This is a genomic window from Salinifilum aidingensis, assembly GCF_054782015.1.
Genome location: NZ_BAAGTH010000010.1, coordinates 1 through 112,396, shown reverse-complemented (window position 1 = coordinate 112,396; position 112,396 = coordinate 1). Strand labels below are relative to the sequence as shown.

Genomic DNA, 112,396 nt, shown 5'->3' with positions numbered 1-112,396 from the left:
GCGGGCCGAGCCGCCACAGCGAGACCGTCTCGCCCGCTCGGGCCTCGTGCAGCGGATCGTCCTCATCGGACGCGCGCGGGTGCCGCGGCTGCCCGTCGCACCTGTCCAGCACGTCCACACCGGACGTGTCGAACAGGTGGAGCAGCTGTTCGCGCGTGCGCAGTCCCAACCGCTCGGCCAGATCGGACAGGACCAACCACCCCTCACCGCCGGGCGCGAGCCGCGCGCGCAGTCCTCCGAGGAATCCGCGCAGCATGGTGCTGCCGGGGTCGTAGACACCGCGCTCCAGTCGCGAAGTCGGTTTGGCGGGGACCCACGGCGGGTTGCACACCACCAGCGAAGCCGTGCCCGACTCCGGGAAGAGGTCGGTGCCCACCACGTCCACCCGGTCGCCGAGCCCCAGGCGCGCCAGGTTGTCCCGGGCGCAGTCCAGGGCCGCCCCGCTCGAGTCGGTGGCGGTCACCGGCGCCATGCCGCGGCGGGCGAGGACCGCGGCGAGCACCCCGGTCCCCGTTCCGACGTCCCACGCCGCGCGTCCCTGCGGCAGGGGTGCCCGGGCGACGAGATCCACGTACTCGCTCCGCGTGGGCGCGAACACGCCGTAGTGCGGGTGGATGCGCTCCCCGCCCAGCGCCGGGACCGCGAGGCCCTTCCTCCGCCACTCGTGCGCGCCGATCATCCCGAGCAGATCGCGCAGCGGCAGCGCGCAGGACACTCCGGTGTCCAGGCCGGCTTCGGCGCAGGCGGCGGAGACCTCGGGAGCTCGCCGCAGCGGCACCACACCGCCGGGTTCGAGGGGCACCAGCAGCAGGGAGAGCACGCGGGCGCGCTGCGCCTGCCGCTGGCGGTGCTGGTGGAACGCGGTCGCGGGATCGGCGGCGCGGCCGCGGCGCTTCCGGTCGGCCCGCCGCCGCATCGCGCCGAGGAGCTGCCGCGCGTTGTGGAAGTCGCCCTGCCAGAGGATCCCGGTGCCCTCGCTGGCCATGCGGTGCGCCACGGCAGCGGGCAACCGGTCGTCGCCGGGGACGACGCGCTTCGGGGCGGGGAAACCACCCGCGGAGCTCCACCGGGCGGTGTGCTCGCGCCCCTCGACGTCGGTCCAGGTCACCGCCTGCGCAGCGCTCGTCATCACGTCTCCCATCGGCGGGGCGCCAACAACGTCACGAGCCGCAACAGCTCGGGCCGTTCAGCTCGCCGCCCCGTAAACCGGTCCCGGTGCCGCCGCCCGAGCGAGGAGGTCGGGGACGATCTCGTCCACTTCCGCGGCTCGCAGTCGTCGCCCGAGGTCGATCTCCGGGCCCCGGGACCATCCCCGCGCCACCGAGAGGCAACCGCCCGCCACCTCGAACACCCTGCCGGTCACCGCAGCCGAGCGGTCGCTGCCGAGCCAGGCGACGACCGGGGCGACGTTCTCCGGGGCCATCTCGTCGAAGCTCCCGTCCCCCGGCTCGGACATTGCCGCCCCGAAGGCGCCTTCGGTCATCCTGGTGCGCGCCGAGGGGGCGAGCGCGTTCACGTTGACCCCGTAACGTCCCAGTTCCGCAGCCGCGTTCAACGTCAGCGCAATGATACCCGCCTTCGCCGCGGCGTAGTTGGTCTGCCCCACGCTGCCGAGCAACCCGGCACCGGAGGTGGTGTTGATGACGCGCGCGTCGTTGGTGTGCCCGCTCTTCGCGCGGGTGCGCCAGAGCTCCGCGGCGTGCCGGAGCATCGCCGCGTGCCCCTTGAGGTGCACCCGCACCACCTCGTCCCAGTCCTGTTCGGACATATTGACGAACATCCGGTCGCGCAGGAATCCGGCGTTGTTGACGAGCACGTCGAGTCCGCCGAACGCCGTCACGACGTCATCGATCAGCGCGCGCGCCTGCTCCCAGTCCGCGACATCGGACCCGTCGACGAGGACCTCGCCGCCCATCCCCCGGATCTCCGCGGCGACCTCCGCGCACGCGGAGGGATCAGCACCGCCGCCGTCCCCGCGCACGCCGACGTCGTGGACGACGACCCGGGCCCCCTGCCGCGCGAGTTCCACCGCGTGCGCCCGTCCCAGCCCGCGCGCCGCACCGGTCACCACGGCGACGCGACCCGCGCACATTCCGGACATCACTACCTCCACGTTCCAGCATCGACCGACAAACCGCTGCCCGCGGGGCTCCGCACCAGCACGGCAGCGCTCCGAACCGCGGCGAACCGTTCGCCGCACCGCTTCCCGCGCCGGCGGGTGCGGCGTCACCAACTGCCCGCGACAGCGTGCGCGGCTCCGCTGCCCCCGTCCACCGCCAGCGAACTGCCGGTGACGAACGAAGCCAGCGGCGACGCGAGGAACAGGCACGCATGACCGACATCGGCCGGTTCCGCGTCCCTCCCGAGCGGGGCCGGCCCTTCGGGGCTGATGCAGAGGTAGGTGACACACACCGTGGCTAGCCCGCGCGGCAGGCTGAAAGGATGTCACTGTGCCCAAGCCCTAACCCCGCGAGTTCCGCGACGACGTCGTCGTCCGCGTGGCCCGCAACCGCGAAGCCGGTGTCCCGCTGTCGCAGGTCGCCGCTGACTTCGGCATCCACGAGATGACCCTGCAGAAGTGGCTCCGCACCGACGACGAACGTGCACAACCGGCCTCGTCTGCTGATCAGACCGCCCAGATCCACGAGCTCAAGCGCCGAAACCGCTTGTTGGAGCAGGAAAACGAAGTGCTACGGCGTGCCGCAGCGTATCTGTCGCAGGACCAGCTCCGGGGAAAGGCTCTACCCGCTCGCCAGCGAGCTCGCCGCCGACGGGGGCCGTGGCGGTGACGTGGCGGGTCCTGAAGATCGCTCGCCAGCCCTATCACCGGTGGCGTCGCCAGCCAGTGACCAGTACCGAGCACCGGCAGGCTCAGGTCGCCAACGCGGTGTTCGACGCCCATCGTGACGATCCGGAGTTCGGCTACCGCCTGCTAGCCAATCAGGTCGTGACGGCCGGGTTCAAGGTCTCGGAGCGCACGATCTGGCGGATCCGCGCCGACAACGGCTGGTGTGCCAGCTTCAGCACGAAAAACTGAACCGCCCCGGCAGGGGCCGCCCTTGATGCAGTGGAGAAATTCTGAACACACGCGCACTGAGACTGGTGTGCGGCCCCGGGAGATGCTTGTGCAGTGTGCAGTGAGCGGTTACGTCAGCGTGTGCCGCCTTGGGGCTTGTTGGGTCCTTCGGATGCTGGGCTGAGGATGACGGCGGAGTTGTGGCCACCCATGCCGATGGAGGATTTGACTGTGAGTCCGTCGCTCGGCCGGGTTGGACCGTTCAGCAGGCGTGGGTGCCCGGAGGCGATGGTGGGCGGTGCGGGCAGCAGGTTGCGGTCGTAGCCCAGGGCGGTGGCAGCGATCTCGACGGCCGAGGCGGCGCCCTGGCAGTGGCCGGCGAGGGGCTTGACCGAGTAGAGCTGGGCCTCGGCGGGGAACAGGGAGTCGAAGATGGTGGCCTCGGCCTGATCGCACTGGCCGGTTCCGGGTCCGTGGGCGTTGAGGTAGCGCACCTCGCTGGGGTCGACGTCGGCGTTGTCGAGGGCTTCGGTGAAGCAGCGTCGGATGTCGGTGAGTTCCGGGTCGATCGAGGTGACGTGGTGGGCGTCGTGCGACATGGCTCCGCCGAGGACATGTGCGTAGGGGTTGGGTGTCTGCCTGGACAGGACCATGCTCACGGAGCCTTCACCCATGCTGAAGCCTCGGCTGCCTTCCTGGAAGGGGCGGCATGCTTGCAGCGGATCGGTGTCGGTGATGGCCACGCCCATCTTGACGAAGTGCTCGACGTTCTCCGGGGTCGCCGACAGATCGGTGGCCACGAAGACCACGTCGTCGACGATGCCCGCGTCCAGCCAGGCTTTGGCGGTGAGCAGGCCCGCGTTGCCCGAGGAGCACATTGCTCCGACGTTCATCGCGGGGCCGTGGAAATCGTGTTCCTGCATCAACGTCGACATCGGTGTGGACGGCATGAGGGCGAGGTAGTCGCGCACGGGCAGCTGCCCGTCCTGGGTGATGTAGAAGTCCTTCCACAGATCGACTTCGCCCAGTACGACCGCGTGCAGCAGGCCGACCCGCCGGCCGGGTTGCCATCCCCGCGTGCTGGCGTCCTGGACGGCCTCACGGGCGGCGGCACGCATCGCGCGTTGGAACCGGCTGGTCCCGTCGGTCGGGTCGCCTCCCTCGGGCACGAGTGCGGCCCACCCGGACTGCTGCCCAGCATCCTGATAGCCGGGATGCAGCGACGCAGCCGGTTTCGCCGCGATCAGGCCGTCCCACAGGGTCTCCCGACCCCATCCGTAGCCGGTGACCGTACCCAATCCAGTGATGTCTAACTGCTGTGTGCTCATGCTGGTCTCCTCGCTCAGTTCCGCACGGTCTTGGACACGGATCGTGAGCACGACCGCGCCCTCCCCTCACACGACAGTGCCGAGAACACTCGAGGTTTGCTACTACATGTGCTTATATATTTCGTTTTTTAACCCATATGAATGAAACATCGAGTTGCAGTCGGCGGAGAGAAACACAGTATGTATTCCTCCGGATCCACTATGCGGCACTCTCCGGACGCGCTCGCCGAAGCGCGCTCGCCGGACACGGCTACTGCGGAGGGCTGCGCACGTGGGCGATGGTGGAGACAGTTGCCCTGTCGACACGGACGGAGAGGGGGACGTGGATGCCTCGCGAGGGGCACGAGCACGCCGGTGATCTTCCACCTGGTTCCGAGCTGAGTCGTGCGGTGCTGGATCTCGCGTTGACCGCACACGGGGCCGTGCTGTGGCAGTATCGTCACGACAGTGGCGATCTCACGTGGTTCTCCTCGGGCCTTTCCCGGCTGCTGGCAATGCCCGGCGCCACCACCGAGGCGTTGCGAACACGCTTGCGCGAGCTGCTCGAACCCTTGATCATGTCGATGTCCGCGGTGCCGGTGTGGCAGGACGTGGAATCGGAACAATGGTTCGAGGACGCAGACGGGGTGGCGCACTGGGTGCACTTCCGGGCGCGCCCGTTCGGCAAGGACCGGTCGGAGGGGCTCGTGGGCATCGTCACCGACGCCCGGCCCGAGGGTGAGGACGTTCGGCAGTTGGCCGTGCTCGCCAACCGGTACCGTTTGCTCGTCGAACTCAGCCCCGATGCGGTCTGCGTGCACCAAGACGGCATCCTCACCTACGTCAACCCCGCTACCGTGCGGCTGATGCGTGCCGACTCGGATCAGCAACTGCTCGGGCATTCCATCGACGAGTTCATCGCCGAGCCCTCCCTGCGCGCGTTGCGTCGGCGGGTGGAGGGGCTCACCGAGCCGGGAATGGCCTCAGAGCCCACCGAGGTGCGCCTGACCTGCCTGGACGGGAGCACGGTGCTCGTCGAGTCGGTCTCGGTGCGCACGACGTGGAATGAACAGCCGGCCTTTCAGGTGCTCATGCACGACGTCACCGCACTGCGGCAGGCCGAGCAGGCGCTGCGCGATCAGGCCCGTCGCGACGAGTTGACCGGGTTGTTGAACCGACGTGGCATCAACGAGCTGCTGACCGACCTCACCGTCGACAACTCCGAACCCGTCGGAGTGATCTTCTGCGACATCGACAACTTCAAACGGATCAATGATTCGCTCGGGCATGAAACCGGAGACAACGTCCTCCTCGCCCTGGCGCGGCAACTCACCGCCTCCCTGCCCGCCGGGTGCACGGTCGGTCGGCTCTCCGGTGACGAGTTCCTCATCATCGCCAACGATCTGCACGCGCTCGGCGGGCTGCACGCGCTGACGCAACGCGTCTCAGAGACGCTGCGCACGATGGTGCCGGCCGGTAACCAGCTGGTCAGCATCTCCACTTCCATCGGGGGTGCGTTCCTCACTGAAACCATGACCAGTCAAGACGTGCTGCGCTATGCCGACGTGGCGATGTTCCACGCGAAAAGCCGCGGTCCGGGCCGGATTTCGCTGGCCGACCCGGAGTTGATCACCGCCGTGGACAGCCAACTGCAACTCGAGGGCGAGCTGGGCCAGGCACTGCGCACCAACGCTCTGGCCTTGCACTACCAGCCCGTCATCGACAGCAGCGGCACGATCATGGCTGCCGAAGCGCTGCTGCGCTGGCCCCACCCCGAACACGGCTTGCTGAGCCCCGGTGTGGTCCTGCCAGCAGCCGAGCAAGGCGGCCTCGCCCGCGAGCTCGACCGGTGGGTCCTGCGCACCGCCCTGGCCGAAGCCGCCAGCTGGCGACCGACCGGGAACGCACCTCCTGCTGTCGCGGTCAACCTCAGCGAACTACTGCCCGATGCCCCGCACTTCCTCAGTGAGATCACCGATCTCCTCGACGAGTCCGGCATCGATCCCCGCCGCGTGGTGCTCGAAGTCGTCGAAACCGCCTTGGTCGATCTCACTACTCAGGCCCACGAGGCCATGACCCGCCTTGCCGAGCGCGGCGTGCGCTTCGCTCTCGACGACTTCGGCACCGGCTACTCCACTCTCACCCGCCTGAAAAACCTGCCCGTGCACATCCTCAAACTCGACCGCAGCTTCGTGAACACCATAGACACCGACCCGGTCGACCACGACATCGCCCACGCCATCGTCACCATGACCCACGCGCTCGGCCACACCTGCGTCGCCGAAGGCATCGAAACGTCCCAGCAACTCCACACACTGCAAGCCCTGAACGTCGACGCCTACCAGGGCTACTTCTTGTCCCATCCCCTGCCCGCTAACGACTTTCGCGCTCGCCTCGCTGAAAGATAAGGTTCTCGGCCCTTCTGGTGCCGTGTTCGAGGCGCAGCCGCATGGACTCGTGCATCGGCAGGGCGGTCGCCTCAGCCGGCGAAACCCAGTGCACCCGGCGGGTCTCCGAACTCGTCCGCAACTGGCCGCTGCTCGCCTGGGCGTGGAAGACGATGGAGAACTCTTGGCGGACCTCGCCGTCGTCGTAGGTGATCACGTGCTTGGGTCGGAGTAGATCCCGATGACGTCGGTGACCTCGACCGTGAGCCCGGTTTCCTCCTCGACTTCCCGGATCGCGTCCTCACGCGTGCTCTCGCCGAGGTCTGGGACCCGCCGGGCAGGGCCCACAGCCCGTTGTCCGTGCGCTCGATGAGCAGCACGTTGCCCCCGGAATCGCGCACGACGAGAGCCACGGCCACGACCAGGCTGCTCGCCGCCGGCGCATGCGAATCATCGTAGTAGTCCTGCTTCGGCATGAGTTCAACTCATCAACTCGGCTGCGCACCGCCATCTTAAACTCTCGCGACGTCGCGCCTACCGGTTGAGCAGGCGCTCCATCTCCTCGGCGGTCACGACGCAGCGGAACCCGGTGTCGTCGTCGCACATCGTCTCGGCGGCGTCGTTGAACGAGGACGGCGTGGCCCGCTCGAACGGACTCGTCCACGCCCCACCGCGCAGCTCCCGCCGGCCCGGACGCGAGGCGGTGGAAAACCACTCCCACACGTTGCCGCACAGGTCGTAGACCCCGTACGGACTCGCCCCGCTCTGATACCGGTCCACCGGCGTGCTCGCCCCGATGCCGCTCTCGCGCACGGTGCACTTGGCCGGCGTGGGCTGATCACCCCACGGATAGACCGTGCCGCGGGTACCGCGGGCGGCCTTCTCCCACTGCTGCGCACTCGGCAACTCCTTGCCGGCCCACTGGGCGTAGGCGGCGGCGTCCTTCCACGTCACGAACACCACCGGGTGCTCGGCCAGCTCGGCCGGATGCGTGCCGCCGGTCCAGTGCTGCGGCGAGCTGTGACCGGTCGCGGCGACGAACCGCGCGTACTCCACGTTGCTCACCGGATGCACGTCGATGTAGTACGCCGACACCGAGGACGAGGATATCCCCGAAGACACCGAGGACGGGGACGTGCTGCTCGACCTGGACGAGCTCGAACACATCGAGGTCTTCGACGGCGACGACGAAGACGACAACGTCGCCTGACTGTTCCAGGGAGTTGCTGCCCTGCTGTTTTCCCATTGTTCGGCCTGCCGGATCGGCGGGCCTTTTGCCTGTCCGAGAGGAGCTGCTGACCGTGTTGGCCGAACTGGCCTTACTGGCCACCTCGCTCATCGGTGGAAGTGCTGCCTTCTACGCCCGCACCCTGTTCCGCCGGTTGCACACCGACGCGCTGACCGGACTGGGCAACCGTGCCGAGCTCTACCGCCGCTTCGCCCGCCTGAGCTTCCTCGCGCGGAACCGGGAACCGGTGGCGCTGCTGCTCGGCGACGTGGACCGCTTCAAGGCGCTCAACGACACCTACGGCCACCGGTTCGGTGATCGAGTGTTGCAGACCCTCGCCACAGAACTCGACGAAATACGCACATCGGGTGAGCTGGTGGTGCGGCTGCACGGTGACGAGTTCGCCGTGCTCATCACCGGCGACAGGGCTGCCACCGCCGAGTCCCGCGCTGTCGAGATCACCCGCGCGTTGTCCGGCACCCGCGTCGTCGACGGCCAACCGGTGGACGTGGCCATGTCCTGGGGTGCGGCCACCATCCCGATCACCCCGCACGCCGCCCTGACACACGTCCTCTCCCGCGCCGATGCGCGGATGTATCAAGCGAAACCCACTCGTACTGCTGCTGCTAGCTCGACCGCCGTGGAGGTTGCCCGATGATCCCGCTGCTCTTCGTCCACGTCACCGGCCGAGGCATCGCCCTGACCCTGCTGGTCACCCTGCTCACGCTGGCAGGCCTCGCCGGGGTCTGGCTGTTCTTCGGCCCCGGCCCGGCCGTACTCCTCACGCTCGCGGTGATCGGTCTGATCCGCGGGTTGATGCACCTGTTCACCCCGCCGAAGTGAGCCGAAAGGACACCAAGCCATGTCACGTCGACGGAACAGCTCCGAAGGACGCACGCGGCGGGTGCAGGCGCTCGAATACGACATCGCCGAATCCCGCCGGCTGCGGCCGCTGCTGGCCGATCCCGATCACGTGGCCGTGGTGATGCAGCGCCACGCCCGCCGCACCCTCACGGGGCTGTGGATCTTCCTCTGCCTCGGGTTGGTGTTCACTACCACCGGGGTGCAGCGCTTCCTCGCTGGAGACACCGCCCCGGGTGATCCGTTGTGGTGGGCGGCCTGGTGCGTGGAGCCCATGTTCGCCGGGCTGCTCGTCACGCTGCTGAACTTCGAGGCCGTGATCCTCTCCCACGGGGTGCCGCCGGATCATGCCTGGTGGGCGCGGCTCAAGCACACGCTGCTGGCCTCGACGCTGGCCATGAACGTGATCCCCCAATTCGCACCCCTGCTCGGCGGCGGGGCGTTCAACCTGGGCTCGCTGGCGGTGCACGCGATCGTGCCGATCATCGTCTACGGCGTCGCCGAAGTCATCCCCGTCATCCAGGCCCGCACACGGCAGATCATCCATCACGTGAACGACCAGGGGACAGAGCAACCGCTGTCCCAGGACTCGGCGCCTGAGGCCTCATCCGGGGCCGAACCGGAACCGGTCGCCGAGGAAGCCGAATCCGGCTCCCAGGTGGCCCCGGAGACCGCACCCCCGTCGGCACCGGGGCCTGCTCCCCGACAGCTTTCCCAGGCCGCTCAACCAGCGGTCCCCGGGGCCGGAGCGGGAACCTACCCACCGCAACCGGCCGCGACCGGCAGCGACACAGTGCCAGACATCACGGAGCTGGCCGCCGTGCGTTCGTTGAAGCTGCCGGAATCCGTGGTGGCCAAGCTCCGCGAGGCCTACCAGGGCGCTGCCGCTCAGGGCCGGGAGATCACCACGGCCGACGTGCAGCAGGCGGTGGAGCTGCCCGACGCGATGGCCGAACGCATCGTGACTGAGCTGAGCGGCCACAACGGCCACGCCCTGCCCCACCACTGACCTACACAACGACTGCATCCAGTTCGGCGGGAGCGCTCGCCGAGCACCTGGCGGTGCCTCCCGCCCCACGTTTTGGGAGGTGACCGCTCCTCGTGGTGCTACCCGCACTCTCCACCACTGACCCGCTGACCCGCCGTCTCCAGGCTCCCGACTACGACACGTGGCGAGCGAAAGTCCAATCCACCGGCGGGTGCCTGAACCCGGTGCACCTGTCCGGCCGCTGGGTCATCACCGACGCGGCCACCGGCGCCGAACTCAAGTCCGCCCAGGGGCAGATTCTTGCCCCGTGCGGCAATCGCCGCGAATCGGTCTGCCCCGCCTGCTCCGACCGCTACGCCGCCGATGCCTTCCACCTGCTCCGCGCCGGCCTCGCGGGCGGCTCGAAGGGGGTTCCTGAGGGGGTCTCGGGCAAGCCCCGGCTGTTCGTCACGCTGACCGCCCCGAGTTTCGGAGCCGTGCACAACCGGCCCACGACCAAGACAGGCAAGCCCCGCCCCTGCCGCTGCGGCACCCGGCACCACGAGTACGACTCGCGGTTGGGCCAGCCGATCGACCCGGCCTCGTACGACTACACCGGCCACGTGCTCTGGCAGGCCCACGCCTCCCAGCTCTGGCACCGCTTCACCATCGCCCTGCGCCGGCACCTGGCCCAGGCCGTCGGCCTGCGGGTCCGAGACTTCACGAATCACGCCCGGCTGTCCTACGCCAAAGTCGCCGAGTTCCAGAAGCGCGGGCTCATCCACTTCCACGCCGTGATCCGCATCGACGGCCCCGGCGGCCCCGCCGACGAGACCCCTCCGTGGGCCACAACAGCCCTGATCACCGAGGCCATCCGCGGGGCCCACCGCGATGCCCGGCTTCCCGCCCCGGACGTGGACGGGCAGTCCCGGGAGTTCACCTGGGGCGAACAACTGGACATCCGCCCCGTCCAACCGGCCGAAGCGAGCCGGTTCGAAGACACCAGCGGGGCGATCTCCGATGACCGCATCGCCTCCTACGTGGCCAAGTACGCCACCAAAGGCACCGGCAAGTCCGAGGCAGCTGACCGCCGGCTCCGATCCCGGTCGCACATCGAGCTCATCCCCACCAGCGAGCACCACCGACGGATCATGCGCACCGCCTGGGACCTCGCCGAGAACGAAGACCTGGCCGAGCTCAAGCTGCGCCACTGGGCGCACATGCTCGCCTTCCGCGGCCACTTCCTCACCAAATCGAAGCGCTACTCCACCACCTTCAAACGCCTCCGCGGCGACCGCCAACGGTTCCGGCTGGAAGAGAACCTCGCCGACCTCGGCGTGACCGAGGACTCCGTGCTCGTGGTCAACCACTGGCAGATGACCCACGTCGGCCACAACTCCGAGGAGGAACGCGAACTCGCCGAAGCCATCGGCAACCGTACCCGCGAACTCCGAAAACTCAAATACGCCAACGAAAGGAAGGATTGAAGATGATTCAACGTGAAACGTACACAGTGGACGAAGTAGCTGGTCGCTTGGGGGTATCGCGAAGCGTCGTCTACCAGCAGGTCAGGCAGGGCGTGATCCCATCGCTCCGACTCGGCAAGCGATGGGTCATTCCGTGTTCACGGTTCCACGCCTGGCTGGACGGGGAGGTTTCCTGATGGCGTTCATCACCGCTACTCCCAGCGGAAAGTGGCGCGCGAATTGGCGCGATCCCGCGGGCAACCAGCGCGCGAAGACGTTCCGCACCAAGCGTGAGGCCAAGACCTTCGTTGCGCAGATCGAGACCGACATGGCTCACGGGAGCTACGTCTCACCGCACTCCGGTCGAGTCCCCTTCCGCGACTACGCGCAACGCTGGATGGAGTCCTGGACGACCGAGCGCACCACAGCAGCACGGGACGAATCGATCATGCGCAACCACGTGTTGCCGCAGTGGGGCGATTGGCCTCTCGGCAACATCGATCACATGGCTGTGCAGACCTGGGTCAGCGACCTGACCGACTCGCTGGCTCACGCCACGATCGTCGAATGCCACCGGCTCACGTCGGCGGTGCTGCGATCTGCGGTGCAGAACAAGATGATCCAGCACAACCCGTGCGAGGGAGTACGACTCCCCAAACGGCAGAAGCGGGGGCAGCGGATCATGAACAGGACGGATGTCCTCGACAAGCTCTTGCCCGTCATTCCCGAGTACTACAAGGGGGTTGTCGCGACTGCGGCGGGCACTGGTCTGCGCTGGTGTGAGATCGCCGCCTTGTGCACCGACGCCGTCGATCTGGACAACGCCACCCTCACCGTGAAGCGAACGGTCATCGAGGTGAAGGGCCATACGTCGTTCAAGGCGATCCCGAAGACGACTGCCGGCATCCGCACCGTTCCCCTCCCCTCGTGGTTGGTCGCCGTGATCAGTGATCACGTGGCCACCTGGCCTCCTGAGGAGGGTGGCTTGATCTTCCCGAACACGGTCGGCAAGCCACTGCGTCGAACTCTCTTTCGCACTCGCGTGTGGAAGCCGTCCCTGGTGCGGGCTGGTTTGCTGGGGCACCTGACCCCCACCGATACGGGCTTCCTAGCCGAGTGGACGGATCGGGAAGGCCGCCGGGTGTCGGAATGGTTCCAGTCGCGGGAAGCCGCCGTCAGCCACGTAGCGCGGCGCGCGGGTGACGCTCCGACGTTCCACGATCTGCGGCATTCGTACGCCACATGGTTGGTCGACGATGGCGTCCCCGTGAACATGGTTCAGCGCGTCATGGGGCACGAACGGTCGTCCACCACCCTGGATCTCTACACTCGCCGCACGGACGGCGGGGACCGGATCCTGCGAGCCCTCGGGGACACCTGAGCCGGGGCCCTGCTGATCCTGATGCTGACTGTGTGCTGACTGACCCCGTCGCCGGAACGGAGAAAAGGCCTGGTCTTCACCTCTCGCTGAGGTGTTGACCAGGCCCTTTGCCAGGTGGGCGATGCTGGGTTCGAACCAGCGACCTCTTCGGTGTGAACGAAGCGCTCTCCCGCTGAGCTAATCGCCCTCATCGGCCGCGCGGGCCGTTCTGTTTTCCGCCGCCTCCCCGTTGGCGACATGGACAACTTTACACGATCGATCTCAGGCCCCGAACAGGGGGGAGGCCAACCACGTCCAGTGCAGGTCGAACCACGCCCCGACCAGCTGGAACGCACCGACTGCCCAGAGCGTGGCCAGCACGACCACACCGGTGCCCGCCGCGACGCCGCACTTCACGACGGCGTGCTGCCGCCCGAGCCAGTGCACCCAGCGGCGGTACTGCCGCCCGGCGAAGGCGCTCACCCGGTGGGCCGCCTTGAACTCCGTGGCCAGGATGCCGAGGCCGGCGAACACGATGAGCCACCCCGGCCCCGGGTACGGGATCAGCACGAACCCGCACAGCAGCACCGCAACGCCGAGGACGCCGACGAGGAAGCGGTAGCTCACGTTCAGGGCGGGCCTGCGGCGGATGCGCTCCCGGTGGAGGCGCAGGCGCGCCCGCGCGGCCCGCACGCCCTCGTTTCCCGCACCGGCGTCCCCCGCGCCGGCGCCCGCCCGCGTCGCGGCGTGCTCCGGCGAGTCGTCTCCGCGGCGCTCGCTCGGCTCGTTCAGCACGTCCTCCCGTCGGCCGGTACTGGGACAATCGGATGACGCCAGCGTAGTGTCGGAGCGGGGTGCTCGACCACGGCCGGGCATTCGAGCACGCGGGTACCGCCCACGGGATGCTCGCCCGCGGGCACTCGAGCACCGGGGCGCAGCGCCGGGCGCGACCGGGACTGCCGCCGGCGGGGCCCGCAGACGCGTTCACGCTCCCGCAACGGCCACGACTCGCGGAGTTCGATTCTCATCACATTGTGACCTCGACCTCACTCATGGGGCCTGTGGCGGCCCTGTGTGACTCCAGAGCGAAGCATGCCGTTAACCCGTTCTGATGAAACTCCGTGGTCAGCATCTCAGGTGCGTGCGCGCTCGGGAGTGTGCCCTGATGACAAGCCCCCTATCCTGGACGTAGCGTTCGGCGAGTCGATGACGTGCGACATCGGTACGCGATCGACCGCCGGTCGGCGTCCACGGCGGGGTGTGCACAGCGTGACTGCCAACACCACGACACCGGGCAAAACCGTCACAGCGCGTTGCGAGATCCGGGGCGCGTGATCGATGGTTCTCAGCACTCCACCGCGGGCGGAGTCGGATGCGTCCCTGGGGGCCGTACGGCACTGCGTACCCACCGGCATCCAGCACAGCAGAACAGAACGCGTGCCACCGCCCCGATGAACAGCAGTCGAGTCGGTGGATCGGCAACCACGTTCCTGCCCCATCCGGGTGATCTCTGCCGTTTCGGCGAGTGTGCGGGCGGGATACGGCGTCACAACTGTGAAGCTTGGCCGGGAGATCGGCCGGGCGGCAGCAGGAAGGGGAGGACAATGCGCAACGATCACGTGACCCTGCGTTCCACGGCAGTTTTCGATCTGCTCGCGCCGCAAGCTCCTGCGGTTCCCGTGCAGGTGGAGCTGCGCTACGACACCCGCGATCCGTACGCCGTCGTCGCGGCGTTCCGGACCGGGCGTGCCGGCTGGGTGGAATGGGTCTTCGCACGTGACCTGTTGGCTGATGGACTGATCGCGAACGCGGGCGAGGGCGACGTCATGATCCGCCCGGCGGCGGACGATCCGGAGGTCGTCGTCGTGGAGCTGAGCTCGCCGTCCGGCCACGCGATGTTCGAGGCCTCGGCGCAGGAGCTCGCGGACTTCCTGGACCGCACCTACGACGTCGTGGTCCCGGGCAACGAGAACCAGTGGGTCGACGTCGACGAGGCGCTCACCCGCATGCTCCCGCACGACCTGGGCTGACCTCGAAAGAAGCGGAGCGCGGGTGCCGCACCGCGGGGATGCTCCGGAGCGGAACCGACCCCCCTTTGATCACCGTTCAGCCGGTGTTCTAAGGTACTTGGTGCAGGCGGTGCACGGCAGCGGTCGGTTCACCCGAGGGTGTCCCCGCGAGTCGAGCGCCGCGGGCTAGGCGGATGTAGCGCAGCGGTAGCGCATCAGCTTGCCAAGCTGAGGGTCGCGGGTTCGAATCCCGTCATCCGCTCTACGGGTTCACGTCTTGTCACGCGCGCCGTGACTTTCGGCGGAGTGGCCGAGTGGCTGAGGCAAGGGCCTGCAAAGCCCTGTACACGGGTTCGATTCCCGTCTCCGCCTCGCGCGATTAGCTCAGCGGGAGAGCGCTACCTTGACACGGTAGAGGTCGCTGGTTCGATCCCAGCATCGCGCACTTCTGAAATCCCTTGATCGCGCTCCGAGGCGGGGTCGAGGGATTTTTCGCACCGACTGCTGGAACCGCTCTCCGCTGCAGGTCACTGCTGCGCAACCCGGAGAGGCGACGGACCCGTCCGGACGCTCGCGCAGGCGGGCAGCACCACCGCCGCGGCGGCGACGAAGAACTCACCCCGCGCCTCCCGCACCGCCGATCTGCGCCAGTGCGAGATCGGTGCAGCCGGCTCCCCGGGAGGCTGAGGCGGCCTCCGCCGTCGACCGCGCCCCGCCCGCGCGGAACCGCGGTCGCCACGTCCTCCTCGCGCTGGGCACCGCCTCGCCGAGGCGGACCCGAGCTCGCCGCGCTGCCGATGACCGCTGCCGCGGCCGCGCAGCACCGCACCCCGGGCACGACCGGTGATTGAATCGTTATATACTGGGCACGAAGCGGATTTCCGGTGAGCAGCGGAGGACGGGTGTCGACGAGCGGTGACGGCAGTCGGACCGTCAGCATCAAGGACGTGGCCCGGCACGCCGGGGTGTCGATCGCGACGGTGTCCAACGCGCTCAACCGCCCCGAGCTGCTGTCCGCCGCCACCCGCTCCCGCGTGGTGGGCGCGATCGACGAGCTCGGCTACGTGCGCAGCGAGTCCGCCCGCCAGCTCCGCGCCGGGCAGAGCCGGATCCTCGGCCTGCTCGTGCTGGACATGCGCAACCCGTTCTTCGTCGGCGTGGCCCACGGGGCCGAACGGGCCGCCCGGGCCGAAGGCCTCGGAGTGATGCTCTGCGACAGCGCGCAGGACTCCTCCGCCGAGGAGCTGTACCTGTCGCTGTTCGCCGAGCAGCGCGTGCGGGGCGTGCTCGTCACGCCCACCGACGTCTCCGCGCACAACCTGGACCCGCTGCGGCGGCACGGAATCCCCTACGTCTACGTCGACCGGGTCGCGAACGAGGACGAGGCCTGCTCCATCTCGGTCGACGACGTCAGCGGCGGTGAACTCGCGGTCGGCCACCTCCTCGAGCAGGGCCACGAGCACATCGCCTACGTCTCCGGCCCGATGACGCTGGCCCAGTGCCGCGACCGCCAGCAGGGCGCGTGGCAGGCCTGCGACGCCGCAGGCGTGGACCGGGGGGCGGTGGCGCTGCTGGAGACCACCAGCCTCGACGTGGAAACCGGGCGGGACGCCGGGGCGCGGCTGCTGGGGATGCGGCCGCGCCCGACGGCGGTGTTCTGCGCCAACGACCTGCTCGCGCTCGGCGTGCTGCAGGCCATGGTCTCGGCCGGGGTGCGGGTGCCGGACGAGGTGTCCCTCGTCGGCTACGACGACATCGACTTCGCCTCGGCGGCCGCCGTCCCGCTCACGTCCGTGCGCCAGCCCGCCTTCCGCATGGGCGAGACCGCCACCGAGCTGCTGCTCCACGAGGACGCCGAGCACGAGCACCGCCACGTCGTGTACCAGCCCGAGCTGATCGTCCGCGAGTCCACGCTCCGCCGCTGACCGCGGCGGGAGCTCCGGCCTTCTCCTGCGCGGCTCCTGCACGTCCCGCCCCGCACGCGCTCGGCGGTCGCGCCCCCTGCACGGAGGCCCCTGCGCGGCTCTGCTCCCTGCACGCTCCGCCCCGCACACCGCTCCCTGCTCGCTGCCCCCTGCGCGCTGCCTCTCCGCGCGCCTTCCTCCGCTTCCCGTACGCGTCCGCGTGCCGCGCCCCGACCCGGCCCAGCCCGGCCCGTCCCGTCCAACACCGCCGAACACATCTCTCCCGTTCGTGATCCCACCGACACGCCGGAAACCTGGGGACAAGCCGCACCCCTGTGGACAACAGGCACTCCACTCGTGTGGGGACGGCGTCCAATTTTCATGAAAATTGCGCTCTCTGGAACGGGTCCAGAGTGAGCGGGCCCCGCGTCGCCGCGCGGCACCTCCGGTCGGCCCCTCTCCCGAACCCGGTCGGTCCCCTCTCCCGCTCCCCCTCGCGCCCGGTCGACCCCGACCGCGCGCCAACTCGGGTGAACCGTTTTCGGGCGAGCCCTTGTGTTCCCGGGGCGCCACCCTTACCGTCCTTTAAACGATTTAAGGCCAAGCGGGGCACCTCAGGCTGGGGCGCCAACGTCGATGGACGGGAGGACCGATGGGGGTCCGAGCGGGGCGCAAGCCCACGACGGGCTGGCGGGCGACGATCGCCGTGGCCATGTCGAACTACATCGAGGCCGGCTCGATCATCGCGATCGCCACCAGCATGAGCCTGTGGCAGGAGCGGTTCGGCCTGGACAACCTCGCCGTCGGGCTGCTGGCCTCGCTCAGCGCCAACGCCTTCGGCGCCGCGGCCGGTGCCGCCATCGGCGGTCCCCTCTGCGACCGCTACGGCCGGAAGTTCATCTACACCTACGACCTGCTGCTGTACATGCTCGGCGTGCTGCTGGCGGTCTTCGCCGCCTCCTACGGCATGCTGCTCACCGGCTTCGTGCTCACCGGCATCGCCGTGGGCGCCGGGGTCACCGCCTCGTGGACCTACATCGCCGAAGAAGCACCACCCGGCCAGCGCGCCGCCCACGTGGGCACCGCCCAGCTCGCCTGGTCGATCGGCCCGACGGTCGGCTACCTGCTCGCCGTGGTCGTCGCCCCGCTCGGCCTGCTCGGCAGCCGGCTGATCTTCGCGCACCTCTTCGTCGTCGCCGCCGTGACCTGGTGGGTCCGGCGCGGCCTGCCCGAGTCGCGGATGTGGACCGACCGGCAGGACCGGCCGGGCCGCGCCTCCTTCCTCAGCGGCCTCGGAGCGCTGTTCAGCAAGAGGGCCAACCTCACCGCGCTGCTGTTCCTCTTCGGCGTCTACGCGCTGTGGAACACGGTCGCCGGCCAGACCGGCATCTTCCAGCCGCGCGTGTACGAATCCGCCGGCGTCACCGCGGAGACCGAGCAGTACCTGCTGCAGGTGCTCGTCTGGGGCTGCACCAGCCTGGCCACCTACCTCGGATTCATGCTGCTGGCCGACCGGGTCAGCCGCCGCTGGCTGTACTTCGGCGGCGCCGCGCTGGGCATCGCCGCGTGGGCCGCGCTGATCTACGCGCCGCCGACGACGGGCACGATGCTGTTCTTCGCCATCGGCTGGGGCCTCTCCGCAGGTGTCGGTGCCCAGGCCTTCTACGGGCTGTGGACCAGCGAGCTGTTCGCCACCCCGTACCGCGCCAGCGCCCAGGGCGTGCTGTTCCTGTCCTCCCGCGTGCTCGTGGGGGCGCTCAGCGTGTGGTTCCCGGTGCTGCTGGCCGAGATCGGGCTGCGGGGCCTCGGGCTGCTCATCCTGGGGCTGCTCGCGGCCGCTCTGCTCATCGGCACGGTGTGGTCCCCGGCCACGCGGGGCAAGAGCCTGCGCCAGATCGAGCGCGAGCGCTACGGCGCCGCCACCGCCGAGGAGGAACCCGCGGAGGTCCGGTCGTGACCGCGCGCGTGTGCTTCCAACTGCAGGTCGACCCGAACCGCCTCGAGGAGTACCGGCGCCGGCACGCCGCGGTGTGGCCGGAGATGCTCCGCGCGCTCGAAGCCTCCGGCCGGCGCAACTACTCGCTGTTCCTGCGCGAGGACGGGTTGCTCATCGGCTACTACGAGACCGAGTCGGTGACCGGTTCCCAGGCCCACCTCGACGCCTCCGCCGTGGCCGCGCGCTGGGAGGCGCACATGTCCGACCTGTTCGTCGACACCGGCGGCAGGGCCGATCAGGCCGCGGCGCCGCTGGAGGAGGTCTTCCACCTCGAAGACCAGCTGTCCGGTCCGCACGACGCCGAGGACGTCGAAAACTCCGACGACGAAGGAGGACGATGAGCACCCCGCCCCGTTTCGCCGACATCACCGGCGCGCTCTCCCGGATGTCGATCGAACTGCCCAGCTGGGCCTTCGGCAACGCGGGCACCCGGTTCAAGGTGTTCAGCACCCCGGGCACCCCGCGCAGCACCGAGGAGAAGATCGCCGACGCGGCGAAGGTGCACGAGCTGACCGGCCTGGCACCACGGGTGGCGCTGCACATCCCGTGGGACGAGGTGGACGACTTCGGGAAGCTGCGCACCCGCGCCGAAGACCTCGGCGTGCAGCTGGGCACGATCAACTCGAACACGTTCCAGGACGAGATCTACAAGTTCGGCAGCCTCACCCACTCCGATCCGACCGTGCGGCGCACGGCGATCGAGCACCACTTCCGGTGCATCGACATCATGCACGCCACCGGCTCGACCGACCTGAAGATCTGGCTGGCCGACGGCACCAACTACCCCGGCCAGGACTCGATGCGCGCCCGCCAGGACCGGTTGGCCGAGTCGCTGGCCGAGATCTACGCGCGGCTCGGCCCCGAGCAGCGGCTGGTGCTGGAGTACAAGTTCTTCGAACCGGCCTTCTACCACACCGACGTGCCCGACTGGGGGACCTCGTTCGCCCAGGTCAGCGCGCTCGGCGACCGGGCTTTCACGTGCCTGGACACCGGGCACCACGCACCGGGCACCAACATCGAGTTCATCGTCATGCAGCTGCTGCGGCTGGGCAGGCTCGGCTCGTTCGACTTCAACTCCCGGTTCTACGCCGATGACGACCTCATCGTCGGCGCCGCCGACCCGTTCCAGCTCTTCCGCATCCTGCACGAGGTCATCGCCGGCGGTGGCCTCGACGCGGACTCGCCGGTGCGCTTCATGCTCGACCAGTGCCACAACATCGAGGAGAAGATCCCGGGCCAGATCCGCTCGGTGCTCAACGTCCAGGAGATGACCGCCCGCGCGCTGCTGGTCGACACCGAGGCGCTGGCCGCGGCGCAGCAGCGGCACGACGTGCTCGGGGCCAACGAGGTCCTCATGGACGCGTTCCAGACCGACGTCCGCCCGGCGCTGGCCGAGTGGCGGGCCTCGCGCGGCCTGCCGGCGGACCCGATGCGCACCTACGTCGAATCCGGGCACCAGCAGTACCTCGCCGACGCGCGCGTCGGCGAGGTCCAGGCCGGTTGGGGAGCTTGAGTCCCGGGGAGTTCGAGTCCCGGGGAGTTCGAGACCCGGGGAGTTCGAGGAACGGCGGCAGCGAGCACAGGAGGAGAGGACGGAATGGTCTCCGACGCCGACCGCGTCAAGCGGGAGCTGATCAGCAGGAGCAACCGGCTCGGCTCCGAGCCGAAGAACACCAACTTCGCCGGTGGCAACGCCTCGGCCAAGGGCAGCGACGTCGACCCGGTCACCGGCGGTCCCGTCGAGCTGCTGTGGGTCAAGGGCTCCGGCGGCGACCTGGGCACCCTGACCGAGCAGGGCCTCGCGGTGCTGCGGCTGGACCGGCTGCGCGCGCTCTCGGACGTCTACCCCGGCGTCGACCGCGAGGACGAGATGGTGGCCGCGTTCGACCACACCACGCACGGCAGGGGCGGCGCGGCCCCGTCCATCGACACCGCGATGCACGGGCTCGTGGAGGCCGCGCACGTGGACCACCTGCACCCGGACAGCGGCATCGCCATCGCCACCGCCGCGGACGGGCCGGAGCTGACCCGGCGGATCTTCGGCGACGAAGTGGTCTGGATCCCGTGGCGCCGGCCCGGTTGGCAGCTCGGCGAGGACATCGCCGAGGTCAAGCGGCAGAACCCGCAGGCGGTAGGCACGGTCCTCGGCGGGCACGGCATCACCGCCTGGGGCGGGACCAGCGAGGAGTGCGAGCGCAACTCGCTGCGGATCATCGACACCGCGGCCGACTACATCGCCCGCCACGGCGAGCCGGAACCGTTCGGCCCGGTGCTCGACGGCTACGAGCCGCTGCCGGAGGAGCAGCGGCGCGCCAAGGCCGCCGCGCTCGCACCGGTGCTGCGCGGCCTGGTCAGCACCGACAAGCGGCAGGTCGGCCACTTCACCGACAGCGAGGAGGTGCTCGACTTCCTCTCCCGCGGCGAGCACCCGCGGCTGGCCGCGCTCGGCACCAGCTGCCCCGACCACTTCCTGCGCACCAAGGTCCGCCCGCTGGTGCTGGACCTGCCGGCCACGGCCTCGGTCGAGGAGTGCACCGCCCGCCTGCGGGAGCTGCACGACCAGTACCGGGCCGACTACACCGCCTACTACGAGCGCCACGCCGAGCCCGACTCGCCGCCGATGCGGGGTGCCGACCCGGCGATCGTGCTGATCCCCGGTGTGGGCATGTTCAGTTACGGCGCCGACAAGCAGACCGCTCGCGTGGCCGGCGAGTTCTACGTCAACGCGATCAACGTGATGCGCGGCGCGGAGGCGCTGTCGACCTACTCCCCCATCGAGGAGCGGGAGAAGTTCCGCATCGAGTACTGGGAGCTGGAGGAGGCCAAGCTCAAGCGCCGTCCCGCGCCGAAGCCGCTGGCCGGGCGCATCGCGCTGGTCACCGGCGCCGCCTCCGGCATCGGCAAGGCGACCGCCGAGCGGCTGGCCCGCGAGGGCGCCAACGTCGTGGTGGCCGATCTGGACCTGGACGAGGCCCGGCAGGCGGCCGCGGAGATCGGCTCGACCGACGTAGCCGCGGGCGCGCGGGCCGACGTCACCGACGAGGAGCAGGTGGCCGCGGCGGTGCGGCAGGCCGTGCTGGCCTTCGGCGGGCTCGACCTGGTCGTGAACAACGCGGGCATGTCCCTGTCCAAGCCGCTGCTGGAGACCACCGAGGCCGACTGGGACCGCCAGCACGACGTGATGGCCAAGGGCTCGTTCCTGGTCAGCCGCGAATCCGCGCGGGTGATGACCGAGCAGGGGCTCGGCGGCGACCTGGTCTACGTCGTGTCGAAGAACGGCGTGTTCGCCGGCACCAACAACATCGCCTACTCGGCCACGAAGGCCGACCAGGCGCACCAGGTGCGGCTGCTGGCCGCGGAGCTCGGCGAGCACGGCATCCGCGTCAACGGCGTCAACCCGGACGGGGTGGTGCGCGGCAGCGGCATCTTCGCCGGCGGCTGGGGCGCGCAGCGCGCCGCGCACTACGGAGTGCCGGAGGAGGAGCTCGGCTCCTTCTACGCCCAGCGGACGCTGCTCAAGCGCGAGGTCCTGCCGGAGAACGTGGCCGACGCCGTGTTCGCGCTGACCGGTGGCGATCTCAGCCGCACCACGGGCCTGCACGTGCCGGTCGACTCGGGCGTGGCCGCCGCGTTCCTGCGTTGAGGGGAGGTTCGATGGGCGAGGCCGTCGCCGCGGTGGACCTCGGCGCCACCAGCGGGCGGGTCATGCTCGGCCACGTCGGGCCGGACGAGCTGCGGTTGCAGCCCGTGGCGCGGTTCGACAACCGGCCGGTGCGCACCCGCGACGGGCTGCAGTGGAACGTGCTGGAGCTGTACCGGGACATGTGCTCCGGGCTGGCGCAGGCCGCAGCGCAGGCGCCACTGGCCAGCATCGCCGTCGACTCGTGGGGCGTGGACTACGGACTGCTGCGCAGCGGGCGGATGCTGGCCGCGCCGATGCACTACCGCGACGAGCGCAACCCCGCGGCGGCCGAGGCCGTGCACCACCGGATCGGCCCGGCCGAGCTGTACCGGATCAACGGGCTGCAGCACCTGCCGTTCAACACGGTGTTCCAGCTCGCAGCCGACCGGAGCACCGGTCTGCTGGAGGCGGCCGACGGGCTGCTGCTCATGCCGGATCTGTTCGGCTACTGGCTCACCGGCGGGCAGGTCGCCGAGCGCACGAACGCGTCGACGACGGGGCTGCTCGACGCGACCACCGGCGAGTGGGCCGAACCGCTGCTGCAGCGGCTCGGGTTCGACGTCGGGATGTTGCCGCGGGTGGTCGACGCGGGGGAGCAGCTCGGCCCGCTCACCGGGGAGGTCGCCGAGCAGCTGGGCACCGACCCGGTTCCGGTCACGGCGGTGGGCTCGCACGACACCGCCTCGGCGGTGGTGGCGGTGCCGGCCGAGCACGAGTCCGCCGCCTACGTCTCCTGCGGCACGTGGTCGCTGGTCGGGGTGGAGGTGGACAGCCCGGTGCTGTCCGAACAGGCCCGGGAGGCCAACTTCACCAACGAGCGCGGCGTCGACGACCGCATCCGGTTCCTGCACAACGTGATGGGGCTGTGGCTGCTGAGCGAGTCGCTCGAGACGTGGCGCCGCGGCGACCCGTCGGTTTCTCTGGAGGAGCTGCTGTCCGCGGCGGCCGCGGTGCCCGACGGCGAGGTCGGCGTGTTCGACCCGAACGACGCCCGGTTCCTGCCGCCCGGGGACGTCCCATCGCGCATCGCGGCGTGGTTGGACGAGCACGGCCGCAGGGTTCCGCGCAGCCGCGCCGAGTGCGTGCGCTCGATCCTGGAGAGCCTCGCCGCCGCCTACGCCGAATCGCTCGACACCGTCGAACACCTCATCGGACGTACTGTGTCCACAGTGCACCTCGTCGGCGGGGGCGCGCAGAACGCGCTGCTGTGCCAGCTCACCGCCGACCGCGCGGGACGCGAGGTCGTCGCCGGGCCGGTGGAGGCCACCGCGCTCGGCAACGTGCTGGTGCAGGCCCGCGCCGCCGGGCTGCTGTCCGGCAGCCTGGAGGCGCTGCGCTCCCACGTGCGGCGCGTGTTCGACCTGCAACGCTACGCACCGCGCCCCGGCGCGCGGTGAACCCGGCCGGTGCCGGGACACTCGGGTGCCGCGCGCGGCTTCCGGGTGGCGCGGCACCGGGCGGGCCCCGGCCTCCGCGGGATGGCCCCGGCTTCCCGCGAACGCCGCAAGTACCACGCGATCAGCGGCTCGGCACCGTCGGCGCGATCGATCATCCTGGCAGCGGCGCGGTCCTGTTCCGCGCACCACCGCGCCGGAACGGAGGAAGCAGGGTGATCGGCGAGGACCGCGGTGGAACGACGAGCGAGCGCGGCCCGGGAAGCCGTCGACGTCCACCGCACGACGGCGACCCCCTGGACGACGCGGTCGGCACCGTCCGGGTGCATCCGGCGGACGAACGGACCGCCCCCCGTGCCCGCCGCGTCATCAAGTCCTCGCACGGCGGGTGGGTCCACCTGACGCAGGAGAGCATCCCCGCGCCCGCTCGCCCCCGGGAGGAACTGCGCACCTGGCCCCGCCAGTCCCTCGTCGAGCTCGCCCGGGTCCTCGGCCACGCCGACGCGCCGTCGTGCGCGCACCGCCGAGAGCTCCCCGAACGTGCCGCGCCGACCTTCTGGGAGGCGGCGAAGGCGTACTGCCGCGCTGGCCGCTGCTTCCGACAGCATCGAGTACTGGCGCGGGCGTTGCCGCGAGGGCTCGGACGGTGCTTCGGAGGCGCGGCGGGGGAACAGCGCGTGATCGTGCTCACTCCGGTGATCACTGTGGACGGTGCGGGACATCGCCGCTGACCGCGCCTCCGAGGATCCACTGCGGACTTCCAGCTCGTGCGCGCCGAGGCGCGAGCCGCCGGGGTGTCGCACCTCCCCGACCGCGGTGACCGCCCGCGACCGCTCACCTACCCTCGGGGTGATGCGTTCGCGACGCGCGGGATCGCATCGCACCCCGAGCGAGAGGAGCGAACATGTCCCAGCAGGACCGCACCGCCGTGGCGGTCACCGGCGCCACCGGGGCGCTGGGCAGCCGGATCGCGGCACGCCTCGCCGACCGCGGGGCGCCGCAGCTGCTCCTGTCGCGGACCCCGTCCCGGGTGCCCGAGCTGCCCGGTGCCGAGGTCCGCGGTCCGGCGGTGTACGACGACGAGCCGGCGATGCGCGCAGCGCTGGAGGGCGCCTCCACGCTCGTGCTGATCTCCTCGCACCCGACGGGCAAGCGGCTCGAGGAGCACGCCGCTGCGGTGCGGGCGGGCGCGGAGGTCGGCGTCGACCGCGTGCTGTACGTCTCGCTGATCGGCGCGGCGCCCACCGCGACCTACCGCAACGCGCGGGACCACTGGTTGACCGAGCAGTTCCTGGCCGGTTCCGGCGTGCGGCACACGATCTTCCGCTCCGGGATCTACGCCTCCACCCCGGCCGCTCTCGCGGACGAGGGCATGGCCGTGCGCGGACCGGGCGGTGCGGGCCGGGTCGCCTTCGTCACCCACGACGACATCGCCGAGGCGATCGCGAACGTGGCGCTCGACGACAGCCCGGAGCACGACGGGGAGGTCCTCGAGGTGACCGGCCCCGAATCGCTCACCCTCGAGGAGGGCGTCGCGCGGATCGCCGAGGCCACCGGCGAGCCGTACCACTTCGTCGACGAATCCCTCGAGGAGGCGTTCGCGCGGCGGTGGCACCTCGGCATCAGCGGCGAGCAGATCGAAGCGTGGATCACCTGGTACCAGGCCATCGCCGGCGGCGAGCTGGACCGCGTGACCGACGTCGTGCCCCGGCTGACCGGCCACCCGGCCACCCCCGTGGTCGAGGCCGGTTGGTGGCCCGAGCGCAAGACCGCGCGGTGACGTGCCGCGGGGCAGCACCGGCGCCGAGCGCTCGGCCCGGCCGCTCCGGCTCCGCCGACCGACCGCCGCGCACCGCCGACGCACGCCCCGGCCCGGTTCCGCCGCCGGTCGGGGCGTGCGCGCACCGGCCTCCGCCGGCGCGGCCGCGTGGCGGGTGCGCGGTCGATGCTGCTCTCCACGAGCACGCGGGACACCGATCCGCCCGGAATCACCGGATCGGCGGTATCGTCCGCCCGATACATCCGTGAGGCTGTCCCGCCGAACTGGGGATGATCACGATGTGTCGTTCTGGGGGAGTTGTGCCGGAACAACCTCCGATTCGGACGGACCGGTTTGGGCGCAAGTACCCGCTCCGCGGCGGAGGCGGAGGCAGTGGCGGCGGAAGCGGCGGCAAAGCACTCGTCGCCCTGAGCGCGGCCGTGCTACTGAGCACGGGGCTCGGCGGCGCGGGTGGCCTCGGTGGCTCGATCGGCGGCACAGCCGGGTCCTCGGCGTTCTCGGCGGCCGAGTCGACGATCGTGCGGCACATGAGCAAGAACCTCGGCAAGGCGAAGAAGGAGGCCCGGCGCGGCGAGTCGAAGAAGGCCTGGCAGCGCCTCGGCCTGCGCCGGGGGCAGAAGACGCGGCGCACTCCGCAGGAACCTGCGGAGTGCGTCACTTTCACCTACGGCCAGGTGCAGGAGTTCCTCATCGAGAACCCCTGCCGCGGTTTGCACCGCGCGCAGTTCCCGGTGTCCTACGACGGCGGTTCGATGTCCGTGCTGACCTCGCGGGTGCGCTTCCGGTCCACGTGGGACGCGGTCGAGTTCAAGGGCCTCATCGACCGGCACGGCACCGGCGATGTCCGCGCCGTCCTGCCGCACCCCCGCTTCACCGGGCACCACTACGGCTCGCACCGCGAGCGCAGGACCGTGTTCCTCGCCGAGGCGGAACCGGCGGAACCGGGTGTTCCCGACGAGGTCCTGGACTCCACCGCCGAGGCGGCGACCACCCTCTCGCGCGCCGCGCGGCGGTGAGTCAGCACCGGCCGACGGCGGCCCAGAACGCCGTGCGGGCGGCCTCGGGCACCGGATCCGGCTCCGGACGCCACTCGGTGGCGTGCACCAGACCGGGATCGACCAGCGCGAGATCGCCGAGCAGCGCCCGGAACTCCTCGACCGAGCGGTGGTTGGCCCGGTGGCTGGTCTTCCGGTACAGCCGGTCGATCTCGTCGACGCGCTCCGGGTCGTCGTAGTGGTCGGTGATGTGCGAGACGGCCAGGAAGCTGCCCGGAACGACCGCGCGCCGGTAGGCCTGCACCACCTCCGCGGGGCGCTCGTCGTCGCCGATGAAGTGCAGCACCGCGACGAGGAGCACGGCCACCGGTTCCTCGAAGTCGAGGAAGCCGCTGACGCCGGGGGCGGCGAGGACGTCCGCGGGGCGGCGCAGGTCCGCCTGCGTCATCGTGGCCGCGTCCGCGTCACCGAGGATCTGCCGGGTGTGCGCCACCGCCACGGGATCGCTGTCGACGTAGGCCACGCGGGCCCGCGGGTCGCGGGCGTGTGCGATCTCGTGCACGTGGCCCACCGTGGGGATCCCCGAGCCGAGGTCGAGGAACTGCCGCACGCCCCGTTCCAGGCAGAAGCGCACCGCGCGCTGCAGGAACGCCCGGTTGGCCCGCGCGCCCGGGAGCATCGCCGGTGTGATCTCCACGGCCCGTTCGGCGGCTTCCCGGTCGGCGCCGAAGTTGTGCGACCCGCCGAGGTAGTAGTCGTACATCCGCGCCGCGTTCGGCGTTTCGACGTCGATCTCGCCGAACTCCTGCTGCCCCTCCGCACCCATGCGCTCCCCTCCGTTCTTCCCGCGGAAGGGTGGCACACGGCGGGCCCGTTGCGAAGGGCTCTCCCCCGCCGCGGCGTCACACCCGCCGTTCCCGCCAGACCACGTGCGGCATGGCGAACTGCGCCACCGGTCCGATCGCCACCGCGTACAGCGCGGTGCCGACGCCGACCGTCCCGCCCAGCAGCCATCCCGCGGCCAGCACGGTGATCTCGATCAGGGTGCGGACCAGCCGGAGCGACGCACCGGTGCGCTCGGCGAGCCCGGTCATCAGTCCGTCCCTGGCACCCGGCCCGAGCCGGGCGCCGATGTAGTACGCCGTCGCGATGCCGTTGAGCACGACCCCCGCGACGAGCAGGGCGATCCGCGGCCCCAACGCGGCCACCGGCGGGATCAGCGCCAGCGCGCCGTCGGCCGCGAGGCCGACGCACACGGTGTTCGCCACCGTGCCCACGCCGATGCGCTGCCGCAGCGGGATCCACAGCACGAGGACGGCGACGCTGACGAGGATCACCGTCACACCGAAGTTGAGCCCGAGCTTCTCGCTCAGCCCCGCGTGCAGCGCGTCCCAGGGACCGAGCCCGAGCTGCCCGCGGATCATGAGCGCCTGGCTCGCGCCGTACAGCGCCAGCCCCGCGAACAGCTGCGGCAACCGGCGCCACGGATCGCTCGTGATCGATGCGGGGTGGAGTGAGTAGGACCTCGCTGGTCTGCGGGGAGGACGAAGCATGGGAGCATGTTGGCAAGGATTGGAATTCGATTCGAGAGCCAATATTGATATATTGGTTTTCATGGCGACTCGTGGTGTGCAGATCTCGGGCAGGCGGATCGCGGCGCTGCTCGGCGAGTGGCGGAACTCGGGGAACCGCCGCGCCGTCGACGACCTCTCGGCGGCGATCCGGTTGCAGGTGCTCGACGGCAAGCTGCCGGTGGGCACGCAGCTGCCCGCGGAACGCGAGCTGGCCGAAGCGCTGGGCGTGAGCCGGACGCTGATCAGCAGAACGCTGGACGCGCTCCGCGAGGAGGGGCTCGTGACGAGCCGCCGCGGCGCAGGCTCCTGGGTCTCCCCGCCCGCTCCCGGGCGCCCGCGGGAAGCGGCGGCCGCGGAGGAGCTGATCGACTTCGCCCGCGCGGCCCCGGAAGCGGTCCCCGGATTCGTCCCCGCCGTGGACGCGGCGCGGGCCCGGCTGCCGGAGCTGCTCGGCGGTACCGGATACTTCGAACGCGGGTTGGGCGAACTGCGCGAGCAGCTCGCCCAGCGCTACACGGCGCGGGGGTTGCCGACGAAGCCGGCGGAGATCCTCGTATCCTCCGGCGGGCACGCCGGCTTCGTCTGGATCCTGCACACGCTCGTGCACCCCGGGGAACGGGTCCTGACCGAGCAGCCCACCTACCCGAACGCGCTCGACGCCGTGCGGGCGCGCAACGCGATCGCGGTGCCGGCGCCGGTGCACGGCGAGGACGGGTGGATCGACGCGATCACCGCGGGACTGCGCCAGACGCGACCGTCGTTGGCCTACCTCATCCCCGACTTCCAGAACCCCACGGGGATGCGCATGGGCGCGGAGGGCCGGCAGCAGGTGGGGGAAGCCCTGGCTGCCACCGGCACGGTCGCGGTCGCCGACGAGACGATGGTCGAGTTCGACTTCAGCGGGGCCCCCGGAGAAGCCCCGTTGCCGTTGGCCGCGTACGCACCGGGGAACGTCATCGCGATCGGCTCGGCCAGCAAGTCGCACTGGGGCGGGCTGCGGCTGGGCTGGCTGCGGGCGCCGGAAAACCTGGTGGAACGGATCCTCGCGACGAGGGCGACCGTGGACCTCGGCTCCCCCGCGCTGGAACAACTCGTCCTCGCCGAGCTCCTCGCCCACGACGAGAGCGCGATGCGCGACCGGCGCACCGAATTCGCGCGCCGCCGCGACATCCTGGTGGCGGAACTGCACCATCACTGTCCGCAGTGGACGATCACCGCACCTCCCGGAGGGCTCTCCCTGTGGTGCGAGCTCGACGAGCCCGTGTCCACCCGGCTCGCGGTGGCGGCCGAGAACCACGGGCTCCGCCTGGTTCCGGGGTCCCGGTTCGGCGTGCACGGCGGGCTGGAGCGGGCGCTCCGGCTCCCCTTCTCGCTCCCGCCGGACACGTTGCGGCAGGCCGTCCCGCGCCTCGCGCTCGCGGCCGCCTCGATCGCCGGTGCGGGGCGGCACGGAGCGGGAAGCCCGCACGTCGTCTGACACGGCGGAGTGCGCGCGGTCGCGGCGGACCCGTCCACCAGCGGAACCGGCCTCGGTGGGCAAGCCCGGTGGGCAGGCCGGTGGGCGGCCCCGTGAGGCGGCCCGGCAGGCAGGACCCGGCGGAACGGAGCACCCCCCGTGCGGGGGTCACCGAGCACCGCTTCCCACGCCTTCGGGGCCGGGGCATCGCAGGCGGTCTCCGGTGTCCCCGCGGTCCTGCCGGGGAGGCGCAGCAGGTCGGGCGTCCCACGATGTGCGCCACGTCTCGACAGCGGCGCAACCGTGGGAGGCTGAGGGTGGTAGCCGCTGACCGAGGAGCTCCGATGAACCACTCCGCAGACATCGACCCGACGTTCTACCGCAGCGCGCGCGAAGCCATCTCGGGTCCGGCCGAAACCCTCGCCTACGTGGTCGGTTTCGACCGCGCGGCGCAGCAGCCGGACGCGCTGTTCGTGATCGGCACCGATCCGTCCGCGCCGGAGTACGGCCGCGTCGTCGGCCGGTCGGAGCTGCCGACGCGCGGGGGCGAACTGCACCACTTCGGGTGGAACGCCTGCAGCAGTGCTCTCGCCCACGCCGGACACCACTCGGACGGACTACAACGGCGGTACCTGCTGCTCCCCGGGCTGCGCTCCTCCGACATCCACGTCTTCGACACCCGTCCGGATCCGCGGCAGCCCCGGTTGAGCCGCACCGTTCCGGCCGCCGAGCTCGCCTCGAAGGCCGGCTACTCGCGGCCGCACACCCTCCACTGCGGACCGGAGGGCATCCTGCTGTCGTGCCTCGGCGCGGCCGACGGGTCCGAGGGCCCCGGCGGGATCGCCGTACTCGACCACGACACGTTCGATGTCCTGCGCTCGTGGGAAACCGACCGCGGGCCGCAGTACCTGGCCTACGACGCGTGGTGGCACCTGAACCGGAACACGCTGATCAGCAGCGAGTGGGGCACCCCGTCGATGATCGAGGACGGCGTGGTCGCCGAACAGCTGCTCGGCAACGAGTACGGCCACGCGCTGCACTTCTGGGACCTCGCCGGAGGACGCCACGAACAGCGCGTCGACCTGGGCGAACAGCACCAGATGGTGCTCGAGCTGCGCCCCTCGCACGACCCGGACGCCACGTGGGGTTTCGCCGGGGTCGTGATCAGCACCGAGGACCTCTCGGCCTCGGTCTGGCGCTGGTACCACGACGGCGCGCAGTGGCGCGCCGAGAAGGTGATCACGATCCCGGCCGAACCCGCCGAGGTCGACGCCCTGCCGCCCCTGCTGCGCCCGTTCGGCGCGGTTCCACCGCTGGTGACCGACATCAACCTCTCCGTCGACGACCGGTTCCTGTACGTCTCCTGCTGGGGAACGGGCGAGCTCAAGCAGTTCGACGTCACCGATCCGGCGCATCCGCGCCAGACGGGATCGGTCCGGCTCGGCGGCATCGTCGACCGCGCCGCCCACCCGGCCGCCCCCTCCGAGCCGCTGTCCGGCGGAGCGCAGATGGTGGAGGTCAGCCGCGACGGGAGGCGGATCTACCTGACGAACTCGCTGTACGGAGCGTGGGACGACCAGTTCTACCCGGACGGCGTGGGCGCCTGGATGGCCAAGATCGACACGGACCCGGACGCCGGCGGTGGGCTCGTCCCGGACCGGCGGTTCTTCCTGCGCGGTTCGGACTTCGGTGGACTGCGGGTGCACCAGGTCCGGCTCGAGGGCGGGGACGCCTCCTCCGACTCCTACTGCTTCAGCGGGGAGCCCTCCTGATTTTCTGGACTCGTTCCAGAGAGCGCAATTTTCATGAAAATTGTGAGTTATCCCCACACGGATAGAGCACAAACCATCCCCACGCGATCGAGCGAAAGGAGGAGTGAATCACGCTGTTCGTGAGGAACTTTCGCCTTCCGTGGCACTCGTGAGCTGCTGCGGTGGAGGAGCAGCTCGGGCGGATACCTGATTCCTCCGTCAAGGACCTCCCCCTGAAGAGTGGTGGAACGTTGCGCGGGAAATGTTCCCCGAAGACCGCCGCGGAGGACGAAGCGATTGCCCCGGATGCGGCGGAGTGCTACGACCGATCCATGCTGAGCCATCGGAAACTCCGGACAGCGCCCCGTTTGCGAGCCACCGTCCTCGGCACAGCGGTGGTGTTCGCTCTGTCCGCCGCGTCCGCCCCGATCGCCGCGTCCGGTCCTGGCGTCGCGCCCTCTCCGGTGGACACGGCCGGGACAACGGCCGCGCGCGGCCCGACCTCCGCCACCGGGCCACCGGCCACGCCCGGGCAGGCGGACGCGGCCGCTGCGCACGGGCGCCCCGAACCGGCACCGGAGGAGTTCGTCGCGCTGCGCGACGTCGCCCCGACGATCCTCGAAGAAATCCGCTACGCCGGGCACCACAACTTCGTGGGACACCCGATCCGCGGGTACCGCCAGCCGATGTGCCTGCTCACCCGGCCTGCGGCGGAAGCACTGCACGCGGCGCAGCGGAAACTGCTGCGAAAGGGGTACACGCTCAAGGTCTACGACTGCTTCCGCCCGCAACGCGCGGTCGACCAGTTCGTCTCCTGGGCCGAACGGCTCGGCGATCAGCGGATGAAGGAGGAGTTCTACCCGCGCACGGACAAGTCGACGCTGTTCGAGGACGGCTACATCGCCGAGCGGTCCGGACACAGCCGTGGAAGCACGGTCGATCTCACCCTCGTGGAACTGCCCGCAGCTCCCCAGCGGCCGTACATCCCCGGCGAGCCGCTGAAGCCCTGCTACGCACCCGAGCACGAGCGCTTCGACGACAACAGCGTGGACATGGGCACCGGTTTCGACTGCTTCGACCCGCTCGCGCACACCGACGACCCGCGGGTGACGGACGAAGCGCGGCACAACCGGGACCTGCTGCGCAGCACGCTCGCCGCGGTCGGCATGGAGAACTACCCCAACGAGTGGTGGCACTTCACGCTGTCCGCAGAACCGTTCCCCGAGACCTACTTCGACTTCCCGGTCGCGCGCAGCTCGGTCGGAGGCTGACTCCGCCGCCGCGGACCTCGTCCTCCCCAGGGGTCCGGACGTCTCCCGAGAAATGCCCGACGGGGTTCCAGGGGTCGCGCCGGTCCTGGCGGCAGGAGTTGCGAGGACACGTGCCGGGCGGCCGGGACGACCCGCGGCCGGTGCGGCAGGCGTTCTGGGACGGGTCCGAGACGGCCGGACGATCGCGGTGGCCTCGACCACGCCGGGGTTTCCCGGCGAGTCGGGACCGCTGGTTCCAGGAAGCTGGCGGGGTGCTGAGCGACGGGGAGCCGGCCACCACCGGCAGGTACCTGTCGTTCGAGGAACGCGAGGCGATCGCCCTGCTCGGGGTCGCGGGCGCAGCACGCGGACGACGGACGAGGGCACCCGTCACTCGTGCGCCGATGCGCCCGGGGCGCCGCAGCTGGCCCGCTGGACCAGCTGGACCGGCGTGACGATCTCCTCCGCGGGAGCGACTTCCCCGGCTTCCCCGGCTTCCTCGGCGCGCAGCACGGCCCGCCGCGCGGCCCTGCGCGCCAGGGCCGCGCTGTCCTGGCTGACGGAGGTGAGCTGCACCGTCCGCAGCGCTGCGGTGGCGGTGTTGTCGTAGCCGATGACGGAGACGTCGCCGGGCACGGCGATTCCGCCGGCGCGCAGGGTGAGCACCAGCCCGATGGCGATCATGTCGTTGTGCGCGAGGACCGCCCCCGGCAGCGCGGCCGTGCCGTCGACGTAGCTCGCGGCGATGTCGACTCCGCACTCCTCGGTGGGCCTGCCGCCGACCACGCGGGCCGCGTCGCCGAGGCCGTGCCGCTCCATCGCCGCGCGGTAGGCCTCGCGGCGGGTGCCGCTCATGGCGCTGGTGCCGCCGTCGATGTAGGCCACCGACCGGTGCCCGAGGCCGACGAGGTGGTCGACCGCGTCGGTGATGCCCTGCCGGTCGTCGGAGCGCACGGAGTCGACGCCGGGGGCTGAGGCCTCGGAGCCGATCGCCACCACGGTGGCCTGCTCGCTGGCGGCGGCCAGCTGCTGCTCGTCGAGCTCGGGGCTGATGAGCACGAGCGTGCGGCACCGGTCGCGCAGCAGGTCGTCGACGGCGCGTTCGGCCGACCGCTCGGCAGTGGTGGCGCTGAGCACCAGGTCGTAGCCGAGTTCGTCGGCGGCGCGGTAGAGCTCGTCGAGCACGTCGACGTGGAAGACCTGCCCGGCCGCGAACGTGACCCCGATCAGTTGCGGATCGCGCTGCCGCAGGTGCCGGGCGCGCTGGTCGGGGCGGTAACCGAGGCGGCGCGCGATCTCGAGGACGTGGACCCGGGTGCGCTCGGACACCCCGGACTCCCCGCGCAGCGCCACGGAGGCGGTGGACACGGCGGTTCCCGCGGCCCGCGCCACGTCGGCGATCGTCGCTCTGGTGCTCCTGCTCGTCACACGGCTCCTTCCAAGCCCCCGATTATGTCTTGACATACGGACCACTGCATCCCTAGCGTTCCGAATCACCGAGAACCGGAACGTTTCGGCCCAGTGCACAGCATCCCACGCCACCGCTGATCGCACCGCGAGCACCACCGCCCGCAGCGCGACTCCCAGGAAGGACTGCCCCATGGCACAGCAACCCCTGTCCGTGGCCGTCATCGGCGCCGGCATGGCCGGACGCAGCCACGCCGCCGGGTACCGCCAGGTCAACACCGTCTTCGGCGACGGGCTCCCACCCGTGCGGCTCGCCGCGGTCGCCGACGCCGACGCCTCCCTCGCCCAGGACGCCGCCCGCCGCTACGGCTTCGAAAAAGCCCTGACGAGCTGGGAAGAAGTCATCGCGGACCCGTCGATCGACGCCGTGAGCATCGTCGTCGGGAACACCCTGCACCGCCCGATCGCCGAGGCCGCCGTCCGCGCCGGCAAGCACGTGCTGTGCGAGAAACCGCTCGCCGGTTCGATGGAGGACGCCGAAGCCATGGTGACCGCCGAGGATACCGCGGACGTGGTCACCGCCGTCGGCTACACCTTCCGCCGCTCCCCCGCGATCACCGCGATCCGCGACCACGTGCGCGACGGCGAGATCGGCGCGGCGACCCTGTTCCAGGGCCGCTACTGGGCCGACTACGCCACCGCCCCGAACGGCCCGCTGACCTGGCGCTTCGCCGGCGAACCCGGCAGCGGTGCGCTCGGCGACATCGGCGCGCACCTCATCGACGTGGCCGAGTACGTCTGCGGACCGATCACCGCCGTCTCCGGCGGGGTGCTCACCACGCAGATCCCGGAGCGGCCGTTGCCGCTGGGCAACGTGGTCGGGCACGAGTCAGCACCCGTGAGCTCGGAGACCGGCCCGGTGGAGAACGAGGACACGGCGGTGTTCACCGCGCACTTCCGCAGCGGTCTGAGCGGCTCGCTGTCGGTGTCGCGCACCGCCTTCGGGATGCCCAACGGGCTCGCCTTCGACGTGTGCGGCCGCTCCGGACGCGCCGCCTTCGACTGGCACCGTCCCGCCGAGTACACCTTCGACGACCCCCAACCGGCCTCGCGCACCCGCGGCGCGCGCCAGGTCATCGCCGGTCCGCAGCTGCCGTACTTCGCCGGCGGGTACCCGATGCAAGCGCCCGGCAACGGCGGCGGCAACGCCGAGCTGTTCGTCTACCAGGCCCGCGCGTTCCTCGACGCGGTGGCGGACGCGCCCGATCCGCTGCCCGCGTGCGCGTCGTTCGCCGACGCCCGCCGCACCATGCGCGTCATCCGCGCCGTCGTCGAATCCGCGCAGCGCAGCGGCGCTGCCGTCGACATCGCCTGAGCGCCCCTCACCCGCCCCGTCCACTCCACCGGAAGGATCCGCCATGCCGCTGAAGCTCGGTGCCTACACCGCCTGCCTGCACGACCGCGACCTCGACCAGGCGCTCGACACCCTCCGGGGGCACGACCTCACCTCCGTGGAGGTGAACACCGGAGGTTTCCTGCCCGCGCCCCACTGCCCCGTGGACGCGCTGCTGGCCTCGCCCGAGGCGCGGCGCGACTACCTCGAGCGCTTCCGCTCCCGCGGAATGGAGCTCACCGGCCTCAACTGCAACGGCAACCCGCTGAGCCCGCTGCCCGGAACGGGGCCGAAGCACGCCGAGGACCTGCGCCGCACCATCCGGCTCGCCGGCGAGCTCGGCGTCGGCACGGTGGTGACCATGTCCGGCACGCCCGGGTCCGACCCGGACGCGAAGTACCCGTCGTGGGTGGTGAACCCGTGGGACGGCGCGTACATGGACGTGCTCGACTACCAGTGGGACGTGGCCGCGCGGTTCTGGGGCGACATCGCCGCGCTCGCCGCCGAGTGCGGCGTGCGGGTCGCCGTCGAGATGCACCCGCACAACCTCGTGTTCTCACCGGTGACGCTGACCCGGCTGATCGAGCTGACCGGATCCGAGCACATCGGTGCGGAGATGGACCCCTCGCACCTGATGTGGCAGGGCATGGACGTGGAGGCCTGCATCCGCCACCTCGGGTCGCGCGTGTTCCACGCCGCGGCCAAGGACGTGGCGCTCTGCCCCGGCGTCGACGTCCGCGGTGTGCTCGACACGTCGTTCGGCCGCGTGCCCGCGGACTCGCCGGACAAGGTGCCCACCGGCATCGGGACGTGGTGCAGCTCCTGGCCGGAGGATCCGGCGTGGCGGTTCGTCGCCGTGGGCGTCGGCCACGACGCCGAGTACTGGTCCGGGTTCCTGGCCGCGCTGGCCGAGGTGTCACCGGACATGCCGGTGAACATCGAGCACGAGGACGCCGCCTACGACACGGCGGAGGGGCTCGCGACCGCCGCGCGGACCCTGCACGCGGCAGCGGCGAAGCGGTGACTCCCTGCTGGTGGGCGCCCTCTCGGACGGCGGCGCCCACCAGCCCGCCAGCGGCGGGGCGGCCACCCGCCCGTTCCCCGCGCCTGCGGAGCTGTCCCCGCGGCGCTCCGGACGAACGACGGCATCCGGCACCGCGCGGTGGTCAGCGCTCCAGGCCTGCACCGGGACGACGTTCCCGGACCGGCCGGGCGAGCCGCAGCGCCGCACCCGACCACCTGCGCTGTGCGCGCGATCACAGCGCGGAGCTGTCACGTTTCCTCCTGCTACGGACGTCTCCCCGGTGCGACGAGTCCTCGATCGAGGCCGGCCTCGATCGGGGACTCGTCGGCCGATCCGGAGAAACTGCGCGCAGCCGCGCGAACCGAGGAGGGACGACATGGGTGAACGCGTCGACCTGGCGGGCCGCACGCCGGGGATCTACCGGGCGATGGGGGAGTTGGCGCAGCGGACGCAGGAAGCGGTCGACCCGGTGCTGCACGAGCTGGTCAAGATCCGCGCCTCGCAGATCAACAGCTGCGCGTTCTGCCTCGACATGCACACCCGCGACGCGCGGGCGGCCGGTGAGACCGAGCAGCGCCTCCACGCGTTGTGCGCGTGGCGGGAGGCGCCGTTCTTCACCGAGCGGGAGCGGGCGGCGCTGGAGCTGACCGAGGCGATCACGCTCGTGCACCGGGACCAGGTTCCCGACGATGTGTACGAGCGGGCGCGGGCGGTCCTCGACGAGGACGAGCTCGCCGCCGTGGTGTGGGGCATCGTGGCGATCAACGCGTGGAACCGCATCGCGATCACGACACGCGCCGTGCCCGGGACCGATCCGCGCGTCCCGGATGCGTGACGCTCCCGCCGGGTGATCACCGCCCGGTGGCCGGTCCGCCGGTGACCGCCGGGCGGTTCGCCCCGCACGGTGGTCACCGCACCGGCCGGGTGGTCACGCGTGCGCCGCGCCCAGCACCGGCCGGGGAGCCGTGTGCACGCACTCGGCCACGCGGTCGACGATCAGGTTCATCTCGTAGGCGATCTCGCCCGGATCCACGTCGGCGTCGGCCAGCACGGCCAGGCACGCACCGGAGCGCGTGGACGTGACGAACAGGAAGCCGTGGTCCATCTCGACGAGGGTCTGGCGCACTCCCCCGCCTGCGAAGCGCCGGCCGGTTTCGCGGGCGACGCTCTGCAGCGTCGAGGCGAGAGCGGCCAGGTGCTCCCCGTAGGAGGCCGCCAACCCGCTCGAGGACCCGGCGAGCAGCCCGTCGAGGGACAGAGCGATGGCGTGCCAGGTTCCCGCAACGCGGTGCACCAGATCGTCCAGGAGGTACGTGAGCTCGTCGTTGCGTTCGAACATTCCCGGCCACCCCTTCAGCGTCGGTACGCACGCGGTCGTGGTGTCGAACCTGCGCGAGGTTCGACCTGTTCGGTTGTCGGCCTTGTGCGGCGGTTCCCCGCAGCGGGGCGGCCAGGTTATCGCGCCGGTGGCCGGGGCCTTCCGCGGTGCTTCCGCGAGCACCGCCGCGTGCGGGCCGGGAGCCGGTGGCCCGGCTCCCGCACCGCAGCGCTCGCTGCGGTGCGTGATAAGGCCACCGCACAGCGAGATCAACTCCTGCTCAGGCGGCCCGCACCCCGCGCGGGATCCGCGCGAACCGGACGCAGCCCACCGGGCAGGAGCACACCGCACGCGAGTTCGCAAGGCCCCGCGTCGAGTCAGATCACCGCACAATCCCACCCGTTCGAGGGACATTCTCAATCGATATCGAACCGCGGGACCGTGTCGAGGAGGAAGGAGACATCGCTTTCGGGAGGGACCTCCTCCGGTTCGGCCCCGCGCCGGAACAGCCGCGCCCCGGTCGTGCCGCCGAGCACAGCGCGCCCCTCGCGGGCCCGGACCCACGACCCCTCGCGCACGCCGAGCACCGGTACGTCGTTGTCCTCGAGGAACTCCAGCAGGCGCCGCTCCCGGGTCTCCCCCATGTGCGTGCTGTCCGGGTCGGCGTCGAGGAAGTGCGGGTTGATCTGGAACGGCACCAGCCCGGTCGCCGCGAACGACCGCGGCTGCGCGATCGGCATGTCGTTGCTGGTGCGCAGCGACGGGCAGGCCATGTTCGTGCCGGCGCTGGCCCCGAGGTAGGAGGCGCCGTGCTCGACCACCATCCGCAGCGGACCCACCAGCTCCTGCGCGTGCAGCGCGGTCAGCAGCCGGAACGAGTTCCCGCCACCGACGAAGACCGCTTCGGCCTCGCGCAGCGCCGCGTGCGGGTCCGCGCAGCGGTGCAGGCCGTGCACGGTCACGTCCAGGTCGACCAGGGCCTCGGCCACGCGGGTGGTGTAGGCGTCGTGCTCGCGCTGGGCGTAGGGCACGAACAGCAGGTCCTTCCGCCCGGCCAGCAGCTCGGCCACCGCGTCCAGGGCGTACTCGAGGAACCCGGAGCCGTGCTTGGCCCCGCTCGACAGCAGCAGCAGGTCCGCGGTGCCCGCGCCCTCCAATGCGGCCTCCTCCCGCAGCGCGCCCCCGCTGGCGGTGTCCTCCCGCCCCGGCGGCGTCCTCCAACAGCGCCTCGGCGATCATCCTCGCAGACCGCCCGGCCCGATCCGCCTCAGACCCGCTCGACCTCGCGCTCCCGGACGAGGCCACCGAGGGCCGTGCTGACCAGGGACACGATCAGCGCGCCCCAGAACGCGGGCCAGAAACCGCCCACGTGGAACGGCAGGGACAGCTGACCTGCGATGTAGCTGGTCAGCCAGAACAGCAGTCCGTTGACCACGAGCCCGAACAGCCCCAGGGTGAGCACGTAGAGCACGCACCCGAGCGTCTTCGCGATCGGCTTGAGCACCGCGTTGACGACGCCGAAGACCACGGCGACGGCGATGAGCGTGCCGATCTTGGCGGCGGTGCTCTCGCCCTCCAGCGTGATCCCGGGGAGCACGGTCGCGATCCAGACGGACACCGCCGTGATCAGGATGTGCAGGATGACTACCACGCTCGCTCAGCCTCCCCGTTCGACGACTCGGAACACCTCCGACGCTACCGATCGCGCACCCGCCCCTGCTCGGCGCGGCGGGCAGGCGCACCCGGGCGGGGCGCGCGGACCGCGTTTCGGGGCTCCCGCACACGTTTACTCACCGGTAGCCTGCGCGCAACGAGGCAGTCGCACCCCTTCCGACGGGACGAGAGGACGAGCATGCGCATCGGAATGCCGCTGAACTACAGCGGAGGCTTCGACGAGACGGTCGCGGAGCTGAACACCTACGAGCGGGCCGGGCTGGACATCGTCTACGTGCCCGAGGCGTACTCCTTCGACGCGGTCAGCCAGATGGGCTTCATCGCGGCGCGCACCGAACGCCTGGAGATCGCCTCGGGGATCCTGCAGATCTACACCCGCACGCCCACGCTGACCGCGATGACCGCCGCCGGCATGGACTACGTCTCCGGCGGGCGGTTCACCCTCGGCATCGGCGCGTCCGGACCGCAGGTCATCGAGGGGTTCCACGGCATCCCCTACCAGGCGCCGCTGGGGCGCACCCGGGAGATCGTCGACATCTGCCGGCAGGTCTGGCGCCGCGAGCGGGTGCAGCACCAGGGCAAGAACTACGCGATCCCGCTGCCGGAGGGGCAGGGCACCGGCCTGGGCAAGCCGTTGAAGCTGATCAACCACCCGGTGCGCGAACGCATCCCGATCATGATCGCCGCGATCGGGCCGAAGAACGTCGCCATGACCGCGGAGATCGCCGAGTCCTGGGAACCGATCTTCTACGTCCCGGAGAAGGCCGACATGGTCTGGGGCGAGTCGCTGCGCGAGGGCCGGCAGCGCCGCGATCCGAACCTGCCGCCGCTGGACGTGGTGGTGCAGGCGCCGCTGGCGATCGGCGAGGGGCTCGACGAACTGCTCGACCTCGGCCGTCCCCAGCTGGCGCTGTACATCGGCGGCATGGGCGCCAAGGGCCGCAACTTCTACAACAACCTCGCCCGCCGCTACGGCTACGAGGAGGAGGCCGAGCGCATCCAGGACCTGTACCTGGACGGCAAGAAGGACGAGGCCGCCGCGGCGGTGCCGCGCGAACTGCTCGAGAAGACCTCCCTCGTCGGTTCGGAGGGGCACGTCAAGGAGCGGCTCGCCGCGATGAAGGAATCCGGCGTGACCACGCTCAACGTCACCCCCGTGGCCCAGGACGCCACCGAGCGGGCGCGGCTGATCGAGCGCGTCAAGCAGCTCGCCGACGAGGCGTGATCCGCCGGTGCGCGCTCGGGGACCCCGCCGCGGTGGGCGCCCCGAGCGCGACGCCGGCTGCGGTGGGCACAGCTGTGGTGGCCCCTCGCCGCGGTGGGCCTGCTGGGGCGAGCGCACCGGATGCCGAAGACGGCCGGGCACCGGCTGCTGCGGCCCGCTCCCGAACGCGGCCCCGCCACTCTGGGACCGTTCCAGACGATTCAATTTTCATGAAAATTGGAATCCATCCCCACGCGGTCGGGCGACAAGTTGTCCACAACGCAGGCCGTGTCGGGCATTGACCGGACGCGTGCACCACCGAGCGGGTGGCCTTCGGGAGGGCGCCGTTCAGAAGTGCTCGCGCAGCAGCGGGAAGGCCTCGACCGCGCGGAACCTCGCGTGCCCCTCGGGGACCTCCTCGGTTTCCAGCGACCACGTCATCGGGTGCGGCACGAGCACCGCGCCGATCCCGGCCTCGAGGGCGGGCCAGATGTCGGAGCGCGGGGAATTGCCGATCATCCAGGTCCGCGCCGCGTCCAACCGGCGCTCCTCGACGAAGTCGGCGTAGACCGCGGCGTCCTTCTCCGGAACGATCACGACGTCGTCGAAGAACCCGGCCAGCCCCGAGACGTCGACCTTCCCGGACTGCTCGGCGCGGTCGCCCTTGGTGACGAGGAACAGCCGGTGCCGCTGGTGCAGCTCGTGCAGCGTCCCGCGAACCCCGTCGAGGAGTTCGACGCGCTGCTGCCGGATCGGCGCGCACGCGTCGGTGACCAGCCTCCGGTCGGCCTCGTCCGGCTCGCGGAAGGCGGCGAGGCATTCGCCGAGACTGCGCTCGAAGACGTCGACGCCGTAGCCGTGGCGCCGGCTGTTGACCGCTTCGATCGCGTCCAGCTGCGCGCGGAGCCGCTCCCGGGGCAGGCCGGGGCCGGCGACCTCGTCGAGGACGCGCTCGACGGCCCGCTCGAACAGGACGTTGTTCTCCCAGAGGGTGTCGTCGGCGTCGAAGAGGAGGTTCTGCGGCATGCCAGGTCCTTTCGCGGTCGGTGTCGGATCGTGCGGCGCGGCTGCCCGCACCACGCCGCCCCAGCGCCCTCGGCGCCGCGTCGAACCGGGGACGTGCGAGCGGCCCCCGATCGGTGCTGCGCGGCAACCGTTCCCGCAACGGCGAGCGCCAGCACCGCAACGAGGCGCTAGCAGGGCCGCTCCGCCGCGGCGGAGCGGAAAGCGGCGTCGCGGGCGTTGTCCTGGCAACGCCGTTCGTGCTCGGCCGTCCATCCGAAGTGCTCGGCCATGCGCGCGAATTCGCGGCCCAACGTGGTGTCCGATGTGGAACGCGCATCGGTGTTGACGGTCACCGCGATGCCGTCGGCGAGCATCCGGTCGGCGGGGTGCGCGGCGAACCCGGCCACCGCCCCGGTCTGCGCGTTGCTCGTCGGGCAGGCCTCCACCGCGATCCCGTCGGAGTGCAACCGCCGCAGCAGCGCTGCGTCCGCAGCGGAGCGCGCGCCGTGTCCGATGCGATCGGCACCGAGCACGTCGAGGGCCTCCCACACGCTCTCCGGGCCCGCTCCCTCGCCCGCGTGGATCGTGATCCCGAGCCCGGCCTCCCGGGCCGCGTCGAAGGCCGCGCGGTGCGGCGCGCCCGGGTAGCGCTCGTCACCGGCCAGGTCGATCCCGGCGACGACGTCGCGGTGCCGCACCGCGAGCTCGGCCACCCGCCTGCTCGTCTCCGGCGAACCGTCCCGCATGCAGCACAGCAGCAGCCCGGTGCGCACCCCGGTCTCCGCCGCGCCGTCGGCGAGCCCGGACGCGACCGCGGTGATCGCCCCTTCCATGCCGAGTCCGGCGCGCGTGTGCAGCTGCGGGGCGAAGCGCGCCTCGCCGTGGACGACCCCGTCGGCGTGCCAGTCGTGCACGAGCTCCCGCGCCACGCGCCGCAGCGCCCGCGCCGACTGCAGCACGCTGACCGCGAACTCGACGTGCGCGAGGAACGCGGGCAGGCTGCCGCACTCCGGCGGGGCGACCACGAGCTCCCGCGCCGGCCGCGTCACCGGCACTCCCCCCGCGGCGGCCAGTTCGACCGCCGTGTCCGGCCGCACGCTGCAGTCCAGGTGGCAGTGCAGGTCGTAGCGGGGCAGGTCGTACCGACCCGCACCGCACAGCGGCACCCCGGCGGGGACCGCACCGCCGTGCCCCGGGGCCTCCTCTTCGCGCATGACGCACCTCCCGTTCGGTGCGAGTGATTCTAATCGATTAGACTCACAGGGGGAACGCGGGCGCGTTGACGGTGATCGCGAACGCCGACTTCGACCCCGCCCAGTACGACGCGGCGGTGCGCGCGTTCCGCTCGGCGCAGGTGGACGGCTTGGTGCTCGTCCCCACGGGCGAGGAGGTCGACGGAACCGTCGACGCGGGCGAAACCCCGGCGGTGTACGTGCACCACCGGCCGGAGAACTCCCGGTTGCCGCTGGTGGCCGCCGACAACACCGCCTCGGTGACCGCGGCGGTGCAGCACCTGCGGCACCACGGGCACACCGAGATCGGCTTCCTCGCCGGTGAGCGCGACCGCGGACCGCTCGGGCAGCGACGGGCCGCCTGGCAGGACACCCGCCCCGCCGGACCGCTGCTGCGGTGCGCCGCTGACCGCGCCGCGGCCCGCGACCTCGCCGCCGAGCTCGCCTCGCGCGGCGAGCTCCCGTCCGCGCTGGTGGTCGCCACGGACGAGCAGGCGATCGGCGTGCTGGCCGCGGCCGGTGCCCGCGGAGTCGCCGTTCCCGGCGAGCTCGCCCTGATCAGCTGCGACGGCACCGGCGAGGCGGCCTTCACCGTGCCCGCCCTGGCGGCTGTCCAGCAGCCGCTGGCGGCCGCTGCCGAGGAGGCGGTGGCCTTGTTGAACTCCCCGGAAGCGGGCGACCGCGCTCCCGCTGCGCAGCTGGTCCCGCGCCGCAGCTGCGGCTGCTCGGACCCGGCGGCGGAGCCCGCCGCGCCCGGAGCAGCCGACTGACCGGCGTCCGGCGCACCGCGGACCGCCCGGACGCACCGGGCGGTCCGCGGCCGCCGTCGTGCTCCCCGCCCTGCGGGGGACATCGCACGGGGTCAGTGCGCGGGCGAGTCCGCCACCGCCGCCGAACGGCGCCGCTCGGCCAGCGTCTCCGGCAGCAGTGCGGCCGAGGCGAAGGTGATCAACCCCATCAGCACGAGGAACGCCGAGACCGAAGCCGTGGTGCCGGTGGTGGCCAGCAGCGCCGTCATCAGGAACGGCGTGCCGCCGCTGACGAGGATCGCCGCCAGCTGGTAGGCCATCGAGGCTCCCGAGTAGCGCACGCGCGGTGCGAACAGCTCGCTCATGTAGGCGGCCAGCGGTCCGTAGTTGAAGCCCGAGCAGACGCTGCCGATCACGGCGGCGAGGGTCACGCCCACCATGGTCGCGGTCTCCACGAGCCAGAAGAACGGGAACGCCCACAGCACGAGCAGCCCGCCGCCGAGCCACACGAGCGGTCGCCGTCCCCAGGAATCGGCCAGCCGCCCGGCGACGAAGATGACCGCCACGCCGACGACCGAGCTGAACAGGGTCACCGTGAGGATCGAGGTGCGTTCCATGCCGAGTTCCCGGGTGGTGTAGTCCAGCAGCCCGGAGATGCTGATGTAGAAGATCGAGTTCGAGGCGAACAGCAGGCCCGAGCCGAGCAGGACGGTGCGCCAGTGCGTGCGCAGCACCTCCAGCAGCGGGGCCTTGGGCCGGGCGGCTTCGGCCTGCTCCTTCTCCGAGCGGAGGCGCTGGAACACCGGGGTGTCCTCGACGCGGAGCTGGATGAACAGCACCACCGGGGCGAGCACGGCGCTGGCGAGGAACGGCACCCGCCAGCCCCAGCTCAGGAACGCGTCGCCCGGGGCCAGCACACCCATGAGCAGGAAGGCGGCGTTGCCTGCGAAGACGCCCACCGGCACGCCGACCTGGCCGAACGATCCGGCCATCCCGCGGCGGGAGGACGACACGTTCTCCGTCAGCAGCAGCACGATGCCGCCCCACTGGCCGCCGACGGCCAATCCCTGCAGGAACCGGAGCGTGACGAGGACGATCGGCGCGGCCATGCCGATGGTTCCGGCGGTCGGCAGCAGGCCGATGAGGAACGTCGCCGCTCCCATGAGGACCAGCGAGGTGACGAGGGCGGGTTTTCGGCCGACGCGGTCCCCGAAGTGGCCGAACAGCAGCCCGCCGATGGGCCGGGCGACGAACCCCGCCCAGAAGGTGGCGAAGGACAGCAGCACACCGATCAGCGGCGTGCTCGCGGGGAAGAACAGCGGACCGAACACGAGAGCGGCCGCCGTGGCGTAGATGAAGAAGTCGTACCACTCGATCGAACTGGCGACGAGTGCTGCGGCGAGGAGTTTGCGGGGGGCTTGCTGGTGGCTCGCGGTCATTGCGGGCTCCACTGCGGATCGGCGGACCGACTGGTTGGTATGACCGTGATGCACGTCTCACCACGCGTCAACCACGCTTCCGGTAGCCGGGAGCGGCCGGTTCGGCGCCCGCCGGCCACCGCCTCCCCGAGGGGTGATGTCGTCCCCGGTCAGCAAGCCGCCGCCGCGGCGAGGAGGCCGGCGAGCGGCCGCACCTCCCCGTACCGCCGCGGCGCGAGCGCCTCAGGTGTTCGCCGCGTTGAGCACGCGCACCGGCGCTCCGTCCAGGTACGCGCGGATGTCCTCGACGGTCTCGGTGTAGAAGGCGCGGTAAGTGCCCTCGGTGACGTAGCCGAGGTGCGGCGTGAGCACCGTCCGCGGCGTGCTCCGCCACGGGTGGTCGGCCGGCAGCGGTTCCCGCTCGAACACGTCGATCCCGGCCCCGGCGATCCGCCCCGCGTGCAGCGCCGCGCGCAGCGCCGCCTCGTCGACGATCGGCCCGCGCGAGGTGTTGACCAGGTACGCCCCGGGGCGCATCAACCCGATCTCGCGCTCGCCGACCAGCCCGCGCGTGCGAGCGCTGAGCACCGAGTGGATCGTCAGCACGTCGGCGCTGGCGAACAGCTCGTCCTCGTCCACCCGGTGCGCCCCCACGGCGGCCGCGTCCCGCTCGGTGAGGTTCTGGCTCCACGCGATGACCGGCATGCCGAACGCGCGGCCGATCGTGGCGACCTGCCTGCCCAGGCGCCCCAGCCCGAGCACGCCGAGCGTGCGCCCGTGCAGCTCCAGCCCCACGCTGCCCTGCCACAGGCCGGCGCGCACCCGTGCGTCCTCCTGCGGGATGTTGCGCAGCAGCGCGAAGATCAGGCCCCACGTCAGCTCGGTCGTCGGCACCCAGGAGGCCTCCGGGGTGCCGCTGCTGGTGCCGCAGACGGTGATGCCCAGTTCCCGCGCGGCGTCCAGGTCGATCGCCGCGTTGCGCATGCCCGTGGTCACCAGCAGCCGCAGGTTCGGCAGGCGCTCCAGCACCTCGCGGGGGAACCCGCTGCGCTCCCGCATCGCCGCGACGATCTCGAACGGCCGGAGCCGTTCCACCAGTTCGCCCGGACCGGCGACGGCATCGGTGAAGAACTCCGCCCCGGCGGGCAGGGATCCCCAGTCCGCGTACTCCCGCGCGACGTCCTGGTAGTCGTCGAGCACCGCGATTCGCACCGCACGCACCTCCGCTGACGTTCCTCTTCCGGTCGGGCCGGCCTCCCCGGGACACCGCGCGTGCGGCGGCACCGGGCGTGCCACCACCGACCGGAACCGGCCGCGCTCGGTGCCGGCCCGTACCTGCGCCGTGGCACACCCTGCGTGGCCCGCGGCTGACCGCCGGGGGAGACTGGCACCGTGATCGGACCGACCGTACTGCACCTGCTGCCGTTGAGCGTGTTCCAGGCCGACCGCACCGAACCGCTGCGACCCGCGTCGCTCGACCACGAGGGTTTCGCGCACTGCTCGCCGGACCTGACCACCGCGCTGGCCGTGGCGAACAGCCTGTACCGGGCCGAGAACGAGCCGATGATCGCAGCGGAACTCGACCCGGAGCGCATCACCTCCCCGCTGCGCTGGGAAGCCGCCGCTCCCGCCCCGCCGCCGGGCGTGGACCCCGGTACCCCGTTCCCGCACGTCTACGGACCGCTGGACCGCTCGGCGGTGGTCGACGTGTACTACGCGCGCCGCGGCCCGGACGGCACGTTCCTCTCGCTGGAGACGCGCAGCCACACCGCCGAGGAGTTCGACCTGCTGCCGCACCCGGAGGGCGGCTGGTACCGGCGCACGTGGACGAGCCCGTTCGCGCTCTCCCGGGACGGGTCCCCGCGCCCCTCGGCGACGGCGATCTACTTCCTGCTCACCCCCGGGGAGACGTCCCGGTGGCACACGGTCGAGTCGGAGGAGCTGTGGATGTGGCACCGGGGCGGGCCGCTCAACCTGCACCTCGGCGGCGAGGGGAAGCGGCCCGCGGAGCACCCGGAGCACATCTCGCTCGGCGCAGGTGCGGGTCAGAGCCCGCAGGCCCTGGTCCCGGCGCGCACGTGGCAGTGCGCCAGCGCCGCGCCCACGGTGGAAACGCTGGTCAGCTGCGTCGTCTCCCCCGGGTTCGACTTCGCCGACTTCCACGTGCTCAACGAGGACGCCTGAGGCCGGCCCCGCGGGCGGCAGCGGACCGCGCTGGCGAGCGGACGGGCCGCTTCCCGGTGCCGCCGCCCGGGTCGGTGCCGATCAGCGGGTGCGCCTGCCCGCTCCGGGAGACGATCGTCAGCAGCAGGACCAGCAGCGCGACGCCGGCGGAGGCGGCCGGCGTGATGCGGCGCGCGGCCCCCGGCAGCACCGCGGTGGGCGGTGTGCGGTCGGCGCCGGGCACGCGGCGGTCCGGTGCGGGACGGCCCGGCTCCTGCTCGGCGAGCGGTGCGGGTGGTTCGGCGGCGTGCCCCGGCGCCGGCTCCGGCGCGCCGGTACCGGAGCTGGGCGGGCGGCGGAGGCGGCTGCGCTGCGCGGGGCGCGTGCCGAGCATGCGGTGCTCGTACCAGCACATCGCCAGCGACGCCCCGATGATGACCGTGATCAGCACCCCCGCGAACGCGGCGAACGCGGCCAGCGAGTTGAGCACTCGCCTCACCCCCCGAAGTTCAGCAGCTCGTTCTCCGGACACCCGGCGGATCGGCGGGCGCCCGGCCCCGCGCGTCCGCGTGCGACCGGCCGCGCCGCGGCAGCGGGCCGGTTCCGGTGAGCGGATTTTCGGCGCGTTCGGCCTTTCGCGTCGACGGTAGGGCCTGCGCGGAGATCCCGCTGAAGACGAACCCGGCTCACCCCACGGACGAGTGACCCGGGATGCGGAGGAGCGGGGGCGGACGCGGCGGAGATCCCCACCGCATCCGCTCACCCGTCCGCTCAGCGCGGACGAGGAGATCAATCCGGGCGAGTACGATGGGATAACGGTTTCGTCACCGTCCTCCGCCGCCGCACGCGCGAAGCGGCGGGGAACGCGGGCGATGCCCCACCGCGGCGGCGCACGCCGGAGCAACGCGCAGGCGGCGCGCTCCGGCGGTCCGGGTGCACCGCTCCACGGGACACCGATGCAGGAGGTCACTGATCGTGCAGGGCTACGGCGTCCATCTGCTCTTCCACGTGCTGGCGGCCGCGTGCGGCGCGGGCTGCGGCGTGGCAGCCGCCCTGTGGTGGCACGAGTCCCTCGCGTTCGCACTGGTGCTCGCCGTCGCCGCGCTCGTCGTCGGACTCCTCGTCCTCCTCGCCCAGGGCCGCTACATCGCCGCCCAGCGATCGGAGCGCCCGGCGGAAGCCGCTCCCGCCGGTGCGCACGCGGAACACCGGCCGCGGCACGGCACGCGCCCCGGCCTGCCCACCGGTGCCGAAGCGCCCGCTCGCGCGGCACCGCGCACACGCCAGGACCTGCCGGCGGGGACGACGCAGGTGAGCGGCGGCACCCCCCGCACCGCGGACGGGGCCTCCGCCGCCGAACCGACCCGCCGCGCGGACGAGCGGCGGCGCGGCCGCTGAGCACTCCTCCCAGGGCTGGATCGGTCCGGCCGGGCGGTCGTTGCGCGGAGTACCGCGCTGTCACGTGCAACCTCCGCTCGAGATTCCGCGTGACCGCGCGGCCTCCTCACACCCCGAGGTAGCCGAGCTGCGAGGAGAGTTCCTTGGCCGCCACGCGCATCGCGCCGACGACGTCGCGGACGCGGCGGCGCGAGAAGCGGTAGGACGGCCCGGAGGCGCTGAGCGCCGCGACGACGGAACCCTCCTGGTTGTAGACCGCCACGGCGGCGGCGTTGAGGCCGAGCTCGAGTTCCTCGAAGGAGGCGGCGTACCCGTCGCGCGCGATCACGTCGAAGTCCTTGCGCAGCTGCCCGGCATCGACCACCGTCCGGTTCGTGTAGCGCTGCAGCGATTCCCCGAGGATCGCGTCCTGGTCCTCCTGCGGGGCGTGCGCGAGCAGGACCTTGCCGCTCGAGGTCGCGTGCAGCGGGGTGCGCTGCCCGACCCAGTTGTGCGCGGTCACCGCGGCGGTGCCGCGGGCCTGGCTGATGTTCAGGGCGACGTCGTTGTCGCGGATCGCGATGTTGACCGTTTCCCCGAGGTCGGAGGCCAGGGAGTCGCAGAACGGCCGCCCGAGCCGTGGCAGGTCCATGCGCTCGGTCGCCGCCCCCGCCAGCCGCACGACGCCGAACCCGATCGTGTACTTACCTCGCTCGCTGAGCTGCTCCACCAGGCCGCGTGACTCGAGCACGCTGACCAACCGGGAGGCCGTGGACTTGTGCACTCCCAGTTCCGAGGCGATCTCGGTGATGCCGGCTTCTCCGCTCCGCGCCAGCAGTTCCAAGACGGTGACAGCCCGGTCGACGGACTGCACCAGAGCGCCCGAGCTCCTTCCGTGTGTCTCCGCTGAACTACCCACGGTCCAACCGTATCCGTTCCACGTGCCATTTCCGGAACCATCTGTGATCCCTCTTGACGTTGTCGGAACCCGAGAGCGAAATTTGTTGCACATATTACTCCCGGTTTCGTGTGATGCAACGGAGGTACGTGTGCGTTCTCCCGGTGGGCCCGGCGGATCCGGGCTGGCGGTATGAAGGCGGTCGCCGTCGTCGGAACCTCGATCGCGGGCTGGCGCGCGGCGCAGGAGCTGCGGGAGCAGGGGTTCGACGGGCGCCTGGTCATGATCGGCGAGGAGTCCCACCGCCCCTACGACCGGCCCGTGCTGTCGAAGGACTTCCTGACCGACGGGCAGTCCTCGGACGAGCTCGCGCTGGCCACCGAGAAGGAGGAGGACGCCCTCGAAGCGGAGTGGCGTCCCGGCACCAGGGCGGTCGGGCTGCGGCCCCGGCAGGGCTGCATCGCGCTCGACGACGGCACCACCGTCGCCGTCGACGGCGCCGTGCTGGCCACCGGCGCCCGCCCCATCACCCTGCCCGGAACGGAACACCTCCCCGGCGTGCACTACCTGCGCACGCTCGACCAGGCGCACGCGCTGCGCACCGAACTCGCACCGGGCATGCGCGTCGTCGTCATCGGTGGCGGGCTCATCGGCACCGAGATCGCCTCCGCCTGCCGCGGCCGCGGAGCGCACGTCACCCTCGTCGAGGCTCAGCACATGCCGCTGGCGCGCACGCTCGGCATCGAGCTCGCCCCCACCTGGCTCGCGCTGCACGAGGACCACGGCGTGCGGATGCGCTGCGGCACCCCGGCCAGCAGGGTGCTCGGCCGGGACCGCGCCACCGGGGTCGAACTCGCCGACGGACGGGTGCTGCCCGCCGATCTGGTCGTCGTGGAGGTCGGCAGCCGCCCGGTCACCGAGTGGCTGCGCGGTTCGGGCGTGAAGGTCCGCGACGGGGTGGTGACCAACCCGGGCGGCGTCACCGCCGTGCCCAATGTGGTGGCCGTCGGCGATCTCGCCCGCTACCTGCCCGCGCGGCGCGGCCGCACCGCGCGCAGCGACCACTGGTGGACGGCGATGAACCAGCCGCCCGTTGCGGTGCGGAACCTGCTCGCCGGGTGGACCGTCTCGCACTACGCCGCGATCCCCCGGTTCTGGTCGCGGCAGTACGGCAACCTGCTGCAGTTCGCCGGGTTCCCCGGCCCGAAGGACGAGGTCCGCGTCGTCGACGGGTCCCTGCGCTCGCACCGCTTCGTGGCCACCTACCACCGCGGTGGGCGCACCGTGGCGGTGTGCGCGTTCAACAGCCCCAAGGCCTTCTCCCGGCACCGCCGCCGCCTGTCCGCGGCGCTGCGCCGGGAGTAGCGGTCACTTCGCCGGGTCGTCCCGCCCGTTGCGGACGCACGGGTGCTCACCCCGCGGTGAACTCCGCCATCGCGTCGACGAGGAGATCGGCGAGGTACTCGGCGAACGAGCAGCGCACCATGATCCGGTATGCCGGTTCGTCCGCGACCTGCCACAGCACGACCTGCGCGCGCCCCACGAGCACCTGCGCGCACTGGCCGGGGCCGAACGCGCGCGGGTGCAGGTCCGTCGAGCACAGCTTCTCCAGCACGTCCCGCGACCGCGCCCCGGACAACCGCAGCGTGGTGCGCTGTGCCGACACGTCCACGACGGTGCCGGAGGACCCGCCCAGCGCTTCCCGCACCGCCGCGGTGACGCGCCCCGCCTGCCCGTCCGGGGCGACGAGCAGCCACTCGTCGGGCCCGAGCCGCAGCGCCGCGTGCCGCCGGTCCCCGGTGACCCGGTCCGGCGTGCGGTGCGGCAGGGGCGTCCCCAGCTCCCGCTCGACGCGCCCCCTCGCGGCGCCGGACGGGTCGGTGCGCAGGTCGACCTGGGCGAGGAAGGGCTCCTCGGCCAGCCGCACTCCGCGCAGCCCCTCCGCGCTGCGCTCGGCGAGCTCGGCGGTGCGGTGCGCCAGCGGGCTGCGGCGCAACTCGCGGGCACCGACCGCGGTGCCCGCGACCTCGTCAACGACCGTCACGGCGGGCTCCTTCCCTGTCGTAGAGCACCGGTTCGGCCACCTCCACCGGCGCGAACCGGCCCCGCAGCGGAACGTGCAGGACTTCGCCGACGCGGCTGCGCCCCGCTCGCACCAGCGCCAGCGCGAAGGTCCGCTCCAGCGCCGCGCTGCGGTAGCTGGAGGTCACGTGGCCGAGCACCGGCACCGGCGGTTCGCGGGGCACGTCCGGCTCCACCAGGTGCGCCCCCTCCGGCAGCCGCTCCTCCGGGTCCCGCGGCAGCAGCCCGACGAGCTGCCTGCGGTCGCAGCGCCGCACGTCCGCGCGCGAGAGCGAGCGCTTGCCGACGAAGTCCGCGCGCGCGGACACCACCCGGTCCATGCCCAGATCGAGCGGGGTGGCGGTGCCGTCGGTGTCCTGCCCGACGATCGCGAACCCCTTCTCCGCCCGCAGCACGCGCATCGCCTCCGTGCCGTACGGGGTGATGCCGTGGTCCTCCCCCGCCGCGTGCACCGCCTCCCACAGGGCGCGGCCGTACCACGTCTCCACGTGGATCTCGAAGGCCAGCTCACCCGAGAACGACACGCGCGAGACCCGCGCGGGGATGCCGTCGCGCAGCACCGCCCAGCGGAACTCCAGGGGTCCGAACGCCCCGGCCGCGACGTCCAGGTCCGGTGCCAGCCGGGCCACCACGGCGCGCGAGTCGGGGCCGACCACGGCCACCGCCGCCCACTGCTCGGTCACCGGGGTGCAGTACACCGCCAGCTCGGACCACTCGGTCCGCAGCCACTCCTGCAGCCAGTCCAGCACCTGCGCGGCGTTGCCGGTGGTGGTGCTCATCAGGTACCGGTCCGGCGCCAGCCGCGCGGCCACCCCGTGCTCGAAGACCACCCCGTCGGGGGTGCACATCACCCCGCAGCGCGCCTCGCCGACGGGCAGACCGGCGAGACCGCTGGTGCAGATCCGGTCGAGGAACTCCGGTGCGTCCGGCCCGGCGACCTCGACCTTGCCGAGCGGGGTCACGTCCTGCACGGCCACACCGGTGCGCGCGGCGCGGCACTCCCGCTGCACGGCCCGGTCCACGTCCTCACCGTCCCGGGGGTAGCACCGGGGGCGCTTCCACTGGTCGACGTCCTCGAACACCGCCCCGTGCGCGACGTGCCACGGGTGCATCGGCGTGACCCGCGCCGGGTCGTGCAGCCGGCCGCGCTCCCGCCCGGCCCACAGCGCCATCGGGACCGGGGCGTACGGCGAGCTCGCGGTGGTCGCGCCCACCTCGCCCGGATCCCGCGCGCCGAGCGCCTCGGCGACCAGCGCCGCCGCGTTGACCCGGGAGGTCTTGCCCTGGTCGGTGCCGGTTCCGATGGTCGTGGCCCGCTCGACGTGCTCCACCGAGCGCACGCCCGTGCCGAGGGCGCGCCAGACATCGGCCACGGTCGCATCGCGCTGCAGGTCGACGAAGTGGTCGCACCACCGGGCCGGTTCACCGGACTCGCCCGGGACCAGCCACAGCGGCCGCGGGCGGGTGGGCGGACGATCGCCGCGCACGGGCGGCACCGGCGGTGGTGCGGTGCGGAAACCGCTGGCCGTGGCCAGTTCCGCCCCGGCGGCGTAGCCCTGCGCCAGGCAGCCGGCGAGGTCGAGCGTCCCCCGCGCGGCACCGATCACGCGCGGCAGGTCCTCGCCCTGCTGCGGCACGAACGCCGCGATCACCGGGTCCCAGCGCAGCTGCCCGCCGGCGTGGCCGAACAGCTGGGTCGCCGGGTCCCACCCGCCGCTGACGGCCAGCAGGTCGCAGTCGTGCTGCACGGCCGGGCCCGCCGGGTGCCCGTCCCCGTCGAGCGGGGCGATCCGCGCGGCCGACACCCGGCGGTCCCCCTCGGTGCCGACGACGGCCGCTCCCCGGTGCACCACCGCGCCGGTTTCCTCGGCGAGCCGCGCGAGCTCCTCGGGCGGGTGGGCGCGGCTGTCGACCACGGCCCGCACGTCCGCACCGGCCTCGGCCAGGGCGAACACGGTGCGGTAGGCGCTGTCCGAGGTGGTGGCCACGACGGCGCGGTGGCCGGGCAGCACCCCGAACCGGTGCAGGTAGCGCCGCACCGCCCCGGCGAGCATGGTGCCGGGGCGGTCGTTGTCGGCGAAGACGAGCGGGCGTTCGTGCGCGCCGGTGGCGAGCACGACGTGCCGGGCCCGCACGTGCCACAGGCGCTGCCGCGCACCGCGCCGCTCGGCCACGAGCAGGGGACCGCCCTCGTAGCAGCCGACGGCGGTGGCGCGGGTGAGCACGCGGGTCTCGTCGAGTTCCACGAACTCGCGGGAAACCCCGGCGAGCCAGTCGGTCGCGCTCCGCCCGTCGACGCCGTGGTGCCCGTCGAGCAGTCCCCCGCCGATCTCGGCGTCCTGCTCGACCAGCAGCACGCGCGCTCCCGACCGGCCGGCCGCGCGGGCGGCGGCGATGCCCGCGGGGCCGGCGCCGACCACGGCGACGTCGACGTGCACGTGCTTCTTGTCGTAGGTGTGCTCGTCCTCCGCCGGGCACAGCCAGCCGACGCCGGAGAGGGTGGCGACCTGCAGCCCGTCGGCGAGCTCCACGCGGGTGGCCGGCACCATCGGCTCGGGGCGGCCGCCCAGCACCTGCACCATCGCGTTCGGTTCGGTCTCGTCGGCGGTGAGGATCCCGCGCGGGCGGTCGCGGTGGATCGACGGCGCCACTTCGATGCGGTCGTTGGCCAGCAGCGCCGAGGCGAGGGTGTCCCCCGGGTGCCCGGTCAGCGCGATCCCGTCCACGGTGAAGCGCGCGGACCGGGAGCGGTCGACGCGGCCGCCGGAGCGCAGCCTCGTCATGGTCCCACCGCCTTCGAGCGCGCGTGCGAGGCCTCGGGACGGTCCACATCGGTCCGTCCCCCGCAGCGGGGTTCGACGTCGTCCCGGGGTCCGCACCACGGGCACGGGATCCGCAGCATCTGTGGCTCCTTTGCCGAGCGGGTGGCGCGCTCCGCGCGAACGAGGAGTGCGCTCGGGAGTTTCCGCGATTTCAGCGGGCGGGCACCGCCGCCCGGTGCTCGCCGGCGAGCGCCCCGGTGCCGAAGCGCTCGAGGCCGCAGGCGGCGGCGAGCGGGTGCGGTCGCCCGGTGGCGATGGTGTGCGCGAAGACGTGGCCGGCTGCCGGAGCGGCCTGGAAAACCCCGGTGCCCCAGCCGCAGTTGACGAACAGGTTCTCGTGCGGCGCGGGGCCGGTGATCGGCGAGGAGTCCGGGGTGACGTCGACGAGGCCGCTCCAGGTGCGCAGCACGTGGGCCTTGGCGAACACGGGGAAGAGCTCCATCGCGGCGGCGAGCTGCCGCTCGATCACGTGCGCGGGCCCCGGCCGTTCATCCCCGGGCCGTTCAGGTCCCGGCCGGGCGACTCCGCCGCACGCCCCGGTGCCGGCGCCGAGGACGAGCTCTCCCTCGTGCGTCCCGCTGCAGCAGCAGTGCACGTGCTCGGAGACGACCGCGCACGGGGGCACCGACTCGAGCAGTTCCGAGACCACGGCCTGCGAGGGGTGGCTCCGCAGCGGCAGCCGCAGACCGAGCGCGTCGGTCAGCCGGGTGGTGCGCCCCGCGGCGGCCAGCCCCACCCGTCCCGCGCTGATCGGCCCGAGCGAGGTCTCCACACCGGTGACCCTCTCGCCGGAGGTGCGCAGGCCGGTGACGGTGCACCCCTGGACGAGGTCCACCCCGAGCTCCTCGGCCTTGCGCGCCAGGGCCCGGGCCACGCGGTCGTGCTCGGCGATGCCTCCCCGCGGCTGGAACGTCGCGCCGAGCACGGGGTACCGGACGTCGTCACCGGTGTGCAGGATCGGGCACACGTCCCGGATCTCGGCCGGGGTGAGCCACTCGGCATCGGCACCGCCCAGCCAGTCGGCGAACGCGCGGCGGCGGCCGTCGCGGACTTCCTGCTCGGTGTGCGCCGCGGTGAGCACCCCGCGCTGCTCGAGCAGGAGCTCGTCCTCGAGCTCCGCGGGCAGCTGCTCCCACAGCTCCAGCGCGTGCTCGTCCAGCGCCGCGCTCTCGCCGGACCCGTGGCGGGAGCGGATGACCGCGGTGCCGCGGGCCCCGTCGCCGTCCAACCACCCGTCCTCGAGCACGGCGACGTTCCGGATGCCGTGCCGGGACGCGAGGTAGTGCGCGGTGGCGAGGCCGTGGACCCCGGCACCGACGAGGACCACGTCGTAGTGCGCCTCGGGGGTGGGGCGGCACCGGAGGCGCTCCAGCGGCGCGGGCGAGGAGCGTGTCGTGACCACCGCGGCCTCCACGGGGACGGGCGACGGGATCTGCGGCGGGTGGGCGCCCCGCAGGGACGGCGGTGCGCCGGGGCGAGCGTTCGCGGGAACTCAAGCGCGGGAAGGACTCAAGCGGGGTGAAGACTCACCAACAACTGATATGCCAGTGTGTAGGTTAGACTACGAGGCATGGCTCGTGGCGTCAATTCATCCGTCGAGCGGACGGGGCGCGGCCGCTCGACCGGGCGCGGGGCTGCGCGGCGCACCCGCCGGAACCGCAGCTCGCAGGCGGAACGCGCCTACGGAACGCTGCGCGAGCGGATCCTCACCCTGGACCTCGCGCCGGGCAGCCCCCTGCAGGAGGACGAGCTCACCTCCGAGCTGGACATCGGCCGCACCCCGCTGCGGGAGGCGGTCAAACGGCTGCAGCTGGACTCGCTCGTGGCGATCTACCCGCGCCGCGGGACCTTCGTCACCGAGGTCAACATCACCGATCACGCCCTGATCGCCGATGTGCGCCTGCAACTGGAGGGGCACGCGGCACGCCGCGCGGCCGAGCGCGCGACGGAGGCCGAGCGGTCCGAATTGGACGATCTCCGGAAGCTCCCCGGGCCCTCGCCCGAGGCGGCCCCGCCCGGCAGCGGGGCCGCGCGCGGGACCGGGGGATCAGCCGGCAGCGGGGGGCCAGCAGGGACCGGGGGCCCGAGCGTGATGGACGTGGACGCGCGCGTGCACCGGGCGATCTACCGCTGCGCGCACAACCACTACCTCGAGAGTACGCTGGGGCACTACTACAACCTGGCACTGCGGATCTGGTACCTGTTCTCCGACCGGCTGCCGGCCATGGACGACCACGTGGCCGAGCACGGGGAACTGCTCGAGGCCGTGGTCGCCGGGGATGCCGACCGCGCGGACCGCACCGCGGTCGCCCACGTCGATCACTTCGAGCAGCGGATCCGGAACGTTCTCTAACCGGAACTACCCCGTTTCGCAAGAACCCCGCCCGACCGCCTGTCACCCGCTCGGATTCTCCTTGCCAGCCCCGGGGAAAACGCCTCTCCGGGACCTTGACGAACCCCGCCCTCGAGGCGCACTGTTGCGTTACACGCAGAAGGTTGTGGTAAGCGCAACACCACCCACCTCTGGCGCAATAGGCCAACGCTGACGCAATGGGGCGGCAGTTATGGATTCGAGCGTCCAGGTACCCGTCACCGGTGCCGGCACCCCCGGATGCGGCACCGCGCACGACCTCGCCCGGCTCGGGATCGCCGACGTGGCCGCAGCGGAGCAGCTCCCGCTGCTCGCCACCGGCGGATCCACCTCGCACACACCGGAGTCCTCGCACGCGCCGGTGCTCCGAACCGGTTCCGACCGGAGCGCGAGCCGACTGGCCGCCGACGCGGCCGCGACCGCCGCGGACCTGGAGCTCGACGAGCATCCCCGCTTCCACCGGACGAGCGGAGCCGAGTCCTCCGCCGCCCCCGGCGTCGAGGCCTCCCGCTCCGAACGACCACGCTCCGCGGCCGCGCTCGCGGATGCGGCGTTCGACCCCGCGATGACCAGAATGCGCTGTTGAGCCCCGTCCCCGCGCGGACGACAACCCGAGCCACGCGGCGGTGATGCGGAAACCGCCCCACCGCGCCGGCCCCGGGTGCCGCACGCGCTCCGGGCAGGAACCCCGGCCCGAGCACACCCGCCCGCCTGTGCCCAACACCCCGGACCGGACGGCAGACCCGACACCGGACCGGCCACGCCCGGAGGACGCGGTGATCTCCGGGAATATCGGAGTCCAATGCGGACTTACAACTGAAAACAGGGCACAACCGCACATCGCACCCGATAAACATCCCGCACGGACCTCAAGGAGTGCCCGATGAGCGTCAACCCCAACCCGGGCATTTTGCAATACCCGCGGATCCGCAAGTCGCCGTTCTTCTACGCCTCGCGTCAGCACGGCGTCGGGCTCTACAGCGTTTACAACCACACCTACCACGCTCGGCACTACGGCGATCCGGTCGGCGAGTACTGGGCCCTGTTGGAAGGCGTGACGCTGTGGGACGTCGGCGTGGAGCGGCAGGTGGAGATCACCGGCCCGGACGCCTTCGACTTCACGAACATGCTCGTGCCGCGCGACCTGACCAAGTGCAAGGTCGGGCAGTGCAAGTACGTGTTCGTCACCGACGAGTACGGCGGAATCATCAACGACCCGGTGCTGCTGCGCCTCGGTGAGAACCACTTCTGGCTGTCCCTGGCGGATTCGGACGTGCTGCTGTGGGCCCGCGGGCTGGCCTACAGCCTCGGCATGGACGTCACGATCCGCGAGGCGGACGTCGGGCCGGTGCAGGTCCAGGGGCCGAAGTCGCGGGAGGTCATGGTCGACCTGTTCGGCGAGGACATCCTCGACGTGCCCTACTACTACGCGGTCGACCGCGAGCTGAACGGCATGCAGGTCGTCGTCTCCCGCACGGGCTACACGGCGGAGCTCGGCTACGAGATCTACCTGCACAACGCCAGCCGCGACGGGACGAAGCTGTGGAACACCGTGTGGGAGGCCGGCGAACCGCACGGCATGCGGGTCATCGGTCCCTGCCACATCCGCCGCATCGAGGCGGGAATCCTGTCCTGGGGCTGCGACATCACGCAGAACACCAACCCGTTCGAGGTCGGCTACGGCTTCGAGAAGACCTGGATGGTGGACCTGGACCAGGAGGCCGACTTCATCGGCAAGCAGGCGCTGCAGCAGGTCAAGGAGCAGGGGATCTCCCGCAAGCTGGTGGGCGTGGAGATCGGCGGGCCCGGTGTCGGCTCGTTCAACGACGGCCGGATGATCGACATGTTCGACGTGCACGACCCCAACGGCCTGCGCATCGGCGAGGTCACCTCGGCCTGCTACTCCCCCCGGCTGGAGCGCAACATCGGGTTCGCGATGGTGCCGATCGCCTACCACCAGCTCGGGACCGAGCTCGTGGTGGCCACGCAGCACGGTCGGCAGGACGCGATCGTGGTCGAAAAGCCGTTCCTCGACCCGACCAAGGACATCCCGAAGCGCGCCCTGCGCGAGACGGCCGCATAGCGGGAAGGGGTGAGCACGATGACCACCCAGGACCGGTTCTCCCGTTCGCTGGAAGCGGCGCGCTACGAGGTCCTGCCGTTGCGCGGGGTGTTCGACGAGGTCGCCCACCTGTCCCCGGGCACGTGCGTGACCGTCACCTCCGCGCAGGCCAAGGGCATCGACGCCACGCTGGAGACCGCCGAGCAGCTCGCCCGGCGCGATCTCCAGCCGGTGCCCCACCTGGCCGCACGCCTGGTCCGGGACAGCCCGCACCTGGAGCGGATCCTCGACCGCCTCGCCGCGGCCGGGATCGACGAGGTGTTCGTGATCGGGGGTGACGCGGCCGAGTGCGGGGAGTTCCCGGACGCCCTGTCGCTGCTGCAGGCGATGGAGCGCACCGGGCGCCGACCGCAGCGCGTCGGCATCGGCGGCTACCCGGAGCGGCACGCGTCCATCCCGGACGACGTGCTCGCGCAGGCGCTGGCGGACAAGTCCCGCTACGCCGACTACATCGTCTCCCAGATCTGCTTCGACACGGAGACGATCCTGGCGTGGGTCAAGGACCTCCGCGAGCGGGGCCTGACGCAGCCGGTCTACGTCGGGATGCCGGGTGCGGTGGACGCGCGCAAGCTCATGCGGATCTCGCTGAAGATCGGCCTGGGCGAGTCGATGCGCTTCCTGCGCAAGCAGTCCGGGGTGGTCAGCAAACTGCTCACCCGCTACACGCCACAGGACATCGTGGACGGGCTCATGCCCTACCTGGACGATCCGGAGCACGGCATCGCCGGTTGGCACCTGTACACGTTCAACGAAGTGGCGAAGACGGTCGAATGGCGGCAGGAAGCGGCCCGGCGCATCGGAGAGGTCCCGGCCTGACGCCGCGGGTGGTGGGCGCGCCGGGCGCCCACCACCCCCAACACCCCGCCAACCGCAGTGGAGTCACGATGAGCATTCCCAACGACCTGGACATCTCCCGGGCGACCGAGCTCAAACCGCTGACCGACGTGGCCGCCGACATGGACATCGGTCGGCACCTCCTCGAACCGTACGGGCACAACGTCGCGAAGATCTCGCTGGACGCCATCGAGGAACTCGCCGACCGTCCGCGGGGGCGGTACGTGGTGGTCAGCGCGATCACCCCCACTCCGCTCGGCGAGGGCAAGACCACCACGACCGTCGGTCTGGGCCAGGGGCTGCACCACCTCGGCCAGCGCAGCGCCGTGGCGGTGCGGCAGCCGTCGATGGGGCCGACGTTCGGCATCAAGGGCGGCGCGGCAGGCGGCGGTTACAGCCAGGTCGTGCCGATGGAATCGCTCAACCTGCACCTGACCGGCGACATGCACGCGGTCACCTCGGCGCACGACCTGCTGGCCGCGATGGTGGACAACCACCTGCACAAGGGCAACGAGCTCGGCATCGACCCGCACCGGATCACGTGGCGGCGCGTGCTCGACGTCAACGACCGGGACCTGCGCAACATCGTCAGCGGGCTCGGCGGCAGGTCCGACGGCGAGCCGCGGCAGACCGGTTTCGACATCACCGCGGCCAGCGAGGTGATGGCGATCCTGGCGCTGTCCACCTCGCTGCAGGACATGCGGCAGCGCATGGGGCGCATCGTCGTCGGCTACACGCGCGAGGGCGAGCCGGTCACCGCCGAGCAGCTCAAGGCCGCCGGCGCGATGACGGTGCTCATGCGCGAGGCGCTGAAGCCGAACCTCATGCAGACCACCGAGAACACGCCGGTGCTGGTGCACGCGGGCCCGTTCGGCAACATCGCCCACGGCAACTCCTCGATCGTCGCCGACCTCATCGCCAGCCGCGGCAGCGACTACCTGATCACCGAGGCCGGGTTCGGGGCGGACATGGGCGCGGAGCGGTTCTTCAACATCAAGTGCCGCGCTTCCGGCATGCGGCCGGACGCGGCGGTGCTCGTGGCGACGGTGCGCGCGTTGAAGGCCCACTCGGGACGGTTCCGCGTCGTGGCGGGCAAACCGCTGCCGCCCGAGCTGCTGCAGGAGAACCCGGACGACGTCTCCGCGGGGGCGGACAACCTGCGCAAGCAGATCCGGAACATCCGGATGCACGGGGTCTCACCGGTGGTGGCGATCAACGCCTTCCCCGGCGACCACCCGAGCGAGCACGCCAGGATCCGCGAGATCGCCGAGGCCGAGGGCGCCCGGGTCGCCGTCAGCGACCACTTCAGCGAGGGCGGCAAGGGAGCTGTGGAACTGGCCGAGGCGGTGGTCGAGGCCGCGGAGGAACCGCACGAGTTCCAGCTGCTCTACCCGGACGAGGCGGATCTGCGCACCAAGATCGAAACGATCGCGCGGGAGGTCTACGGCGCGGACGGCGTGTCGTTCCAACAGGCAGCGCAGCGGTCGCTGGACAGCTACGAGGCCAACGGCTTCGGCAACCTGCCGGTGTGCATCGCCAAGACGCACCTGTCGCTGAGCTCCGATCCGAAGCTGCTCGGCGCACCGACCGGGTGGACGCTGCCGGTGCGGGAGGTGCGCGCCTCCGTCGGCGCCGGGTTCGTGTACCCGATCTGCGGTGACATGCGCACCATGCCCGGATTGGGGTCATCTCCAGCGGCTGAGCACATCGACATCGACGAGCACGGCCAGGTCCTCGGCCTGAGCTGAGCGCGCACGCGGGGGCACCTGCGGCCCGCCCCCGACCGGATCCGCAGGCGCCTCCCGCTGCCCGCAGCAGCGCGGCGGACGCGACGCGTCCGCCGCGCTGCTGCGCACGTGCTCGTCGCTCCGCGATCGGCGCGGCACCGTCGCGGTTCACGGGCGGCTGCGGCCGGACAGTTGCGGCGTTCTCGGGCCCTGGCGCAGGCTCGCGACGAGCGCGTTGGGCTTGCCTGCCAGCTTGCCCGCCATGTAGCGCCCGAACCCGGGCAGCCGGGTCAGTGCCAGCATCGCCCGCCGCAGCCACAGGTCCCGCCGGGACCCGGGCAGGAACCACCGCGCGGTCGCGCGGCCGATTTCCTGCTTCTCGTCGACGACCGGTCGCCACAGCCGCTCGTAGTCGGCCAGCGCCGCCGGTACGGAATCCGCCCGGGCGAGCCGGTCGGCCAGCACGTACGCCCCGGCGATGACCAGCGACGCGCCCTGCCCCGCCAGCAGCGACACCGCGTAGCAGGCATCGCCGAGCAGCACCACGCGCCCCGAGCTCCAGCGCGGCATGCGGACCTGCGCGACCTCGTCGTAGTAGATCTCCGCGGCCGGCGGGCACCGGTCGAGCACCTGGGGCACCACCCACCCCATGCCGCTGTAGGCCTCGAGCACGGCCGACCGCGGGTCGGCCGGAAGTGCCGGGTCCTGCGGGCGGTGCACGGCGAAGGCCGCCACCCGGCCGTCGCGCAGCGCGTAGCAGCCCACCTGGCGGTCGATGGTGTCGCTCAGGCAGAACCGCCCCCGCGCGGCCGCGTGGATCTGCGGCGCGTCGAAGGTGAACGCCGCGGTGTGGAACCCGAGGTCGCGCAGGAAGCGGGATTCCTCCCCGAAGACGAGCTCGCGCACCGAGGAGTGCACGCCGTCGGCGCCGACGAGCAGGTCGGCGGCGAGTTCCGTGCCGTCGTCGAGCTGGGCCCGCACCTCGCCGGCACCGTCGGTGACACCGGTCAGCCGGGCGCCGAACCGCAGGTCGACCGCCTCCGGCAGGGCTTCGCGCAGCACGCGCTCCAGATCGGGCCGCATGATGCTGCACAGCCGCTCACCGGCCACCTGCGCGGTGCGCATGCGGGCCCGGCGCCGGCCGCGGTCGTCGAAGAAGCACGCCTCCTCGACCCGGTAGGCCCGCTCGGCGATGGCGGGCAGCAGTCCCATCGCTTCGGCAGCGTCGTAGCCCGGCCCGAAGAAGTCGATCATGTACCCCTGCGGGCGCGGGCCCGGTGCCTGTTCGAGCACCACGGCCTCGCCGCCCAGCGCCGCGACCCGGTTCGCCAGGGCCAGCCCGGCGATCCCGGCTCCGCAGATGATCACTCGCATGTCCGCGCTCCCTCCTGCGCATCCGGTTCGACCAGCCGCAGCAGGACCTGTTCCGCACCGCCGAAACCGGCGCCGAGCCCGCGGTGCAGCAGCACCCCGTCGAGCGCGGCGAGCGCGACCGCGGCGGTCTCCTCCGGGGCCGGTACCTCGTGCGCGCGGAGCACGGCGGCGACCTGCTGGCGGATCCGGTCGAGCTCGCCGCGGACGCGCTCCCGCAGGTCCTCGTCGCGCGTGGCGGCGAGGTAGACCTCGACGAACACCAGCGAGGCCGGATCGTCCCCGGTGTAGTCCGCCACGGAGGCGAACAGCGCGCGGATCACCTCGCGCGGACCGCGCGCCGCGTCCAGCTGCGCTGCGGTCTCGTCGAGCACCTGCCGGATGAGCGCGGTGACGGCCTGGTTGAGCAGGTCCTGCAGCGACGGGAAGTGGTAGTGCACCACGCTCGGGGTCACGCCGGCGCGCTCGGCCAGCACCCGCGTGCTCACGGCCGACCAGCCCCGCTCCGGGACGAGCTCGACCGCGGCTCGCAGCAGCCGCTGCCGCACCGCGCTTCCCCGTTCCGCCGCCGGCGATGTCACCGCTGCCACCTCCACCGGGCCGCCGTTCCGGCCAGCCGTTCCGCTCGACGGACCTGACCAGGCGACCTGAACGATCGTCCTGTACGACTGACCTGATAGTAGCGCGCGCAGCAACGCACCGCCAACCCGGCACGGGTGGGAAGAGGTTCCGGCGCTACCGCTCCGCGGCTCCCGAGCCCCGCTGCAGCACGCGCGCCGGCTGCTCGTCCGGCGGGAGCACCGGGCGGAGGACGTGCTCGCTCCGCGCGACTACCGCACCACGAGGACCGGGCACTTGGCGTGGTGGACGAGCTTCGAGGCCACCGACCCGACCATCATCCCGGTGAACGCGCCGTGCCCCTGGTGGCCGAGCACGAGCAGGTCGACCTGCTTGGAAGCGACGACGAGCTCGTCGACCGGGTGCCCGCGCAGCAGCCGCGGCCGGAGGTCGACGTCGCTGAACTCCTCGCGCAGCGGCTCGACGACGCCGTCGAGCCCGCTGCGCGCCTGCTTCTCCAGATCCCCTTCCGAGGAGGGCAGGCGGTAACCGAGCTGCACCGGCTGGTGCCACACGGAGATCGCGTGCACGATGCCGCCAGTCCCTCGGACGTACTGCGCCGCCCAGCGGAGGGCCTGGGCCGACTCGGGGGAACCGTCGATGCCGACGCCAACGGTCTGCGGAACCATGCGAACTCCATTCGTGCAGCGACCGGTGCACCCCGGTTCTGGGGCGCACCGCGGCGGGGACCCGCCGCGGGCTGCAGCATAGGTCAGCTGATCAGCGCGCGCGAGGGTCCGCCTGCGGTGCGCCTGCCGGGGCGTGCGTCCCGGGACCCGCACCCCGGGACGCACTCCCGGGGTGCTGCGCCGATCGCGCCGTGAGCGATCCGGGGGCGGCTCCGGGCTCAGCGGGTCAGCGCGCCCGCGGCCTACACCGCGGCGAGCTGGTCCACCGCGGTCACGTGCACGACGGCGTAGCCGACCTCGTCGCACTCGGCGAGGTCGACCTCCGCGCTGATGCCCCAGTCGTGGTCGCCGGCCGGATCGGCGAAGATCTGCCGCACCAGCCACCGCTGCTCCTCCTCCGTGATGAGCAGCAGGTGCGGCCCGCGGGCGTCGGCGCCGGTACCGATCTCGTCGTGCTCGGCGAAGTAGTCCTCCAGCGCGGCGGCCCAGTCGTCGGCGCCCCAGCCGTCGCCACCGTCCAGTTCGGCCAGTTCGTCCCAGCGCTGCCGCGCGCACAGCTCGACCCGGCGGAACATCGCGTTGCGCACCTGCACGCGGAAGGCCCGCTTGTTGTCGGTGACGCGGGCGGGCGGCTGCGCATCGGACTCGACGGTGCCGCCGACGTGGGCCTCGGCCTCGTCCTCGGGATTGCGCAGCTTCTCCCACTCGTCGAGCAGGCTGGAGTCGACCTGGCGCACGAGTTCGCCGAGCCACTCGACGATGTCGGTGAGCTCCTCGGTCTTCTCCACGTCGGGCACGGTGTGCCGCAGCGCCTTGTACACGTCGGCGAGGTAGCGCAGCACGACCCCCTCCGACCGCGCCAGCCCGTAGTGGCGGACGAACTCGACGAAGTTCATCGCCCGCTCGTACATGTCGCGGACCACGGACTTGGGTTTGAGCTCGTGCTCACCCACCCACGGATGCCCCTTGCGGTAGGTCTCGTAGGCGGCTTCGAGCATTTCCTCGAGGGGTTTGGGGTGGGTGACCTCCTCGAGCTGCTCCATGCGCTCCTCGTAGTCGAGGCCGTCGGCCTTCATCTGCGCGACGGCCTCACCGCGCGCCTTGTACTGCTGCGCGGACAACACCGGCCGCGGGTTCTCCACTGTGGACTCGATGGTGGAGACGACGTCGAGCGCGTAGCTCGGCGACTCCTCGTCGAGCAGTTCGATCGCGGCCAGCGCGAACGGCGACAGCGGCTGGTTGAGCGCGAAGTCGAACTGCAGGTCCATGGTCAACCGCACGCGCCGCCCGCTCCCGTCGGGCTCGTCGAGCTGCTCCACCACCCCGGCGGCGAGCAGGGCGCGGTAGATGGCGATGGCGCGCAGGACGTGCTTGCGCTGCGCGGGCCGGTCCTCGTGGTTGTCGGTCAGCAGCCGCTTCATCGCGGTGAACGCGTCACCGGGGCGGTTGATGACGTTGAGCAGCATGGCGTGGTTGACCGAGAAGCTCGACCGCAGCGGTTCCGGTTCGGACTCGACGAGCTTGTCGAAGGTCTTCTCGCTCCACGACACGAAGCCTTCCGGCGGCTTCTTGCGCACCACCTTGCGCTTCTTCTTCGGGTCGTCGCCGGCCTTGGCCAGCGCGCGCTCGTTCTCGATGACGTGCTCCGGCGCCTGGGCGACGACGAATCCCGCGTCGTCGTAGCCCGCGCGCCCGGCGCGGCCGGCGACCTGGTGGAACTCGCGGGCCTTGAGGTGGCGGGTGCGCTTGCCGTCGAACTTGGTCAGCCCCGTCAGCAGCACGGTGCGGATGGGCACGTTGATGCCCACGCCGAGCGTGTCGGTGCCGCAGATGACCTTCAGCAGCCCCTGCTGGGCGAGCTGCTCGACCAGCCGGCGGTAGCGCGGCAGCATCCCCGCGTGGTGCACGCCGATGCCGTGCCGCACCAGCCGCGACAGCGTCTTGCCGAAGCCCGCGCTGAACCGGAAGCCGCCGAGCGCCTCGGCGATGCGGTCGCGCTGCTCGCGACCGGCGACCTTGACGCTCATCAGCGCCTGCGCCTGCTCCACGGCCTGCTTCTGGTTGAAGTACACGACGTAGATCGGGGCCTGGTGACCGCCGAGCAGTTCCTCGATCGTCTCGTGCAGCGGCGTGGTGGCGTAGCGGAAGTGCAGCGGGACCGGCCGCTCCGCGGAGCTGACCACCCTGGTCTCCCGACCGGTGCGGCGGGTGAGGTCGTCCCGGAAGAACGAGACGTCGCCGAGCGTGGCCGACATGAGCAGGAACTGCACCCGCGGCAGCTCCAGCAGCGGCACCTGCCACGCCCAGCCGCGCTCCGGCTCGGCGTAGAAGTGGAACTCGTCCATGACCACCTGGTCCACGTCGGCGTCCGCGCCGTCGCGCAGGGCGATGTTGGCGAGGATCTCCGCGGTGCAGCAGATGATCGGCGCGTCCGCGTTGACGCTGCTGTCGCCGGTCATCATGCCGACGTTGTCCGGACCGAAGGTCTCGGCGAGCGCGAAGAACTTCTCCGAGACGAGCGCCTTGATCGGCGCGGTGTAGAAGGTGCGGCGGCCGGTGGCCAGGGCCGCGAAGTGCGCTCCGGTGGCGACCAGGCTCTTGCCGGATCCGGTGGGCGTGGACAGGATCACGTTGGCGCCCGTGACCACCTCCATCAGCGCTTCTTCCTGCGCCGGGTACAGCTCGACGCCCTGCTCGGCGGTCCACGTGGTGAACGCGTCCAGCAGGGCGTCCGGATCGGTGTCGGCGGGCAACTGGTCGGTCAGCGTCATCGTGCAGGAATCGTCCCCGGTCAGCTTCGGCTCCGCGCACCCGGGGTCGCGGCCGCCTCCCCGCGCGCCCTCCGGGTGCGCAGGACTCGCCACGGGTGGTGACCTGCGGGGAGAATCGGGGAGCAGCAGTCCCGGCGAGGGAGGAGCGTCGATGACCGACCGAACCGTGCTGTTCGTGGGCGGCCCGCTCGACGGCCGCCGGCAGGAGCTGCGCGAGTCCGAAGCCAGCAGCGGCCGTGTGTTACGTCACATCCACCTGCACGACGGCCCGAAGATCGTGACGCAGTACGAGCTGCGCTACACCCCCGGCGACGGCTGGGAGTACCAATTCCGCGGCCCCGCGCCCGAGAACTAACCCCCGGGCAGCGCGCTTGCGCCGGGAACAACGCACACCGGCCGCGCGAGCATCCCGCGGCCGGACGGGTGGGGCGCGGCTCACAGAACTGCGCACTTCCCGGCGCGCTGCCGCCGCCTACCATCACAGCCATGGTGACGCACTCAATGTCGAGCAGCGGTCCCGCGGACCGCGCCCCCGGACTCGCGCTCGGCGCCGAGTTCGGCGCAGCGACGCGCGCCGAGTGGCGCGAGCAGGTCGCGGCGGCGCTGCGCAGGACCGGGCAGCTCAGCTCCTCCGCCGCGGCGCCGGAGGCCCCGGAGGAGCTGCTCGCCACCAGCACCTACGACGGCTGCACGCTCCAGCCGCTGTACACCGAGGCCCCCGAGCGGCCCGGGACGCCGGGGCTCTCCCCGCACACCCGCGGAGCGCGGGCGCAGGGGAGCGTCACCGAGGGCTGGGACGTGCGCCAGCACCACGGCCGGCCCGATCCGGCCGGCGCCAACGAGGAGGTCCTCACCGACCTGCGCGGCGGGGTGACCTCGCTGTGGCTGCGCGCGGGTTCCGCCGGGCTGCCCGTCGACGGGCTCGCCGACGCCCTGGCCGACGTGGAGCTGGGCATGGCCGGGATCGTCCTCGACGCCGACCACGAAGCCCCGGCCGCGGCGGAGGCCCTGCTGCAGCTCGCCGCCGACCGCGACGTGCGCCCCAGCACGATGACCGGCAACCTCGGGCTCGACCCGCTGGGCGCGCAGGCCCGCACCGGCCGGCCCGGTGACCGGGAGGCGGCGGTGGCGCTCGCGCGCCGCTGCGCCGAGACCCACCCGGGGATGCGCGCCTTCGTCGTCGACGCCCTGCCGTACCACGAGGCCGGCGGCTCGGACGCCGAGGAGGTCGGCGCCGCCCTGGCGGCGGCGGTGACCTACCTGCGCTGGCTCACCGAGGCGGGCGTGCCGGTCGATGCGGCCGCCGGGATGCTGGAGTTCCGCTTCGCCGCCACCGCCGACCAGTTCGCCACCATCGCCAAGTTCCGCGCCGCCCGGCGCCTGTGGGACCGGGTCGCCCGCGCCTGCGGCCTGACCGGCGCGGCGCAGCACCAGCACGCGGTCACCTCGCCGGCGATGCTCACCCGCCGCGATCCGTGGGTGAACCTGCTGCGCAACACGATCGCCACCGTCGCCGCCGGACTCGGCGGCGCGCAGGCGGTGACGACGCTGCCGTTCGACGCCGCGCTGGGCCTGCCGGACGCGTTCGCCCGCCGGCTGGCGCGCAACACCCAGGCCGTGCTGCTGGACGAGTCGCACCTGGCCCAGGTCGTCGACCCCGCGGGCGGGTCCTGGTACGTGGAGTCGCGCACCGCCGAGCTGGCCCGGCAGGCGTGGAGCCGGTTCCAGGAGGTCGAGGCTGCCGGCGGGTGGCCCGTCGCGTGGGACTCCGGGCTGCTGGCCGAGCGCCTCGAGGCCTCCTGGCAGGCCCGGGTGGAGGCGTTGGCCCACCGCACCGCCCCGATCACCGGGGTGAGCGAGTTCCCCGAGCTGGAGGAGGAGCCGGTGCAGCGCACCCCGGCACCGCCGCAGCCGGCGGGCGGGCTGCCGCGGCACCGCTACGCGGAGGACTTCGAGGCGCTGCGCGACGCGGCCGACGCCGCCCAGCAGGCCTCCGGGCAGCGGCCGGCGGTGTTCCTGGCGACGCTGGGTTCGCTGGCCACCTACACCGCGCGGGCCTCGTTCACGCGGAACCTGCTCGCCGCGGGCGGCCTGGCCGCCACCGAAGCCGGGGCCACCGAAACCACCGAGGAGGTGGTCGCGGCCTATCGGAGCTCCCCCAGCCCCGTGGTGTGCCTGTGCTCCTCGGACGCGACCTACGTCGAGCGCGCGGCCGAGACCGCGCGGGAACTCAAACGCGCCGGCGCCGCGCACGTGCTGCTGGCCGGGAAACCGGCCGAGCTGCCGGACGGCGTCGACGGCTGCATCTTCTCCGGTTGCGATGCGCTGAGCGCGCTGCGCGCGGTCCAGCGCGAGTTGGGAGTGGCGTGATGAGCCAGCGAACCCCTGTGGACCCGCAAACCCCGATGACCCGGCAGATCCCGAACTTCGCCGACGTCGACCTGGATTCGCCCGCCGCGGCGGAGGCGCCCGAGGCGTGGAGCGCCGCCGTGCTGGCCGAGACTGGCAAGGCGCCCGACGCGCTGCAGTGGGAAGCGCCCGAGGGCATCGGCATCAAACCGCTGTACACGGCGGCCGACACCGAGCAGCTGGACTTCCTGGGGACCTACCCGGGGCTGCCGCCGTACGTGCGCGGGCCGTACCCGACGATGTACGTGAACAAGCCGTGGACGGTGCGCCAGTACGCCGGCTTCTCCACGGCGCAGGAGTCGAACGCGTTCTACCGGCGCAACCTGGCCGCCGGGCAGAAGGGCCTGTCGGTGGCCTTCGACCTGGCCACGCACCGCGGCTACGACTCGGACCACCCGCGGGTGTCCGGGGACGTGGGCATGGCCGGTGTGGCGATCGACTCGATCTACGACATGCGGCAGCTCTTCGACGGCATCCCGCTGGAGAAGATGAGCGTGTCGATGACGATGAACGGCGCGGTGCTGCCGGTGCTGGCGCTGTACATCGTCGCGGCCGAGGAGCAGGGCGTGGCTCCGGAGAAGCTGGCGGGGACCATCCAGAACGACATCCTCAAGGAGTTCATGGTCCGCAACACCTACATCTACCCGCCGCAGCCGTCGATGCGGATCATCTCCGACATCTTCGCCTACACCTCGGCGAAGATGCCGAAGTTCAACTCCATCTCGATCTCCGGCTACCACATCCAGGAGGCGGGCGCGACGGCCGACCTGGAGCTGGCCTACACGCTGGCCGACGGGCTGGAGTACGTCCGGGCCGGGCGGCAGGCCGGGTTGGACATCGACTCGTTCGCCCCGCGCCTGTCGTTCTTCTGGGGCATCGGGATGAACTACGCGATGGAGATCGCGAAGCTGCGCGCCGCCCGGCTTTTGTGGTCGAAGCTGCTGGGGCAGTTCGACCCGCAGGACGCGAAGTCGCTGTCGCTGCGCACCCACTCGCAGACCTCCGGGTGGTCGCTGACCGCGCAGGACGTGTTCACCAACGTCGTCCGCACCTGCGTGGAGGCCATGGCCGCCACCCAGGGGCACACCCAGTCGCTGCACACCAACGCCCTCGACGAGGCACTGGCGCTGCCGACGGACTTCTCCGCGCGCATCGCCCGCAACACCCAGCTGGTGCTGCAGCAGGAGTCCGGCACCACCGACGTGATCGACCCGTGGGGCGGCAGCTACTACCTGGAGCGGCTCACCCAGGACCTGGCCGAGCGGGCCTGGCAGCACCTCACCGAGGTGGAGGAGGCCGGCGGCATGGCCGCCGCCATCGACGCGGGCATCCCCAAGCTGCGCATCGAGGAGGCCGCCGCCCGCACCCAGGCGCGCATCGACTCCGGCCGCCAGCCGCTGATCGGTGTGAACAAGTACCCGTTCCAGGGGGAAGAGCCCGTCGACGTGCTCCAGGTGGACAACGCCCGGGTGCGCCAGGAGCAGGTGGACAAGCTGCAGCGGCTGCGCGCCGAGCGCGACGGCGAGGCCTGCTCCGACGCGCTGCGGCGGCTGACCGCGGCCGCCGAGGCCGCGGTGGACGGGCAGCGGCCGGACGACCTGGAGCACAACCTGCTGACGCTGGCGGTGGACGCGGCCCGCGCCAAGGCGACCGTCGGCGAGATCTCCGATGCGCTGGAGGCGGCGTTCGGCCGGCACTCGGGCCAGGTGCGTACGATTTCCGGTGTGTACCGCGAGGAGTCCGGCCCGACCCGCTCCCTGGAGAGCGCCCAGTCCGAAGTGGACGAGTTCGCGGCCGAGGAGGGGCGCCGCCCGCGCATCCTGGTGGCCAAGATGGGCCAGGACGGCCACGACCGCGGGCAGAAGGTGATCTCCACCGCGTTCGCCGACATCGGCTTCGACGTCGACGTCGGGCCGCTGTTCCAGACCCCGGGCGAGGTCGCGCTGCAGGCCGCCGAGTCCGATGTGCACATGGTGGGCGTCTCCAGCCTCGCCGCGGGGCACCTGACGCTCGTGCCCGCGTTGCGCGAGGAGCTGGACGCGGTCGGCCGCTCCGACATCATGATCGTCGTCGGCGGCGTGATCCCGCCGTCCGACCACGAACCGCTGCACCAGGCCGGGGCGAGCGCCGTGTTCGGCCCGGGCACCGTGATCGCCGATGCGGCCCGCGACGTGCTGGTGCAGCTGCGCGCGCAGCTCGCCGGCGGGTGAGTCCGCGGGCTGCTCCTGCCGCGCGGCGCCCGGCGCCGGCCCCGGCCGCGGCGGGCCGCCGCGGCCGCGCACGCACCCCACTGGTGAGGTGAAACAGCTCCATGCCCCGTTCCATCGACATCGGCGAGTACGCCGACGGTGTGCTCGCCGGGTCGCGCACGATGCTCGCGCGGGCGATCACGCTCGTCGAGTCCACCCGCGAGGACCACCGCCGACAGGCCCAGGACCTGGTCACGCGGCTGCTGCCGCGCAGCGGGGGTGCGCACCGCGTGGGCATCACCGGCGTGCCCGGTGTCGGCAAGTCCACGTTCATCGAGGCGCTGGGCGGCATGCTCACCGGGTCCGGGCACCGCGTCGGCGTGCTCACCGTCGACCCGTCGTCGACGCGCACCGGCGGCAGCATCCTCGGCGACAAGACGCGCATGAGCGCGCTGGCCAGCGATCCGCACGCGTTCGTGCGCCCCTCCCCCTCGGCGGGCACGCTCGGCGGCGTCGCCCGGGCCACGCGCGAGACGATCGTGCTGCTCGAGGCCGCGGGTTACGACGTGGTGCTCGTGGAAACCGTCGGCGTGGGCCAGTCCGAGGTCACCGTGGCGGGCATGGTGGACTGCTTCGTGCTGCTCAGCCTCGCCGGGGCCGGGGACCAGCTGCAGGGCATCAAGAAGGGCGCGCTGGAGCTGGCCGACATCGTGGCGGTGAACAAGGCCGACGGCGAGCAGGCCGACCGCGCGCGCAAGGCCGCGCGCGAGCTGCGCAGCGCGATGCGGATGCTCACGCCGGCGAATCCGACGTGGACACCTCCGGTGCTCACCTGCAGCGGCCTGGAGGGGTCCGCTGTGGACGCCGTGTGGGAGAAGGTGCGCGAGCACCGCGCGGCGCTGGCGGACAGCGGCGAGCTGGACCGCAAGCGCAGCGAGCAGCGCGTGGAGTGGACCTGGAGCCTGGTGTCCGAGCAGCTGATGGGCGAGCTGACCGCGCACCCGCGGGTGCGCGCGATCCTCGGCGAGGTCGAGGAGCAGGTGCGGGCGGGGCGGATCCACGCGGGCACGGCCGCCCAGCGGCTGCTCGACGCCTTCCGGCAGGATTGACGCATGCTCGTCGAAGTGGACCCCGACTCCCCCGTCGTCCCGTTCGAGCAGCTGCGGGCGGGCATCGCCGAGCGGATCAACGACGGCCGGCTGCCGGTGGGTGCGAAGCTGCCCACGGTGCGGGCCCTGGCCGCGGAGACCGGCGTGGCGGCGAACACCGCGGCCCGCGCCTACCGCGAGCTGGAGCAGGCCGGGTTGATCGAAACCCGCGGGCGGTCCGGCACGTTCGTCGCAGCGGCCGAGGACAGCAGCCGGCGCCGCGCGGCCGAGGCGGCCGCGGAGTACGCGCGGTGGGCGCGCAGCTTGGGACTGGACCGGCAGCAGGCCGGCGACATCGCCACCGCGGCCCTGGACGCCGAGTGGGGCCGTTCCTGAGACCGCTCAGCTGCGCCCGCGCACGCGCCGCCGCAGCCACGGTTCGGCGGGCAGGCCGAAGAACGCGCGCACGCCCGCCTCGTGCAGCAGCCCGAGGGTGGAACCGAGCGCGAGGTTGATCACGAGCGTGGCCCAGGCCTGCATCTTCAGCGCGTTGTACAGCGAGCCGATGCTGATGGCGGCGAGCACGAGCAGCACCATCCGCGCCCAGCGCTTGCCGCGCGGCAGGGCCAGCGCCGCGGGCACCGCCAGGGCGGCCTGGACCAGGGTGACCACCAGGGCGGTGAGCGTCACCGGTGTCGCGGCGAGCACGACGAGGTAGAGGCTGCTGAGCACGGTCAGCGCGGTGCCGATCAGCCAGATCCACTGCGTGGTGCGCACGTGGCGCGGTACCGCCGGGGCCTCGGCGGAGGCGGGTGCGGTCATGGCGGGTCCTCCCGGTTGTTCGCGGTGCTGCTGCCTGCGCTGCGATCAGCGGCTGCGCGCCGCCGCAGTCTGCCGCACGATCTCGTCCGACCACGTTCGGGGGATGTACCGGACGCACTGGGTGTTGAACCGGCGTCCAGGATGCAATATATTGCATTCCGGAGGAGGGAGCGGCCATGGCGAAGCTGGGGCAGTCGATTTCCCGACAGAGCGCGGCCGAGCAGGTCTACCGCATCCTGCGCGCCAAGATCGAGGACGGTTCGCTGGCGCCCGGGGAGCAGCTGGCCGACGGGGAGCTGGCCGCGGAGCTCGGGGTGAGCCGCACCCCGGTCCGCGAGGCGCTGCGCAGGCTCGTCGACCAGGGCGCCGTGGAAACCGCGTCCGGCCGCCACACCCGCGTCACCGGTGTGCAGGAAACCGATGCCGCGCAGGTCTTCCCGCTGCTGGGCGTGCTGCACGAGTTCGCCGCGCGCTGCGCCCTGCCGCAGTTGACGACCGCCGACTTCGACGAGATGCAGGCGGCCAACGACCGGATGCGCGCCGCCATCGACTCCGGCGACGCGACCGCCGCCCGCGAGGCCGACCAGGAGTTCCACGCCGTGCTCGTCCGGCGGGCGGACAACCCGTACCTGAGCGCCTCGCTGGACGTGATCGCCCTGCACGCGCGCCGCCTCGAAACCACCTACTTCCAGGACCGGCGACCGGGCCTGGAGTCGCACCACCAGCACCAGCAGATCATCGAAGCCCTGCGGAGCGGACGGGAGGACACGGCATGCGGGCTGGTTCACGCGAACACGCGGCGCGGTCCGGGGCATCGCTGAGCGCCCGCGACCCCAAGCTCGCCGGCGTCCTCATCGCCGTCGCCTCGGCCTGCTGCTTCGGTGGTTCGGGCCCGTTCGCCAAACCGCTGATCGAAGCCGGCCTCAGCCCGCTCAGCGTCACGTGGCTGCGGATCACCGGGGGCGCGCTGCTGATGCTGCCGTTCGCGATCCGGCACGCCTCCGTGGTCCGGCGCGCACCGAAACTGCTGCTGGCCTACGGCCTGGTGGCGATCGCCGGCGTGCAGGGCTTCTACTTCGCCGCGATCGCCAGCATCCCGGTGGGCGTGGCGCTGCTGATCGAGTTCCTCGGCCCGGTGATGGTCCTCGGCTGGACCCGTTTCGTGCTGCGCAGGCCGGTATCCCGCAGCGCGGCGATCGGGGTGGCACTGGCCGTGGCGGGCCTGGCCGGGGTGGTGGAGGTCTGGTCCGGGCTGAGCTTCAACCCGGTCGGGCTGCTGCTGGCCCTCGGTGCGGCGTGCTGCCAGGCGGCCTACTTCGTCCTGGCCGACACCAGCGCGGACGTGGATCCGCGCGGGCTGGCCGCCTACGGCCTGCTCGTCGGAGCGGCGGTGGTCACGCTCATCGTGCGGCCCTGGTCCGTCGACTGGTCCGCGCTCGGCGGCGCGGTCACCCTGAGCGGTCAGAACTTCCCCGCGGTCCTCGCCGTGGCGTGGATCGTGCTGCTGTGCACCGCGCTCGCCTACCTCACCGGAATCATCGCCGTGCGCCGGTTGTCCGCGCCGGTCGCCGGTGCGATCGCCTACCTCGAACCCGTCGTCGCGACCGTGCTCGCCTGGTGGCTGCTCGGCGAGCACCTCGGCGCCGCCCAGCTCACCGGCGGGGCGCTCGTGCTCGTCGGGGCCTACGTCGCGCAGCGCGCCGCGACCGCGCGGCGCGCGGTCGCTGAGCCGGCCCCCGAAGCGGCGCGGTGATCCGGGGCGGGCGCGGCTTCGGGACGGCAGACCACGTGCGGCACGCCAGCATGCTCCTCAGAGCCGTACTGCCGGGTGGCCCGCCCGTCCGGTGCCCAGCTCATCTCGAAGACCCCGGGGGCCGCCTGGACACGCTCGACTCGCAGGCCCGGCCGGAACCGGCCGGCCTCCAAATCAGGCACGAACTGGTCTTCGACCACCCGCTGGAACCGCGCTCGCTGCTCATCGGTGAGCTTTTCGCAGTCCTGGGCGAAGCGCGGCGCGGTTTCGAACGTCGGCACGGGCGGTCACTGATCCAGGTCGGCGAACATCGCCTCGACGTCGTCGTAGGTCGTGGTCTCGCCTGCGGCGATCTGCTCGGAGGCCTCCCGCTCCCCGGCCTGCCAATCGGCCTGCCAGAACCACCGTTGATCGGCCGGGATCGTGGTCGTTCCGCGGACCGTGACGACACCAGCCTCGTCGAGGTCGAATTCGAGCTGATCCCCTCACGCTCGAAGGCGAGCCACCGGGCTGTCCTCGCCGAGCTTGGAATCGCGCACCCCACGTGCCCCGGATGCGAAGCCGACTTCGACGCACTGAGCGCCTCCGCCGTTGCTGCGACTGCTCTCGCGCCACACCGCACTGGACACGGCGTCCAACTCCGCCATCTCTTTCGCTCCGTCACTCGCTCGCGAGTTCGTCGATCCTGTTCTCGAGCACGTTCATCGTCTCCGCGGGGGCCAGAGCGACGGAGCTGCCACCGGCGGCGGACTGCTTCCTCGCCCGCGCTCGGAAGCCAGCCGCGACCGAGAGCCTCCGTGTAAGCGGAGGTTCGGAGGATACCGGGAACCAGGTCGATCTCGAAATTCCGCACCGACACGGCTTCGGACTCCAGTCCGATGTACTCCTCGAAGCCCGTCGGCGCAAGCGTCGGAACCGTACTTCTTCCACCAGCCGCGCTGCCGCGCCTGGGCTGCGAGCGCCGCACATTCGTCGCGCTCGGACTCGTCGACTCGGTAGACGGTCGCCAGAGCGATCACTTCGGCAGGCCCCGGCGTGGTCTCTCCGCGTTCGATCCTGCTCACACGTGCTTTCGACCGGGCGAGCACGCGCGCGACGTCCAACTGGTCCATCGCGGCCCGCACCCGCCAACGCCGTAGCGTCCGCAGGACCTTCCGCAGCCGAACGGTCGGGCTCACCCGCTGCTCTCCGAGTTCCTCAGGCAATGCCGAAGCCGCCGGGCCGCGAGTTCCCGCCGGACACGAACGTCGCGACGCTGTGCGGGCGGGTCGTGGTCTCCGCGGCCGGCGACCTCGCCTGGCTGTGGCCCACCTGCGCCGACTGCGACGAGCAGGCCCGGGAGCTCGTCGGCGTGCCTCCGCGCTGCGCGCCGCCCGTCGCCGCGGGAGGACGCATGAACCGGCGCATCCGCATGGCGACGCTGCTGCTGCGGGGCGAATGGCTGCTCGACGACGCCGTCCACCGGATCGGCGGCGACCGGTTCACCCCCGACGAGTGCCGCGACACCGCCCGAGCGCTCGAGGAGCTCGCCGCAGCGCTGCGGGAGTACGCGCGCGAGAGCGAGATCCGGAGCGCCGGCGCCGCTCCCGGCAGCGGGTCGCACCGCCCGTCATCCGCAGCGGAGTGACCCGCCTCCGTCCACGGCGAACTGCGGGATCCGCAGTGGACTCCCCCTCGTCCGAAAACCACGGCGATCCCAGCGCGACCGCAGAACAGCACCGCGAAACCACCGTCGCGCGGAGCGGCGAAGCACCGCAGGACGATGCCGAAACTCCGTGAGAACGCCGCGAACGCGCTGCTCACGCACCCAGTTCCCGACCGATCTCGTGCATCTGAGCGATCTCGTTGGTCTGCGTGGTCAGCACGTCCTGGGCCATCGCCTTGACCTGCTCGACCTTGCCCTCCTCCAGGTAGGCCTTGGCCATGACGAGCGCACCCTCGTGGTGCCGGATCATCAGCCGCAGGAACATCCGGTCGAAATCACCGCCGCGCGCCTGCGCCAACCGCTCCATCTGCCGGGTGCTGGCCATGCCCGGCATCCGCTCGCGCGAGCCGTGGTCCTGCCCGCCGCCGTGCTCGATGCCGTGGTTGCCCAGCCACGCGCGCATCATGCCGATTTCCGGGCGCTGGGCGCGGTCGATGCGCGCGGCCATCGTCCGCACGCGCTCGTTCTCGGCGTGCTCGCGTGCCAGGGCGGTCATCTCCAGCGCCTGCTGGTGGTGCGGGATCATGCCGCGCAGGTAGCCGACCTCCTCCGCACCGGCCTCGGACGGCTCGTACATGCGGTCCACTTCGGCCTCGTCGACCACCCGCGACTCCCCGCCCGGGGCACCGGGCTGCACCACCGGAGCCGACTGGCCCCCGCACCCGCCGAGCAGCGCACCGGCCAGCACGACCGCCGCGATCCGTCCGCCCCGCATCAGCGCCTCCTGTCGAAGGACAAATACGCCCGCCCGGTCGATTGGTGAGGCGGCGCGTCGTCACGATACTGAGGATGACGCCCGCCCGGGTACCTCCGCACGGGCGGACCCCACGGATGCCGGAGACAAGGTGGTGGCATGCGCAGCCGATTCAGCCGCCGGGCACGGCTCCTGGTCAGCCTCGTGGTGGCCGTTCCGCTGCTGATCGTGCTCGTCGTGGCCCCGTCCACGACGCGGCAGCCCGCCGCGGGCGGGGACGCGCCGGACGAGCACCGCGTCCCCGACTCGGCCGTGGAGCGCGACACGCTCTCCAGCGACAACATCGAGCAGACCGCGCAACTGCCCAAGCAGCCGCCGTTCGACGGGGAGGAGGCGTGGGGCACCGACCTCGCCTTCCAGGGCGACCTGGCCTACATCGGCAACTACGACGGGTTCAGCGTGGTCGACATCTCCGACCCGGACGACCCCGCCCCGGTGGCGCAGGTGCACTGCCCCGGCGGGCAGGGCGACGTCTCGGTCTCCGGGGACCGGCTGTACCTGTCCGTGGACTACCCGCGCACGGACAACACGTGCCAGGGCGAGGAGACCACCGAAGCCGACCCCGGCGGCTGGGCGGGCATCCGGGTGTTCGACATCAGCGACCCCGCGCGGCCGCAGTACGTCTCCGCCGTGCCCACGGCGTGCGGCTCGCACACGCACACGCTCGTGCCCGGCAAGGACGGCAGGACCGACTACCTGTACGTCTCCTCCTACGGACCGGCCGAGGAGTTCCCCAACTGCCGGCCACCGCACGACAGGATCTCCGTCGTCGCAGTGCCGCACGCCGACCCGGCGGCCGCGGAGCTCGTCGACGCACCGGTGCTGTTCCCCGGCGGCGGCAACCCGGGTGAGACGGCCTCGCGGGAAACCACCGGCTGCCACGACATCACGGCCTTCCCGGACAAGGACATCGCCGCCGGCGCGTGCATGGGCGACGGGATCCTGCTCGACATCTCCGAACGCGACAACCCGCGGGTGATCCACCGGACCCGCGACGACCGCAACTTCGAGTTCTGGCACTCGGCCACGTTCAACAACAGCGGCGACCGCGTGGTGTTCACCGACGAGCTCGGCGGCGGCACCGCGGCCACCTGCAACGAGCAGGTCGGGCCGAAGCGCGGGGCCAACGGGATCTACCGCCTCACCGGATCCGGGAGCAACGCCCGGCTGGAGTTCGTCAGCTACTTCAAGATCCCGCGGCACCAGGCCGAGACCGAGAACTGCGTGGCGCACAACGGATCGCTCGTCCCCGTCCCCGGGCGGGACATCATGGTGCAGGCCTGGTACCAGGGCGGCGTGTCCGTGTGGGAGTTCACCGACCCGCGCAACCCGCGCGAGATCGCCCACTTCGACCGCGTGCCCTACGACCGGGAGGAGCTGCACGCGGCGGGTTCCTGGTCGGCGTACTACTACAACGGCCGCATCTACTCCAGCGGCATCCAGGAAGGGCTCGACGTGCTCGAACTCGACGACCGGCGCACCGACCCGGCGGAGGACGTGACCTACGAGCGGTTCAACCCGCAGACGCAGCCGGTGTACTGATCAGCGGCGCGCTGGTCAACGGCGACCACCGCCGGCGACGCGCGGACGCGCACTCCCCCGCGCCCAGCCGGCGGGGCGGCGCACCGCCTCCGGGCGGTGCGCCGCAGCATTCCGCACGCACGACAGCTCTCGCAGGAGGGCGCTCGAAAATCACCCCTGTTCGGAGCGGCTCGGCTCGGCCTGCCGCATCCTCTCCAGCAGCTCGGGCACGTCGAACGACAGCACCGCGGGGCCGAACAGGTCACCACCGCCGACGTCGCAGCCCAGGTCCCGCCACCGCGCGGCGTGCTGCTCCGCGGCGAGGTCGCCGACCCACACCCGCGGGCCCATCTCGCGGATCAGCGGCACGAGCCTCCGCGCCAGGCGCACTTCCGGAGCACCGCTCGATTCGGCTTCGTTGGCGACGCGGACGAACTCGCTCCCCAGCCGCACCACTCCGACCGGGAACTCGCGCAGGATCCGGAACTCCTCCGGAGTCCCGCGGAAACCGTGCACGGAGGTCTGCACTCCGCACGAACCCACGTGGCCGAAGTTCTCCCGCACCTCGTCGCGGCTCTCGCCGAGCAGGGCGTCGGTCGGCACGCTCAGCCGCAGCGCGGCGGACGGAACCCCGTCGGCCTCCAGCACGCCGCGCACCACGCGCACCAGGTCCGGGTCCACGGCCTGGTTCTCGCTCAGCGACACCACGACCTGCACGGGCGACCCCTCCGCGTGCCAGTCGCCGAGCTGCTCGGTGACCGCGCGCAGCAGCCAGTCGCGCAGCGAGAGGTTCGCACCGGAGCGCTCGGCCAGCCGCAGGCACTCGTGGTGGTCCACCGGCCCGTCCTCGGCCGGTTCCCACACGAGCTCGGCCTCGACGGCCTCCAGCTCGCGGGAGTCCAGCGACAGCAGCGGCCGGTAGAGCACGTCGATCTCGCCGAGCGCGAGACCGCCGGGCATCGTCGCGGCGAGCTTGGCCCGGATCCGCTCCTCGGACGCGCGGTCGGGGTCGAACAGCGCCCACTGGCGCTTGCCGGTGGCCTCGGCCCGGCGCAGCGCCACGTCCGCGGCCCACAGCATGTCCGTGTGGTCGGCCTCGGCCACGCTGCGGCGCACCACGCCGATGTTCGCCGAAGCCGCGACGCCCTGGTCGCCGAGGTAGATCGGATCGTCCAGCACGCGGTTGATGATCGCCGGGAACCCCGAGACCGGCGCCGTGTCCGGTCCCTCGACCACGAAGACGCCGAACTCGTTGCCGCCGAACCGCGCGACGACCGCGTCCTCGCCCGCGAGGAGACCGCTCAGCCGCCGCGCCACCGCCTTGATGACCTCGTCACCGCTCTCGTAGCCGAGACCGTCGTTGATGAGGTCGAAGCTGTCCAGCGCGAGGTGGTACACGACCACGTGCGCGCTCGCCGGCAGGTTCGCCAGCTGCTCCTGCAGCTGCGTGGTGAAGTGCTGCCGGTTCGACAGGCCGGTCAGCGGGTCCTGCAGGGCCTGGTCCCTGAACCGCTTCTGCAGCAGGTGCAGGTCGGTGACGTCCTCGACGATCGTGACGACCTGCGGTCCGTCGTCCTGCGCGAGCACCGACAGCGCCAGGTACACCCAGGACAGCTCGCCGTTGGCGCGCACCAGGCGGTGGCGGTCGTCGTCGAGCCGCACCGAGCCTCCGGATTCGACGAGTTCGCCGTAGACGGCGCCCAGCTGCTCGGCGTCCTCCTCGTGGAAGAAGTCGTGGATGCGCATCGTGCGCAGCCGCTCGCGGGAGTACCCGAGGTTCCGCACCAGGGCGGCGTTCGCCTGCAGGAACGTCCCGTCCGGTTGGCAGATCGCCACGCCGACCGGCGTGCTGCGGAAGACCTCGGTGAACCGCGCCTCGCTGGCCGCCAGGTTGCGGTCGGCCTGCAACTTCGACCGCAGCAGCGCGCGCTTGAGCGTTTCCTGCTGCTGGAACGTGCTCTCCCGGTCGGCGGAGACGTAGCCCGCGGCGACCGAGGTGAGCAGCGCCATGAGCGCGCTGCTGCGGCTGTCCGCACCGGGGACCAGCTCGTCGCGCAACAACCCCAGGATCGAGGACAGGCAGCGCTCGCCGGTGGCGTGCATCCCGACCAGGCGCTTGCCGACCCAGGAACCGATGTCGTCCATCTCGGACTCGCCGTCCAGGGCGGCCAGCAGCGCGTCCAGCACTTCGCGCAGCGCGCTCTCGAGGTCCCGCCGCGAGAGGGGGATGTAGGCCGTGGTGCTGAGCAGCCGCGCCCAGCGGCGCGCGATCTCCTCGCGCCGCCGGTCGTCGAACCCCGCGACGGGGTTGCGCGGTTCGCCCACCGTCACCTCACCTGTCCGTTGCTCCACCTCGCAGCGACCGGCACCACTGTGCCAGTCGGGGATCACCCGTGTCCCGGTCCACCCCGCGTGTTCACCGCCGGACTCCGACGCCTGCGTAGATCTGGTTGCCACCGGGCTCGTGCGGAGCCAGGTCCGCGCACTCCGGGCGCCACATCGCCGTGCCCACGATGCCCGGTTCGACCAGGTCGAAACCGGTGAACAGCTCGCTCACCTCGGCGTAGCTGCGGGTGTGCACCGGATCGGCGCTGCTGCGCATGACCTCGACGACGCCCTCCATCTCCGCGGGGCTGATGTCCGCGGTGAAGTGCGACAGCGCCAGGTGGCTGCCCGGGGCCAGACCCTCCCGGTACCGCGCCATGATGGCGGGGGCGTCCTGCTCCCGCGGGACGAAGTGGAACACTCCCGCCATGATGAGACCGATCGGCCGGGAGAAGTCCAGCAGCCGTCGCGTCTCCGCCGCCTGCAGGATCGCGTCGGGATCGCGCATGTCGGCCTGCACGATCGTCGCGTCGTCGTTGTCGGCCAGCAGCATCTCGCTGTGCGCCACCGCCACCGACTCGTAGTCCACGTAGACCACGCGCGCGGCGGGGTCGATCTCCTGGACGATCTCGTGCACGTTGCCGACCGTGGGAATGCCCGAACCGACGTCCAGGAACTGGCGGACGCCCTGCTCGGCCATGAACACGACGGCGCGGCGCAGGAAGGCCCGGTTCAGCCGCGCGACGTCCCGCGCGCTCGGCAGGGCCCCCAGGAACTTGTCACCCAGTCGGCGGTCGGAGGCGAAGTTGTGCCGACCGCCGAGCAAGTAGTCGTAGACGCGTGCAGCGCACGGGGTCTCCTCATCCACGCCGGCGGACTCCCAGGTCGTCACGGATTCGCTCATCGCTCGAGTCCTCACCCTCACTTCGGTGTGCGGTGATCACCCTACTGCGCGAACACTCCGGCATCGACGGGGCGTGGTCAGATCGTTTCCCGGCGTTTCCGCTAAACGGTAGGGGCCAGCAGCAGGAACCGCGCACCGAGCACGAGCGCGGCGCAGGCGATGAGGCCCCACAGCGCCAGCCACGCACCGCCGGCCACCCCGGTCAGCCGGGCGAGCTGGTCGGCATCGGAGTCCGGTGCGCGCCGGCGCCGGCGTTTGCGCTGCAGCTCGAGCAGCGGCCGGATCCCGCCGAACAGGAGGAACCAGGCGAGCACCGCCGCGCACCAGCCCTGCCAGACCGGGCTCGCGTACCAGGACAGCGCGAACAACGCCCCTCCGGTGGCGAGCACGGACAGCACGCCGTAGACGTTGCGCACCGCCACGAGCACGAGGGCCAGGCCGCCGATCGCGATCCACAGCATCAGCCGCACCCGGTCCTCGCCGACCAGCCACGCACCGCCGAGCCCGAGCAGCGACACCGCCGGGTAGCCCGCGAGCAGCGTGCACACCATGCCGGGACCGGTGCCCCTGCCCGTGGAGACGGTCAGCCCCGAGGTGTCGGAGTGCAACCGGATGCCGTTGAGCTTGCGGCCGCTGAGCAGGGCGACCAGGGCGTGCCCGCCCTCGTGCGCGATGGTGACGACGTTGCGCAGCACCAGCCAGAGCGCGCGGTAGGTCACCATGACCAGCGCGACGAGTCCGGTGAGCAGTTCGGGCAGGCCCGCTGTCGACAGCAGGCCGGTCACGGGATCATCCACTTCAGGCACTCAATCGTTCCGGTCGGGCGGGTTCCGGCGATCCGGCCTCCCCGGCGGTTCCGGTGGCCGGTGTCCCGCTGCGGTGCGCGTTCACGCGTCGAAGACGCCCGCGGGGTCGACGTCCCCGCCGGCGCGGAACTCGGCGTCCACCGCCCGGCGCAGCTGCTCGTCGGCGAGGTAGTCCAACGCGGTCAGGGCCAGGCCGACGGCGCCGTCGACGACGGCGCGGTCCCCGGACTCACCGCGGGCCGCGGTGGCGAAGGCCTCCGTGTGCAGGGCGAGCCCGTCGCCGGCGAGGCCGATCATCGGGTGGATCGCCGGGACGCGGTGGCTCAGGTTGCCGAGGTCGCTCGAGCCCGTGAGGTACTCGGGCACGACGCCCTGCGGCAGCGCGGTCCGCCCGCGGCGCCGCTGGTGCTGGGCCCACCGGCCGACGAGCGCGTGGTTGTGCCGGATGGGCAGGTAGCCCGGTTGGGGGTCCCAGCGCAGTTCGACACCGCAGCCGGTGGCCTCGGCCGCACCGTCAGCGATCGCGGTGAACCGGGCGGCGAGGTCCTGCAGCGCGCCCAGCTCGGCCGAGCGCAGGTAGAACAGCCCGGCCGCCCGGTCCGGGACGACGTTCGGGCGCCGCCCGCCGTCGGTGATCACCCCGTGCACGCGGTCCGACGGCGGCAGGTGCTGCCGCAGCGCTGCCACGCCCTGGTAGGTCGCCACCAGCGCGTCCAGCGCGTTGCGGCCCATGAACGGTTCCGCGGCGGCGTGCGCGGCGATGCCGTGGAACACGACCTCGACCTGGCGGCGGCCGGTGAACGGGTGCGCGCCGATGTCGTGCGAGAACGGGTGCAGCATGACCACGGCGTCGACGTCGTCGAAGACGCCCTCGCGGGCCAGCAGCTCCTTGCCGCCGCCGCCCTCCTCGGCCGGCGTGCCGATGAGGCTGACCCGGCCGCCCAGGTCGTCCACCGCCGTGGCCGCTCCGAGGAACCCGCCGACACCGCTGGAGGCGATGATGTTGTGCCCGCAGCCGTGGCCGATGCCCGGCAGCGCGTCGTACTCGGCGAGCACGGCCACGTGCGGGTGCCCGCTGCCCACCGCGGCCCGCAGCGACGTGCCCAGCCCGCCGATCCCGGTGTGCACCGCGCATCCGTAGTGCCGCAGCACATCGGCGATGCGGGCGATCGCTTCGGTCTCGCCGAAGGCCTCCTCCGGGTGCTCGTGGATGGTGTGGCTGAGCTGCACCAGTTCCGGAGCGTGCCGGTCGATCCAGCGCTCGACCGTGGACCGCGTGGCCTCGGACACGCCCGTGAAGGCGGAGGAGACGGGTTCGGCCTCGGCTGCCGCCCGCTCGGTGGCCGCGCGGACCGAGCGCAGGTACGAGTCGTCGGGCGTGGTGGGTTCGCGTCGCACGGACTCGACTCTAATAGCACGGACCCCCGCCGCTACCCCCACGCACGCACCGGACCCGACCGCACCCCGGTTTTCTGGATCCGTTCCAGAGAGCGCAATTTTCATGAAAATTGGAAGTTGTCCCCACACGTCCGCAGTAAACATGCTCCCCACCCGATCGAGGATCGGCGCGTCGTGCGGGGTGGTCTTGCCGGAAGGGGCGGACGCGATCACACCGAGAACGAGGCCTGCCCGAGAACGAGGTCGCCCCGCAGAGGGCGGGATCGCCCCGCAGAGCGGGGCACGTCACCTGGACACGCGGCGGGTGCGGCGCACGTGGCGCGTCACGCGCGTCGCCCCGGCGCCGCTGCGCGCCCGCCGGGTGCTCCCCCACTCCTGCTCGGCCGGGCGCGAGGCGTGCAGGCGCAGCAGCGCGACGTCCGGGTTCTCCCCCGCGTGGCACTCCCACAGCAACCGCAGGAGCTCGTCCTCGGTGAGCTGCCAGCGTCGTTCGAACACGCCCTCGTCGTTCATGACGGCCTCCGGGTGCATCGCGTGGCGCCGCACCACCCACGGTACCTCGCCGGGTGACGCATCGTGACCACTTCGGGGCCGCGCGGAGAGGCCGTGCGGCGCACCCGTGATCCCTCTCACCGCGCCACGAACCGGACTGGGCACGCCTCCGCCCGATCACTAAGGTTAGCCTTGCTTTTCCGGTGATCGACGCAGAAGGATGCGGTGATGAGTCTTTCCTCAGCGCGGGCGGCGCGCTCCCCGGTCCCCGCCCTCAGCCGCCGCGGGTTCCTCGCCGGGACCGTCGGCGCGGCAGCCGCGGGCCTCGCTGCCTGCGCAGGGGGCAGCGGCTCCGGCGAGGCGCCCCGGGGCGGACCGGGCTTTCCGGTGACGATCCCGAACCGCTACGGCCGGGCGGAGATCCCCGGCAGGCCGCGCGCGATCGCCAGCCTCGGCATCACCGACCACGACGTGCTGCTCATGCTCGGCATCCTGCCCGCCGGGCTGACCCGGTGGGGCCCGTGGGGCAGCGGTGTCGGGCCGTGGGTGCGGGACGAGCTCGACGACCAGCTCGCGAACGGCGGCGAGGAGCCGCGCCTGTTCGGCAGCGAACTCGACCTGGAAGGGGTCATCGGCCTCGAGCCCGACGTGATGATCGGCGTGCAGAGCGCGCTCACCCGCGACGAGTACCAGCGGCTGAGCTCGTTCAACCCGGTCGTGGCCCAGCCGCCGAACAGCATCGACTACGGCGTGCCGTGGAAGCAGCAGGCCGAGACCATCGGCAGGGCCGTCGGCATGCGCGGGGAGACCTCCCGGCTCATCACCGACACGCAGGGCGCGCTCGACCGGACCCGCGAGCAGCACCCCGAGTTCGAGGGCAGGACGCACGTGACCGTGCGCACCGACGCCCAGGGCACCTACGCGGCCTACACGCGGCAGGACGCGCGCACCGCCCTGCTGGAGCAGCTCGGCCTGACGCTCTCCCCCGCGATCCAGCAGCTCGACGACGGGGGCGAGTTCAACGTCAAGATCTCCAAGGAGCAGGTCTCGCTGCTGGACGCGGACGTCGTCGTGGTGACCACCGCGCAGCCCGCGGACGTGGCGACCGTCCGCGCGGACCCGCTGCTGAACAACCTGCCGGCGGCCAAGCGCGGCTCCCTGGTGCTGCTGGAGGACTACGACCTGACCATGGCGCTGGGCTCGGCCACCGTCTCCAGCATCCCGTGGGTGCTCGAACGGCTGCCGCGGAGGCTCTCCCGGGCGCTGGGGTGACCGCGGCTCCGTCCGCTGCTGCCCCCGGCCGGAGCAGCAGCGGACGGAAAAGAACCCCTCCCGCGAGAGGCTGCGTCATCGCGGGAGGGGTCGTCCTGCGCGGCGGCACGGCAGCGCCCGCACCGCCCGAAGACCGGCCCCGCGGACCGGCACCGCGGGCACCCCGGACCGGCGGCCGGGGCCGGCGGAGGGACCGGGCTCTCAGGCCACGATCCGGATCGGGTCCTCGAGCAGCGCGGTGAGGTGCTGCAGGAACGCCGCACCGACCGCACCGTCCACCGCGCGGTGGTCGGCCGACAACGTCACCCGCAGGATCGTGCGGGCGACGAACTCGCCGTCGCGCACCTGCACCTCGTCCTTGGCCGCGCCCACGGCGAGGATCCCGGCCTCCGGCGGGTTGATCACCGCGGAGAACTGCTCCACGCCGAACATGCCCAGGTTCGAGATCGAGAAGGTGCCGCCGGACATCTCGTCCGGCTTGAGCTTGCCCTCCCGGGCGCGCCCGGCCATCTCCCGGCTCTCCTCGGCGATCTGCGAGACGCTCTTGCGGTCCGCGTCGCGCACGACCGGCACCACCAGGCCGGAGTCGATCGCCACGGCCACACCCAGGTGGACCCGCTTGTGCTGCAGGATCTTGTCCCCGCCGAAGGAGGAGTTCACCGCCGGGTGCGCCCGCAGCGAACCCGCCACGGCCTTGACGACCAGGTCGTTCATGCTGACCTTGCTGCCGCCGACGGCCTGCAGCCGGGCGTTGAGGTCGGCGCGGAACGCGGCCAGGTCGGTGACGTCGATCGCGCTGGTCAGGTAGAAGTGCGGCGCGTTCTGCTTGCTCTCGGTGAGCCGTTTGGCCGTGACCTTGCGGATCTGGTTCAGCGGCAGCTCCTCGACGTCCTCGTCGGCCGCGGTCTGCGGCGCGGCGGAGGACTGCTGCGGCGCGGCCGGGGCTTCCGCCGCGGGGGCGGCGGGCGCCGGGCTCTCCGCGGCGGAGCTCGCCGCGGCCTCCACGTCGACGCGGATGATCCGCCCACCGGGGCCCGTGCCCCGCACCGTGCTCAGGTCCACGCCCTGCTCCCGGGCGATGGCCTTGGCCAGCGGCGAGGCCTTCGGCTTCTGCCCGTTGACCGTCCGCTCGCCGTCCTGCTCGGAGGCGGCGGCCGGGGCCGGCTCCTCCGCGGCCGCGCCCTGCTGCGGGGCGGGCTCCTCGGCCTGCGCGGGTGCGGCCGATGCGGTCCCCCCACCGCCGGCCGCGGCCTCGGCCGCGGCGCCCGAGCCGTCGCCGAGCACGGCGATGGGCGTGCCGATCGGCGTCGTCTCGCCCTCGCCGACGAGGATCTTCTCCAGCACGCCGGCGTCGTAGACTTCCATTTCCATGACGGCCTTGTCCGTCTCGATCTCGGCCAACACGTCTCCGCGGTCGACCGCGTCCCCGACCTGCTTGCGCCAGGTCGAGATGACGCCCTCCTCCATCGTGTCGGAGAGCCTCGGCATCTGGATCTCGGTCATCGGCTATTCCTCGGCTGCGAAGAGGGCGTCAACGACGGTGCCCCACGGCGTCCAATGTCTGGTGCGCGGCCTCGATCAGCGAGTCCGCGGAAGGCAGTGCGGCGCGCTCCAACGGCTTCGCGTAGGGCAGCGGGACCTCGGCCGAGGCCACGCGCCGCACGGGCGCGTCGAGGTGGTCGAACGCACCGTCCGAGATGGAAGCGGCGACTTCCGCCCCGATACCGTACGTCAGCCAGTCGTCCTCGGCGATGACGGCGCACCCGGTCTTGCGCACCGATTCCACCAGCGTCTGCCGGTCCAGCGGCCGCAGGCTCCGCAGGTCGACCACTTCGGCGTTGATGCCCTCCTCGGCCAGCTTGTCCGCGACCTGGTCGGCGATCATCGCCATGCGCGAGTAGCCGATGATCGTGATGTCGCTGCCCTGCCGGGTGACCTTCGCCTTGCCGATCTCGGCCGGTTCGACCTCGTCCGGCACCTCGCCCTTGGTGTTGTACAACGCGAGGTTCTCCAGGAACAGCACCGGGTCGTTGTCCCGGATGGACGCCAGCAGCAGCGACTTCGCCTCGGCCGGCGTGCTCGGGGCGACGACCTTCAGACCCGGCACGAACGCGTAGTACAGCTCGATGTTCTGCGAGTGGGTCGCGCCGAGCTGCTGCCCGCCGCCGCCGGGCGTGCGCATCACCATGGGCACGCTGGTCTGCCCGCCGAACATGCCGTAGATCTTCGCCGCGTGGTTGACGATCTGGTCCAGCGCCAGCAGCGAGAAGTTGATCGTCATGAGCTCCACGACGGGCCGCAGGCCCATCATGGCGGCGCCGACCGAAGCGCCGACGAAGCCCTCCTCTGCGATCGGGGTGTCGCGCACCCGCTTCTCGCCGAATTCCTGCAGCAATCCGGCGGTGATCTTGTAGGAGCCCTCGAAGACCCCGATTTCCTCGCCGATGAGGAAGATCTCCTCATCTTTCAGCATCTCTTCGCGAAGCGTGTCGTGCAACGCTTGGCGGTACGTGATGACGGCCAAGATCGTTCTCCTGGACAGGATGGACTGCGGGCCGGCGCGCGGTGCACGCGCGGCCCGCGGTGTCGTTGCGAGTGGACGGTTCCGCGCCCCGCCGTTCGGCGCGCGGGGGCGAACGGCGGGCGCGGCGCGGGGAGTCGGCGGTCAGAACACCGGATCCGCGGGCAGGCGCCGGGAATCGTTGTCCACCGGCGTGGCGTAGGTGTAGTCGAACAGCGTGGCCGGGTCCGGGTGCGGGCTCCCGTCGGCGAACGCGACGGCTTCGTCCGCTTCGGTCTCCGCCGACTTCTCGATCTCCGCCGCGGTGTCCTCGTCGAGGACGCCGGCCTCGACGAGCTCGGCGCGGAACTTCGCCACCGGGTCGGATTCGCGGGCCCGCGCGGCCTCATCCTCGTCCCGGTACTTCTGCGGGTCGACGACCGAGTGGCCCTTCATCCGGTCGCTCACCGTCTCCAGCAGCACCGGTCCCCCGCCGTTGCGGGCCTTCTCCACGAGCCGGTTGGACGCGTCGCGCACGGCCAGCAGGTCGGTGCCGTCGACGCGCTCGCCCTCCATGCGGAAGGCCTCGCCGCGCTTGAACAGCTCCGGTTCGGCCGAGGAGCGGTCCACGGTGGTCCCCATGCCGAGCTGGTTGTTCACGACGACGAACACGACGGGCAGCTTCCACAGCGACGCGATGTTCAGGGCCTCGTGGAAGGCGCCGATGTTGGTCGTGCCGTCGCCCATCTGGCACATCACGACCTGGTCGCCGCCCCGGTAGTCCACGGCCATCGCCGCGCCGGTGGCCAGCGGGATCTGGCCGCCGACGATGCCGTACCCGCCGAGCAGTCCGTTGTCCACGTCGAACATGTGCATCGAGCCGCCCCAGCCCTTGGAGGTACCGGTGGTGCGGCCGTACAGCTCGGCCATCACGCGGCCGGGGGCGATGCCCTTGGCGATGGCGTAGCCGTGCTCGCGGTAGTTGGTGAACAGCAGGTCGGTCTTGCGCAGCGTGCGCATCAGCCCCACGACGGTGGCTTCCTCACCGAGGTTGAGGTGGCAGTAGCCGCCGATCTTGGCCTGGGTGTAACCCTGCGCGGCGCGCTCCTCGAACCGCCGGATCAGGGCCATCTCCCGGTAGTAGTCCTGCAGCATCTCCGGCGACTCACCGGTGAACCGGCCGCCGGAGCGGGCAGCCGAGCCGCTGCGGCGGCTCTTCGAGCGGGTGGAGGACGGTTTGCTGCGAGTAGCCGTCTGTGCCATCTCGGATCGCTCCTTTTCGGTGAGCTCGCCTCAGCGTTGCTTGGCCGGCGCGGTGTGGATGGGAAGTCCCAGTGCGGCCATCGATGCCTCCATGCCGACCTCGCCGAGCGTGGGGTGGGCGTGGATGGTGTCGGCCAGTTCGTCCAACGTGGCCTCGAGCGTGAGCGCGAGCGCGCCCTCGGTGATCAGATCGCTGGCCGACGGGCCGATGATGTGCACGCCGAGAACCTCGCCGTACTGCTTGCCGGCGACGATCTTCATGAATCCTTCGGTGTCGCCGAAGGTCTGGGACCGCCCGAGCGCGGCGAACGGGAACCGCGCGGTGACCACCTCGTGGCCCGCTTCGGTCGCCTGGGCCTCGGTCAGCCCGACGCTGGCGATCTCGGGGTGGGTGAACGTCGCCGCGGGAATGACGCCGTAGTCGATCGCCGCGTGGTTGCCGGCGATCGTCTCGGCGGCCACCACGCCCTGGTGCGAGGCGACGTGCGCCAGCAGCGCCTTGCCGGTGACATCGCCGATCGCGTGGACGTGCTCGACGTTGGTGCGCAGCGCGCCGTCCACCGGGACGAAACCGCGCTCGTCGGTGGCCACGCCGGCCGCTTCGAGGTCCAGCTGCGCCGTGTTGGGCTTGCGGCCCACACCGACGAGCACCACGTCGGCGTCCACCGCCTGCGGCTTCTTGCCGTCGACGGAAACCCGCAGTCCGTCCTCGCCCTCGTCGATGCGCGAAACGGTGGAGTCGGTGAGCACCTTGATGCCGCGCTTGCTGAAGGAGCGGCCGAGGGCCTTGCCGACCTCGGCGTCCTCAGCGGGGACCAGGGTGGACTGCATCTCGATGAGGCTGACCTCGCTGCCGAGCGTGGCGAACAGGCTCGCCCACTCGGCGCCGACCGCGCTCCCGCCGATGACGGCGATCCGCCGCGGCACCTCCTCGAGCCCGAACGCACCGTCCGAAGTGATCACCCCGGGCAGATCCGCACCGGGCAGCGGCAGGCGGACCGGGACGGAGCCGGTCGCGATGATCACGTCGGAGGCGCGCACCCGGTCCTTCACGGATCCGGCCGGTTCGGTGGCGTAGCGCGGGGCGTCGGGGCCGGACTCCGGCTCACCGACGTCGTGCACGTCCACCGTGGTCGGTCCGGTGAACCGCGCGTGGCCGTTGATCACGGTGACGCCGTTGGCCTTGAGCAGCCCGGCCACGCCGTCGGTGAGGCCCTTGACGACGCTGTCCTTGCGCTTGGTGACGGTGCCGTAGTCGAGGCTGACGCCGTCCACCTGCACACCGAACTCGGCCGCGTGCAGCACGGTTTCGTACACCTCGGCCGAGCGCAACATCGCCTTGGTCGGGATGCACCCCCAGTTCAGGCACACACCGCCGGGCCGCTCCTTTTCCACGACCCCGACCGACAGGCCGCGCTGCGCGGCCCGGATAGCGGCGACGTACCCACCGGGGCCGCCGCCCACCACGAGAAGGTCGAACTCCTGCACTTCGCTGTGCTCCTTTTGTGCCGCACGCGTCGTTTGCGCTCCGTCCCGGCGCGCAGCCGGGCGATCCTCGGGACGAGTGTCGTGACAACGCCCACGTGCGCGCCATGCCCGCTCGCCCAGAGTTCGGGCGGCGCAACTGTGCAGAACGCACATTCGCCCCGGAGCCGGGCCCGGCGCGGCGCCGATCCGCCACGCACCGTGGGCGGGAGTCTCGTCACACCGCGCGGGCCGGGCACCGGACCTCCGCGCGGGCCGGAACAGCCGGCGCGACCGCCGGCGGGCAGCGCCGGAGGAGAGGAACCCCTGCTCAGCGGAGCGCGTCCGCGCCGCGGGTCACTCGCGCAGCCGCAGCGCCGACAGGGCCAGCGACAGCGAAACGTACGCGGCCCGCCCGTGCAGCGGTCGCCCCACGAGGGTGGTGATGCGGTTGAGGCGGTTGAGCACCGTGTTGCGGTGGCAGTGCAGCCGCACAGCCGCGTTCGCGGTGGAGCAGTTCTCCTCCAGCCACGCGCTGAGCGTGTCCAGCAGCATCTCGCGCTCCTTGACCGGGAGCCGCAGCACCGGGCCGAGCTGGGACTCGAGCAACCGCTGGGCGAGGTCCGGCGACTGCACCAGCAGCGCCTCCGGGAAGCGCTCCTCCAACGTCACCAGGCCCACGTCGCCGTACGACTGGGTGCCGAGAGCGGTCAGCGCGAGCTGGTGCGCCAGCCCCACCTCGGCCAGACCGCGCACCTGCGGTGACACGCCCACGCGCCCGCGGGCGAGCGGGCGCAGCACGTCGAGCGCCTGCTGCGGCTCCCGCTGCTCCAGGGCGACCAGCCCGACCAGGGTGTCGGCGCGGACCTGCCAGACCGAGCGGACGTGCCCCGCCGTCAGCGCGTCCTGCTGACCGCGCAGGGCGAACCCGCCGTCCCCGCACATCTCCGCCACCACGGCGAGGTAGCGCCCCCCGGTGGGCAGGTCGAGCTCCTTCGCGGTGCGCTGCGCGAACGCCGTGTCCCGGGCGCGCCCGCTGAGCAGGTCCTCGACCAGGGCGTGGCGGCGCTGGTCGTTGCGGCGCAGCCGTTCCAGCTCCGTGGTCCGGTAGGCGGTGGACAGCGTCGAGGACAGCCCGTCGATCACGGTCCACATCGCCGTGGCGACCCCGAGCACCGCATCCGGGTCGGCGCCGTCGCGGTGGGCCTGCTCGACGAGCGCCTCCCAGACGATGCGCCCGCCGAGGCGGAAGGTGCGCAGCATGACCTCCAGCGGCACCCCCTGCTCGGCGCGACGCCGACCGATCTCCGCGGCCACGTCGTCGCCCTCGGGGCCGCGGGCCTCGCCGGAGAGGATCTGCAGCACCCGCTCCAGGTAGTGCAGGCAGCCCTCCCACAGCTCTTCGCGGGGGACCGGGCTGTAGTCCGTCCACTCCGGGTTGTCGGTGAAGATCGCGGCCATGAGCTGCTCGGTCAGCGGTTCCACGTCGTCCAGCCGAGCCGCGGCGAGCGCGTGGGTCACACCGTCCGCGCGGACAACCCCGTCAGCCGCACCGGGCAGGGCACCGGCGCCCGCGTCCCCACCCGCGTCCTCGTCGTTCGCGCGCTCCGCTCTCACCCCTCCCACGGTACCGGTCGGCACGGCCGAGATCCGCTCCTTCGCGCCCCTCGCGGCGGTAACGCCGCACCCCGGCGCGGCGACATCAACGGTGAGAGGTCCGGCGGAGACCGGCGAGTCGCATCCCGGGGGTTGTCATGGCGCTGTTCAACAGCACGGCGCTGTCCATCATCGGCACGATGTCGATGGTCGCCCTGACGATCCTCAGCGGCTTCTGGGCCTCCTGACGCCCCCGAGCCGCCCCGGTGAACGGGCGCCCGCCCGGCGGTGAACGCTCCCGGGTGCGGGCGCCCGCCCGGCACGACCCGCCGCGCCGCCGCCGGCCGCGGAGCGCGCTGCCGATCGCCCGGGGGACCACCACGCTCCGCGATCACGCCCGGGCGCGCGGCGGAGGCGGAACGAGCCCGTTTCGCCCCGGAATCCGGTTTCCTGAGATTTCGCTGTGCATCACCTGTGAAACCGCACCCCAGTGCCATCACCGATCGGGTGAGTGCGCGAGACTGAACGTGCTCTTGTCACCCCGCGTGGACGTCCGCCGCGCGAGCCGACAGACGAAGGTGTAGTCCCCGATGTCGAAAACGACGAACCCGCTGACGAAGAAGAGCGGCCTGTCCACCAACATCCTCCTGACCGTGATCGTCGTGGTGGTCGCGGTGCTGGTGATCGGTGGCATCCTGCTGTTCAACCGGGGAGGCGGCGCGAACGGCGAGACCGTTTCCTCCGAAGTGCTCAACCCGCCGAACGCGAACAAGGTCCTCGATTCGCAGGACGACAAGGTCGTCGTCACCGAGTTCCTCGATTACCAGTGCCCCGCCTGCTACCAGTACTACCGGGGCCTGACCAAGCAGATCGAGCAGGAGTACGACGGCAAGATCACCTTCGTCGTGCGCAACAAGCCGATGGACCAGATGCACCCGCTGGCGCGCCCGGCCGCGCAGGCCGCCGAGGCCGCGGCGCTGCAGGGCAAGTTCACGGAGATGTACCACCAGCTGTTCGACAACTACCAGTCCTGGGCCGTCGGCTCGGACGGCAAGCCCTCCGGTGACACCGCGCGCGCGAACCAGCAGTTCACGCAGTACGCGCAGAGCATCGGCCTGGACGTGCAGCGCTTCAACTCCGACCGCAAGTCCGACGAGGTCAAGCAGCGCATCGAATCCGACCTCGCCGACGCGAACAAGGCCCAGGTCAGCGGCACGCCGACGATATTCATCAACGGCAAGAAGTTCGAACCGCAGGCGCAGAACTACGAGCAGCTGAAGCAGTCCTTCACCGACCGGTTGGACCAGGAGCTGCAGAAGTGACCGCGAGCATGACGACGTCCGCCCGCTCGGAGGCCGCGCCGGCCACGCCGCCGGCGCGGCCCGCGGGGCTCGGCTGGTTGTACGTGATCGGCGGCGCGATCGGGCTGGTGTCCTCGTTCGCGCTGATCATCGAGAAGCTGCACTCGCTGACGAACTCGGACTACGTGCCGTCGTGCAGCGTCAACCCGATCGTCTCCTGCGGCTCGGTGATGGACAGCTCGCAGGCCGCGCTGTTCGGGTTCCCCAACCCGCTGATCGGCATCGCCGCGTTCCCCGTGGTCGTCACCACGGGCGTGGCCCTGCTCTCCGGCTACACCGCTCCCCGGTGGTTCTGGCTGGGCATGCAGGCGGGCACGACGCTGGCCCTGGTCTTCATCCACTGGCTGATCTGGAGCACGCTGTACAGCATCGGCGCGCTGTGCCCCTACTGCATGGTCGTGTGGGTCGTGGTCATCCCGACCTTCTGGTACACGACGCTGCACAACCTGCGCGCCGGGAACTTCGGCGGCGGCCGCGCCGCGGGCGCGGTGCTCGCCCGGTTCCACAGCCTGGTGCTGGCGGTGTGGTTCCTGGTGATCGTCGTGCTGCTCCTGCAGCGGTTCTGGGACTTCTGGATCACCCTGGTGTGACACCCGGCGGCCGGGCGCTTCGCGCGCCCGGTTTCAACTCGGCCCACTCGGCGTGGATCATGTGGCGCGGACGACGGAGTCGACGATCTTCGTTTGTCCGATGTTCACGATGGGTACCAGATGACTGCGAGTGAGGTGCGCGAGCACCTTCGCCACGACCGAGGTAGAGGTGGCCCGGGAATGAGCGTGGAACGGGAGACCGTGCAGGTCGAACCGGAGTCGACGACGAACCTCGTCGAGGTCCGGGTGGCCGCTGACCCGACGCAGCTGCCCGTGCTGCGGGCGGTCGTCGCCGACCTCGCGATGCGCGCCGACTTCGACGTCGACTCGGTCGCCGACCTGCGCCTCGCCGTCGACGAAGCCTGCTCCTGCCTGGTTCGGCTGGCCAACAGCGACACCCAGCTGCACTGCCGGTTCCGCACCTGGGAGGACGCCCTGTCCCTGAGCGCCGAAGTCGCCAGCGAGGACGGCTTCGGACCGCGGAAGGACACGTTCAGCTGGCGCGTACTCAGCGCGTTGGCCGACAGTGTGTCAGCCTCGGTTGAGGCCGACACCAGCACCAACGGTCGGTACCGGGTACGCATCGAGCTGACCAAGGGACGGACGGCGCACGTGTGAAGCGAGCGGATTCAGAACCAGCTGTTCACTCGCGCGACGAACGCTACGACGAACTGGTCCCCCTGTTCCGGGAGCTCTCGGACCTGAGCAGGCAGGACTCCCGCTACGAGGAGCTGCGGGACCGGCTCGTCACCGAGCACCTGCCGGTGGCCGAGCACATCGCGCGGCGCTTCAGCCACCGCGGGGAGTCGCACGAGGACCTCATGCAGGTCGCCACCCTCGGGTTGATCAACGCGGTCGACCGCTTCGACCCGGGCCGCGGGGTGGACTTCCTGTCCTACGCGGTGCCCACGATCATGGGCGAGGTGCGCAGGCACTTCCGGGACACGGGGTGGGCCGTGCGGATGCCGCGGCGCCTGCAGGAGCTGCACCTGTCCGTCTCCGCCGCGATCGCCACGCTGTCGCAGAACCTCGGGCGCGCGCCCACGCCCAGCGAGATCGCCACCCATCTCGGGCTGAGCACCGACGCGGTCTACAAGGGGCTCGAGGCCGGGGACGCCTACCGCAGCGCATCGCTGGACGAGCTGCTCAGCGACACCGACGAGATCCCGCTCGGCTCGGCCATCGGCACCGATGACGCCGAGCTGGCCGAGGTCGAGACCCGGGAGGTCATCCGCCCGCTGCTGCGGGAACTGCCCGAGCGGGAGCGCCGGATCGTGCTCATGCGCTTCTTCCGGGGGATGACCCAGACCCAGATCGCCGAGCAGGTGGGGATCTCGCAGATGCACGTCTCCCGGCTGCTGGCTCGCACGCTCGCCTGGTTGCGGCAGCGGCTCGAGCAGGAGACGCCGGCCCCGGCCGAGGACTGAGCCCGGCGGCCGAGCCCGCCCTGCTGCCGGCCTGCCGCTGCCGGCCCCTGCCGCTGCCCGGCAGCCGCACTCCTCGACGCCCGGCACCGGGGGCGGAACGCGGGGTGCACCGCTCGTGCGAGGTGCGCGCCCCGCGTTCCGGGAGTCCCGTCCCGCTTCGTCAGACGGTGATGCCGCGCTCCTCCAGCCACGGCAGCGGGTCGATCTTCGTGCCGTCCTCGATCACCTCGAAGTGCAGGTGGGGGCCGGTGGACTGCCCCTCGTTGCCCATCGTGGCGATCTGCTGACCGGCCTCGACGCGCTCGCCGACGCTCACGGTGAACGACGCCACGTGCCCGTAGACGGTGATCGTGCCGTCGTCGTGCTGCACGCGCACCCACTGGCCGAAGCCGCTGGCCGGACCGGCGTTGATGACCTCGCCGGCGGCGACGGAGTGGATCGGGGTGCCGATCGAGTTGGCGAGGTCGATCCCGTTGTGCATGCTGCCGCCCCGCATGCCGTAGGTGGAGGTGAGCTCGCCCTCCGTCGGTTTGACGAACTCGGCGCTGCTCTGCTCGGCGGCCTGCTCCTCGGCGGCCTGCCGCTCGGCCTCCGCCTGCCGCTGCTGCTCGGCGCGGCGTTCGGCCGCGGCCCGCGCCTTCCGCTCGGCCTCGGCCCGGGCGCGGCGTTCGGCCGCGGCCCGTTCCCGCTCCTGCTGGACGGCCTTGCTCTTGACCAGGCGCTGCAGCTCGAAGTTGCCGTCGGTGGGCTGCTGCAGCGCGAGCAGCCGCACCGAACCTGGTCCGTACCGGTTGCCCGTGACCGCGTCCTGCAGCTGGTGCTGCGGTTCGGCCTGGGCCTGCTGCTCGTGCGCCTGCCGCTCGACGCCCTCGGCGGAGCCGCCCGCGGCGTGGGCGAACGGTTGCCCGATCGCCGCGAAGGCACCGGTGGCGACGACGGCGGCCATGAGCTTGTTGCGCGCGGGCAGCCCGCTGCGGCCGCGCCGGGACCCGGGGGTCCGCTCGCGGGCACCGTCGGTTGTTCCTGTCAGCTCGGAGACGTGGAGGCGGCCAGTCGGGGGATGGTCCGCCTCCATCCGGTGCTTGCCCAATGTTCACCTTTCGATTTCGGGGGCACGGCCGGCCACTACCCGTCGGGGGAGGCGGGCGCGCCTCGCGGGGGATCGAGACGCATTCGTAACCGAACCGTGATATCGCGTCGTGAAAGTAGCTGAGAGTTATCAACTAGCGCAAACTGATCAATGTTGATGCAGATCACGCCCACTCGCGACGACAGATCAACTACTCAGAGTTGCCGTCGTGGGGAACATCGGATCACGGCGCGCAGCCGGCGGCAACCGGAAACGGAACCGCTCGGAGAATCTGCCCGATCGGGCGAAACCCGGCCCGGCGACATCGCAGAACAGGCCGAGCGGGCGGCGAAAAAGCCGTGGTGACAAGAGGATTCGCAGGACAGCAATTGTCCGCTGCGGATGGGGGAAGAGGAGTTGGAGCGGTCCGGCCGCGGTAGGCGCCCCGGGTACCGGACCGCCGTCCGTGCCCGGGACACCGCTCCCCGTACCGCGTGACCACCGGCCACCGGCCGAGCGCGGGCTGCGGCCGTGACGTCAGTCTGCCCCGGGCCTGTGGAATATTCCAGTCCCCCGGCCGGCGCACGCAGCTCCCCCGCGCCGGAGTCAGGCTCACCGGCGCACGGGGGTGCGCTCTGCACCGAACGGCGGACACCCGCGGCGCGGTGCGCCGCGCGGGAACCGGCCGCGCACGCAGCGCAGGCGGGTTCAGCGCTGGAGGCCGCCGACGGCGGCCCGCGCACCGCTGCCGCGGTCCGCCCGGACGGTCAGCCCTCCTCGCGCACGGGGCTCGAGGCGCTCCGCCAGTTCACCGTCGGACGCATCGCCGCGAGGTCCACGCGCTCCCGGTGCTTGTCCACGACGCCGAACAGCGAGTCGATGAGCGTGTTCGACAGGTGGTGCGGCTGCAGACCGAGGTCCACCAGGCCGGTGTGCCGCACGTTGTAGTAGTGCTGGCCCTGCTCGACGCGCGGGTTGTCCAGGTACTCGATCTTGACCTCGCTGCCGTAGCTCTCGGCCACGACCTTGGCGATCTCCTCGACCGAGAAGCTCTCGGTCATCTGGTTGAACACCCGGAACTCGCCGCGGTCAGCCGGGTTCTCCGCGGCCAGGCGGATGCACTCCACCGTGTCGCGGATGTCGATCATCCCGCGGGTCTGCCCGCCGCTGCCGTAGACGGTCAGCGGGTGTCCCAGCACGGCCTGGATGACGAAGCGGTTCAGCACCGTGCCGAACACGGCGTCGTAGTCGAACCGCGTGGTCAAGCGGGCGTCCCGCGTCGTCTGCGGCGTCTCCTGGCCGTAGACGATGCCCTGGTTCAGGTCCGTGGCCCGCAGGTCCCAGATGCGGCAGGCGAACTCGATGTTGTGGCTGTCGTGCACCTTGCTCAGGTGGTAGAAGGACCCCGGTTTCTTCGGGTAGAGCACGCGGTCGGTCCGCCCGTTGTGGGTGACCTCCAGCCAGCCCTCCTCGATGTCGATGTTCGGGGTGCCGTACTCCCCCATCGTCCCCAGTTTCACCAGATGGATTTCGGGGTCCACCTGCTGAATCGCGAACAGCAGATTCAACGTGTTGATCACGTTGTTGTGCTGCGTGTACACCGCGTGCTTGCGGTCGATCATGGAGTAGGGCGCGGCCCGCTGCTCCGCGAAATGCACAATTGTGTCCGGGCGGAAATCCTGAAGCAACTCGACGGTGAACTCGTCGTCGACGAGGTCCCCGTAGTAGCACTGGATGGTCTTGCCGGAAACCTCGTGCCACGCGTCGACGCGCGTGCGCATGGGTTCGATCGGCACCAGGCTCTGCACACCGAGCTCGTGATCGTAACCGCGCCGGGCGCAGTTGTCCGCGATCGCGACCTCGTGACCACGGTCGGACAGGTGGAGAGCGGTCGGCCACCCGAGATAACCGTCTCCCCCGAGAACGAGAATTCGCACGCCTACTCCTTCGCGTCGTAATGCGGCTTCCCGCACACCGGGTGCGTGATTCCCCGAGCACCCGACATGCCCTCGCCGATCAGATGAGGCGGGAAGATAATCTCATCCCCGCGGGCCTGTGCGGGCACTCCCCTCGCACCGACTGTCCCAGCAGGTCCGGCACGACACCCTCCGGTGCGACGAGCACGTGCCCTCCCTACCCTGAGAGGACAATGATGGCGCAGGACAGCACCGGCAGCACGCCGCGTCCTGGCGGGGCGGGAACCGCTCGCGGACGCGGCGGCCGCTACCGCCGGCTCGTCACGCGCTTCGCCGCGGCCTCCCTCGTCGCCACCGCGATCAGCCAGCTGGTCTTCCTCAGCAGCTACGCCCTCGGAGCCGCGCCCGCCGTCGCGACCGTGCTGGCCCAGGTCTCCGGCGCCGTGCCCAACTTCCTGCTCAACCGCCGCACGTGGGGCGGCGGCGGGCGCGGCGCGCTGGGCGGGGAAGTCCTGCGCTTCGCCCTCGTGTCCGCGGCGACCGCCGTGGTGGCGGCCCTGGCCACCAGCGGCGCGGAGGTGCTCGCGGTGCGGCTGTCCGATGCCCACGCCATCCGCGTGGCCATCGTCTGGAGCGCCTTCGCCGGCACCTACGCCGCGATGTTCGTCGTGAAGTTCCTGCTCATCGACCATCTCGTGTTCCCCGGTCGCCGTGCGCAGCGCTCGGAGTCCTCGACGCGCTAGAACGCACCCCCGCGGCCCGGCTCTCCCGCCACCAGGTCGCCAGCACCACCCGGCCGAACCGGACGCCGTACAGCAGGTCACCGCCCTTCTTGCTCTCGCCGGCAGCGCGCGGGCGCATCGTCATCGGCTGCTCGGCCACCCGGTAGCCGCGCAGCAGGACGCCGATGAGCAGTTCGGACGCCTGGTACTGCTCCTGCCGCAGCGCCACGCTCATCGGCACCTCCGCCTTCATGCCGCGGAACCCGAACGTGGTGTCGGTCAGCTGCGTCCTGGTGAGCAGACTGACTAAGCCGGCGAACACGTGCGTGCCGATGCGGCGCAGCAGGGCCGGGCGCTCGTTGCGGCCGAGCCGGCGCGAACCGGTGACGAAGTCGGCCTCGTCGGCGATCAGCGGCCGCAGCAGCGTGGCGATCTCGGCCTGGTCGTACTGCCCGTCCGCGTCGGTGGTGACGACGTACTGCGCCCCGCGAGTGGCGGCGATGTGGTAACCCAGGCGCAGTGCGGCCCCCTGACCGCGGTTCACCGGTGCGACGCACACCTGCGCGCCGCAGCTCCGCGCCACCTCGGCCGTCGCGTCGGTGGCCCCGTCCACGACGACGAGCGGCTCGACGGGCAGGCCGCAGCACTGCTCGGGCAGCTGCCGGAGCACGCCGCCGATCGCGTCCTGCTCGTCGTAGGCGGCGATGACGACCACCACCGGCCCGAACCGGTGCGCGCCGTGGCTGCGCTCGTACTCGTCGAGAGCCTCGCGGTCCACGGTGTCCGGGAACTCCTCAAGCATCCCTCTCCCCTTCCGCACTCCCGACCGCCGTGGTCGGCGCACCGCTCCCGCGCGGATCGCGGTAGCCGGTCACCGCGGTGAGCGCGAACGCCCCGGCGAGCGGCAGCAGCACCAGCCCGGGCAGCTGGTACCGCCACGAGAACTCCATCCCCGCGGCAGTGCCGACAACGGTAACCGCCAACCCCGCCGTGAGCAGGCAGGCACCGCGCAGGCCGGATCCGCGGGCGGCTCCCGCGCCGCACACGGCCACCACCGCGAGCACTCCCATCCCACCGAGCAGGATCCCCGGCGTGTAACCACCGTTGAGCTGATATCCGCGCAGGAACGCGGCCAAGCCGGGATCCGCGGTGATCGGGCCGCCGCCTGCGACCTCCACCCACTCGGCCACGTACCACTCCTCGCCGTACATCGGGTACTCCGCCTGGAAGTGCCACCGCTCCAGCGGAACGTCCCCGGGAACCTGCGTGCGCAGCGGCGCGAACCCCTTGAGGAAGTCGTGCGCCGCACCGTAGATCACGTCCCCCGGCTGGTGCAGCAGGACCTTGCGCGCGAACGTGCCCTGCGCCTGCACGAGGGACTCCGCGCCCGGCGCGCTGTGGAACTCCTCGACCGGTTTGTAGTGGTGGATGTAGTAGTCGATGCCCCGGGCGCGCCGCTCGGGCACGGACTCGTCCGGGCACAGCACCTGCTCCCGCGGGGTGAGGTCGAGCTGCTCGCAGCGCGCGACGACGGCGGTCCGCCCGTACACGACGTTGCCGGTGCCGCCGCCGAAGGCGAACAACCCCGTCCAGGCCAGGTGGTACACCCCGTACCCGCCCACCACGAGGACGAAGCCGAGCACCAGCGCACCGCCGGCGCGCAGCCGCCGCCCCCATCCGTCCGCGGGGCGCAGCCCCGCGGCGAGCACGACGAACACGACCGCCGGCACCACCAGCGTGATCCCCACGATGCGCACGATCATGGAGACCGCGAGCACCACGCCCGCCAGCGCCGCCAACCGCGGCCCGGGAGTGCCCCACCAGGTCAGCACGTAGACCGCGAGCAGCAGCAGCACCTGGAACAGCAGGTCGGACATGACCATCTGCTCCAGCTGCAGCTGGTACGCGTCGAGCAGCACCGGTGCGGCGGCCGCGGCGGCCAGCCACGTGCGCACGCCGTGCCGCCGCAGCAGGGCGTAGATCCCCGCACCGAGGGCCAACCCGAGCAGGTGCTGCACGGCGACGACCCCGGCGAGGTCGCCCACCAGCAGCACCGGCCCGAGCAGCAGCACCTCGTAGCCGATGGGGTTGATCCCGCCGGGGAAGAACACGCCGAGGTCGTTGAGGTAGCGGAAGGAGTCGATGTACAGCAGCGCCGGCTGGTAGGCCAGCTGCGCCACCACCCGGAGCGCCAGTCCCGCGAGCAGCAGCAGACCCAGCAACCAGTGCCGTCGCAGCATCCAGCCCTCCTCCTCGTCGGCACCGCCGGCGCCGAGCGCGACCACCGGACGAGCGGCCCGGCGCTACTCCGCGGCGGTGAAGTCGTCCCAGACGGTGCGCAGCCCTTCCTTCAGCGGGGTCACCGGAGCGAACCCCAGTTCCCGCCGCGCCCGGCCGACGTCCACGATCACCGCCGGCATCTCGCCCTGCTTGGCGGGCACGTGCGTGCTCGGCACCGCGCGCCCGGTGGTCGCGCGGACCGCGTCGATCAGCTCGAGCACCGACACCGACCGGCCGGACCCGATGATCGCCGTACCACTGTACTGGTGGTCCCACGCGGCGAGGATGCCGCGCACGACGTCGGAGAGGTGGACGAAGTCCCTGCGCTGCCCGCCGTCGCCGTAGACCTCGACGCCCGAGTCGGCCAGCGCCGCGCGCATCAGCCGGGGCACGAAGCTGTCCTTGTGCCCCATCCCCGGGCCGTAGATGTTGGTGAATCGCAACGCGCACGTGCTCATCCCGTAAGCCCCGGCGTAACCGGACAGCAGCATCTCGGCCGCGGCCTTGGTCGCGCCGTACGGGGTGAGCGGACGCACCGGCAGCTCCTCGGAGATGGTCCCGTGCCCGATGTCGCCGACCACCGCGTTCGTGGAGGCCAGCACGAACCGCCCCACGCCGCGCTGTCGGGCCACCTCGAGCAACCCCTGGGTAGCGGCCACGTTAGTCTCGTAGGTGTCCTGCGGGTGATCCATCGAACGCAGCACGGACGTGATCGCCGCGAGGTGCACCACACCCGCGGTGTCCTCGGTGACGGCGGCCTCGCGGACCTCCGGGTCGCGCAGATCGCCGTGGAGGAACGTGACGAGATCACTTCCGGGACGCTCCGGATCGTCACCCCGGCCTTCCGGGCAGGGTGGTTCCACGCGGTCGACGAGGGTCACCGGGGTGCCGCGCTCGGCGAAGGCGCGCACAACGGCACGTCCGACGAACCCGGAACCACCAGTGACCACGACGCGGCTTGCCTGGGGGGTGTCAGTTTTGGACGGATTCATGGTTGGCACGGCCAAACTCTAACCGCTGTTGGTCGCAACAGGGCGGCAGCGCCTCCGGCGAATGCGGGCACGGCGCGAAGCGGTGCCCGCCCCGGTGCCGCCGGACGCGCGCCGCCGGATGGGAGGTTGCCCCATGTCCACCGAGTCGCTGCAGACTCTGCTCGATCGCAACGACATCGCGGGAATGCAGCACTGGATTTCCGAACGGAGGCCCTATGAGATCGCCGACGAGATCGGCCGCCAGGACGCGGTCGAGGCGGTGCTGCTGTTCCGCCTGCTGAGCAAGGACGAGGCCATCGAGGTCTTCGAGGAGCTGGACCCGATCGCCCAGCAGAAGATCCTCGACGGCCTGCGCGACCACGCCTTCCGCGAGCTCGTCGAGGCCATGGACCCCGACGACCGGGTGCGGTTGCTCGGCGAGGCCCCCGCCAAGGTGGCCCAGCGCGTGCTGGCCGGGCTCAGCCAGCGGGAACGCGACACCACGGCCGAGCTGCTCGGCTACCCGGAGGGCTCGGTCGGCCGGTACATGAGCCCGGAGGTGGTGATCGTCCGCCACGAGCTCACCGCCGGCCAGGCCCTGGACGTCGTCCGCGGCAAGGGGCTCAGCGCCGAGACCGTCTACACCCTGCCCGTGGTGGACGACGAGCGGCGCCTGGTCAGCGTCGTCAGCCTCCGGGACCTGGTGCTCAGCGCCCCCGGACGGCCCCTGCAGGAGCTCCTCGGCGAGGAGCCGGTGGCCGCCACCGCCACCGACGACGCCGAGCAGGCAGCGCGGCTGATGCGCGAGTCCAACCTGCTGGCCCTTCCCGTCGTCGATAGTGAACAGCGCGTTGTCGGGCTGCTCACCATCGATGACGCCATGGAAGTGCTGGAATCGGCCGAGACCGAGGACTTCGTGCGGCAGTCCGCGACCACGCCGTGGCAGGGCCACTACGTGGCCGCCAGCGTCTTCCAGATCGCCCGTTCGCGCATCGCGTGGCTGTTGCTGCTGCTGGTCGCCGCCACGCTCACGGTCAACGTGATGCAGTTCTTCGAGGCGACGCTGGCGGAGGTGACCGCGCTGGCGCTGTTCATCCCGCTGCTCACCGGAACGGGGGGCAACGCGGGGGCGCAGGCCGCCACGGCCACCGTCCGCGCACTGGCGGTGGGCCAGCTGCGCACCGGCGACGTGCTGCGGGTGGTCTGGCGCGAGTGCCGCGTGGGGGTGCTGCTCGGCGTCATGCTCGCCACCGTGGGCCTGGTCATCGGCACGCTGCTGGTCGGCTTCCAGGTCACGCTGACCGTCGCGCTGTCCATCGTGGTCATCTGCACGTGGGCGGCCATGGTCGGCGCGGCCATGCCGCTGCTGGCCAAGCGCGTCGGGATCGACCCCGCGGTCGTCTCCGCTCCGCTGGTCACCACCCTCGTGGACGCGACGGGGCTGATCATCTACTTCCTCATGGCCCACCTCGTCCTCGGCGTGTGATCCGCCCTCCGCGCGCACTTCACCGCTCGAAGTGCGCGCGGAGGGCCTGCAGCCCCGCTGCGAACACGTCGCGGCTGAAGGTCCCGTCGAGCTCCTCCTCGTCGGCCGCCTCGGCGTCGAAGTCCGCGTACCACTCGACGAACGAGGCGTCGTCGACCGTGACGGGGGCGAGGTGCAGGGTCGCGCGGTACTTCCGCACCGGGAACGGCCCCTCGACGATCTCGTAGGTGTAGGAGCGCGCCACGTCGTCGAGGTCCACCAGCCGTTCCCGGACGACGGACCCGTCGGGCATCGTCAGGTGGCGGACGCAGCCGACCGCGTCGGCGGGCCTGCCGTCCTCGATGTGGCTGGTCGCGATCGCCGGGTGCCACTGCGGCAGCCCGTCGAAGTCGCGCACCACCCGCCACACCGCGTCGGCCGGGGCGTCGACGGTGGCACTGGCGTACGAACGCGCCATGGGGTTTCCTCCTCGGATCGGGCCGGAGCTACTCGCCGCTCCGGCGGGTGAAGGACCGGGTCGTCTCGGCGATCGCCTTCTCCGCGGGCAACCGCTCCATGCTCGAGGCGCCGAAGAAGCCGTGGCAACCGCTGGTCGCCGCCAGCACGTACGCGGCGTCCTCCGGCTCGGAGATCGGGCCGCCGTGGCAGAGCACGATCACGTCCTCGCGCACCTGCCGGGCCGCGCGCGCCCAGGCGTCGATGTCGGCGACGCAGTCGTCGAGGGTGCGCGCGGTCTCCGCACCGATGCTGCCGCCGGTGGTCAGCCCCATGTGGCAGACGACGACGTCGGCGCCGGCGCGGGTCATCTCGCGCGCGTCCGCGGCGGAGAACACGTACGGCGTGGTCAGCAGGCCGGCCTCGTGCGCCGTGGCGATGAGCTCGACCTCGCGGTCGTAGCTCATGCCGGTCTCCTCGAGGTTGGTCCGGAACGTGCCGTCGATGAGCCCCACCGTGGGGAAGTTCTGAACACCGGAGAAGCCGAGGTCGGCGAGTTGGCCGAGGAAGCGCTCGGGCATGAGGAACGGGTCGGTCCCGTTGACACCGGCGAGCACGGGGGTGCTGCGCACGACCGGCAGCACTTCCCGCGCCATCTCCACGACGATGTCGTTGGCGTTGCCGTAGGCCAGCAGCCCGGCCAGCGAGCCGCGCCCGGCCATGCGGTAGCGCCCCGAGTTGTACAGCACGATCAGGTCGATGCCGCCGCTCTCCTCGGCCTTGGCGGACAGGCCGGTGCCCGCGCCGCCGCCGACGACCGGCTCGCCGCGGTCGACCTTGCCGCGCAGCCGGGACAGCAGTTCCGGGCGTTCGACACGCTTCGTCATATCCCCTTCCCTCCCCGTGTACGGGTCATCCCCCGGGGGCCGTCCCCGCGCGGGCCGGTGCCTCGGCCGTTCACGACGACCGCGGAGCGGTACCGATGCCCACTTCCGCCGCGGCGGCCACCACGGCGTCGGTGAACTCCGCGTCGTTGATGTTGTGCGGCACGCGCCGCACCCGCTCGGCGTCGCGCACGTTCCGCTCGATCGCGCCGAACAGCCGCTCGTCGGCGGCGGCATCGCGGAACGCGGCACCGGGGGAGTCCAGCAGGGACACCCCGCCCTCGGGCAGCAGGAACCGCACGGGCCCCGCGCAGGCGTTGATCTTGCCGGCGAGGAACTCGCCGATGCGCTCGCACTCCTCGGCGGTGGTGCGCATCAGCGTCACCTGCGGGTTGTGCTCGTACAGCAACCGGTCGCGGAACTCCTCCGGCACGGTGCCGCGCGCACCGAAGTTCACCATGTCCAGCGCACCGCACGAGCCGACGTAGGGCACCCGGGTGCGCGCGATCGCGTCGAGGCGCTGCTCGCCGGCGCTCATCACACCGCCGACGAGCAGATCGGCGATCTCGGTGGTGGTGATGTCGACGACCGCTTCGACGTAGCCGTCGTCGACGAGCTTCTCCATGGCCCGCCCGCCCGTCCCGGTGGCGTGGAAGACCAGCGGGTCGTGGGTGGCGCGCATCCTGTCGGCGACGGCGGTCACGCACGGGGTGGTCACGCCGAACATGCTCAGCGCGAGCGCGGGTTCGTGCTCGGCTTCGGGGACCTCGTGCGTGAGCGCGCCGAGCAGCGCGTGCGCGGCGTTGCCGAGCACGCGGCGGGAGATGCGGTTCAGCCCGGCGACGTCGGTCACCGAGGGGAACAGCACCAGGTCCGAGGAGTCCACGTAGGAGGAGGTGTCACCGGATGCCACTGTGGACACGATCATCTTCGGCACGCCCACCGGGAGGGCGCGCAGACCGCGGGAGATCAGCGCGGTGCCGCCGGAGCCGCCGAGGCCGAGCACCCCGTCCGCCGGCCGCTCGGCCAGGAAGCGCTCGAGCGCGACGGCCATGGCGGCCACCGCCGTGCCGCGGTCGGCGGTGAACACCGCGTCCGCCCCCTCGGGGTGGTGCGCGGCGACGTCCCGGGCGGGGACGTCCGGTGCCGCGCTCCGCGCAGCGGGGCCGGTGCCGACGTCGACGGTGGTCACGGCGCAGTGCGGGGCGAGCAGCTCCGCCACGTAGCGCAGATCGTCCCCCTTCGTGTCGAACGTGCCCACCACGTAGGCCCTCGGCGTGCGGTGCCCTCCGGTCACGGCGCCCTCCGTACACGGCTGCGTGATCATCGCGGATGCTACTGCGGCAGCGCCTGCTCTGCCCAGAGGCGCGCGTCCGCCGCGTCAGCGGCTCACGGCGACCGGCCCTCGTCCGGGACGGCGGGCAGCTGCGCGCGCAGCGCGATGATCTCGGCCTTGAGGGAGGCGACCTCGCCGCACAGCCGTTCGGCCTCCGCGGCGCTGTCGGCCGTGGCCCGGCCGGCGCGCTCGACGGAGTTCTCCACACCGCCGAACTTCTCCACGAACCAGGAGGCGATGCTGCCGGTGACGACGCCGAGCAGGGCGATGCCCGCGAGCATCAACCCCACGGCGATGAGCTTGCCCTGCCCGGTCACGGGGTAGTAGTCGCCGTAGCCGACCGTGGTGATCGTCGCCATGGTCCACCACAGCGCATCCGCGAAGCTCGTGATCGTGGCCTCGCCGGCGCCGCGTTCGGCGTCCAGCACGGCGAGGGCGGCCGAGACGCCGAGCAGCGCGGTCGCGCCGGAGACGTACAGCACGACCTGCCCGCGCACCCGCGCCTGGATCCTGCGGTTCATCAGCACCAGCACCGTCACCAGCCGCAGCACGCGCAGCTGGCGCAGCACCGGGACGAGGATGACCACCAGGTCGAACAGGTTGTGCAGCACGAACCGGCCGCGCTGCCTGGCCAGGGCGAGGCGCACGGCGTAGTCCACGGCGAACGCGCCCCACGTGACCCACATGGCCACTCCGACGCCGCGGCGCACGCCCGGCTGCATGCCGGGTTCGAGCACCGTCCACGCGTACAGCGCGATGAGCGGCCACTCGGTGCGCTGCTCCCACTTCACCAGCGGTGGAGGAGCGGCGCTCCCCGCGTTCTCGGAGCGCACGGTCTCGGATGACATCGTGCCCATGGTGCCGTGCCCGGAAGCGCCCGGGAACACGGCCGCGGCACCGGTCACGTCCGCGCTGCCCGCGCGCGGAAGAACGGCCCGCCGATCCGCGGGGAACGGCGGGCCGCAGGGCGTCACCGGCTCGGCTTGTTGCCCTTGAGCAGCTTGTTCTTCGCCTCGTCGATCTTGGCCCGGGTCTTGGGGTCCTGGGCGTACTTCTTCGCCTGCCGGATCGCCCGGCGCCCCTGGGGGCTGCTGGCGAGTCCGACGATCTTCTTCATCAGCGACATGTCCGCTCCTGGTCGGTCCTCAGCACGCGGCCTGTCCGCCGAAGTCCTGCCCGTCGAACGGCAGACCGGCGCGTCGCCTGGGGATCAGGCGTCCACCAGCCTACCGAGGTGATCGCGGGGACGACACCGCGCGCGGCAGGCCCCGGCGCGGGGGCCCGGGGCAGGATCCAGCGCGGGGACCTCAGCCGAGCACCCCGCTGACCGAGCTGTGCCCCTTGAGGATGTTGCGGGCGATGGTGCGGCGCTGGATCTCGTCGGTGCCCTCGAAGATGCGCAGCAACCGCAGGTCGCGGAACCAGCGCTCGACCGGCAGCTCGCGGGTGTAGCCCATGCCGCCGTGGATCTGCATCACGCGGTCGACGATCTCGTTGGCGCGGGTCCCGCCGTAGAGCTTGGCCATGGACTGCGCGTGCCGCGAGTCCATCCCCTGGTCGACCTGCCAGGCCGCTTGCAGCACGAGCCACCGCAGCGCCTCGATCTCCACGGCCGAGTCGGCGATCATCCACTGGATGGCCTGCCGGTCGGCGATGGGCGCGCCGAAGGTCTGGCGGTTGTTGGCGTACTCGGTGGCCATCCCGACGAGCCGCTCGCAGGCGCCGAGCGCGTGCGCGGGCAGCATGTAGCGCCCGCGGCCGATCCACTGCATCGCGAGCTGGAAGCCCTGACCGACCTCGCCGAGCACGTTCTCCTCGGGCACGCGCACCTCGTCGAACACCAGCGAGGCGGGTTGGCGCTCCCACTCGCCCATGATGTCGATGGGTTCGGAGGTCCAGCCCATGTCGCGGTCGACGAGGAAGCAGGTCACTCCGCCGTCGGCGCCCTTGGACTTGTCGGTGACGGCGAACACCATGGCGAAGTCGGCGTCGATGCCGCCGGTGATGAAGGTCTTCTCGCCGTTGATCACCCACTCGCCGCCCTCCTTGCGGGCGGTGGTGCGGATGTTCTTCGCGTCCGATCCGGCACCGGGCTCGGTGATGGCGAAGCAGGACTTCCGGGTGCCTTCGATGGTGGGCAGCAGGTAGCGCCGCTGCTGCTCCTCGTTGCCGCGGTAGAGGATGTTGTCCGCGTCACCGCCGAACTGGAACGGCACGAACGTGCGCCCCAGCTCGATCTGGATCAGCGCCGTCAGCACGGCCGGCAGGCCCATCCCGCCGTACTCCTCGGGGGTCTGCACGCCCCAGAACCCCGCCTCGCGCGCCTTGTTCCGCAGGTCCGCCTGCTCCTGCTTGGTCAGCCCCCGCTCACCGGCGCGCTCCCGGTGCAGCACCTGCTGCTCCAGCGGCATGAGCTCGCGCTGGACGAACTGGCGCACCCAGTCGCGCACGTCGCGCTCGGTATCGGACAACGAGAAGTCGACCATTGACCTGCACCCTTCCGCGTGAGCTACTAACTAACAACGTTAGTTTTATGGCAGCCTAGAGTCGGCCGCGCAGCCTTCGCAAGAGGCGTCCACCCCAGGCCACCCCATCCCGACCGTGGAGAAACCGTGCCCCGTCCGAGCCGTCCCCGCCTGACGACCGAGCGCATCGCCCGGGTCGGCCTCGAGATCATCGACGCCGAGGGGCTCGAGGCGCTGTCCATGCGCCGCCTGGCCGAGCGCCTCGACGTCCGCGCGGCGTCGCTGTACAACCACGTGCCGAACAAGGACGACCTGCTGCACACGATCTCCGACGAGGTCATGGCCCAGGTCGACGTCTCCGGCTTCGAGGTCGACTGGCCCACCGGCCTGCGCACGTGGGCGCGGTCCTACCGCGCCGCCCTGCGCGCGCACCCCAACCTCGTGCCGTTCCTGGCCGGCGGACCGGCCCGCCGGGAGAACGCGCTGCGCCGCGCCGACCGGGTGCACGGCGGCCTCGTGCGCGCCGGCTGGCCGCAGCGGTACGCCACGATGATCGGCGCGTCGACGAAGTACCTCGTCGTCGGCTCGGCCATGGCCTCGTTCGCCGAGGGCTTCCCCGCCGACGCGAGCGTCTACGACGAGCGGTTCCCCCACCTCGACCGCGCCCACCTGCTGCCGCAGCACACCGAGATCGACGCGGACAGCTTCGAACTCGCCCTCGGAGCGCTCATCGACGGGCTGCGCGAGGTCCACCGCACCCTCACCGCAGCGGCGCGCGAGGGCGGAGCGGCGATGCCGCACACCCCGCGCTGACCTGCACGCGCAACCGAGTGAGATCAGCCTCGCGTTGCGGTTGACTGCCCGCGGGGTCCTCCGTAGCGTCACGCTCTGACCAGGCCACAACCGGACAGCAGCGGACAGCAGACCGCACAACCGAATACCGCGCCGTTGACTCCGTGCGGGAGAGATCCCGGCCCGTCGGGACGCCGAAGGAGCAAGCACTCCCCAGCAAACTCTCAGGCACCACCTACCGCACGGTACGAGGCGGAACGGGAGGAAAGCAGGAGCGGACCGCTTCTCGCCCACGGTGCAAGCCGTCCAGCGACGGTGAAACTCTCAGGCCCATGACTCCAGGGGAGATCGCCCGACGTGCGTACGACCGCGCGGGTGGCGATCGAAGTGGTCCGGCTACGCTGGCAGGATCCGATTGCGTGCAGTTCCGGACCCGCGACCGCCGACCGGCGCCGCCCCCAGGAGGAGTCAGACACGATGACCTCATCGAGGCAGACGCCCCTGCACCAGGTCCACGAGGAGCTGGGTGCGACGTTCACCGACTTCGCCGGCTGGCACATGCCGGTGCGGTACAGCAGTGACACCGCCGAGCACAACGCGGTGCGCAACAGCGCCGGCCTGTTCGACCTGTCGCACATGGGTGAGCTCCACATCCGCGGGCCGCAGGCCGCGGAGGCCATGGACTACGCCCTGCTGGCCAACACCTCGGCGATCACGCCCGGCCGCGCGCGCTACACGATGATCTGCAACAGCGACGGCGGCGTGCTCGACGACCTCATCGTCTACCGGCTGCGCGAGGACGAGTACCTCGTCGTCGCCAACGCCGCCAACGCCGGCACCGTCTCCGAAGCGCTGGCCGACCGCGTCTCCGGCTTCGAGGTCGAGTTCCACGACACCTCGCACGAGTACGCGCTCATCGCGCTGCAGGGGCCGAACGCGGCGGCGATCCTCGGGCCGCTGACCGACACCGACCTGTCGACCGTCAAGTACTTCGCCGGGTACTACAGCACCGTGGCTGGTCGCGAGGTCATGCTCGCCCGCACCGGTTACACCGGCGAGGACGGTTTCGAACTGTTCACCGCGCCGGAGGACGCCGAGCCGATCTGGCGGGCGCTCACCGAGGCCGGCGCGGACCACGACCTCAAGCCCGCCGGACTGTCCTGCCGGGACACGTTGCGGCTGGAAGCGGGTATGCCGTTGTACGGCAACGAGCTCAGCGCCGAGTTGACGCCGTACCACGCCAATCTCGGCCGGGTGGTCAAGCTCGACAAACCCGACGACTTCGTGGGCAAGGCCGCGCTGGCGAAGGTCGCCGAAGTTCCCACCGACCGGACACTGGTGGGGCTGAGCACCGATCAGCGGCGCGCGCCGCGGCACGGCTACTCCGTGCTCGACCCCGGGGGCAACGAGATCGGCGAGGTCACCAGCGGTGCGCCCTCCCCCACTCTGGGGCACCCGATCGCGATGGCCTATGTGGACCGCGCGCACAGCCAACCGGGCACGGCGCTGAACGTGGACGTGCGCGGCAGGTCGCTGCCGGTGGAGGTGGTGGAACTGCCGTTCTACCGCCGCGGCACGTGACAACCGCGCCGTTCGACCGATCCGCACGGCCGTCGCAGACAGAAAACAGGAGGCAACACCAAATGTCCACACCGGACCTGTTCAACGACCAGCTTGCCGCGGTCGACCCGGAGGTCGCTGCTGCGGTGGGTTCTGAGTTGCGTCGCCAGCAGAACACGTTGGAGATGATCGCTTCGGAGAACTTCGCACCGCGCTCCGTCCTGGAGGCTCAGGGGTCGGTGCTGACGA

The 112,396-nt window shown here is 71.8% G+C and carries 103 protein-coding genes, 4 tRNA genes, 4 pseudogenes and 2 riboswitches (1 of these 113 cut by a window edge); of the genes and pseudogenes, 57 read left to right on the top strand and 54 right to left on the bottom strand.

Features of this window, described 5'->3' with window-relative positions:
- The 3 genes from ACYVJE_RS14820 to ACYVJE_RS14810 form a co-directional block, all read right to left on the bottom strand.
- Positions 1–1,129, bottom strand: partial view of a methyltransferase gene (locus tag ACYVJE_RS14820; RefSeq protein ID WP_461144914.1) — the 5' portion only. 5 nt of this gene lie to the left of the window's left edge; 1,129 of the gene's 1,134 nt are visible here — the first part of the coding sequence; its start codon is at positions 1,127–1,129; its stop codon lies off the left edge, out of view.
- Positions 1,130–1,186: 57 nt separating this feature from the next.
- The gene (locus ACYVJE_RS14815; protein ID WP_461144913.1) at positions 1,187–2,101 is read right to left on the bottom strand and encodes an SDR family oxidoreductase; all 915 of its coding nucleotides are present in this window, start codon (positions 2,099–2,101) and stop codon (positions 1,187–1,189) included.
- 125 nt (positions 2,102–2,226) lie between these two features.
- Complete coding sequence (locus tag ACYVJE_RS14810) at positions 2,227–2,412, bottom strand: SDR family oxidoreductase (RefSeq protein WP_459156602.1); 186 nt, start codon at positions 2,410–2,412, stop codon at positions 2,227–2,229.
- Between the two features lie 74 nt (positions 2,413–2,486).
- Between ACYVJE_RS14810 and ACYVJE_RS14805 the strand changes: the two are divergent.
- Together ACYVJE_RS14805 and ACYVJE_RS14800 are read left to right on the top strand one after the other, a co-directional pair.
- Positions 2,487–2,789, top strand: a pseudogene (locus ACYVJE_RS14805) (transposase); the annotation flags it as partial.
- The gene (locus ACYVJE_RS14800; RefSeq protein ID WP_461144912.1) at positions 2,780–3,037 is read left to right on the top strand and encodes a hypothetical protein; all 258 of its coding nucleotides are present in this window, start codon (positions 2,780–2,782) and stop codon (positions 3,035–3,037) included. The pseudogene ACYVJE_RS14805 and the gene ACYVJE_RS14800, both read left to right, overlap by 10 nt.
- Before the next feature lie 113 nt (positions 3,038–3,150).
- Here the strand turns inward: ACYVJE_RS14800 and ACYVJE_RS14795 are convergent, their stop codons facing one another.
- Positions 3,151–4,344, bottom strand: a complete 1,194-nt coding sequence (locus ACYVJE_RS14795; RefSeq protein ID WP_459156604.1) for a beta-ketoacyl synthase N-terminal-like domain-containing protein — start codon at positions 4,342–4,344, stop codon at positions 3,151–3,153.
- A gap of 389 nt (positions 4,345–4,733) precedes the next feature.
- Between ACYVJE_RS14795 and ACYVJE_RS14790 the strand changes: the two genes are divergently transcribed.
- Entirely contained in the window at positions 4,734–6,731 is a 1,998-nt protein-coding gene (locus tag ACYVJE_RS14790) for a putative bifunctional diguanylate cyclase/phosphodiesterase (RefSeq protein WP_461144911.1), read from the top strand.
- Here the strand turns inward: ACYVJE_RS14790 and ACYVJE_RS14785 are convergent.
- The 3 genes from ACYVJE_RS14785 to ACYVJE_RS14775 form a co-directional block, all read right to left on the bottom strand.
- Positions 6,697–6,927 (bottom strand): NUDIX hydrolase, encoded by a 231-nt coding sequence (locus ACYVJE_RS14785; protein ID WP_461144910.1) that lies wholly within the window; start codon positions 6,925–6,927, stop codon positions 6,697–6,699. The genes ACYVJE_RS14790 and ACYVJE_RS14785 overlap by 35 nt on opposite strands.
- Positions 6,924–7,058, bottom strand: coding sequence for an NUDIX domain-containing protein (locus ACYVJE_RS14780; protein ID WP_461144909.1), 135 nt, complete (start codon positions 7,056–7,058; stop codon positions 6,924–6,926). The genes ACYVJE_RS14785 and ACYVJE_RS14780 overlap by 4 nt, the downstream gene beginning before the upstream one ends.
- A 186-nt stretch (positions 7,059–7,244) precedes the next feature.
- The gene (locus ACYVJE_RS14775) at positions 7,245–7,877 is read right to left on the bottom strand and encodes a formylglycine-generating enzyme family protein (protein WP_461144978.1); all 633 of its coding nucleotides are present in this window, start codon (positions 7,875–7,877) and stop codon (positions 7,245–7,247) included.
- Positions 7,878–8,011: 134 nt separating this feature from the next.
- Here ACYVJE_RS14775 and ACYVJE_RS14770 point away from each other — a divergent pair, with 134 nt between their 5' ends.
- From ACYVJE_RS14770 to ACYVJE_RS14745, 6 genes are all read left to right on the top strand, one after another.
- Positions 8,012–8,596: a GGDEF domain-containing protein gene (locus tag ACYVJE_RS14770; protein WP_461144908.1), complete on the top strand. Its 585-nt coding sequence runs from the start codon at positions 8,012–8,014 to the stop codon at positions 8,594–8,596.
- A complete protein-coding gene (locus ACYVJE_RS14765; protein WP_461144907.1) occupies positions 8,593–8,781 on the top strand; it encodes a hypothetical protein in 189 nt (62 codons plus the stop codon). The genes ACYVJE_RS14770 and ACYVJE_RS14765 overlap by 4 nt, the downstream gene beginning before the upstream one ends.
- Before the next feature lie 19 nt (positions 8,782–8,800).
- Entirely contained in the window at positions 8,801–9,808 is a 1,008-nt protein-coding gene (locus tag ACYVJE_RS14760) for a hypothetical protein (protein WP_461144906.1), read from the top strand.
- A gap of 92 nt (positions 9,809–9,900) precedes the next feature.
- Positions 9,901–11,253, top strand: a complete 1,353-nt coding sequence (locus tag ACYVJE_RS14755; RefSeq protein ID WP_461144905.1) for a replication initiator — start codon at positions 9,901–9,903, stop codon at positions 11,251–11,253.
- A gap of 2 nt (positions 11,254–11,255) precedes the next feature.
- Positions 11,256–11,429 (top strand): helix-turn-helix domain-containing protein, encoded by a 174-nt coding sequence (locus ACYVJE_RS14750; RefSeq protein ID WP_461144904.1) that lies wholly within the window; start codon positions 11,256–11,258, stop codon positions 11,427–11,429.
- On the top strand, positions 11,429–12,613 hold the full coding sequence (locus tag ACYVJE_RS14745) for a tyrosine-type recombinase/integrase (RefSeq protein ID WP_461144903.1): 1,185 nt from the start codon (positions 11,429–11,431) through the stop codon (positions 12,611–12,613). Before ACYVJE_RS14750 ends, ACYVJE_RS14745 begins: the two co-directional genes overlap by 1 nt.
- 115 nt (positions 12,614–12,728) lie before the next feature.
- Here the strand turns inward: ACYVJE_RS14745 and ACYVJE_RS14740 are convergent.
- A tRNA-Val gene (locus ACYVJE_RS14740) sits at positions 12,729–12,800 on the bottom strand.
- Positions 12,801–12,874: 74 nt separating this feature from the next.
- Positions 12,875–13,387, bottom strand: a complete 513-nt coding sequence (locus tag ACYVJE_RS14735) for a TIGR02611 family protein (RefSeq protein ID WP_459156616.1) — start codon at positions 13,385–13,387, stop codon at positions 12,875–12,877.
- Between the two features lie 809 nt (positions 13,388–14,196).
- Between ACYVJE_RS14735 and ACYVJE_RS14730 the strand changes: the two genes are divergently transcribed.
- The 13 genes from ACYVJE_RS14730 to ACYVJE_RS14670 all read left to right on the top strand — a co-directional run bounded on the left by ACYVJE_RS14730 (position 14,197) and on the right by ACYVJE_RS14670 (position 26,373).
- Positions 14,197–14,622, top strand: coding sequence for an SsgA family sporulation/cell division regulator (locus ACYVJE_RS14730; RefSeq protein WP_459156617.1), 426 nt, complete (start codon positions 14,197–14,199; stop codon positions 14,620–14,622).
- Between the two features lie 169 nt (positions 14,623–14,791).
- Positions 14,792–14,863, top strand: a tRNA-Gly gene (locus ACYVJE_RS14725).
- 38 nt (positions 14,864–14,901) lie between these two features.
- Positions 14,902–14,973: transfer RNA gene (locus ACYVJE_RS14720), tRNA-Cys, on the top strand.
- 1 nt (position 14,974) lies between these two features.
- A tRNA-Val gene (locus tag ACYVJE_RS14715) sits at positions 14,975–15,046 on the top strand.
- Between the two features lie 439 nt (positions 15,047–15,485).
- Positions 15,486–16,526, top strand: a complete 1,041-nt coding sequence (locus tag ACYVJE_RS14710) for a LacI family DNA-binding transcriptional regulator (RefSeq protein ID WP_461144902.1) — start codon at positions 15,486–15,488, stop codon at positions 16,524–16,526.
- 631 nt (positions 16,527–17,157) lie between these two features.
- Positions 17,158–18,462, top strand: a complete 1,305-nt coding sequence (locus tag ACYVJE_RS14705; protein ID WP_461144901.1) for an MFS transporter — start codon at positions 17,158–17,160, stop codon at positions 18,460–18,462.
- Positions 18,459–18,842, top strand: a complete 384-nt coding sequence (locus tag ACYVJE_RS14700) for an L-rhamnose mutarotase (protein WP_461144900.1) — start codon at positions 18,459–18,461, stop codon at positions 18,840–18,842. Before ACYVJE_RS14705 ends, ACYVJE_RS14700 begins: the two co-directional genes overlap by 4 nt.
- Positions 18,839–20,014 (top strand): L-rhamnose isomerase, encoded by a 1,176-nt coding sequence (gene rhaI, locus ACYVJE_RS14695; protein ID WP_461144899.1) that lies wholly within the window; start codon positions 18,839–18,841, stop codon positions 20,012–20,014. The genes ACYVJE_RS14700 and rhaI overlap by 4 nt, the downstream gene beginning before the upstream one ends.
- A gap of 84 nt (positions 20,015–20,098) precedes the next feature.
- The gene (locus ACYVJE_RS14690) at positions 20,099–22,144 is read left to right on the top strand and encodes a bifunctional aldolase/short-chain dehydrogenase (protein WP_461144898.1); all 2,046 of its coding nucleotides are present in this window, start codon (positions 20,099–20,101) and stop codon (positions 22,142–22,144) included.
- Positions 22,145–22,155: 11 nt separating this feature from the next.
- Entirely contained in the window at positions 22,156–23,580 is a 1,425-nt protein-coding gene (locus ACYVJE_RS14685) for a rhamnulokinase (RefSeq protein WP_461144897.1), read from the top strand.
- 212 nt (positions 23,581–23,792) lie between these two features.
- A complete protein-coding gene (locus ACYVJE_RS14680) occupies positions 23,793–24,308 on the top strand; it encodes a hypothetical protein (RefSeq protein WP_461144896.1) in 516 nt (171 codons plus the stop codon).
- A gap of 173 nt (positions 24,309–24,481) precedes the next feature.
- Complete coding sequence (locus tag ACYVJE_RS14675; protein WP_461144895.1) at positions 24,482–25,357, top strand: NAD(P)H-binding protein; 876 nt, start codon at positions 24,482–24,484, stop codon at positions 25,355–25,357.
- Positions 25,358–25,776: 419 nt separating this feature from the next.
- Positions 25,777–26,373 (top strand): hypothetical protein, encoded by a 597-nt coding sequence (locus ACYVJE_RS14670; RefSeq protein ID WP_461144894.1) that lies wholly within the window; start codon positions 25,777–25,779, stop codon positions 26,371–26,373.
- A gap of 1 nt (position 26,374) precedes the next feature.
- Here ACYVJE_RS14670 and ACYVJE_RS14665 read toward each other — a convergent pair whose 3' ends face one another.
- Entirely contained in the window at positions 26,375–27,178 is an 804-nt protein-coding gene (locus tag ACYVJE_RS14665; protein WP_459156628.1) for an SAM-dependent methyltransferase, read from the bottom strand.
- A 76-nt stretch (positions 27,179–27,254) separates the two neighbouring features.
- Positions 27,255–27,827, bottom strand: coding sequence for a membrane protein YczE (gene yczE / locus ACYVJE_RS14660; protein ID WP_461144893.1), 573 nt, complete (start codon positions 27,825–27,827; stop codon positions 27,255–27,257).
- A 139-nt stretch (positions 27,828–27,966) separates the two neighbouring features.
- Between yczE and yczR the strand changes: the two genes are divergently transcribed.
- The 3 genes from yczR to ACYVJE_RS14645 all read left to right on the top strand — a co-directional run bounded on the left by yczR (position 27,967) and on the right by ACYVJE_RS14645 (position 32,404).
- The gene (gene yczR, locus ACYVJE_RS14655) at positions 27,967–29,403 is read left to right on the top strand and encodes a MocR-like transcription factor YczR (protein WP_461144892.1); all 1,437 of its coding nucleotides are present in this window, start codon (positions 27,967–27,969) and stop codon (positions 29,401–29,403) included.
- Between the two features lie 323 nt (positions 29,404–29,726).
- On the top strand, positions 29,727–31,154 hold the full coding sequence (locus ACYVJE_RS14650; protein WP_461144891.1) for a selenium-binding protein SBP56-related protein: 1,428 nt from the start codon (positions 29,727–29,729) through the stop codon (positions 31,152–31,154).
- 443 nt (positions 31,155–31,597) lie between these two features.
- Complete coding sequence (locus ACYVJE_RS14645) at positions 31,598–32,404, top strand: M15 family metallopeptidase (RefSeq protein WP_461144890.1); 807 nt, start codon at positions 31,598–31,600, stop codon at positions 32,402–32,404.
- A gap of 369 nt (positions 32,405–32,773) precedes the next feature.
- Here the strand turns inward: ACYVJE_RS14645 and ACYVJE_RS14640 are convergent, their stop codons facing one another.
- Positions 32,774–33,811 carry a LacI family DNA-binding transcriptional regulator gene (locus tag ACYVJE_RS14640; RefSeq protein WP_461144889.1) on the bottom strand — a complete coding sequence of 346 codons (1,038 nt, stop codon included), beginning with the start codon at positions 33,809–33,811 and terminating at the stop codon, positions 32,774–32,776.
- A gap of 172 nt (positions 33,812–33,983) precedes the next feature.
- Between ACYVJE_RS14640 and ACYVJE_RS14635 the strand changes: the two genes are divergently transcribed.
- The 3 genes from ACYVJE_RS14635 (at position 33,984) to ACYVJE_RS14625 (ending at position 37,042) form a co-directional block, all read left to right on the top strand.
- Positions 33,984–35,165: a Gfo/Idh/MocA family protein gene (locus tag ACYVJE_RS14635; protein ID WP_461144888.1), complete on the top strand. Its 1,182-nt coding sequence runs from the start codon at positions 33,984–33,986 to the stop codon at positions 35,163–35,165.
- Positions 35,166–35,208: 43 nt separating this feature from the next.
- Positions 35,209–36,207 carry a sugar phosphate isomerase/epimerase family protein gene (locus tag ACYVJE_RS14630; protein ID WP_461144887.1) on the top strand — a complete coding sequence of 333 codons (999 nt, stop codon included), beginning with the start codon at positions 35,209–35,211 and terminating at the stop codon, positions 36,205–36,207.
- 376 nt (positions 36,208–36,583) lie between these two features.
- Positions 36,584–37,042 (top strand): carboxymuconolactone decarboxylase family protein, encoded by a 459-nt coding sequence (locus ACYVJE_RS14625; RefSeq protein WP_459156636.1) that lies wholly within the window; start codon positions 36,584–36,586, stop codon positions 37,040–37,042.
- A 93-nt stretch (positions 37,043–37,135) separates the two neighbouring features.
- On the opposite strand, the gene ACYVJE_RS14620 is transcribed toward ACYVJE_RS14625, so the two are convergent.
- The 3 genes from ACYVJE_RS14620 to ACYVJE_RS14610 all read right to left on the bottom strand — a co-directional run bounded on the left by ACYVJE_RS14620 (position 37,136) and on the right by ACYVJE_RS14610 (position 39,176).
- Positions 37,136–37,546, bottom strand: coding sequence for a roadblock/LC7 domain-containing protein (locus tag ACYVJE_RS14620; RefSeq protein WP_459156637.1), 411 nt, complete (start codon positions 37,544–37,546; stop codon positions 37,136–37,138).
- A 395-nt stretch (positions 37,547–37,941) separates the two neighbouring features.
- Positions 37,942–38,682 carry a dipeptidase PepE gene (gene pepE, locus ACYVJE_RS14615; RefSeq protein WP_461144886.1) on the bottom strand — a complete coding sequence of 247 codons (741 nt, stop codon included), beginning with the start codon at positions 38,680–38,682 and terminating at the stop codon, positions 37,942–37,944.
- 110 nt (positions 38,683–38,792) lie between these two features.
- Positions 38,793–39,176, bottom strand: coding sequence for a phage holin family protein (locus ACYVJE_RS14610; RefSeq protein WP_459156639.1), 384 nt, complete (start codon positions 39,174–39,176; stop codon positions 38,793–38,795).
- A 201-nt stretch (positions 39,177–39,377) separates the two neighbouring features.
- Here ACYVJE_RS14610 and ACYVJE_RS14605 point away from each other — a divergent pair, with 201 nt between their 5' ends.
- Positions 39,378–40,424 carry an LLM class F420-dependent oxidoreductase gene (locus tag ACYVJE_RS14605; protein ID WP_459156640.1) on the top strand — a complete coding sequence of 349 codons (1,047 nt, stop codon included), beginning with the start codon at positions 39,378–39,380 and terminating at the stop codon, positions 40,422–40,424.
- A gap of 327 nt (positions 40,425–40,751) precedes the next feature.
- Here ACYVJE_RS14605 and ACYVJE_RS14600 read toward each other — a convergent pair whose 3' ends face one another.
- Both ACYVJE_RS14600 and add read right to left on the bottom strand, forming a co-directional pair.
- On the bottom strand, positions 40,752–41,429 hold the full coding sequence (locus ACYVJE_RS14600; RefSeq protein WP_461144885.1) for an HAD family hydrolase: 678 nt from the start codon (positions 41,427–41,429) through the stop codon (positions 40,752–40,754).
- Positions 41,430–41,596: 167 nt separating this feature from the next.
- Entirely contained in the window at positions 41,597–42,622 is a 1,026-nt protein-coding gene (gene add / locus ACYVJE_RS14595; RefSeq protein ID WP_461144884.1) for an adenosine deaminase, read from the bottom strand.
- Positions 42,623–42,693: 71 nt separating this feature from the next.
- Between add and ACYVJE_RS14590 the strand changes: the two genes are divergently transcribed.
- Positions 42,694–43,410 carry a substrate-binding domain-containing protein gene (locus ACYVJE_RS14590; protein ID WP_461144977.1) on the top strand — a complete coding sequence of 239 codons (717 nt, stop codon included), beginning with the start codon at positions 42,694–42,696 and terminating at the stop codon, positions 43,408–43,410.
- Positions 43,411–43,502: 92 nt separating this feature from the next.
- On the opposite strand, the gene ACYVJE_RS14585 is transcribed toward ACYVJE_RS14590, so the two are convergent.
- Both ACYVJE_RS14585 and ACYVJE_RS14580 read right to left on the bottom strand, forming a co-directional pair.
- Positions 43,503–44,828, bottom strand: coding sequence for an MFS transporter (locus tag ACYVJE_RS14585; protein ID WP_461144883.1), 1,326 nt, complete (start codon positions 44,826–44,828; stop codon positions 43,503–43,505).
- A gap of 222 nt (positions 44,829–45,050) precedes the next feature.
- Positions 45,051–46,019 carry a D-2-hydroxyacid dehydrogenase family protein gene (locus ACYVJE_RS14580; RefSeq protein ID WP_461144882.1) on the bottom strand — a complete coding sequence of 323 codons (969 nt, stop codon included), beginning with the start codon at positions 46,017–46,019 and terminating at the stop codon, positions 45,051–45,053.
- Positions 46,020–46,199: 180 nt separating this feature from the next.
- Between ACYVJE_RS14580 and ACYVJE_RS14575 the strand changes: the two genes are divergently transcribed.
- On the top strand, positions 46,200–46,991 hold the full coding sequence (locus tag ACYVJE_RS14575; RefSeq protein WP_459156646.1) for a cupin domain-containing protein: 792 nt from the start codon (positions 46,200–46,202) through the stop codon (positions 46,989–46,991).
- On the opposite strand, the gene ACYVJE_RS14570 is transcribed toward ACYVJE_RS14575, so the two are convergent.
- Positions 46,975–47,469 carry a hypothetical protein gene (locus ACYVJE_RS14570; protein WP_461144881.1) on the bottom strand — a complete coding sequence of 165 codons (495 nt, stop codon included), beginning with the start codon at positions 47,467–47,469 and terminating at the stop codon, positions 46,975–46,977. The genes ACYVJE_RS14575 and ACYVJE_RS14570 overlap by 17 nt on opposite strands.
- A gap of 476 nt (positions 47,470–47,945) precedes the next feature.
- Between ACYVJE_RS14570 and ACYVJE_RS14565 the strand changes: the two genes are divergently transcribed.
- Positions 47,946–48,368: a hypothetical protein gene (locus ACYVJE_RS14565; protein ID WP_461144880.1), complete on the top strand. Its 423-nt coding sequence runs from the start codon at positions 47,946–47,948 to the stop codon at positions 48,366–48,368.
- A gap of 106 nt (positions 48,369–48,474) precedes the next feature.
- Here the strand turns inward: ACYVJE_RS14565 and ACYVJE_RS14560 are convergent, their stop codons facing one another.
- Positions 48,475–49,221, bottom strand: coding sequence for an IclR family transcriptional regulator (locus ACYVJE_RS14560; RefSeq protein ID WP_461144879.1), 747 nt, complete (start codon positions 49,219–49,221; stop codon positions 48,475–48,477).
- 216 nt (positions 49,222–49,437) lie between these two features.
- Between ACYVJE_RS14560 and ACYVJE_RS14555 the strand changes: the two genes are divergently transcribed.
- Positions 49,438–50,610: an NAD(P)/FAD-dependent oxidoreductase gene (locus tag ACYVJE_RS14555; RefSeq protein WP_461144878.1), complete on the top strand. Its 1,173-nt coding sequence runs from the start codon at positions 49,438–49,440 to the stop codon at positions 50,608–50,610.
- A gap of 46 nt (positions 50,611–50,656) precedes the next feature.
- Here the strand turns inward: ACYVJE_RS14555 and ACYVJE_RS14550 are convergent, their stop codons facing one another.
- The 3 genes from ACYVJE_RS14550 to ACYVJE_RS14540 form a co-directional block, all read right to left on the bottom strand.
- A complete protein-coding gene (locus ACYVJE_RS14550) occupies positions 50,657–51,289 on the bottom strand; it encodes a sarcosine oxidase subunit gamma (RefSeq protein ID WP_461144877.1) in 633 nt (210 codons plus the stop codon).
- Positions 51,276–54,110 carry a 2Fe-2S iron-sulfur cluster-binding protein gene (locus tag ACYVJE_RS14545; RefSeq protein ID WP_461144876.1) on the bottom strand — a complete coding sequence of 945 codons (2,835 nt, stop codon included), beginning with the start codon at positions 54,108–54,110 and terminating at the stop codon, positions 51,276–51,278. Before ACYVJE_RS14545 ends, ACYVJE_RS14550 begins: the two co-directional genes overlap by 14 nt.
- A gap of 190 nt (positions 54,111–54,300) precedes the next feature.
- Positions 54,301–55,551: an FAD-dependent oxidoreductase gene (locus tag ACYVJE_RS14540; RefSeq protein ID WP_461144875.1), complete on the bottom strand. Its 1,251-nt coding sequence runs from the start codon at positions 55,549–55,551 to the stop codon at positions 54,301–54,303.
- Positions 55,552–55,719: 168 nt separating this feature from the next.
- Between ACYVJE_RS14540 and ACYVJE_RS14535 the strand changes: the two genes are divergently transcribed.
- From ACYVJE_RS14535 to ACYVJE_RS14515, 5 genes are all read left to right on the top strand, one after another.
- A complete protein-coding gene (locus ACYVJE_RS14535; protein WP_461144874.1) occupies positions 55,720–56,502 on the top strand; it encodes a GntR family transcriptional regulator in 783 nt (260 codons plus the stop codon).
- A 211-nt stretch (positions 56,503–56,713) separates the two neighbouring features.
- Positions 56,714–57,106, top strand: coding sequence for a hypothetical protein (locus ACYVJE_RS14530; protein WP_461144873.1), 393 nt, complete (start codon positions 56,714–56,716; stop codon positions 57,104–57,106).
- Between the two features lie 297 nt (positions 57,107–57,403).
- Positions 57,404–58,603, top strand: coding sequence for a glycine cleavage T C-terminal barrel domain-containing protein (locus ACYVJE_RS14525; protein ID WP_461144872.1), 1,200 nt, complete (start codon positions 57,404–57,406; stop codon positions 58,601–58,603).
- A gap of 18 nt (positions 58,604–58,621) precedes the next feature.
- Entirely contained in the window at positions 58,622–59,458 is an 837-nt protein-coding gene (locus ACYVJE_RS14520) for a methylenetetrahydrofolate reductase (protein ID WP_461144871.1), read from the top strand.
- Positions 59,459–59,526: 68 nt separating this feature from the next.
- Entirely contained in the window at positions 59,527–61,224 is a 1,698-nt protein-coding gene (locus tag ACYVJE_RS14515) for a formate--tetrahydrofolate ligase (RefSeq protein WP_459156658.1), read from the top strand.
- Between the two features lie 147 nt (positions 61,225–61,371).
- Here the strand turns inward: ACYVJE_RS14515 and ACYVJE_RS14510 are convergent, their stop codons facing one another.
- From ACYVJE_RS14510 to ACYVJE_RS14495, 4 genes are all read right to left on the bottom strand, one after another.
- Positions 61,372–62,577 (bottom strand): FAD-dependent monooxygenase, encoded by a 1,206-nt coding sequence (locus ACYVJE_RS14510; RefSeq protein ID WP_461144870.1) that lies wholly within the window; start codon positions 62,575–62,577, stop codon positions 61,372–61,374.
- Positions 62,568–63,155, bottom strand: a complete 588-nt coding sequence (locus ACYVJE_RS14505; RefSeq protein WP_461144869.1) for a TetR/AcrR family transcriptional regulator — start codon at positions 63,153–63,155, stop codon at positions 62,568–62,570. Before ACYVJE_RS14505 ends, ACYVJE_RS14510 begins: the two co-directional genes overlap by 10 nt.
- Before the next feature lie 249 nt (positions 63,156–63,404).
- Positions 63,405–63,821, bottom strand: coding sequence for a universal stress protein (locus tag ACYVJE_RS14500; RefSeq protein WP_459156661.1), 417 nt, complete (start codon positions 63,819–63,821; stop codon positions 63,405–63,407).
- A gap of 242 nt (positions 63,822–64,063) precedes the next feature.
- The gene (locus tag ACYVJE_RS14495; RefSeq protein ID WP_461144868.1) at positions 64,064–66,592 is read right to left on the bottom strand and encodes a DEAD/DEAH box helicase; all 2,529 of its coding nucleotides are present in this window, start codon (positions 66,590–66,592) and stop codon (positions 64,064–64,066) included.
- Positions 66,593–66,743: 151 nt separating this feature from the next.
- Here ACYVJE_RS14495 and ACYVJE_RS14490 point away from each other — a divergent pair, with 151 nt between their 5' ends.
- The 5 genes from ACYVJE_RS14490 (at position 66,744) to ACYVJE_RS14470 (ending at position 72,674) form a co-directional block, all read left to right on the top strand.
- Positions 66,744–66,947 carry a hypothetical protein gene (locus tag ACYVJE_RS14490; RefSeq protein ID WP_461144867.1) on the top strand — a complete coding sequence of 68 codons (204 nt, stop codon included), beginning with the start codon at positions 66,744–66,746 and terminating at the stop codon, positions 66,945–66,947.
- Between the two features lie 131 nt (positions 66,948–67,078).
- Positions 67,079–68,962 (top strand): methylmalonyl-CoA mutase subunit beta, encoded by a 1,884-nt coding sequence (locus tag ACYVJE_RS14485; RefSeq protein WP_461144866.1) that lies wholly within the window; start codon positions 67,079–67,081, stop codon positions 68,960–68,962.
- A complete protein-coding gene (gene scpA / locus ACYVJE_RS14480; protein ID WP_461144865.1) occupies positions 68,962–71,211 on the top strand; it encodes a methylmalonyl-CoA mutase in 2,250 nt (749 codons plus the stop codon). The genes ACYVJE_RS14485 and scpA overlap by 1 nt, the downstream gene beginning before the upstream one ends.
- 101 nt (positions 71,212–71,312) lie before the next feature.
- The gene (gene meaB / locus ACYVJE_RS14475) at positions 71,313–72,299 is read left to right on the top strand and encodes a methylmalonyl Co-A mutase-associated GTPase MeaB (RefSeq protein ID WP_461144864.1); all 987 of its coding nucleotides are present in this window, start codon (positions 71,313–71,315) and stop codon (positions 72,297–72,299) included.
- 3 nt (positions 72,300–72,302) lie between these two features.
- On the top strand, positions 72,303–72,674 hold the full coding sequence (locus ACYVJE_RS14470; protein WP_459156667.1) for a GntR family transcriptional regulator: 372 nt from the start codon (positions 72,303–72,305) through the stop codon (positions 72,672–72,674).
- 6 nt (positions 72,675–72,680) lie between these two features.
- Here the strand turns inward: ACYVJE_RS14470 and ACYVJE_RS14465 are convergent, their stop codons facing one another.
- Complete coding sequence (locus ACYVJE_RS14465) at positions 72,681–73,100, bottom strand: hypothetical protein (protein WP_459156668.1); 420 nt, start codon at positions 73,098–73,100, stop codon at positions 72,681–72,683.
- A 176-nt stretch (positions 73,101–73,276) separates the two neighbouring features.
- Here ACYVJE_RS14465 and ACYVJE_RS14460 point away from each other — a divergent pair, with 176 nt between their 5' ends.
- Positions 73,277–73,921 (top strand): GntR family transcriptional regulator, encoded by a 645-nt coding sequence (locus ACYVJE_RS14460; protein WP_461144863.1) that lies wholly within the window; start codon positions 73,277–73,279, stop codon positions 73,919–73,921.
- On the top strand, positions 73,873–74,853 hold the full coding sequence (locus tag ACYVJE_RS14455; RefSeq protein ID WP_461144862.1) for an EamA family transporter: 981 nt from the start codon (positions 73,873–73,875) through the stop codon (positions 74,851–74,853). Before ACYVJE_RS14460 ends, ACYVJE_RS14455 begins: the two co-directional genes overlap by 49 nt.
- A gap of 485 nt (positions 74,854–75,338) precedes the next feature.
- On the opposite strand, the gene ACYVJE_RS14450 is transcribed toward ACYVJE_RS14455, so the two are convergent.
- The 3 genes and pseudogenes from ACYVJE_RS14450 to ACYVJE_RS14440 form a co-directional block, all read right to left on the bottom strand.
- Positions 75,339–75,500: a DUF397 domain-containing protein gene (locus ACYVJE_RS14450; protein WP_461144861.1), complete on the bottom strand. Its 162-nt coding sequence runs from the start codon at positions 75,498–75,500 to the stop codon at positions 75,339–75,341.
- Positions 75,501–75,589: 89 nt separating this feature from the next.
- Positions 75,590–75,820 (bottom strand): annotated as a pseudogene (locus ACYVJE_RS14445) (Scr1 family TA system antitoxin-like transcriptional regulator); the annotation flags it as partial.
- 13 nt (positions 75,821–75,833) lie between these two features.
- Positions 75,834–76,031, bottom strand: a pseudogene (locus ACYVJE_RS14440) (helix-turn-helix domain-containing protein); the annotation flags it as partial.
- Positions 76,032–76,057: 26 nt separating this feature from the next.
- On the opposite strand from ACYVJE_RS14440, the gene ACYVJE_RS14435 reads away from it, so the two are divergent.
- Positions 76,058–76,480 carry a hypothetical protein gene (locus ACYVJE_RS14435; protein ID WP_461144860.1) on the top strand — a complete coding sequence of 141 codons (423 nt, stop codon included), beginning with the start codon at positions 76,058–76,060 and terminating at the stop codon, positions 76,478–76,480.
- A gap of 172 nt (positions 76,481–76,652) precedes the next feature.
- Here ACYVJE_RS14435 and ACYVJE_RS14430 read toward each other — a convergent pair whose 3' ends face one another.
- Positions 76,653–77,273 carry a DUF305 domain-containing protein gene (locus ACYVJE_RS14430; RefSeq protein ID WP_461144859.1) on the bottom strand — a complete coding sequence of 207 codons (621 nt, stop codon included), beginning with the start codon at positions 77,271–77,273 and terminating at the stop codon, positions 76,653–76,655.
- Between the two features lie 138 nt (positions 77,274–77,411).
- Here ACYVJE_RS14430 and ACYVJE_RS14425 point away from each other — a divergent pair, with 138 nt between their 5' ends.
- A complete protein-coding gene (locus tag ACYVJE_RS14425; RefSeq protein WP_461144858.1) occupies positions 77,412–78,854 on the top strand; it encodes an LVIVD repeat-containing protein in 1,443 nt (480 codons plus the stop codon).
- A 150-nt stretch (positions 78,855–79,004) separates the two neighbouring features.
- Here ACYVJE_RS14425 and ACYVJE_RS14420 read toward each other — a convergent pair whose 3' ends face one another.
- The 5 genes from ACYVJE_RS14420 to ACYVJE_RS14400 all read right to left on the bottom strand — a co-directional run bounded on the left by ACYVJE_RS14420 (position 79,005) and on the right by ACYVJE_RS14400 (position 84,815).
- Positions 79,005–81,158 (bottom strand): diguanylate cyclase domain-containing protein, encoded by a 2,154-nt coding sequence (locus tag ACYVJE_RS14420; RefSeq protein ID WP_461144857.1) that lies wholly within the window; start codon positions 81,156–81,158, stop codon positions 79,005–79,007.
- A gap of 91 nt (positions 81,159–81,249) precedes the next feature.
- Positions 81,250–82,062 carry an SAM-dependent methyltransferase gene (locus tag ACYVJE_RS14415; protein WP_459156676.1) on the bottom strand — a complete coding sequence of 271 codons (813 nt, stop codon included), beginning with the start codon at positions 82,060–82,062 and terminating at the stop codon, positions 81,250–81,252.
- A 101-nt stretch (positions 82,063–82,163) separates the two neighbouring features.
- A complete protein-coding gene (locus ACYVJE_RS14410) occupies positions 82,164–82,868 on the bottom strand; it encodes a M50 family metallopeptidase (RefSeq protein ID WP_461144856.1) in 705 nt (234 codons plus the stop codon).
- Between the two features lie 81 nt (positions 82,869–82,949).
- Entirely contained in the window at positions 82,950–84,266 is a 1,317-nt protein-coding gene (locus ACYVJE_RS14405) for a M20 family metallopeptidase (protein ID WP_461144855.1), read from the bottom strand.
- Positions 84,267–84,551: 285 nt separating this feature from the next.
- Positions 84,552–84,815: a hypothetical protein gene (locus ACYVJE_RS14400; RefSeq protein ID WP_459156679.1), complete on the bottom strand. Its 264-nt coding sequence runs from the start codon at positions 84,813–84,815 to the stop codon at positions 84,552–84,554.
- Between the two features lie 171 nt (positions 84,816–84,986).
- Between ACYVJE_RS14400 and ACYVJE_RS14395 the strand changes: the two genes are divergently transcribed.
- Positions 84,987–86,030: an ABC transporter substrate-binding protein gene (locus ACYVJE_RS14395; protein WP_461144854.1), complete on the top strand. Its 1,044-nt coding sequence runs from the start codon at positions 84,987–84,989 to the stop codon at positions 86,028–86,030.
- 201 nt (positions 86,031–86,231) lie between these two features.
- Here the strand turns inward: ACYVJE_RS14395 and ACYVJE_RS14390 are convergent, their stop codons facing one another.
- The 5 genes from ACYVJE_RS14390 to ACYVJE_RS14370 form a co-directional block, all read right to left on the bottom strand.
- Entirely contained in the window at positions 86,232–87,533 is a 1,302-nt protein-coding gene (locus tag ACYVJE_RS14390) for a pyruvate dehydrogenase complex dihydrolipoamide acetyltransferase (protein ID WP_459156681.1), read from the bottom strand.
- A 28-nt stretch (positions 87,534–87,561) separates the two neighbouring features.
- Positions 87,562–88,554, bottom strand: coding sequence for an alpha-ketoacid dehydrogenase subunit beta (locus tag ACYVJE_RS14385; protein ID WP_459156682.1), 993 nt, complete (start codon positions 88,552–88,554; stop codon positions 87,562–87,564).
- Between the two features lie 141 nt (positions 88,555–88,695).
- On the bottom strand, positions 88,696–89,793 hold the full coding sequence (pdhA, locus tag ACYVJE_RS14380; protein WP_461144853.1) for a pyruvate dehydrogenase (acetyl-transferring) E1 component subunit alpha: 1,098 nt from the start codon (positions 89,791–89,793) through the stop codon (positions 88,696–88,698).
- A 30-nt stretch (positions 89,794–89,823) separates the two neighbouring features.
- Positions 89,824–91,281 carry a dihydrolipoyl dehydrogenase gene (lpdA, locus tag ACYVJE_RS14375; protein WP_459156684.1) on the bottom strand — a complete coding sequence of 486 codons (1,458 nt, stop codon included), beginning with the start codon at positions 91,279–91,281 and terminating at the stop codon, positions 89,824–89,826.
- Positions 91,282–91,614: 333 nt separating this feature from the next.
- On the bottom strand, positions 91,615–92,874 hold the full coding sequence (locus ACYVJE_RS14370) for a PucR family transcriptional regulator (protein WP_461144852.1): 1,260 nt from the start codon (positions 92,872–92,874) through the stop codon (positions 91,615–91,617).
- Positions 92,875–93,443: 569 nt separating this feature from the next.
- Between ACYVJE_RS14370 and ACYVJE_RS14365 the strand changes: the two genes are divergently transcribed.
- From ACYVJE_RS14365 to ACYVJE_RS14350, 4 genes are all read left to right on the top strand, one after another.
- Positions 93,444–94,175: a DsbA family protein gene (locus ACYVJE_RS14365; protein ID WP_461144851.1), complete on the top strand. Its 732-nt coding sequence runs from the start codon at positions 93,444–93,446 to the stop codon at positions 94,173–94,175.
- Positions 94,172–94,804, top strand: a complete 633-nt coding sequence (locus ACYVJE_RS14360) for a vitamin K epoxide reductase family protein (RefSeq protein WP_461144850.1) — start codon at positions 94,172–94,174, stop codon at positions 94,802–94,804. Before ACYVJE_RS14365 ends, ACYVJE_RS14360 begins: the two co-directional genes overlap by 4 nt.
- Before the next feature lie 180 nt (positions 94,805–94,984).
- Positions 94,985–95,422, top strand: coding sequence for an ATP-binding protein (locus tag ACYVJE_RS14355; RefSeq protein ID WP_459156688.1), 438 nt, complete (start codon positions 94,985–94,987; stop codon positions 95,420–95,422).
- Positions 95,419–96,231: an RNA polymerase sigma factor SigF gene (locus ACYVJE_RS14350; RefSeq protein ID WP_459156689.1), complete on the top strand. Its 813-nt coding sequence runs from the start codon at positions 95,419–95,421 to the stop codon at positions 96,229–96,231. The genes ACYVJE_RS14355 and ACYVJE_RS14350 overlap by 4 nt, the downstream gene beginning before the upstream one ends.
- Before the next feature lie 160 nt (positions 96,232–96,391).
- On the opposite strand, the gene ACYVJE_RS14345 is transcribed toward ACYVJE_RS14350, so the two are convergent.
- Together ACYVJE_RS14345 and ACYVJE_RS14340 are read right to left on the bottom strand one after the other, a co-directional pair.
- Complete coding sequence (locus ACYVJE_RS14345; protein WP_461144849.1) at positions 96,392–97,321, bottom strand: M23 family metallopeptidase; 930 nt, start codon at positions 97,319–97,321, stop codon at positions 96,392–96,394.
- Positions 97,322–98,067: 746 nt separating this feature from the next.
- Entirely contained in the window at positions 98,068–99,237 is a 1,170-nt protein-coding gene (locus ACYVJE_RS14340; protein WP_461144848.1) for an NAD-dependent epimerase/dehydratase family protein, read from the bottom strand.
- A 212-nt stretch (positions 99,238–99,449) separates the two neighbouring features.
- On the opposite strand from ACYVJE_RS14340, the gene ACYVJE_RS14335 reads away from it, so the two are divergent.
- On the top strand, positions 99,450–99,959 hold the full coding sequence (locus ACYVJE_RS14335) for a GtrA family protein (RefSeq protein ID WP_461144847.1): 510 nt from the start codon (positions 99,450–99,452) through the stop codon (positions 99,957–99,959).
- Here ACYVJE_RS14335 and ACYVJE_RS14330 read toward each other — a convergent pair.
- The 3 genes from ACYVJE_RS14330 to ACYVJE_RS14320 form a co-directional block, all read right to left on the bottom strand.
- Positions 99,898–100,740 carry a glycosyltransferase family 2 protein gene (locus tag ACYVJE_RS14330; protein WP_459156693.1) on the bottom strand — a complete coding sequence of 281 codons (843 nt, stop codon included), beginning with the start codon at positions 100,738–100,740 and terminating at the stop codon, positions 99,898–99,900. The two genes, ACYVJE_RS14335 and ACYVJE_RS14330, sit on opposite strands and share 62 nt — an antisense overlap.
- Entirely contained in the window at positions 100,733–102,178 is a 1,446-nt protein-coding gene (locus ACYVJE_RS14325; protein WP_461144846.1) for a hypothetical protein, read from the bottom strand. The genes ACYVJE_RS14330 and ACYVJE_RS14325 overlap by 8 nt, the downstream gene beginning before the upstream one ends.
- Positions 102,179–102,241: 63 nt before the next feature.
- Positions 102,242–103,210 (bottom strand): NAD-dependent epimerase/dehydratase family protein, encoded by a 969-nt coding sequence (locus tag ACYVJE_RS14320; RefSeq protein ID WP_461144976.1) that lies wholly within the window; start codon positions 103,208–103,210, stop codon positions 102,242–102,244.
- A gap of 133 nt (positions 103,211–103,343) precedes the next feature.
- On the opposite strand from ACYVJE_RS14320, the gene mgtE reads away from it, so the two are divergent.
- A complete protein-coding gene (gene mgtE / locus ACYVJE_RS14315; RefSeq protein WP_461144845.1) occupies positions 103,344–104,675 on the top strand; it encodes a magnesium transporter in 1,332 nt (443 codons plus the stop codon).
- Positions 104,676–104,694: 19 nt separating this feature from the next.
- Here mgtE and ACYVJE_RS14310 read toward each other — a convergent pair whose 3' ends face one another.
- The 6 genes from ACYVJE_RS14310 to ACYVJE_RS14285 form a co-directional block, all read right to left on the bottom strand.
- Positions 104,695–105,132: an SRPBCC family protein gene (locus tag ACYVJE_RS14310; RefSeq protein WP_461144844.1), complete on the bottom strand. Its 438-nt coding sequence runs from the start codon at positions 105,130–105,132 to the stop codon at positions 104,695–104,697.
- 28 nt (positions 105,133–105,160) lie between these two features.
- On the bottom strand, positions 105,161–105,997 hold the full coding sequence (locus ACYVJE_RS14305; RefSeq protein ID WP_461144843.1) for a phosphoenolpyruvate hydrolase family protein: 837 nt from the start codon (positions 105,995–105,997) through the stop codon (positions 105,161–105,163).
- 70 nt (positions 105,998–106,067) lie between these two features.
- A complete protein-coding gene (locus tag ACYVJE_RS14300; protein ID WP_461144842.1) occupies positions 106,068–107,321 on the bottom strand; it encodes a Tm-1-like ATP-binding domain-containing protein in 1,254 nt (417 codons plus the stop codon).
- Positions 107,322–107,383: 62 nt separating this feature from the next.
- Complete coding sequence (locus ACYVJE_RS14295; protein ID WP_461144841.1) at positions 107,384–108,178, bottom strand: potassium channel family protein; 795 nt, start codon at positions 108,176–108,178, stop codon at positions 107,384–107,386.
- A gap of 122 nt (positions 108,179–108,300) precedes the next feature.
- A complete protein-coding gene (locus ACYVJE_RS14290) occupies positions 108,301–108,456 on the bottom strand; it encodes a hypothetical protein (protein ID WP_459156700.1) in 156 nt (51 codons plus the stop codon).
- A 181-nt stretch (positions 108,457–108,637) separates the two neighbouring features.
- Entirely contained in the window at positions 108,638–109,816 is a 1,179-nt protein-coding gene (locus ACYVJE_RS14285; RefSeq protein WP_461144840.1) for an acyl-CoA dehydrogenase family protein, read from the bottom strand.
- A gap of 126 nt (positions 109,817–109,942) precedes the next feature.
- On the opposite strand from ACYVJE_RS14285, the gene ACYVJE_RS14280 reads away from it, so the two are divergent.
- The 3 genes and pseudogenes from ACYVJE_RS14280 to ACYVJE_RS14270 form a co-directional block, all read left to right on the top strand.
- Positions 109,943–110,608: a TetR/AcrR family transcriptional regulator gene (locus tag ACYVJE_RS14280; RefSeq protein ID WP_459156702.1), complete on the top strand. Its 666-nt coding sequence runs from the start codon at positions 109,943–109,945 to the stop codon at positions 110,606–110,608.
- A gap of 136 nt (positions 110,609–110,744) precedes the next feature.
- A riboswitch (glycine riboswitch) is annotated at positions 110,745–110,838 on the top strand.
- A riboswitch (glycine riboswitch) is annotated at positions 110,839–110,936 on the top strand.
- Between the two features lie 128 nt (positions 110,937–111,064).
- Positions 111,065–112,168 (top strand): glycine cleavage system aminomethyltransferase GcvT, encoded by a 1,104-nt coding sequence (gene gcvT, locus ACYVJE_RS14275; RefSeq protein ID WP_461144839.1) that lies wholly within the window; start codon positions 111,065–111,067, stop codon positions 112,166–112,168.
- A gap of 62 nt (positions 112,169–112,230) precedes the next feature.
- Positions 112,231–112,396: pseudogene (locus tag ACYVJE_RS14270) on the top strand (serine hydroxymethyltransferase); the annotation flags it as partial.

Bases quoted from the DNA above. Each gene is read 5' to 3' on its own strand.
- ACYVJE_RS14515 (WP_459156658.1), top strand. From the start codon at position 59,527: ATGAGCATTCCCAACGACCTGGACATCTCCCGGGCGACCGAGCTCAAA.
- meaB (WP_461144864.1), top strand. From the start codon at position 71,313: ATGCCCCGTTCCATCGACATCGGCGAGTACGCCGACGGTGTGCTCGCC.
- ACYVJE_RS14685 (WP_461144897.1), top strand. From the start codon at position 22,156: ATGGGCGAGGCCGTCGCCGCGGTGGACCTCGGCGCCACCAGCGGGCGG.
- ACYVJE_RS14285 (WP_461144840.1), bottom strand. From the start codon at position 109,816: ATGGTCGACTTCTCGTTGTCCGATACCGAGCGCGACGTGCGCGACTGG.
- ACYVJE_RS14815 (WP_461144913.1), bottom strand. From the start codon at position 2,101: ATGTCCGGAATGTGCGCGGGTCGCGTCGCCGTGGTGACCGGTGCGGCG.
- ACYVJE_RS14455 (WP_461144862.1), top strand. From the start codon at position 73,873: ATGCGGGCTGGTTCACGCGAACACGCGGCGCGGTCCGGGGCATCGCTG.
- ACYVJE_RS14435 (WP_461144860.1), top strand. From the start codon at position 76,058: ATGCCGAAGCCGCCGGGCCGCGAGTTCCCGCCGGACACGAACGTCGCG.
- ACYVJE_RS14750 (WP_461144904.1), top strand. From the start codon at position 11,256: ATGATTCAACGTGAAACGTACACAGTGGACGAAGTAGCTGGTCGCTTG.
- rhaI (WP_461144899.1), top strand. From the start codon at position 18,839: ATGAGCACCCCGCCCCGTTTCGCCGACATCACCGGCGCGCTCTCCCGG.
- ACYVJE_RS14320 (WP_461144976.1), bottom strand. From the start codon at position 103,210: ATGAATCCGTCCAAAACTGACACCCCCCAGGCAAGCCGCGTCGTGGTC.
- ACYVJE_RS14470 (WP_459156667.1), top strand. From the start codon at position 72,303: ATGCTCGTCGAAGTGGACCCCGACTCCCCCGTCGTCCCGTTCGAGCAG.
- ACYVJE_RS14395 (WP_461144854.1), top strand. From the start codon at position 84,987: ATGAGTCTTTCCTCAGCGCGGGCGGCGCGCTCCCCGGTCCCCGCCCTC.
- ACYVJE_RS14585 (WP_461144883.1), bottom strand. From the start codon at position 44,828: ATGACCGCGAGCCACCAGCAAGCCCCCCGCAAACTCCTCGCCGCAGCA.
- ACYVJE_RS14510 (WP_461144870.1), bottom strand. From the start codon at position 62,577: ATGCGAGTGATCATCTGCGGAGCCGGGATCGCCGGGCTGGCCCTGGCG.
- ACYVJE_RS14760 (WP_461144906.1), top strand. From the start codon at position 8,801: ATGTCACGTCGACGGAACAGCTCCGAAGGACGCACGCGGCGGGTGCAG.
- ACYVJE_RS14620 (WP_459156637.1), bottom strand. From the start codon at position 37,546: ATGTTCGAACGCAACGACGAGCTCACGTACCTCCTGGACGATCTGGTG.
- add (WP_461144884.1), bottom strand. From the start codon at position 42,622: ATGCGCGAAGAGGAGGCCCCGGGGCACGGCGGTGCGGTCCCCGCCGGG.
- ACYVJE_RS14355 (WP_459156688.1), top strand. From the start codon at position 94,985: ATGAGCGTGGAACGGGAGACCGTGCAGGTCGAACCGGAGTCGACGACG.
- ACYVJE_RS14465 (WP_459156668.1), bottom strand. From the start codon at position 73,100: ATGACCGCACCCGCCTCCGCCGAGGCCCCGGCGGTACCGCGCCACGTG.
- ACYVJE_RS14500 (WP_459156661.1), bottom strand. From the start codon at position 63,821: ATGGTTCCGCAGACCGTTGGCGTCGGCATCGACGGTTCCCCCGAGTCG.
- gcvT (WP_461144839.1), top strand. From the start codon at position 111,065: ATGACCTCATCGAGGCAGACGCCCCTGCACCAGGTCCACGAGGAGCTG.
- ACYVJE_RS14390 (WP_459156681.1), bottom strand. From the start codon at position 87,533: ATGACCGAGATCCAGATGCCGAGGCTCTCCGACACGATGGAGGAGGGC.
- ACYVJE_RS14300 (WP_461144842.1), bottom strand. From the start codon at position 107,321: ATGATCACGCAGCCGTGTACGGAGGGCGCCGTGACCGGAGGGCACCGC.
- ACYVJE_RS14450 (WP_461144861.1), bottom strand. From the start codon at position 75,500: ATGGCGGAGTTGGACGCCGTGTCCAGTGCGGTGTGGCGCGAGAGCAGT.
- ACYVJE_RS14555 (WP_461144878.1), top strand. From the start codon at position 49,438: ATGAAGGCGGTCGCCGTCGTCGGAACCTCGATCGCGGGCTGGCGCGCG.
- ACYVJE_RS14525 (WP_461144872.1), top strand. From the start codon at position 57,404: ATGAGCGTCAACCCCAACCCGGGCATTTTGCAATACCCGCGGATCCGC.
- ACYVJE_RS14305 (WP_461144843.1), bottom strand. From the start codon at position 105,997: ATGACGAAGCGTGTCGAACGCCCGGAACTGCTGTCCCGGCTGCGCGGC.
- ACYVJE_RS14495 (WP_461144868.1), bottom strand. From the start codon at position 66,592: ATGACGCTGACCGACCAGTTGCCCGCCGACACCGATCCGGACGCCCTG.
- ACYVJE_RS14600 (WP_461144885.1), bottom strand. From the start codon at position 41,429: ATGCCGCAGAACCTCCTCTTCGACGCCGACGACACCCTCTGGGAGAAC.
- ACYVJE_RS14745 (WP_461144903.1), top strand. From the start codon at position 11,429: ATGGCGTTCATCACCGCTACTCCCAGCGGAAAGTGGCGCGCGAATTGG.
- ACYVJE_RS14335 (WP_461144847.1), top strand. From the start codon at position 99,450: ATGATGGCGCAGGACAGCACCGGCAGCACGCCGCGTCCTGGCGGGGCG.
- ACYVJE_RS14460 (WP_461144863.1), top strand. From the start codon at position 73,277: ATGGCGAAGCTGGGGCAGTCGATTTCCCGACAGAGCGCGGCCGAGCAG.
- ACYVJE_RS14295 (WP_461144841.1), bottom strand. From the start codon at position 108,178: ATGTCATCCGAGACCGTGCGCTCCGAGAACGCGGGGAGCGCCGCTCCT.
- ACYVJE_RS14630 (WP_461144887.1), top strand. From the start codon at position 35,209: ATGCCGCTGAAGCTCGGTGCCTACACCGCCTGCCTGCACGACCGCGAC.
- ACYVJE_RS14690 (WP_461144898.1), top strand. From the start codon at position 20,099: ATGGTCTCCGACGCCGACCGCGTCAAGCGGGAGCTGATCAGCAGGAGC.
- ACYVJE_RS14330 (WP_459156693.1), bottom strand. From the start codon at position 100,740: ATGCTTGAGGAGTTCCCGGACACCGTGGACCGCGAGGCTCTCGACGAG.
- ACYVJE_RS14425 (WP_461144858.1), top strand. From the start codon at position 77,412: ATGCGCAGCCGATTCAGCCGCCGGGCACGGCTCCTGGTCAGCCTCGTG.
- scpA (WP_461144865.1), top strand. From the start codon at position 68,962: ATGAGCCAGCGAACCCCTGTGGACCCGCAAACCCCGATGACCCGGCAG.
- ACYVJE_RS14765 (WP_461144907.1), top strand. From the start codon at position 8,593: ATGATCCCGCTGCTCTTCGTCCACGTCACCGGCCGAGGCATCGCCCTG.
- yczR (WP_461144892.1), top strand. From the start codon at position 27,967: ATGGCGACTCGTGGTGTGCAGATCTCGGGCAGGCGGATCGCGGCGCTG.
- ACYVJE_RS14310 (WP_461144844.1), bottom strand. From the start codon at position 105,132: ATGGCGCGTTCGTACGCCAGTGCCACCGTCGACGCCCCGGCCGACGCG.
- ACYVJE_RS14490 (WP_461144867.1), top strand. From the start codon at position 66,744: ATGACCGACCGAACCGTGCTGTTCGTGGGCGGCCCGCTCGACGGCCGC.
- ACYVJE_RS14675 (WP_461144895.1), top strand. From the start codon at position 24,482: ATGTCCCAGCAGGACCGCACCGCCGTGGCGGTCACCGGCGCCACCGGG.
- ACYVJE_RS14625 (WP_459156636.1), top strand. From the start codon at position 36,584: ATGGGTGAACGCGTCGACCTGGCGGGCCGCACGCCGGGGATCTACCGG.
- ACYVJE_RS14430 (WP_461144859.1), bottom strand. From the start codon at position 77,273: ATGCGGGGCGGACGGATCGCGGCGGTCGTGCTGGCCGGTGCGCTGCTC.
- ACYVJE_RS14665 (WP_459156628.1), bottom strand. From the start codon at position 27,178: ATGGGTGCGGAGGGGCAGCAGGAGTTCGGCGAGATCGACGTCGAAACG.
- ACYVJE_RS14485 (WP_461144866.1), top strand. From the start codon at position 67,079: ATGGTGACGCACTCAATGTCGAGCAGCGGTCCCGCGGACCGCGCCCCC.
- ACYVJE_RS14415 (WP_459156676.1), bottom strand. From the start codon at position 82,062: ATGAGCGAATCCGTGACGACCTGGGAGTCCGCCGGCGTGGATGAGGAG.
- pdhA (WP_461144853.1), bottom strand. From the start codon at position 89,793: ATGGCACAGACGGCTACTCGCAGCAAACCGTCCTCCACCCGCTCGAAG.
- ACYVJE_RS14605 (WP_459156640.1), top strand. From the start codon at position 39,378: ATGCGCATCGGAATGCCGCTGAACTACAGCGGAGGCTTCGACGAGACG.
- mgtE (WP_461144845.1), top strand. From the start codon at position 103,344: ATGTCCACCGAGTCGCTGCAGACTCTGCTCGATCGCAACGACATCGCG.
- ACYVJE_RS14795 (WP_459156604.1), bottom strand. From the start codon at position 4,344: ATGAGCACACAGCAGTTAGACATCACTGGATTGGGTACGGTCACCGGC.
- ACYVJE_RS14705 (WP_461144901.1), top strand. From the start codon at position 17,158: ATGGGGGTCCGAGCGGGGCGCAAGCCCACGACGGGCTGGCGGGCGACG.
- ACYVJE_RS14635 (WP_461144888.1), top strand. From the start codon at position 33,984: ATGGCACAGCAACCCCTGTCCGTGGCCGTCATCGGCGCCGGCATGGCC.
- ACYVJE_RS14775 (WP_461144978.1), bottom strand. From the start codon at position 7,877: ATGTGTTCGAGCTCGTCCAGGTCGAGCAGCACGTCCCCGTCCTCGGTG.
- ACYVJE_RS14365 (WP_461144851.1), top strand. From the start codon at position 93,444: ATGTCGAAAACGACGAACCCGCTGACGAAGAAGAGCGGCCTGTCCACC.
- ACYVJE_RS14650 (WP_461144891.1), top strand. From the start codon at position 29,727: ATGAACCACTCCGCAGACATCGACCCGACGTTCTACCGCAGCGCGCGC.
- ACYVJE_RS14545 (WP_461144876.1), bottom strand. From the start codon at position 54,110: ATGACGAGGCTGCGCTCCGGCGGCCGCGTCGACCGCTCCCGGTCCGCG.
- ACYVJE_RS14730 (WP_459156617.1), top strand. From the start codon at position 14,197: ATGCGCAACGATCACGTGACCCTGCGTTCCACGGCAGTTTTCGATCTG.
- ACYVJE_RS14535 (WP_461144874.1), top strand. From the start codon at position 55,720: ATGGCTCGTGGCGTCAATTCATCCGTCGAGCGGACGGGGCGCGGCCGC.
- ACYVJE_RS14520 (WP_461144871.1), top strand. From the start codon at position 58,622: ATGACCACCCAGGACCGGTTCTCCCGTTCGCTGGAAGCGGCGCGCTAC.
- ACYVJE_RS14530 (WP_461144873.1), top strand. From the start codon at position 56,714: ATGGATTCGAGCGTCCAGGTACCCGTCACCGGTGCCGGCACCCCCGGA.
- ACYVJE_RS14290 (WP_459156700.1), bottom strand. From the start codon at position 108,456: ATGTCGCTGATGAAGAAGATCGTCGGACTCGCCAGCAGCCCCCAGGGG.
- ACYVJE_RS14325 (WP_461144846.1), bottom strand. From the start codon at position 102,178: ATGCTGCGACGGCACTGGTTGCTGGGTCTGCTGCTGCTCGCGGGACTG.